102 protein-coding genes, 1 tRNA gene and 3 pseudogenes (2 of these 106 cut by a window edge) are annotated in these 113,955 nt (G+C 71.4%); 58 read left to right on the plus strand and 48 right to left on the minus strand.

The genetic code is table 11. The annotated features are described in order from the left end of the window. The 16 genes and pseudogenes from FHY03_RS15785 to FHY03_RS15860 all read left to right on the plus strand — a co-directional run. On the plus strand, positions 1 to 217 hold the end of the coding sequence (locus FHY03_RS15785; protein WP_183931641.1) for a UDP-N-acetylmuramoyl-L-alanyl-D-glutamate--2,6-diaminopimelate ligase. 1,211 nt of this gene lie to the left of the window's left edge; the window shows 217 of its 1,428 coding nt (coding positions 1,212–1,428); its start codon lies off the left edge, out of view; its stop codon occupies positions 215 to 217. Positions 218 to 500: 283 nt separating this feature from the next. Then, complete coding sequence (gene murF / locus FHY03_RS15790; protein WP_183931642.1) at positions 501 to 1,871, plus strand: UDP-N-acetylmuramoyl-tripeptide--D-alanyl-D-alanine ligase; 1,371 nt, start codon at positions 501 to 503, stop codon at positions 1,869 to 1,871. Next, the gene (gene mraY, locus FHY03_RS15795) at positions 1,872 to 2,942 is read left to right on the plus strand and encodes a phospho-N-acetylmuramoyl-pentapeptide-transferase (protein ID WP_183923481.1); all 1,071 of its coding nucleotides are present in this window, start codon (positions 1,872 to 1,874) and stop codon (positions 2,940 to 2,942) included. After that, entirely contained in the window at positions 2,939 to 4,348 is a 1,410-nt protein-coding gene (gene murD, locus FHY03_RS15800) for a UDP-N-acetylmuramoyl-L-alanine--D-glutamate ligase (protein WP_311721939.1), read from the plus strand. The genes mraY and murD overlap by 4 nt, the downstream gene beginning before the upstream one ends. Beyond that, on the plus strand, positions 4,345 to 5,559 hold the full coding sequence (locus FHY03_RS15805; RefSeq protein WP_183923479.1) for an FtsW/RodA/SpoVE family cell cycle protein: 1,215 nt from the start codon (positions 4,345 to 4,347) through the stop codon (positions 5,557 to 5,559). The genes murD and FHY03_RS15805 overlap by 4 nt, the downstream gene beginning before the upstream one ends. After that, entirely contained in the window at positions 5,556 to 6,716 is a 1,161-nt protein-coding gene (gene murG / locus FHY03_RS15810; protein ID WP_260159326.1) for an undecaprenyldiphospho-muramoylpentapeptide beta-N-acetylglucosaminyltransferase, read from the plus strand. Before FHY03_RS15805 ends, murG begins: the two co-directional genes overlap by 4 nt. Continuing rightward, entirely contained in the window at positions 6,713 to 8,131 is a 1,419-nt protein-coding gene (gene murC / locus FHY03_RS15815) for a UDP-N-acetylmuramate--L-alanine ligase (RefSeq protein WP_183931644.1), read from the plus strand. The genes murG and murC overlap by 4 nt, the downstream gene beginning before the upstream one ends. Further along, positions 8,086 to 9,012, plus strand: a pseudogene (murB, locus tag FHY03_RS15820) (UDP-N-acetylmuramate dehydrogenase); the annotation flags it as partial. The gene murC and the pseudogene murB, both read left to right, overlap by 46 nt. 105 nt (positions 9,013 to 9,117) lie before the next feature. After that, a complete protein-coding gene (locus FHY03_RS15825; protein WP_260159354.1) occupies positions 9,118 to 10,134 on the plus strand; it encodes a D-alanine--D-alanine ligase in 1,017 nt (338 codons plus the stop codon). Continuing rightward, a complete protein-coding gene (locus FHY03_RS15830; RefSeq protein ID WP_183931645.1) occupies positions 10,131 to 11,105 on the plus strand; it encodes a cell division protein FtsQ/DivIB in 975 nt (324 codons plus the stop codon). The genes FHY03_RS15825 and FHY03_RS15830 overlap by 4 nt, the downstream gene beginning before the upstream one ends. A 36-nt stretch (positions 11,106 to 11,141) precedes the next feature. Next, on the plus strand, positions 11,142 to 12,401 hold the full coding sequence (ftsA, locus tag FHY03_RS15835; protein ID WP_132908983.1) for a cell division protein FtsA: 1,260 nt from the start codon (positions 11,142 to 11,144) through the stop codon (positions 12,399 to 12,401). Positions 12,402 to 12,518: 117 nt separating this feature from the next. Further along, positions 12,519 to 14,030 (plus strand): cell division protein FtsZ, encoded by a 1,512-nt coding sequence (gene ftsZ / locus FHY03_RS15840; protein WP_183931646.1) that lies wholly within the window; start codon positions 12,519 to 12,521, stop codon positions 14,028 to 14,030. A gap of 320 nt (positions 14,031 to 14,350) precedes the next feature. Then, positions 14,351 to 15,079, plus strand: coding sequence for a 4-hydroxy-tetrahydrodipicolinate reductase (dapB, locus tag FHY03_RS15845; RefSeq protein ID WP_183923469.1), 729 nt, complete (start codon positions 14,351 to 14,353; stop codon positions 15,077 to 15,079). Beyond that, complete coding sequence (gene nth, locus FHY03_RS15850; RefSeq protein ID WP_183923467.1) at positions 15,076 to 15,741, plus strand: endonuclease III; 666 nt, start codon at positions 15,076 to 15,078, stop codon at positions 15,739 to 15,741. The genes dapB and nth overlap by 4 nt, the downstream gene beginning before the upstream one ends. Before the next feature lie 10 nt (positions 15,742 to 15,751). Next, positions 15,752 to 16,138 (plus strand): hypothetical protein, encoded by a 387-nt coding sequence (locus FHY03_RS15855; protein ID WP_183931647.1) that lies wholly within the window; start codon positions 15,752 to 15,754, stop codon positions 16,136 to 16,138. A 36-nt stretch (positions 16,139 to 16,174) separates the two neighbouring features. Beyond that, a tRNA-Arg gene (locus tag FHY03_RS15860) sits at positions 16,175 to 16,251 on the plus strand. A gap of 13 nt (positions 16,252 to 16,264) precedes the next feature. Here the strand turns inward: FHY03_RS15860 and FHY03_RS15865 are convergent. After that, the gene (locus FHY03_RS15865) at positions 16,265 to 16,912 is read right to left on the minus strand and encodes a sulfite oxidase-like oxidoreductase (protein ID WP_183923463.1); all 648 of its coding nucleotides are present in this window, start codon (positions 16,910 to 16,912) and stop codon (positions 16,265 to 16,267) included. Between the two features lie 94 nt (positions 16,913 to 17,006). Here FHY03_RS15865 and FHY03_RS15870 point away from each other — a divergent pair, with 94 nt between their 5' ends. The 4 genes from FHY03_RS15870 to FHY03_RS15885 all read left to right on the plus strand — a co-directional run bounded on the left by FHY03_RS15870 (position 17,007) and on the right by FHY03_RS15885 (position 21,442). Next, positions 17,007 to 17,579, plus strand: coding sequence for a uracil-DNA glycosylase family protein (locus FHY03_RS15870; protein WP_183923461.1), 573 nt, complete (start codon positions 17,007 to 17,009; stop codon positions 17,577 to 17,579). Between the two features lie 72 nt (positions 17,580 to 17,651). Beyond that, positions 17,652 to 18,785 carry a Gfo/Idh/MocA family protein gene (locus FHY03_RS15875; RefSeq protein WP_183931648.1) on the plus strand — a complete coding sequence of 378 codons (1,134 nt, stop codon included), beginning with the start codon at positions 17,652 to 17,654 and terminating at the stop codon, positions 18,783 to 18,785. 10 nt (positions 18,786 to 18,795) lie between these two features. Then, positions 18,796 to 19,608 carry a glucose 1-dehydrogenase gene (locus tag FHY03_RS15880; RefSeq protein WP_183923457.1) on the plus strand — a complete coding sequence of 271 codons (813 nt, stop codon included), beginning with the start codon at positions 18,796 to 18,798 and terminating at the stop codon, positions 19,606 to 19,608. Continuing rightward, positions 19,601 to 21,442, plus strand: a complete 1,842-nt coding sequence (locus tag FHY03_RS15885; protein WP_183931649.1) for a glycoside hydrolase family 15 protein — start codon at positions 19,601 to 19,603, stop codon at positions 21,440 to 21,442. Before FHY03_RS15880 ends, FHY03_RS15885 begins: the two co-directional genes overlap by 8 nt. Positions 21,443 to 21,642: 200 nt before the next feature. On the opposite strand, the gene rplL is transcribed toward FHY03_RS15885, so the two are convergent. Together rplL and rplJ are read right to left on the minus strand one after the other, a co-directional pair. Continuing rightward, complete coding sequence (rplL, locus tag FHY03_RS15890; protein WP_183923453.1) at positions 21,643 to 22,020, minus strand: 50S ribosomal protein L7/L12; 378 nt, start codon at positions 22,018 to 22,020, stop codon at positions 21,643 to 21,645. A 68-nt stretch (positions 22,021 to 22,088) separates the two neighbouring features. Next, complete coding sequence (gene rplJ / locus FHY03_RS15895) at positions 22,089 to 22,604, minus strand: 50S ribosomal protein L10 (RefSeq protein ID WP_183923716.1); 516 nt, start codon at positions 22,602 to 22,604, stop codon at positions 22,089 to 22,091. Between the two features lie 400 nt (positions 22,605 to 23,004). Here rplJ and FHY03_RS15900 point away from each other — a divergent pair, with 400 nt between their 5' ends. Further along, positions 23,005 to 25,530, plus strand: coding sequence for a PhoX family phosphatase (locus tag FHY03_RS15900; protein WP_183931650.1), 2,526 nt, complete (start codon positions 23,005 to 23,007; stop codon positions 25,528 to 25,530). A 202-nt stretch (positions 25,531 to 25,732) separates the two neighbouring features. Here FHY03_RS15900 and FHY03_RS15905 read toward each other — a convergent pair whose 3' ends face one another. Continuing rightward, a complete protein-coding gene (locus tag FHY03_RS15905; RefSeq protein WP_183931651.1) occupies positions 25,733 to 26,590 on the minus strand; it encodes a LysR substrate-binding domain-containing protein in 858 nt (285 codons plus the stop codon). Positions 26,591 to 26,968: 378 nt separating this feature from the next. On the opposite strand from FHY03_RS15905, the gene FHY03_RS15910 reads away from it, so the two are divergent. Further along, positions 26,969 to 27,970: a bile acid:sodium symporter family protein gene (locus FHY03_RS15910; protein WP_183931652.1), complete on the plus strand. Its 1,002-nt coding sequence runs from the start codon at positions 26,969 to 26,971 to the stop codon at positions 27,968 to 27,970. Here the strand turns inward: FHY03_RS15910 and FHY03_RS15915 are convergent. Further along, positions 27,957 to 28,862 (minus strand): pirin family protein, encoded by a 906-nt coding sequence (locus FHY03_RS15915; RefSeq protein ID WP_183931653.1) that lies wholly within the window; start codon positions 28,860 to 28,862, stop codon positions 27,957 to 27,959. The two genes, FHY03_RS15910 and FHY03_RS15915, sit on opposite strands and share 14 nt — an antisense overlap. Positions 28,863 to 28,972: 110 nt before the next feature. On the opposite strand from FHY03_RS15915, the gene FHY03_RS15920 reads away from it, so the two are divergent. Then, positions 28,973 to 29,338, plus strand: coding sequence for a hypothetical protein (locus FHY03_RS15920; RefSeq protein WP_183923443.1), 366 nt, complete (start codon positions 28,973 to 28,975; stop codon positions 29,336 to 29,338). Positions 29,339 to 29,471: 133 nt separating this feature from the next. On the opposite strand, the gene FHY03_RS15925 is transcribed toward FHY03_RS15920, so the two are convergent. Then, on the minus strand, positions 29,472 to 30,134 hold the full coding sequence (locus FHY03_RS15925) for a TIGR02117 family protein (protein ID WP_311721950.1): 663 nt from the start codon (positions 30,132 to 30,134) through the stop codon (positions 29,472 to 29,474). A 23-nt stretch (positions 30,135 to 30,157) separates the two neighbouring features. On the opposite strand from FHY03_RS15925, the gene phhA reads away from it, so the two are divergent. From phhA to FHY03_RS15940, 3 genes are all read left to right on the plus strand, one after another. Beyond that, positions 30,158 to 31,030 carry a phenylalanine 4-monooxygenase gene (gene phhA / locus FHY03_RS15930; protein ID WP_183923441.1) on the plus strand — a complete coding sequence of 291 codons (873 nt, stop codon included), beginning with the start codon at positions 30,158 to 30,160 and terminating at the stop codon, positions 31,028 to 31,030. Between the two features lie 191 nt (positions 31,031 to 31,221). Beyond that, entirely contained in the window at positions 31,222 to 31,782 is a 561-nt protein-coding gene (locus FHY03_RS15935; RefSeq protein WP_183923439.1) for an FxDxF family PEP-CTERM protein, read from the plus strand. A 107-nt stretch (positions 31,783 to 31,889) separates the two neighbouring features. Further along, entirely contained in the window at positions 31,890 to 32,096 is a 207-nt protein-coding gene (locus tag FHY03_RS15940; RefSeq protein WP_183923437.1) for a hypothetical protein, read from the plus strand. Positions 32,097 to 32,115: 19 nt separating this feature from the next. On the opposite strand, the gene FHY03_RS15945 is transcribed toward FHY03_RS15940, so the two are convergent. Continuing rightward, positions 32,116 to 32,274, minus strand: coding sequence for a hypothetical protein (locus FHY03_RS15945; protein WP_183931654.1), 159 nt, complete (start codon positions 32,272 to 32,274; stop codon positions 32,116 to 32,118). A 71-nt stretch (positions 32,275 to 32,345) separates the two neighbouring features. Between FHY03_RS15945 and FHY03_RS15950 the strand changes: the two genes are divergently transcribed. Continuing rightward, a complete protein-coding gene (locus FHY03_RS15950) occupies positions 32,346 to 33,047 on the plus strand; it encodes an NAD-dependent deacylase (protein WP_183923433.1) in 702 nt (233 codons plus the stop codon). A 107-nt stretch (positions 33,048 to 33,154) separates the two neighbouring features. Here the strand turns inward: FHY03_RS15950 and FHY03_RS15955 are convergent, their stop codons facing one another. The 6 genes from FHY03_RS15955 to FHY03_RS15980 form a co-directional block, all read right to left on the minus strand. Next, a complete protein-coding gene (locus FHY03_RS15955; protein ID WP_183931655.1) occupies positions 33,155 to 33,823 on the minus strand; it encodes a hypothetical protein in 669 nt (222 codons plus the stop codon). A 108-nt stretch (positions 33,824 to 33,931) separates the two neighbouring features. Further along, the gene (locus tag FHY03_RS15960; protein ID WP_311721954.1) at positions 33,932 to 35,965 is read right to left on the minus strand and encodes an ATP-binding protein; all 2,034 of its coding nucleotides are present in this window, start codon (positions 35,963 to 35,965) and stop codon (positions 33,932 to 33,934) included. Further along, complete coding sequence (locus tag FHY03_RS15965; protein ID WP_311721956.1) at positions 35,962 to 37,473, minus strand: ATPase domain-containing protein; 1,512 nt, start codon at positions 37,471 to 37,473, stop codon at positions 35,962 to 35,964. Before FHY03_RS15965 ends, FHY03_RS15960 begins: the two co-directional genes overlap by 4 nt. A 232-nt stretch (positions 37,474 to 37,705) precedes the next feature. Next, the gene (locus FHY03_RS15970; protein WP_183931656.1) at positions 37,706 to 38,980 is read right to left on the minus strand and encodes an L-fuconate dehydratase; all 1,275 of its coding nucleotides are present in this window, start codon (positions 38,978 to 38,980) and stop codon (positions 37,706 to 37,708) included. Between the two features lie 290 nt (positions 38,981 to 39,270). Continuing rightward, positions 39,271 to 40,059, minus strand: coding sequence for an IclR family transcriptional regulator (locus FHY03_RS15975; RefSeq protein ID WP_183923425.1), 789 nt, complete (start codon positions 40,057 to 40,059; stop codon positions 39,271 to 39,273). A 207-nt stretch (positions 40,060 to 40,266) separates the two neighbouring features. Then, a complete protein-coding gene (locus FHY03_RS15980) occupies positions 40,267 to 42,594 on the minus strand; it encodes a glycoside hydrolase family 31 protein (RefSeq protein WP_183931657.1) in 2,328 nt (775 codons plus the stop codon). Between the two features lie 232 nt (positions 42,595 to 42,826). Here FHY03_RS15980 and FHY03_RS15985 point away from each other — a divergent pair, with 232 nt between their 5' ends. Beyond that, complete coding sequence (locus FHY03_RS15985; protein WP_183923421.1) at positions 42,827 to 43,687, plus strand: 3-keto-5-aminohexanoate cleavage protein; 861 nt, start codon at positions 42,827 to 42,829, stop codon at positions 43,685 to 43,687. A gap of 163 nt (positions 43,688 to 43,850) precedes the next feature. On the opposite strand, the gene FHY03_RS15990 is transcribed toward FHY03_RS15985, so the two are convergent. From FHY03_RS15990 to FHY03_RS16020, 7 genes are read right to left on the minus strand one after another with little or no spacing between them, the layout of a single operon-like run. Then, on the minus strand, positions 43,851 to 44,210 hold the full coding sequence (locus tag FHY03_RS15990) for an L-rhamnose mutarotase (RefSeq protein WP_311721964.1): 360 nt from the start codon (positions 44,208 to 44,210) through the stop codon (positions 43,851 to 43,853). Further along, positions 44,198 to 44,926 carry an SDR family oxidoreductase gene (locus tag FHY03_RS15995; protein WP_183931658.1) on the minus strand — a complete coding sequence of 243 codons (729 nt, stop codon included), beginning with the start codon at positions 44,924 to 44,926 and terminating at the stop codon, positions 44,198 to 44,200. Before FHY03_RS15995 ends, FHY03_RS15990 begins: the two co-directional genes overlap by 13 nt. Next, entirely contained in the window at positions 44,923 to 45,906 is a 984-nt protein-coding gene (locus tag FHY03_RS16000; RefSeq protein WP_260159327.1) for an aldo/keto reductase, read from the minus strand. The genes FHY03_RS15995 and FHY03_RS16000 overlap by 4 nt, the downstream gene beginning before the upstream one ends. Next, the gene (locus tag FHY03_RS16005) at positions 45,903 to 46,712 is read right to left on the minus strand and encodes an amidohydrolase (protein WP_183931659.1); all 810 of its coding nucleotides are present in this window, start codon (positions 46,710 to 46,712) and stop codon (positions 45,903 to 45,905) included. Before FHY03_RS16005 ends, FHY03_RS16000 begins: the two co-directional genes overlap by 4 nt. Next, a complete protein-coding gene (gene fucP / locus FHY03_RS16010) occupies positions 46,709 to 47,938 on the minus strand; it encodes an L-fucose:H+ symporter permease (RefSeq protein WP_183923415.1) in 1,230 nt (409 codons plus the stop codon). The genes FHY03_RS16005 and fucP overlap by 4 nt, the downstream gene beginning before the upstream one ends. Further along, entirely contained in the window at positions 47,935 to 49,566 is a 1,632-nt protein-coding gene (locus tag FHY03_RS16015; protein ID WP_183931660.1) for an alpha-L-fucosidase, read from the minus strand. Before FHY03_RS16015 ends, fucP begins: the two co-directional genes overlap by 4 nt. 2 nt (positions 49,567 to 49,568) lie before the next feature. Continuing rightward, the gene (locus FHY03_RS16020) at positions 49,569 to 50,366 is read right to left on the minus strand and encodes an SGNH/GDSL hydrolase family protein (RefSeq protein WP_221190265.1); all 798 of its coding nucleotides are present in this window, start codon (positions 50,364 to 50,366) and stop codon (positions 49,569 to 49,571) included. A 504-nt stretch (positions 50,367 to 50,870) separates the two neighbouring features. On the opposite strand from FHY03_RS16020, the gene FHY03_RS16025 reads away from it, so the two are divergent. Continuing rightward, positions 50,871 to 51,779: a VOC family protein gene (locus FHY03_RS16025; protein WP_183931661.1), complete on the plus strand. Its 909-nt coding sequence runs from the start codon at positions 50,871 to 50,873 to the stop codon at positions 51,777 to 51,779. 28 nt (positions 51,780 to 51,807) lie between these two features. On the opposite strand, the gene FHY03_RS16030 is transcribed toward FHY03_RS16025, so the two are convergent. The 6 genes from FHY03_RS16030 to FHY03_RS16055 form a co-directional block, all read right to left on the minus strand. Further along, a complete protein-coding gene (locus FHY03_RS16030; RefSeq protein WP_183931662.1) occupies positions 51,808 to 52,269 on the minus strand; it encodes a DUF3429 family protein in 462 nt (153 codons plus the stop codon). A 5-nt stretch (positions 52,270 to 52,274) separates the two neighbouring features. After that, positions 52,275 to 52,898, minus strand: coding sequence for a YbhB/YbcL family Raf kinase inhibitor-like protein (locus FHY03_RS16035; protein ID WP_183931663.1), 624 nt, complete (start codon positions 52,896 to 52,898; stop codon positions 52,275 to 52,277). A 203-nt stretch (positions 52,899 to 53,101) separates the two neighbouring features. After that, positions 53,102 to 54,097, minus strand: coding sequence for a DUF2891 domain-containing protein (locus FHY03_RS16040; protein ID WP_183931664.1), 996 nt, complete (start codon positions 54,095 to 54,097; stop codon positions 53,102 to 53,104). Beyond that, positions 54,094 to 54,993, minus strand: coding sequence for a 5-oxoproline transporter, DUF979 family subunit (locus tag FHY03_RS16045; RefSeq protein WP_183931665.1), 900 nt, complete (start codon positions 54,991 to 54,993; stop codon positions 54,094 to 54,096). Before FHY03_RS16045 ends, FHY03_RS16040 begins: the two co-directional genes overlap by 4 nt. Next, positions 54,990 to 55,643, minus strand: a complete 654-nt coding sequence (locus tag FHY03_RS16050) for a DUF969 domain-containing protein (protein ID WP_183931666.1) — start codon at positions 55,641 to 55,643, stop codon at positions 54,990 to 54,992. The genes FHY03_RS16045 and FHY03_RS16050 overlap by 4 nt, the downstream gene beginning before the upstream one ends. 360 nt (positions 55,644 to 56,003) lie before the next feature. Then, positions 56,004 to 59,564: a hydantoinase B/oxoprolinase family protein gene (locus FHY03_RS16055; protein ID WP_311721973.1), complete on the minus strand. Its 3,561-nt coding sequence runs from the start codon at positions 59,562 to 59,564 to the stop codon at positions 56,004 to 56,006. An 85-nt stretch (positions 59,565 to 59,649) separates the two neighbouring features. Between FHY03_RS16055 and FHY03_RS16060 the strand changes: the two genes are divergently transcribed. From FHY03_RS16060 to FHY03_RS16070, 3 genes are all read left to right on the plus strand, one after another. Beyond that, positions 59,650 to 60,492 (plus strand): hydroxypyruvate isomerase family protein, encoded by an 843-nt coding sequence (locus FHY03_RS16060; RefSeq protein WP_183931667.1) that lies wholly within the window; start codon positions 59,650 to 59,652, stop codon positions 60,490 to 60,492. A 214-nt stretch (positions 60,493 to 60,706) separates the two neighbouring features. Then, complete coding sequence (locus FHY03_RS16065; RefSeq protein WP_183923397.1) at positions 60,707 to 61,135, plus strand: GtrA family protein; 429 nt, start codon at positions 60,707 to 60,709, stop codon at positions 61,133 to 61,135. After that, positions 61,132 to 62,256: an acyltransferase gene (locus tag FHY03_RS16070; protein WP_183923395.1), complete on the plus strand. Its 1,125-nt coding sequence runs from the start codon at positions 61,132 to 61,134 to the stop codon at positions 62,254 to 62,256. Before FHY03_RS16065 ends, FHY03_RS16070 begins: the two co-directional genes overlap by 4 nt. A gap of 3 nt (positions 62,257 to 62,259) precedes the next feature. On the opposite strand, the gene FHY03_RS16075 is transcribed toward FHY03_RS16070, so the two are convergent. The 3 genes from FHY03_RS16075 to FHY03_RS16085 are packed head-to-tail and all read right to left on the minus strand — an operon-like array spanning position 62,260 to position 64,251. After that, a complete protein-coding gene (locus FHY03_RS16075; RefSeq protein WP_183923393.1) occupies positions 62,260 to 62,439 on the minus strand; it encodes a hypothetical protein in 180 nt (59 codons plus the stop codon). A gap of 40 nt (positions 62,440 to 62,479) precedes the next feature. Next, a complete protein-coding gene (locus tag FHY03_RS16080; RefSeq protein ID WP_183923391.1) occupies positions 62,480 to 63,802 on the minus strand; it encodes a sorbosone dehydrogenase family protein in 1,323 nt (440 codons plus the stop codon). Further along, on the minus strand, positions 63,799 to 64,251 hold the full coding sequence (locus tag FHY03_RS16085) for a DUF2231 domain-containing protein (protein WP_183931668.1): 453 nt from the start codon (positions 64,249 to 64,251) through the stop codon (positions 63,799 to 63,801). The genes FHY03_RS16080 and FHY03_RS16085 overlap by 4 nt, the downstream gene beginning before the upstream one ends. 465 nt (positions 64,252 to 64,716) lie before the next feature. On the opposite strand from FHY03_RS16085, the gene FHY03_RS16090 reads away from it, so the two are divergent. Both FHY03_RS16090 and FHY03_RS16095 read left to right on the plus strand, forming a co-directional pair. After that, on the plus strand, positions 64,717 to 65,304 hold the full coding sequence (locus FHY03_RS16090; RefSeq protein WP_183931669.1) for a glutathione S-transferase family protein: 588 nt from the start codon (positions 64,717 to 64,719) through the stop codon (positions 65,302 to 65,304). A 125-nt stretch (positions 65,305 to 65,429) separates the two neighbouring features. Next, entirely contained in the window at positions 65,430 to 66,131 is a 702-nt protein-coding gene (locus FHY03_RS16095) for a YafY family protein (RefSeq protein ID WP_183923385.1), read from the plus strand. A 4-nt stretch (positions 66,132 to 66,135) separates the two neighbouring features. On the opposite strand, the gene FHY03_RS16100 is transcribed toward FHY03_RS16095, so the two are convergent. Further along, the gene (locus FHY03_RS16100; protein ID WP_311721978.1) at positions 66,136 to 66,828 is read right to left on the minus strand and encodes a glutamine amidotransferase; all 693 of its coding nucleotides are present in this window, start codon (positions 66,826 to 66,828) and stop codon (positions 66,136 to 66,138) included. A gap of 210 nt (positions 66,829 to 67,038) precedes the next feature. On the opposite strand from FHY03_RS16100, the gene FHY03_RS16105 reads away from it, so the two are divergent. The 4 genes from FHY03_RS16105 to FHY03_RS16120 all read left to right on the plus strand — a co-directional run bounded on the left by FHY03_RS16105 (position 67,039) and on the right by FHY03_RS16120 (position 71,625). Next, positions 67,039 to 67,545: a 2Fe-2S iron-sulfur cluster-binding protein gene (locus FHY03_RS16105; RefSeq protein ID WP_183923381.1), complete on the plus strand. Its 507-nt coding sequence runs from the start codon at positions 67,039 to 67,041 to the stop codon at positions 67,543 to 67,545. Beyond that, a complete protein-coding gene (locus FHY03_RS16110) occupies positions 67,542 to 68,531 on the plus strand; it encodes a xanthine dehydrogenase family protein subunit M (protein WP_183931671.1) in 990 nt (329 codons plus the stop codon). The genes FHY03_RS16105 and FHY03_RS16110 overlap by 4 nt, the downstream gene beginning before the upstream one ends. Then, positions 68,528 to 70,867: a xanthine dehydrogenase family protein molybdopterin-binding subunit gene (locus tag FHY03_RS16115; RefSeq protein ID WP_183931672.1), complete on the plus strand. Its 2,340-nt coding sequence runs from the start codon at positions 68,528 to 68,530 to the stop codon at positions 70,865 to 70,867. Before FHY03_RS16110 ends, FHY03_RS16115 begins: the two co-directional genes overlap by 4 nt. 74 nt (positions 70,868 to 70,941) lie before the next feature. Further along, a complete protein-coding gene (locus tag FHY03_RS16120) occupies positions 70,942 to 71,625 on the plus strand; it encodes an AcvB/VirJ family lysyl-phosphatidylglycerol hydrolase (RefSeq protein WP_311721982.1) in 684 nt (227 codons plus the stop codon). Positions 71,626 to 71,796: 171 nt separating this feature from the next. Here the strand turns inward: FHY03_RS16120 and FHY03_RS16125 are convergent, their stop codons facing one another. The 9 genes from FHY03_RS16125 to FHY03_RS16165 all read right to left on the minus strand — a co-directional run bounded on the left by FHY03_RS16125 (position 71,797) and on the right by FHY03_RS16165 (position 80,525). Further along, on the minus strand, positions 71,797 to 73,218 hold the full coding sequence (locus FHY03_RS16125; RefSeq protein ID WP_183931673.1) for an efflux transporter outer membrane subunit: 1,422 nt from the start codon (positions 73,216 to 73,218) through the stop codon (positions 71,797 to 71,799). Then, positions 73,215 to 74,108 carry an HlyD family secretion protein gene (locus tag FHY03_RS16130; protein WP_183931674.1) on the minus strand — a complete coding sequence of 298 codons (894 nt, stop codon included), beginning with the start codon at positions 74,106 to 74,108 and terminating at the stop codon, positions 73,215 to 73,217. Before FHY03_RS16130 ends, FHY03_RS16125 begins: the two co-directional genes overlap by 4 nt. A gap of 5 nt (positions 74,109 to 74,113) precedes the next feature. Continuing rightward, a complete protein-coding gene (locus FHY03_RS16135; protein ID WP_183931675.1) occupies positions 74,114 to 74,338 on the minus strand; it encodes a DUF1656 domain-containing protein in 225 nt (74 codons plus the stop codon). Next, complete coding sequence (locus FHY03_RS16140; RefSeq protein WP_183931676.1) at positions 74,335 to 76,338, minus strand: FUSC family protein; 2,004 nt, start codon at positions 76,336 to 76,338, stop codon at positions 74,335 to 74,337. The genes FHY03_RS16135 and FHY03_RS16140 overlap by 4 nt, the downstream gene beginning before the upstream one ends. Positions 76,339 to 76,342: 4 nt before the next feature. Continuing rightward, on the minus strand, positions 76,343 to 76,795 hold the full coding sequence (locus tag FHY03_RS16145; protein WP_183923368.1) for a MarR family winged helix-turn-helix transcriptional regulator: 453 nt from the start codon (positions 76,793 to 76,795) through the stop codon (positions 76,343 to 76,345). A 134-nt stretch (positions 76,796 to 76,929) separates the two neighbouring features. Beyond that, positions 76,930 to 77,796: an SDR family oxidoreductase gene (locus FHY03_RS16150; RefSeq protein WP_183931677.1), complete on the minus strand. Its 867-nt coding sequence runs from the start codon at positions 77,794 to 77,796 to the stop codon at positions 76,930 to 76,932. Between the two features lie 318 nt (positions 77,797 to 78,114). After that, positions 78,115 to 78,783: a hypothetical protein gene (locus FHY03_RS16155; protein WP_183931678.1), complete on the minus strand. Its 669-nt coding sequence runs from the start codon at positions 78,781 to 78,783 to the stop codon at positions 78,115 to 78,117. Continuing rightward, complete coding sequence (locus tag FHY03_RS16160) at positions 78,780 to 79,577, minus strand: metallophosphoesterase family protein (protein ID WP_183931679.1); 798 nt, start codon at positions 79,575 to 79,577, stop codon at positions 78,780 to 78,782. Before FHY03_RS16160 ends, FHY03_RS16155 begins: the two co-directional genes overlap by 4 nt. A 27-nt stretch (positions 79,578 to 79,604) precedes the next feature. Then, a complete protein-coding gene (locus FHY03_RS16165) occupies positions 79,605 to 80,525 on the minus strand; it encodes a hypothetical protein (RefSeq protein WP_183923360.1) in 921 nt (306 codons plus the stop codon). Between the two features lie 418 nt (positions 80,526 to 80,943). Here FHY03_RS16165 and FHY03_RS16170 point away from each other — a divergent pair, with 418 nt between their 5' ends. After that, positions 80,944 to 82,902: a bifunctional diguanylate cyclase/phosphodiesterase gene (locus tag FHY03_RS16170; RefSeq protein WP_183931680.1), complete on the plus strand. Its 1,959-nt coding sequence runs from the start codon at positions 80,944 to 80,946 to the stop codon at positions 82,900 to 82,902. Here FHY03_RS16170 and FHY03_RS16175 read toward each other — a convergent pair. Together FHY03_RS16175 and FHY03_RS16180 are read right to left on the minus strand one after the other, a co-directional pair. After that, positions 82,899 to 83,813 (minus strand): crotonase/enoyl-CoA hydratase family protein, encoded by a 915-nt coding sequence (locus tag FHY03_RS16175; RefSeq protein ID WP_183931681.1) that lies wholly within the window; start codon positions 83,811 to 83,813, stop codon positions 82,899 to 82,901. The two genes, FHY03_RS16170 and FHY03_RS16175, sit on opposite strands and share 4 nt — an antisense overlap. Positions 83,814 to 83,910: 97 nt before the next feature. Beyond that, positions 83,911 to 84,168, minus strand: coding sequence for a hypothetical protein (locus FHY03_RS16180; protein WP_183923355.1), 258 nt, complete (start codon positions 84,166 to 84,168; stop codon positions 83,911 to 83,913). A 246-nt stretch (positions 84,169 to 84,414) separates the two neighbouring features. Here FHY03_RS16180 and FHY03_RS16185 point away from each other — a divergent pair, with 246 nt between their 5' ends. From FHY03_RS16185 to FHY03_RS16235, 10 genes and pseudogenes are all read left to right on the plus strand, one after another. Continuing rightward, on the plus strand, positions 84,415 to 84,735 hold the full coding sequence (locus FHY03_RS16185; RefSeq protein WP_183931682.1) for a multidrug efflux SMR transporter: 321 nt from the start codon (positions 84,415 to 84,417) through the stop codon (positions 84,733 to 84,735). Positions 84,736 to 84,919: 184 nt separating this feature from the next. Continuing rightward, positions 84,920 to 86,380, plus strand: coding sequence for a PAS domain-containing protein (locus tag FHY03_RS16190; protein WP_260159328.1), 1,461 nt, complete (start codon positions 84,920 to 84,922; stop codon positions 86,378 to 86,380). A gap of 549 nt (positions 86,381 to 86,929) precedes the next feature. Then, positions 86,930 to 88,132: an MFS transporter gene (locus FHY03_RS16195; protein ID WP_183931683.1), complete on the plus strand. Its 1,203-nt coding sequence runs from the start codon at positions 86,930 to 86,932 to the stop codon at positions 88,130 to 88,132. A gap of 3 nt (positions 88,133 to 88,135) precedes the next feature. Next, on the plus strand, positions 88,136 to 89,014 hold the full coding sequence (locus tag FHY03_RS16200) for an alpha/beta hydrolase (protein WP_183931684.1): 879 nt from the start codon (positions 88,136 to 88,138) through the stop codon (positions 89,012 to 89,014). 52 nt (positions 89,015 to 89,066) lie between these two features. Then, the gene (gene gyrB, locus FHY03_RS16205) at positions 89,067 to 91,559 is read left to right on the plus strand and encodes a DNA topoisomerase (ATP-hydrolyzing) subunit B (protein ID WP_183923351.1); all 2,493 of its coding nucleotides are present in this window, start codon (positions 89,067 to 89,069) and stop codon (positions 91,557 to 91,559) included. A 430-nt stretch (positions 91,560 to 91,989) separates the two neighbouring features. Next, positions 91,990 to 92,334 carry a hypothetical protein gene (locus FHY03_RS16210; protein WP_183923350.1) on the plus strand — a complete coding sequence of 115 codons (345 nt, stop codon included), beginning with the start codon at positions 91,990 to 91,992 and terminating at the stop codon, positions 92,332 to 92,334. Positions 92,335 to 92,368: 34 nt separating this feature from the next. After that, a pseudogene (locus FHY03_RS21145) lies at positions 92,369 to 93,724 on the plus strand (mechanosensitive ion channel). Continuing rightward, a complete protein-coding gene (locus FHY03_RS16225; protein WP_183923347.1) occupies positions 93,724 to 94,008 on the plus strand; it encodes a CsbD family protein in 285 nt (94 codons plus the stop codon). The pseudogene FHY03_RS21145 and the gene FHY03_RS16225 overlap by 1 nt, the downstream one beginning before the upstream one ends. Before the next feature lie 119 nt (positions 94,009 to 94,127). Continuing rightward, positions 94,128 to 94,837: pseudogene (aqpZ, locus tag FHY03_RS16230) on the plus strand (aquaporin Z). Between the two features lie 101 nt (positions 94,838 to 94,938). Then, positions 94,939 to 95,763: an NIPSNAP family protein gene (locus FHY03_RS16235; RefSeq protein ID WP_183931686.1), complete on the plus strand. Its 825-nt coding sequence runs from the start codon at positions 94,939 to 94,941 to the stop codon at positions 95,761 to 95,763. Between the two features lie 393 nt (positions 95,764 to 96,156). On the opposite strand, the gene FHY03_RS16240 is transcribed toward FHY03_RS16235, so the two are convergent. Then, positions 96,157 to 97,461, minus strand: coding sequence for an MFS transporter (locus FHY03_RS16240; protein WP_183923343.1), 1,305 nt, complete (start codon positions 97,459 to 97,461; stop codon positions 96,157 to 96,159). A 64-nt stretch (positions 97,462 to 97,525) separates the two neighbouring features. Next, positions 97,526 to 98,563, minus strand: coding sequence for a DNA replication/repair protein RecF (gene recF / locus FHY03_RS16245; protein WP_183931687.1), 1,038 nt, complete (start codon positions 98,561 to 98,563; stop codon positions 97,526 to 97,528). Positions 98,564 to 98,714: 151 nt separating this feature from the next. On the opposite strand from recF, the gene rarD reads away from it, so the two are divergent. Further along, positions 98,715 to 99,611 carry an EamA family transporter RarD gene (gene rarD, locus FHY03_RS16250; protein ID WP_183931688.1) on the plus strand — a complete coding sequence of 299 codons (897 nt, stop codon included), beginning with the start codon at positions 98,715 to 98,717 and terminating at the stop codon, positions 99,609 to 99,611. A 185-nt stretch (positions 99,612 to 99,796) separates the two neighbouring features. On the opposite strand, the gene FHY03_RS16255 is transcribed toward rarD, so the two are convergent. After that, positions 99,797 to 100,558, minus strand: a complete 762-nt coding sequence (locus tag FHY03_RS16255; protein WP_221190291.1) for a Coq4 family protein — start codon at positions 100,556 to 100,558, stop codon at positions 99,797 to 99,799. Positions 100,559 to 100,620: 62 nt separating this feature from the next. Next, the gene (locus FHY03_RS16260; RefSeq protein ID WP_183923334.1) at positions 100,621 to 101,880 is read right to left on the minus strand and encodes a dicarboxylate/amino acid:cation symporter; all 1,260 of its coding nucleotides are present in this window, start codon (positions 101,878 to 101,880) and stop codon (positions 100,621 to 100,623) included. A gap of 69 nt (positions 101,881 to 101,949) precedes the next feature. Between FHY03_RS16260 and glmM the strand changes: the two genes are divergently transcribed. The 7 genes from glmM to FHY03_RS16295 all read left to right on the plus strand — a co-directional run bounded on the left by glmM (position 101,950) and on the right by FHY03_RS16295 (position 109,253). Beyond that, positions 101,950 to 103,287: a phosphoglucosamine mutase gene (gene glmM / locus FHY03_RS16265; RefSeq protein WP_183923329.1), complete on the plus strand. Its 1,338-nt coding sequence runs from the start codon at positions 101,950 to 101,952 to the stop codon at positions 103,285 to 103,287. Between the two features lie 237 nt (positions 103,288 to 103,524). After that, the gene (locus FHY03_RS16270) at positions 103,525 to 103,749 is read left to right on the plus strand and encodes a DUF1272 domain-containing protein (RefSeq protein WP_183931690.1); all 225 of its coding nucleotides are present in this window, start codon (positions 103,525 to 103,527) and stop codon (positions 103,747 to 103,749) included. Then, positions 103,746 to 104,915 carry a bifunctional hydroxymethylpyrimidine kinase/phosphomethylpyrimidine kinase gene (gene thiD, locus FHY03_RS16275; protein ID WP_183923324.1) on the plus strand — a complete coding sequence of 390 codons (1,170 nt, stop codon included), beginning with the start codon at positions 103,746 to 103,748 and terminating at the stop codon, positions 104,913 to 104,915. Before FHY03_RS16270 ends, thiD begins: the two co-directional genes overlap by 4 nt. Next, a complete protein-coding gene (locus FHY03_RS16280; RefSeq protein WP_183923321.1) occupies positions 104,915 to 105,523 on the plus strand; it encodes a ribonuclease HII in 609 nt (202 codons plus the stop codon). Before thiD ends, FHY03_RS16280 begins: the two co-directional genes overlap by 1 nt. A gap of 180 nt (positions 105,524 to 105,703) precedes the next feature. Then, the gene (locus FHY03_RS16285; protein ID WP_183923318.1) at positions 105,704 to 106,834 is read left to right on the plus strand and encodes a site-specific DNA-methyltransferase; all 1,131 of its coding nucleotides are present in this window, start codon (positions 105,704 to 105,706) and stop codon (positions 106,832 to 106,834) included. A 296-nt stretch (positions 106,835 to 107,130) separates the two neighbouring features. Continuing rightward, positions 107,131 to 108,177: a dihydropteroate synthase gene (gene folP, locus FHY03_RS16290; protein ID WP_183923315.1), complete on the plus strand. Its 1,047-nt coding sequence runs from the start codon at positions 107,131 to 107,133 to the stop codon at positions 108,175 to 108,177. Positions 108,178 to 108,368: 191 nt separating this feature from the next. Continuing rightward, complete coding sequence (locus FHY03_RS16295; RefSeq protein ID WP_183923313.1) at positions 108,369 to 109,253, plus strand: bestrophin family protein; 885 nt, start codon at positions 108,369 to 108,371, stop codon at positions 109,251 to 109,253. 19 nt (positions 109,254 to 109,272) lie between these two features. On the opposite strand, the gene msrB is transcribed toward FHY03_RS16295, so the two are convergent. Further along, positions 109,273 to 109,722 (minus strand): peptide-methionine (R)-S-oxide reductase MsrB, encoded by a 450-nt coding sequence (gene msrB / locus FHY03_RS16300; RefSeq protein WP_183923310.1) that lies wholly within the window; start codon positions 109,720 to 109,722, stop codon positions 109,273 to 109,275. A gap of 328 nt (positions 109,723 to 110,050) precedes the next feature. Here msrB and FHY03_RS16305 point away from each other — a divergent pair, with 328 nt between their 5' ends. Then, the gene (locus tag FHY03_RS16305; RefSeq protein ID WP_183931691.1) at positions 110,051 to 112,474 is read left to right on the plus strand and encodes a TonB-dependent receptor domain-containing protein; all 2,424 of its coding nucleotides are present in this window, start codon (positions 110,051 to 110,053) and stop codon (positions 112,472 to 112,474) included. A 27-nt stretch (positions 112,475 to 112,501) separates the two neighbouring features. Here FHY03_RS16305 and FHY03_RS16310 read toward each other — a convergent pair whose 3' ends face one another. Further along, on the minus strand, positions 112,502 to 113,014 hold the full coding sequence (locus FHY03_RS16310) for a metallophosphoesterase family protein (protein WP_183931692.1): 513 nt from the start codon (positions 113,012 to 113,014) through the stop codon (positions 112,502 to 112,504). Further along, on the minus strand, positions 113,011 to 113,955 hold the 3' portion of the coding sequence (locus FHY03_RS16315) for a spore photoproduct lyase family protein (protein WP_183923302.1). It continues 138 nt past the right edge of the window; the window shows 945 of its 1,083 coding nt (coding positions 139–1,083); its start codon lies beyond the right edge, outside the window — the gene reads right to left on this strand; the stop codon is at positions 113,011 to 113,013. Before FHY03_RS16315 ends, FHY03_RS16310 begins: the two co-directional genes overlap by 4 nt.

Genomic DNA, 113,955 nt, shown 5'->3' on the forward strand with positions numbered 1-113,955 from the left:
GGAGGATCCCACCGCGATCCGCGCCGAGCTGCTTCAGGGCGCTCCTTACGCGCGTGAGATCGGTGACCGTCGCGCCGCGATCGCCGCGGCGCTGCGCGAGGCGCAGGCGGGCGATATCGTGCTGATCGCGGGCAAGGGCCACGAGCAGGGCCAGATCGTCGGCGACCTCGTGCTGCCGTTCGACGACGTCGCGGTCGCGCGCGAGATGGCGGCGTGAGGGCGGCGGGCGTCATCAAAGTCCTCCCCGGAACGGAGCGGAAGATCGGCCATGCCCCGCATGGCCGAGGATCGCCCGGGAGACGATCCGACCTTCCGCTGGGGACCATGCCACAGGCATGGTGGAGGGGGGGCGCCGCGAGCGCTATAGCCTCCGTTCACGGATCGGTCGCCGAAGCTGTTCTCGATTGTGCGTTCCGTCCGCTACAAGCGCTCCGCATGCCGTACCTCCCCTCCACCACGCCTTCGGCGCGGTCCCCCTCCCCGGGCCGGGGAGGAGTTGCATGAGCCTCTGGACCGCTGTCGACATCGCCGCCGCCACCGGCGGCACCGCCACCGCCAATTTCGTCACCGACGGAGTCGCCTTCGACTCGCGCGAGGTGGGCGAGGGCGACCTGTTCGTCGCGCTGGCGGGCGAGCAGAGCGACGGTCACCGCTTCCTCGACCAGGCGTTCGCGCAGGGCGCCGCCGGCGCGATCGTGTCGAGCGAAACCGCGCACCCGGCGGTGCGCGTCAGCGACACCTTCGCCGCGCTCGAGGCGCTCGCTCGCGCGGCACGCGCTCGGGTGAGGGGCAAGGTGATCGGCGTCACCGGCTCGGTCGGCAAGACCTCGACCAAGGAGGCGCTGTTCGCCGCGCTCGACCGCTCGCCCAGCCGGCGCGCGCACCGTTCGGTGAAGAGCTACAACAATCATACGGGCGTCCCGCTCAGCCTCGCGCGGATGCCCGCCGACAGCGACTATGCGGTGCTGGAGATGGGCATGAACCACCCCGGCGAGCTGGCGCACCTGACGACGCTCGTCCGGCCGCACGTCGCGATCGTCACCGCGATCGCGCCGGCGCACACCGAGTTCTTCCCGGACGAGAGCGCGATCGCCGATGCCAAGGGCGAGATCTTCCGCGGGCTGGAGCCCGGCGGCATCGCGATCGTCCCCTATGACAGCCCGCACCGAGACCGGTTGATCGCGGCGGCGCACCCTTATGCGGGCAAGATCGTCACTTTCGGGCTCGACAAGCGCGCCGACGTCCACGCCGCCGAGGTGATGCCCTCGCCGCGCGGCGGCACCTTCGTCGGCGCCAAGGTCGGCGCGCGCGAGCTGAGCATGACGATCGCGCAGCCGGGGCAACATTGGGTGTCGAACGCGATGGCGGTGCTCGCCGCGGTCGACGCGGTCGGCGCTGATCTCGCGCTCGCCGGCCTCGCGCTGGGCGAGCTCGGCGGGCTGGCGGGGCGGGGCGCGCGGCGCGAGGTCCCAGTCGGCGACGGCCGCGCGCTGCTGATCGACGAGAGCTACAACGCCAATCCCGCCTCGATGCGCGCGACATTGGCGGTGCTGGCGCAGGAGCCGGGGCGCCATGTCGCGGTGCTGGGCGAGATGCGCGAGCTCGGCGAAGGCTCGGCCGGCTATCACGCGGCGCTCGCCCCCGCGGTGGTGGCGGGACGCGTCGAATCGGCCGTGCTGGTCGGCGAGGCGATGGTGCCGCTCGCGCAGGCGCTTGAGGGGCAGGTCGATTTCGTCCATGTGCGCGATGCCGCCGCGGCGCTGGATCAGGTCCGCGCCCTGCTCCGTCCGGGAGACGCGGTGCTCGTCAAGGGATCGAACGGGGTCGGACTGTCGCGGCTGGTTGCCGCGCTCGCCGACAAGGTGGGTTGAGTGCTGTACTGGATCGCGCAGCTGCTGGGGTTTGAGGGCGGGTTCAACCTCATCCGCTACCAGTCGTTCCGCGCCGGCGCCGCGGTGGCGACCGCGCTGCTGATCGGGCTGATCATCGGCCCGCGCTTCATCGGCTGGCTGCGCGTGCGCCAGGGCAAGGGGCAGCCGATCCGCGCCGACGGCCCGCAGAGCCATCTCGCCAAGCGCGGCACGCCGACGATGGGCGGGTTGATGATCCTCACCAGCCTCGTGCTGTCGGTGATGGTGTGGATGGACCTGCGCAACCCGTTCGTCTGGGCGTGCCTGTTCGTCACGCTCGGGTTCGGCGCGATCGGCTTCCTCGACGACTACGACAAGGTCCGCAAGGCGAGCACCGCCGGCGTCTCGGGTCGCACGCGGCTGCTGGTCGAGTTCGCCATCGCGGGGGTGGCGGCGTGGATCATCATGCAGGAAAATGGCACCGGGCTCTATTTCCCGTTCACCAGCCGCTATTACGTCGACCTGGGCTATTTCTATCCGATCTTCGCGGCGTTCACGATCGTCGCGTTCGGCAACGCGGTGAACCTCACCGACGGGCTCGACGGACTGGCGACCATGCCCGTCATCATCGCCTCGGTCGCGTTCATGCTGATCGTGTACCTGGCGGGCAACGTGAAGTTCGCGGACTATCTCGGCATCCCGCACGTGCCGCGCGCGGGCGAGCTGGCGATCTTCTGCGGCGCGGTGATCGGTGGCGGGCTCGCCTTCCTCTGGTACAATGCGCCGCCCGCGGCGGTGTTCATGGGTGACACCGGCAGCCTCGCGCTCGGCGGCGCGCTGGGGACGATCGCGGTAGTGGCGCACCACGAGATCGTGCTCGGCATCATCGGCGGGCTGTTCGTGGTGGAGGCGCTCAGCGTCATCATCCAGGTGTTCTGGTACAAGCGCACGGGTAAGCGCATCTTCCGCATGGCGCCGATCCACCACCATTTCGAGCAGCTCGGCTGGAGCGAGCCGACGGTGGTGATCCGCTTCTGGATCATCGCTCTGGTGCTGGCGCTCGCCGGCCTGTCGACGTTGAAGCTGCGGTGATTACCTCCGGCACCTGGGCGGGGAAGCATTTTGCCGTGCTCGGGCTGGCACGCTCGGGCGCGGCGACCGTGCGGGCGCTGCTCGCCGCTGGCGCGCGGGTAACGGCATGGGATGCGGATGAGGCGAAGCGTGACCAAATCCTCCCCGCTCGCGCGGAAGGAGACCACCGGCCGCAGGCCGGTGGTGGAGGGGGTTCGCCTCATGGCAAAGCGTCTGCGGAGGCCCCCCTCCACCAGCCTTCGGCTGGTCCCCCTCCCCGTACCGGGGAGGATCTGCGGATCGCCGACCTCTCGACCCTCGATCTCAGCACCTTCGACGCGCTGGTCGTCTCCCCCGGCGTGCCGACCAACACGCACCCGCTCGCCGCGGCGGCGCGGGCGGCGAGCGTGCCGATCGTCGGCGATATCGAGCTGTTCGCACAGGCGCGCGCCGCGCTGCCGCCGCACAGGGTCGTCGGCATCACCGGCACGAACGGCAAGTCGACCACCACCGCGCTGATCCACCACCTGCTCGACACCGCCGGCGTGCCCGCGCGGATGGGCGGCAACATCGGCCTGCCGATCCTCGCGCAGGCGCCGCTGCCCGAGGGCGGCGTCTACGTGCTCGAGCTGTCGAGCTACCAGATCGACCTGACGCAGACGCTCGACTGCGATGTCGCGGTGCTGCTCAACGTCACCCCCGACCATCTCGACCGCTATGCCGGGTTCGAGGATTATGCCGCCAGCAAGGCGCGGCTGTTCGCGATGCAGTCGCCGCGCCATCGCGCGGTGATCGGCACCGGTGACGCCGCCTCGGCCGCGATCGCGCAGGGCTTCGCGCACCGCGGCGAGACGATCACCACGATCGCACCGGGCACGCCGCTCGATCAATCGCGCTGGCCCTCGCTGCAGGGGCCGCACAACGCGCAGAACGCGCTCGCTGCGATCGTGGTGGCGGAGGCGCTCGGCCTGGATCGCGCCGCGATCGAGGCCGGACTCGAGACCTTCAACGGCCTGCCGCACCGGATGGAGCGGGTCGCGACGCTGGGCGGGGTCACCTGGATCGACGACAGCAAGGCGACCAACCCCGAGAGCGCCGCCCCCGCGCTCGCCGCCTTCCCGCGCGTCCACTGGATTCTTGGCGGCCGCGCCAAGGGCGACGACCTCGATGCCTGCGCGCCGCACTTCGGCAACGTGGTGCGCGCCTATACGATCGGCGAGGCCGGCCCGCGCTTCGCCGCGCTGCTGCGCGACCGCGTCCCCGTCGACGAGGCGGAGACGCTGGAGCACGCGGTTCGGATCGCCGCGGCGGAAGCGCGACGCGGCGAGGTGGTGCTGCTGTCGCCCGCCGCCGCCTCGTTCGACCAGTTCCGCGATTACGAGCATCGCGGTACCGTGTTCCGCACGGCAGTGGAGGCGCTGGCATGACCGACGTGAGCAGGGCACAGCGGGCGGGGCTCAAGGGACGCGGCGGGCGCGGCGACCCGTCGCCGCTCGGCACCTGGTTCTGGGACATCGACCGCGTGCTGCTGCTGCTCGCCCTGTTCCTGATCGCGATCGGGCTGATCGCGGTCGCTGCGGGGTCGCCGGCGAGCGCGTCGCGCTATTCGGGCGAGCATCTCAAGTTCGCGCCGCTGCATTATTTCTGGCGCCAGTTGCTGTGGGCTGGCGTGTCGCTGCCGGTGCTGTTCGGGGTGTCGATGCTGCCGGTGACGGCGGCGCGGCGGATGTCGCTGATCGGCGCGGCGGTCTGTGTGGCGCTGCTGATGATCGTGCCGTTCGCGGGGGTGATGGTGAACGGCGCGCGGCGCTGGATCGGCTTCGGCTTCGCACAGTTCCAGCCCTCCGAGTTCCTGAAGCCCTTCTTCGTCGTCGCGGTGGCGTGGCTGCTGTCGCTCAAGTCACGCGACGAGGAGCTGCCGGTGACGATGATCACCGCCGGGCTCACCGGGTTAATCGCGCTGCTGCTGATGCTCCAGCCCGATTTCGGCCAGACCGTGATCTTCTGCTGCATCTGGCTCGCGCTCGTCACGATCGCGGGGACGCCGACGCGCGTGATCATGGGCTTCGTCGCGATGGTGCCCGCCGCGCTGGTGGCGGCCTATCTCTTCTACAGCACCGCACGCGCGCGCATCGACGCTTTCCTCTTCCCCGGCGTCGAGGGCGAGGGCGCGGCGGACCATTTCCAGACCGACGCGGCGCACCGTACGCTCACCTCCGGCGGCTGGTTCGGCACCGGGCCGGGCGGCGGCACGGTCAAATACGGCCTCCCCGAGGCGCACACCGACTATATCTTCTCGGTGATCGGCGAGGAGTTCGGGCTGCTCGCCTGCATGGTGGTGGCGCTGGTGTTCCTGGCGCTGGTGGTGCGCGTGTTCGTCAAGCTGCTCGACGAGCAGGACCCCTTCAAATTGCTCGCCGCCTCGGGGCTGGCGGTGCAGTTCGGCGCGCAGGCTTTGATCTCGATGGCGGTGAACACCGGGCTGGCGCCGTCCAAGGGAATGACGCTGCCGTTCATCAGCTACGGCGGCTCGTCGATGGTGGCGCTGTCGCTCGGCATGGGGCTGCTGCTGGCGTTCACGCGGCGCAACCCGTTCCTGCTGCGCAGCCCCTATATCACGCGATGGAACGCCGAATGACGCCCGTGCAGGACTTCCGCCCGCGCCACTTCGTACTCGCCGCGGGCGGCACCGGCGGCCATATGGTGCCCGCCGCCGCGCTCGCGACCGAGCTGACCAAGCGCGGCCACCGCGTCGCCTTGGTGAGCGACGCGCGCGGCGTGCGCTTCCCCGGGCTGTTCGAGGACGTGCAGACGCACGTCATCCCCGCCGGCCGCTTCGCCGGCGGGCCGCTCGGCTGGGCCAAGGCGGCGCGGCTGATGATGCAGGGCCGTGCCATGGCGGCCGAGCTGTACCGGACGTTCAAGCCCGCCGCGGTGATCGGCTTCGGCGGCTATCCCGCCTATCCCGCGCTCTCGGCGGCGTTCGCGGCGGGGATCCGCACCGCGGTGCACGAGCAGAACGCCGTGCTCGGCCGCGTCAACCGGCTGGTCGCCGGCAAGGTCGACGCGATCGCGACCAGCTACGCCGAGACCGAGCGGCTGCGCCCGCGCCATCGCGCCAAGGCGCATCACGTCGGCAATCCGGTGCGCGAGAGCGTGCTCGCGTTGCGCGCCAAGCCTTATCCGCTGCTCGACGAGGACAGCATCTTCCGCGTGCTCGTCACCGGCGGCAGCCAGGGCGCCTCGGTGCTGAGCCAGGTGGTGCCGGAGGGGCTGGCGATGCTGCCGGTCGCGTTCCGCCGCCGGCTCCAGGTGACGCACCAGGCGCGGATCGAGGACATCGACGCCGCGCGCGAGACCTACGCGCGGCTCGAGATCGCGGCCGACCTCGCCACCTATCTGCCCGACCTGCCCGAGCAGCTCGGCTGGGCGCACGTCGTGATCGCGCGCGCGGGCGCCTCGACCATCGCCGAGCTGACCGCGGCGGGGCGCCCCGCCATCCTGGTGCCGCTGCCCAGCGCCACCGACGATCACCAGACCGCCAACGCGCGCGAGATCACCCGCGCCGGCGGCGCGCGCACGATCGCGCAATCGGCCTTCACGCCCAGCGAGCTCGCCAAGCAGATGCAGAAACTCGGGCTCGACCCGGAAGCGCTCCAGAACGCCGCGGCGCGCGCCCGCGCCTGCGGCACCCCCGAGGCGGCGAGCGACCTCGCCGACCTGGTCGAGAGCCTCGACTCGCCCGCGTCGCGGCTGCCGGTCGGGCGGGTCCAGCAACGAAAGGCGTTCGCGTGAGGGGGGTCGCGACCGACATCGGGACGATCCATTTCGTCGGCATCGGCGGGATCGGCATGTCCGGTATCGCCGAGGTGATGCACAATCTCGGCTATAGCGTGCAGGGCTCGGACGTCGCCGAGGGCTATGTCGTCGAGGGCCTGCGCGCGCGCGGCATCACGGTCACGATCGGGCATGACGCCGCCAACGTCGCGGGCGCCGCGGTAGTGGTCACCTCCACCGCGGTGAAGCGCGGCAACCCCGAGGTGGAGGCGGCGCTGCAGAACCGCGTCCCCGTGGTGCGCCGTGCCGAGATGCTCGCCGAGCTGATGCGGCTGAAGTCGACCGTCGCGGTCGCGGGCACGCACGGCAAGACCACCACCACCTCGATGGTGGCGGCGCTGCTCGACGCCGGCGGGGTGGATCCCACCGTGATCAACGGCGGCATCATCAACAGCTACGGCTCGAACGCCCGGCTCGGCGCGAGCGACTGGATGGTGGTCGAGGCGGACGAGAGCGACGGCAGCTTCCTGCGGCTCGACGGCACGATCGCGGTGGTCACCAACATCGATCCCGAGCATCTCGACCATTACGGCAGCTTCGACCGCGCCAAGGATGCATACGTCGAGTTCGTCGAGAACGTGCCCTTCTACGGTGCGGCGTTGCTGTGCCTCGATCATCCGGAGGTACAGGCACTGATCCCGCGGGTGCGCGACCGTCGCATCGTCACCTACGGTTTCGCCGCCTCGGCCGACGTGCGCGGCGTCAACGTCACGCCCTATCCCGGCGGCAACCGCTTCGAGGCGCAGGTGCGCGCGCGCGACGGCGCGGTGCGCTCAATCGAGGGGATCGACCTGCCGATGCCGGGGCGCCACAACGTCCAGAACGCGCTCGCCGCGATCGGCGTCGCGCTCGAGCTCGGCATCGACGACGCGACGATCCAGAAGGGGTTCGAGCGCTTCTCGGGCGTCAAGCGGCGCTTCACCAAGGTGGGCGAGGTCGCGCTCGACGGCGGCGCGGCGACGATCGTCGACGATTACGGCCACCATCCGGTCGAGATCCGCGCGGTGCTCGCCGCGGCGCGCGAGTCCGCGCAGGGGAGGGTGATCGCGGTGGTGCAGCCGCATCGCTACTCGCGGCTGGGCAATCTGATGGAGGACTTCCGCGGCGCGTTCAACGACGCCGACCTCGTCTATGTCACTCCCGTCTACGCCGCGGGCGAGGCGCCGGTGCCCGGCGTCGATTCGGCCGCGCTGGTGGCGGGGCTGCGCGACCGCGGCCATCGTCAGGCCGAGCAGGTCGAGGACGCCGCCGCGCTCGCGGCGGCGCTGGCGGGCGAGTTGCGTGCCGGCGACCAGGTGATCTGCCTGGGGGCGGGCGACATCACCAAATGGGCCGCGGGCCTGGCCGCCGCCATCTCGGCGCAGCGGCGGTGAGCGTCGGGACGCTTCCTCCGGTGCGCGGGCGGCTCACCGCCGGTGCCGCGCTGGCGCCGCTCGTCTGGTTCAAGAGCGGCGGAGCGGCCGAGTGGCTGTTCGAGCCCGCCGACGTCGAGGATCTCACCGCCTTCCTCGCCGCGCTCGATCCGCGCGTGCCGGTGCTGCCGCTCGGGCTCGGCTCCAACCTGATCGTGCGCGACGGCGGCGTGGCCGGCGTGACGATCCGGCTCGGGAAGGCCTTCGCCCAGGTGGAGGCGATCGGCGGCTCGCGGCTGCGCTGCGGCGGTGGGGCGAGCGGTATCCTCGTGTCCTCGAGCGCGCGCGACGCCGGCGTGGCGGGGGTGGAGTTCCTGCGCTCCATTCCCGGCACGGTGGGCGGCTTCGTGCGGATGAACGGCGGCGCCTACGGACGCGAGACCGCCGACGTGCTGGTCGAGGCCGAGGTGGTGCTGCGTGACGGCACGCGGCGGACGCTAACGCGCGACGCGCTGGGATACAGCTACCGCCACTCGGCGCTGCCCGACGGGGCGGTGGTGGTGGGCGCGACCTTCCGCGGCGTGCCGGGCGAGCCTGGCGCGATCCAGGCCGAGATGGACCGCATCGCCGCGGCGCGCGAGGCGAGTCAGCCGCTGCGGTCGCGCACCGGCGGCTCCACCTTCAAGAATCCGCCCGGCGCCAAGGCGTGGGAGCTGGTCGACGCCGCGGGCTGCCGCGGGCTGCGCCGCGGTGACGCGCAGGTGAGCGATAAGCATACTAACTTCCTGCTCAACCTCGGCGCCGCGAGCAGCGCCGAGATCGAGGCGTTGGGCGAGGACGTGCGCGCGCGGGTCAAGGCCGCGAGCGGCGTCGAACTGGAATGGGAGATACAGCGCGTGGGTGATGGTATCATTCCTCCCCTGCAAGGGGAGGGGGACCAGCCGCAGGCTGGTGGAGGGGCGGCTCCGCAGGCGGGGCGCTCGCGGATAGCCCCCTCCACCACCGACCTGCGGTCGGCGGTCCCCCTCCCCGCGAGCGGGGAGGAGTCTAGGCGTCTCCACGTCGCCGTCCTGATGGGCGGCTGGTCGGCCGAGCGCGAGGTGTCGCTCAACTCGGGCGCCGGCGTCGCCGAGGCGCTCGAGTCGCTCGGCCACCGCGTCACCCGCGTCGACCTGACCCCTAGCGTCGCCGCCGATCTCGCCGCGGCGGCGCCCGACCTCGTCTTCAACGCGCTCCACGGCACACCCGGCGAGGACGGCAGCGTCCAGGGGCTGCTGGAGCTGATGGGGCTGCGCTATACCCACTCCGGGCTCGCCACCTCGGTGATCGCGATCGACAAGGTGCTGACCAAGCAAGTGCTCGTCCCCGCCGGCGTGCCGATGCCGGGCGGCCGCATCGTCCGCTCCGCCGAGGTATTCGAGGCCGACCCGCTGCCGCGCCCCTATGTCCTCAAGCCGGTTAACGAGGGCTCGTCGGTGGGTGTCGCGATCGTCACCGCGGGCGGCAATTACGGCAGCCCGATCGGGCGCGACACCGCTGGGCCATGGCAGGCGTTCGACGAGCTGCTCGCCGAGCCGTACGTCCGCGGGCGCGAGCTGACCACCGCGGTGCTCGACGGCGCCGACGGCCCGCGCGCACTCGGCGTCACCGAGCTGCGGCCGAAATCGGGCTGGTACGATTACGACGCCAAATACACCGACGGCATGACCGAGCATCTCTTCCCCGCGCCGGTGCCCGACGAGATAGCCGAGGCGTGCCGTGACCTGGCGCTCCAGGCGCATCGCGTGCTCGGCTGCCGCGGGTGCAGCCGCTCCGACTTCCGCTGGGACGACGAGCGCGGCGTCGACGGGCTGTTCCTTCTCGAGGTCAACACCCAGCCCGGCATGACCGCGCTCAGCCTCGTTCCCGAGCAGGCGCGCCACACCGGCATGAGCTACGCCGAGCTGGTGCAGGCGATCGTCGACGCCGCGCTGCGGGCTCCGGCGCCCAAGGCGGCCGCGCGCGCGAAGGACGCGGCGCGGTGAGCCGCACGATCAAGCGCGGCGGGCCGCCGCCGCGGCGCGCGGTCAACAATCGGCGGCGCGCGCCCAAGGCGTCGCTCGGTGACCGGCTGATCGCGCGCCTGCCGGTCAGCGAGGAGACGCTGCGCCGCGCGGTGACCTGGACGCTGCTCGGCGGCGTCGGCGCTGCGGCGCTGTCGCTCGCCACCGTGCTGGGCGTGCCGCAGGCGATCGGGGTCGGCATCGCCGAGGCGGCGGGGCGTGCCGGGCTGGAGGTCGAGCAGGTCGACATCACCGGGCTCAAGCGGATGGACCGCGAGACGGTCTACGCCATCGCTCTGGAGGACCAGCCGAGCCGCGCGATGCTGCGCGTCGATCTCGCGCGCGTGCGCGAGCGCCTGCTCGCCTATGGCTGGATCGCCGACGCATATGTCGCGCGGCGGCTGCCCGACCGGCTGGTGATCCACATCACCGAGCGCGAGCCCGCCGCGATCTGGCAGGACAATGGCCAGCTCACGCTGATCGACTCGACCGGCCGGCTGCTCGCCCCGGTCGATCCCGCGCGCATGCCCGACCTGCCGCTGGTGATCGGGCCGGGCGCGGACCGGCAGGAGGCCGGCTATCAGGCGCTGCTCGCCGCCGCGCCCGCGCTCAAGCCGCGTATCCGCGCCGCCACCTGGATCGGCAATCGCCGCTGGGACCTCACCTTCGACACCGGCGAGACGCTGGCGCTGCCGCAGGACGGCGCGGCGCAGGCGCTGATCAAGTTCGCCCAGCTCGACGGCGCGCGGTCCCTGCTCGGCAAGGGCTGGGTGCGCTTCGACCTGCGCGATCCCGCCAAGCTGGTGGCGCGCAAGCCGGGGCAGGACCTGCACCAGCGCTTGCAGGACGACGGCAGCGCCGATGCGGTGGCGGGTAATGCCACCGACGGCGGCGGCGGCAACGAGACGACGGCGACACGCGCGCGGGAAACGACGCGCGTCGGCGAGGCGTAATACAGGCGTGGATCAGGGCGCGACGAGGGGGATAGCATGGCCAAGGCAGCACCGGACGGTTTGATCACCGCGCTCGACATCGGCTCGTCCAAGGTGTCGGCGATGATCGCGCAGAAGGGCGACGGCGGCGAGCTGGTGGTGCTCGGCACTGGCCAGCGCGAGAGCCGCGGCGTCAAGCGCGGCTATATCGCCGACATGGACTCGACCGAGGTGGCGGTGCGCGAGGCGGTGGAGCAGGCCGAGCGGATCGCGGGCTTCAACATCGAGAACGTCTGGGCCGGCTTCTCCGCGGGCGGGCTGGTGAGCGACGAGGCCTTCATCGAGGCCGAGCTGGGCGGCATGCGGATCGAGCAGGCCGACATCGACGCTTTGCTCCAGGAGGGCCGCCAGTCGATCGACCCGGCCGGGCGCATGGTGCTCCACGCCCAGCCCGCGCTGTACACGCTCGACGGGTTGACGGGGGTCAAGAAGCCGCTCGGGCTCCACGCCGACCGGCTCGGCGTGCATATCCACGTCATCGCCGCGGACGGCTCGCCGGTGCGCAACCTCGACCTGTGCGTGCGTTCGGCGCACCTCGAGGTGAAGTCGATCATCGCCGCGCCGGTCGCGACCGGTCTGGCCTGCCTCAGCGCCGAGGAGCGCGACCTCGGCGTCGCGCTGGTCGAGATCGGCGCGGGGATCACCAACGTCTCGCTGTTCGCGGGTTCGATGCTGGTCGGGCTCAAGTCGATCCCCTACGGCAGCGCGGACATCACCGACGACATCGCCTCGGCGTTCGGCACGACGCGGCTCCAGGCCGAACGGATCAAATGTTTTCACGGCTCCGCCAACGCCTCGCCGCGCGACAATCATGAGATGGTGACGATCCGAGAGCGCACCGACGACGAGGGCTCGGAGGCGCTGCAGATCACCAAGGCGGCGCTGATCGCGGTGATCCGGCAGCGGCTCGAGCATCTCACCAGCGAGATCCAGGCGGCGCTCAAGGAGCTGAAGTTCGAAGGGCCGGTCGGCCGCCAGGTCGTACTGACCGGCGGCGGGGCGGAACTGAAGGGTATCGCCGACTATGCCCAGCAGGCGCTCGGCCGCTCGGTCCGCGTCGGCCGGCCGAAGGGGCTTACCGGGCTGCCCGAGGCGCATTCGGGGCCGGGTTTCGCCACGCTGGCGGGCCTGGCCTTCTTCGCGGCGAGCGATCCGATCGACCTGCGCGGGCTCGTGCCGTCGCAGCAGATGGTCCACCGCCAGCGCGGCCTGCGCGGATTCTGGAAGCTCGTGCAGGCGGCCAAGGCAAATTATTGACGCGGCTACAGGGCGTTTCGCGGTGTTTCCTCTTTCGCCCGGCGCCTCGTTGTTGCACATCGGTCAAAATTAACCGCGCGAGTGACGGCGGCGCGGAGCGGACGGAGTAAGCACGCGATGAGCATCGAATTCATCACCCCGGATCTCGACGATCTCACCCCGCGCATCACCGTCGTGGGGGTCGGCGGCGCCGGCGGCAATGCCATCGCCAACATGATGCGCGCCGACGTGCAGGGCGTGCAGTTCCTCGTCGCGAACACCGATGCGCAGGCGCTGAAACAGTCCGAGGCGGAGCAGAAGATCCAGCTCGGCGCCAAGATCACGCAGGGGCTCGGCGCGGGCAGCCGCCCCGAGATCGGCCGCGCCGCCGCGGAAGAGACGATCGACGAGCTGTCGCGGCTGCTCGAGGGCAGCCACATGTGCTTCATCGCCGCGGGCATGGGCGGCGGCACCGGCACCGGGGCCGCCCCGGTGATCGCCAAGGCCGCGCGCGACATGGGCATCCTGACCGTCGGCGTCGTCACCAAGCCGTTCAGCTTCGAGGGCAACCGCCGCGCCAAGTCGGCCGACGCTGGCATCGAGGAACTGCAGAAGTTCGTCGACACGCTGATCGTCATCCCGAATCAGAACTTGTTCCTGGTCGCCAACGCCAACACCACGTTCAAACAGGCCTTCGAGATGGCCGACGAGGTGCTCCAGCAGGGCGTGCGCGGTATCACCGACCTGATGGTCATGCCCGGCCTCATCAACCTCGACTTCGCCGACGTCCGCTCGGTGATGCAGGAGATGGGCAAGGCGATGATGGGCACCGGCGAGGCCGAGGGTGACGATCGCGCGCTGATCGCGGCGCAGAAGGCGATCGCCAACCCGCTGCTCGACGGCGTGTCGATGCAGGGCGCCAAGGGCGTGATCGTCTCGATCACCGGCGGCGACGACATGCGCCTGCTCGAGGTCGACGAGGCCGCCAACCACATCCGCGAGCTGGTCGATCCCGACGCCAACATCATCTGGGGTTCGGCGTTCAACCCCGAGCTCGAGGGCAAGATCCGCGTCTCGGTGGTCGCGACCGGCATCGAGAGCAGCGCCACCACCGCGGCGCCGGCGAGCACGACCGCGGCCGAGCCGACGCGCACCTTCAGCTTCTCGGCACCGCGCCGCCCCGACGCCGCGCCGAGCGCCGCCGTAGCGACGCCCGCGCCGCAGGCCGCCACCCCGACGCCCGCGCCGGTCCCGAGCGCCTATCAGCCGACCCCCGAGGTGCCGCCGCAGCAGCCCAGCGGTGCCGCCGCCGGTGCGATGGCGCACGGCGTGCCGCCGACCACCTCGGGCCCGGTGGTGGAGCCGGCGCCGGCGCCGGCGCCCACCCCCCCGGCCGACGACGAGTTGCTGCTCGGTGCCGACTCGATGATGCCCGCCCCGACGCCGCAGGCGCCCGCCGGCGACGCCGCGCGCCGCCGCTTCCTCGCACCCGGCGGGGAGGGCGAGGAGGCGCCGCCGCAGCCGCGCGTCAAGCTCGGCGGTACGCTGTTCGAGCGGATGCAGAACGCGACTCGCAATGCCGGCGGCCGCAGCGAGGAGGGCGAGGGCAGCGACCTGCCGCGCTTCCTGCACCGCCAGAACAACCAGTGAGCTGACGCGGGGCCGGGGTGGCCCCGGCCTGACCCGCGTCGCTCGGGAGGACAGTTTCCACCCCATCCGTCATCCCCGCGGAGGCGGGGATCCAGATACGCTGACGTGGCGACGTCTGTCGTGAGCTCAGCGTGTATGGATCCCCGCCTTCGCGGGGATGACGCTCAATTGGCTTAAGGGACGGGTCGCGATTGCGTGTCCCCTGGTCCGCGCCGCGCCGCGTGCCGCGCGTCCCACCCCGGTCACGGCGCGACTGTCTTTCCCGCGCGCGTCGTGCCAAGGCTCGTCCTTCCGACCCGCCCCCGAACGAGTGACGCGACATGACCGCCATCGGCATCTACGGCAGCAACGGTCGCATGGGGCGCGCGATCGCGACGATCGCCGAGGGTGAGGGGTGCACCATCGCGGGCGGTGTCGACGCCGGCGGCGACCCGCTGCCGCTCGCCCAGGCCGCCGACGTGCTGGTCGATTTCTCCACGCCCGCCGCGCTCGAGCCGCATCTCGCCGCCGCGGTCGCGGCGCGTACCCCGATCGTGATCGGCACCACCGGGCTGAGCACGACACACCACGCGCTGATTGAGCAGGCCGCCGCGATCATTCCCGTGCTCCAGACCGGCAACACCTCGCTGGGCGTGACGCTACTGCAGACGCTGGTGCGCGAGGCGGCGGCGCGGCTCGGCGCCGAGTGGGATATCGAAATCGTCGAGATGCACCACCGCCACAAGGTCGACGCGCCCTCGGGCACCGCGCTGCTGCTCGGCGAGGCCGCGGCGGCGGGGCGCTCGACACGGCTCGCCGAGGTGCGGGTCGACAGCCGCGCCGGGCTGGTCGGCGCGCGCACCGAGGGCACGATCGGGTTCGCCTCGCTGCGCGGCGGCTCGGTGGTGGGCGATCACTCGGTCGTGTTCGCGGGCGAGGGCGAGCGGGTCGAGCTGGGCCATCGCGGCGAGGACCGCAGCATCTTCGCGCGCGGCGCGGTCAAGGCGGCGCTGTGGCTCGCGGGCCGCGCGCCGGGGCGCTACGCGATGGCGGAGGTGCTCGGGCTGTGACCCGGCGTGAGGTCGCCGAATTCTACCGGCGGCTGGCGGAGGCCAACCCGCATCCCGAGACCGAGCTCGAGTCGGTCAACGTCTACACGCTGCTGGTGGCGGTGGTGCTGTCGGCGCAGGCGACCGACGCCGGGGTCAATCGCGCCACCCGCGCTCTGTTCGCCGAGGTCGACACGCCTGCCGAGATGGTCGCGCTCGGGGAGGAGAAGCTCAAGCAGCACATCCGTACGATCGGGCTGTTCAACACCAAGGCCAAGAACGTCATCGCGCTGAGCCAGGCGCTGCTCGACCGGCACGGTGGCGAGGTCCCGCGCGATCGCGCCGCGCTCGAGGCGCTGCCTGGCGTGGGGCGCAAGACCGCCAATGTCGTGCTCAACGTCGCGTTCGGCGACGAGACCTTCGCGGTGGACACGCATATCTTCCGCGTCGGCAACCGCACCGGGCTGGCGCGCGGCAAGACCGTGCTCGCGGTGGAGAAGAAGCTCGACGCCGTGACTCCGGCGCCGTTCCGCGTCCACGCGCACCACTGGCTGATCCTGCACGGCCGCTATGTCTGCAAGGCACGCCGGCCCGAGTGCTGGCGCTGCATCGAGCACGACCTCTGCGCGTTCAAGCCCAAGACGCCGCCGCCGCCCGAGCGGGCCGCGGCGCGCGCCGGCTGAGGAGGCGACGATGCGCGGCTGGGTGGCGATGAGCTTGGTGCTCGTGTCGGGCGCGGCGCTGGCGCGCGACCGCGGTCCGACGGTACCGGAGGCGGTCCCCGCGGGCGAGGCGCGCACCTGCGTGCCGATCGCCGCGCTGCGCGAGAGCCTGGTGCGCAGCGATCGCGTGATCGACTTCCACACCGCCGGCGACCGTTACTACCGCGTGATCCTGCCCCAAGCCTGCCCGGGGCTCGGCTTCGAGCGGCGCTTCGGCTACGCCACCTCGATCGGGCAATTGTGCGCGCAGGACATCATTACCGTCCTGTACGCGACCGGCGGGATGCGCGGCGCGAGCTGCGGGCTGGCGCCGTTCCAGCCGGTGACGATCGCGCGCCGGACTGCGAAAAGCGGGTAGCGCGGCGCCGCGCACCCTGCTAGTCGCACCCGACCGGCACCCGTAGCTCAGCTGGATAGAGCGCTGCCCTCCGAAGGCAGAGGCCACAGGTTCGAATCCTGTCGGGTGCGCCAGCTCTTCTCCTCGTCACCCGTAGCGCTCGGCCTTCCACGGATCGCCGCGCAGGTGATAGCCGTTGACCTCCCAGAAGCCCGGCCTGTCGCGCGCGATCAGTTCGATCCGGCGGATCCATTTGGCGCTCTTCCAGAAGTACAGGTGCGGGATGATCAGCCGCGCCGGGCCGCCGTGCTCGCGCGTCAGCGGCTTTCCCTGCCAGGCGTGCGCCACCAACGCATCGGCCGCGGCGAAGTCGGCGAGCAGCACGTTGGTGGTGTAGCCGTCATAGCCGTGCAGCATCACCGCCTGCGCCTCGGCGCGCGGCCGCACCAGATCGAGCAGGTCGCGCGTGCTCACGCCCGTCCAATCATTGTCGTAGCGTGACCAGGTGGTGACACAGTGGATGTCCGAGCGCGAACGGGTCTCCGGCAGCGCGGTGAAGCCCGCCCAGTCGAGCGTGACCGGCCGCTCGACCAGCCCGTCGAGTTCGAGCCGCCAGCGCGCGGGCGCGACGTCCGGCGTCTGGCCGAGGTCGAGCACCGGCCAGTTGGTGACGAGATGCTGGCCGGGCGGCAGCCGCTCGCGGTCCGCTGGCGGCGCAGTGTCGGCGAACTTGTGCTCCTCGGCCCAGCGCCGCTTCGAGCGGGTGAGCTTGCTGTCGGGGGGTAGGTTATCCATCGCGCGCGTCTCCGCCGCGCAAGATGGCGCACCCTGTGGCCGCGGCCAAGCCCCTCTCCCTTGCGCGGCGGTCCACGCGGCTTACCTCGCCGCGGTGGAGACGTTCGACCAGCTCGTGGCGCGGGTGCGCGCCTGCACCGCTTGCGCCGCGGAGCTGCCGCTCGGTGCGCGACCGGTGATCCAGGTCTCGCCGAGCGCGCGGCTGCTGATCGCGAGCCAGGCGCCGGGCAGCAAGGTCCACGCCAGCGGCCGTCCGTTCGACGATGCCTCGGGCGACCGGCTGCGCGACTGGATGGGGATCGACGCCGCCACCTTCTACGACGCGGCGCGGGTGGCGACGCTGCCGATGGCCTTCTGCTATCCCGGCCGCGCCGCCGGGGGCGACCGCGCGCCGCCGCGCGCCTGCGCGGCGCGGTGGCGCCAGCCGCTGCTCGCCGCGATGCCCGAGGTGCGGCTGACGCTGCTGGTCGGCAGCTACGCGCAGGCGCACGTGCTCGGTCCGGGGGCGCTGACGCCGCGTGTGGCGGACTATCGCGCCTATGGGCCGGCGCTGTTCCCGTTGCCGCATCCGTCGTGGCGCTCGCAGCTGTGGATGCGGCGCAACCCGTGGTTCGAGGCCGAGGTGCTGCCGGCGCTTCGCGCCGCGGTCGCGGCGGCGCTGGGATAGCGCTGGTAGCGGAACCTTCCCCCGGTCCCGAGCGGTTGCGGCGTTCCTTGAATGAATGCAGCGGAGACAGGCATGAGCATCGCGTCGGCACTGGGGCTCGGCGGGCGCAAGGTGCGCTACGCCATCGTCGGCTTGGGCGACATCGCGCAGGAAGCGCTGATGCCCGGCGTCAAGCACACCGGCAACTCGGAGATCACCGCGCTGGTCTCCGGTGACCCGGTCAAGCTCACCAAGCTCGGCAAGAAATACGGCGTCAAGCACCTCTACGGCTATGAGAGCTTCGCTGCGCTGCTGAAGAGCGGCGAGATCGACGCGCTCTATCTGGCCACTCCCAATTGGCGTCATGCCGAGTTCGCCGTCCCCGCGCTCGAGGCGGGCATCCACGTGCTGTGCGAGAAGCCGCTCGAGGTGTCGAGCGAACAGGCGCAGCGGATCGCCGATGCCGCCAAGCGCGGCAAGGCCAAGCTGATGACGGCCTATCGCCTCCACTTCGAGCCCGCCACGCTCGACGCGATCCGCCGCATCCGCGCGGGTGAGCTCGGCGAGCTGATCGCCTTCACCTCGCTCTTCTCGCAGCCGCTCGACCCGGCCAACCATCGCGCGCACCACGGCATCGAGGCCGGGCCGCTGTTCGACATGGGGCCCTATCCAATCAACGCGATCCGCTATCTGTTTGGCGCCGAGCCGGTCGAGGTCGTGTCCGCGATCGGCGTTCGCCACGTGTCGGCGGGGCTGGGCGACCTCGACGACACGGTCGCCGCGACGTTGCGGCTGCCCGGCGGCAAGCTGGCGCAGTTCACGGTGAGCTACGCCGCCGACGCGGTCGACAGCCTCATCGTCGTGGGCACCAAAGGCTCGATCGAGATGAACCCGGCCTATGGCTTCGGCCAGGGACTGGAGCAGTTCCGCCGCGTCGGTGGCAAGGACTCGCACGAGACCTTCGCCGCGACCGACCAGTTCGGCGGCGAGCTGCGCTACTTCAGCGACTGCATCCTCGAGGACCGCGACCCCGAGCCCGACGCCGAGGAGGGGCTGGCCGACCTCGCCGTGGTGGAAGCGGTGGTCGCGGCGATGCGCAGCGGCAAGGCCGAGCCGGTCAAGGTGAAGCAGCGCACGCGTCGGATCGATCCCGACACGCAGCTGCAGAGCCTGCGTGCGGTGTCGGCGCCCGAGCCGGTCAACGCCTCCTCGCCGACGCGCGATTGAGGTGGCGGGGGTGACCGACCCGGCGCGGCCGCTCGCCGGGCATAGCGCGATCGTCACGGGCGCGAGCTCGGGCATCGGCCTCGCGGTCGCCGAGGCGCTCGCCGGCGCCGGCGCCGCGGTGGCGGTGAACTATCGCTCGCAGCGCGAGCCCGCCGACGAGCTGGTCGAGCGGATCGAGGCCGCGGGCGGGCGCGCCGTCGCGATCGAGGCCGACGTCTCGCAGGAGGAAGAGGTGGTCCGCCTCTTCGACGAGACCGCCGCCGCCTTCGGCCGCGTCGACATACTCGTCGCCAACTCGGGCGTGCAGCAGGACGCCGCCATCGCCGACCTCTCGCTCGACCAGTGGAACACCGTGATCGGGGTCAACCTGACCGGCCATTTCCTCTGCGCGCGCGAGGCGGTGCGCCGTTTCCGCGCGCAGCCGAGCGACGATCGCCCGGCGCGCAGCGCGGGCACGATCATCGCGATGAGCTCGGTCCACGAGGTGATTCCGTGGGCGGGACACGTCAATTACGCCTCCGCCAAGGGCGGCGTCCGCATGCTGACGCGCTCTCTCGCGCAGGAGGTCGCCGGCGACAAAATCCGGGTCAACGCCATCGCCCCGGGCGCGATCCGGACGCCGATCAACAAGGACGCGTGGGAGACCGACGCGGCGCTGGAAAAGCTGCTGCGGCTAATCCCTTATGGCCGGATCGGCGAGCCCGACGATGTCGCGCGCGCCGCGGTGTGGCTCGCCTCCGACGACGCCGATTACGTCACTGGCACGACCTTGTTCGTCGACGGCGGGATGACGCTCTACCCCGAGTTCCGCGACAATGGCTGAGGCCGGGAAAGCCGGTCGTCGCGTCCCGCCGCGCTCGATCGGCGACCGTGGCATCATCGGCGACCTCGAGACCGCCGCGCTGGTCGCGCGCGACGGCACGATCGACTATCTGTGCTGGCCCTCGCTCGACAGCCCCACCATCTTCGCCGACCTGCTCGACGACGAGAAGGGCGGCGCCTTCTGGCTCGCACCGCGTCTCGCCGACCCGCGCCGGCTCCAGCTCTACCTGCCCGACACCAACGTGCTGGTGACTCGCTGGATGGCGCAGGAGGGCAGCGCCGAGGTGCTCGACCTGATGCCGCATCCCGACGCGGTCGGGACACTCGGCGCGCGTTGTCTGTTGCGTCGCGTCACCGTCACGCAGGGGACGGTTGGCTTCGACGCGCGCTGCGCGCCGCGCTTCGACTATGCCCGCGAGGTGCCGCGGGTCGAGGGCGAGGACCGCAGCGTGCGCTTCGTCGGCGCGGACCTCGCGCTGCGGCTCCACGCCTCGATGCCGCTCGTCGTCGGCGAGGGGGAGGGCAGGGGCGAGGCCACGGCCGACTTCACGCTGGCGGCGGGCGACAGCGCCTGGTTCGTGCTCGGCGACGACTCGCTCGCCCGTCCCGACGCGGCGTCGGTGGAGGCCGCGGTGGACGCGACCGCGCGGGCGTGGCGCCACTGGCTCGGCCACGCCAGCTACAGGGGGCGGTGGCGCGAGCAGGTGCTGCGCTCGGCGCTGGCGCTCAAGCTGCTGACCTCGGCGCGGCACGGCTCGATCGCCGCGGCAGCGACCTTCGCGCTGCCCGAGGCGACCGGGGCGGGGCGCAACTGGGATTATCGCGCCACCTGGATCCGCGATGCCTCCTTCACCGTCTACGCCTTCATGCGGCTGGGCTTCGTCGAGGAGGCCGAGCATTTTCGCCGCTGGGCGGGCGAGCGCGTGATGCAGGCCGATCAGGAGCATCCGATCCGCGTGATGTACGCGATCGACGGATCCGAGGCGGCCGACGAGCGCGAACTCGATCATCTCGCCGGCCACGCCGGCAGCCGGCCGGTGCGGATCGGCAATGCCGCGCACGGCCAGACCCAGCTCGACATCTTCGGCGAGCTGCTCGACAGCACCTATCTCTCGAACAAATATGGCGCGGCGATCAGTCACGCGGGCTGGCAGCATGTCCGCGGCATCGTCGACTTCGTCATCGCGCACTGGCAGGAGCCCGACGCCGGCATCTGGGAGATGCGCGGGCCGCCGCGCCACTTCCTCCACTCGCGCGTGATGTGCTGGGTGGCGCTCGATCGCGCCATCCGGCTCGCCAAGAAGCGCTCGCTGCCCGCCCCGCTGGTCGCTTGGGCCGAGGCGCGCGACGCGATCGTCGAGGACGTCTGGACGAACTTCCGCCACCCCGTGCACGGCTATTTCGTCCAGGAGCGCGGGGGCACGGCGCTGGATGCCGCGCTGCTGATGATGCCGCTAGTGCGCTTCGTCTCCTCGACCGACCCGGTGTGGCTGAAGACGCTCGACGCGATCGGCGCGCAGCTGCGCGACGACGGGCTGGTCTATCGCTACCGCGACGACGACGGGCTGGAGGGCGGCGAGGGCGCCTTCACCACCTGCACCTTCTGGTATGCCGAGTGCCTGGCGCGCGCCGGGCGGCTGGAGGAGGCACAGCTGATGCTGGAGAAGGGCATCGCCTACGGCAACCATCTCGGCCTGTTCGCTGAGGAACTCGACCGCCGCGGCGCGGCGCTGGGCAACTTTCCCCAGGCGCTGACGCATCTGGCCTTCATCAGCGCGGCCTATTTCCTCGATCGCCGGCTCGAGCCCGGCTACCGGCCCAATTGGCAGCCGTGAAGCCTCTCCGGCCCGAATAAGGCCCGTCGGGAACGGCGCCGCGGTCGGCCGGTCGCTTTCGTCATCGACGCTGCCACCACAAGCGCCGCGCGGAACCGACGTCGCGTCAACGCGAACGGGGCGACCTTCCCCCAGGAAGGCCGCCCCGTTGCTGCTGAGCCCGTGCCCCGCGGGCGAACCCGCGAGATACGGTGATCGGCTTACTTGAGCTCGACGGTCGCGCCGGCTTCCTCGAGCTGCTTCTTGACCTTCTCGGCCTCGTCCTTGCTGACGCCTTCCTTGACCGGCTTCGGCGCGCCCTCGACCAGGGCCTTCGCCTCGGTCAGGCCGAGCCCGGTGAGCGCGCGGACCTCCTTGATGACGTTGATCTTCTTGCCACCGTCGCCGGTCAGGATCACGTCGAACTCGGTCTTCTCCTCGACGGCCGGAGCCGCCGCACCGGCGCCGCCGGCGGCCGGAGCCGCGACCGCAGCGGCGGCCGAGACGCCCCACTTCTCTTCGAGCAGCTTCGAGAGCTCGGCGGCCTCGAGGACGGTCAGCTCGCTCAGCTGGTCAACCAGCGCGTTCAGGTCTGCCATGATCTTACTTCCTATCAAGCGGGGACAGGTGCCCCATGTTCACAATCGAATGCCGGTCAGCTGCCCGATCAGGCCGCTTCCTTCTCCGCATAGGCGGAGAGGACGCGCGCGATCTGCGCGGCCGGTGCCTGGGTGATCGTCGCGATCTTCGTGGCCGGGGCCACGATGAGGCCGACGAGCTTGGCGCGCAGCTCGTCCAGCGACGGAAGCGTCGCCAGTGCCTGCACACCGGCCAGGTCGAGCGCCGTCGCGCCCATCGCGCCGCCGACGATCTCGAACTTGTCGGTCGTCTTGGCGAAATCGACTGCGACCTTGGCCGCCGCGACCGGATCGGTCGAGGAGGCCAGGCCGACCGGACCCGTCAGCATATCGCTGAGCGAGCCATAGTCCGTGCCGTCGAGCGCGATCCTGGCAAGCTTGTTCTTCGAGACCTTGTAGCTCGCGCCGGCGTCCCGCATCCGGTTGCGCAAGTCGGTCGACTGCGCCACCGTCATCCCGAGGTTGCGGGTGACGACCACCACGCCGACCTTCGAGAAGGTATCGTTCAGCTCGGCGACGGCCGCGGTCTTCTGACTACGATCCATGCCATTCTCCACGTTGGGACAGAGGGCCGAGGCCGCCTGTCCGGGTACGAACCGCCGTGCGCGAGCGCCCGGCGATACAGTCCAGCGATGGGGAATGGGAGCCCGTGCGGGCAGCGACAGCACGTGCCTTCGAGAGGCGCGCCGCGGCCGCGTTGGTCCTGTCCCCGTCTCGGCGGGGAATTAAGGCCGTGAGGCCACCCGCTGTCTCGGACGGTGCGACGTCGCCCGAGGGCGGACGCGCGGGGCGGCTCATAGCGGATCAGGCGTCGCAGTCAAGCAGGTAGCCGCTGTCACGCAGGCGTAACGCCCACGTCATCCCTCTCTCATCAAACTGTCGCGCCCGTGCCTCGAAGCGCGGCCAATAGGCCTGGCTACAAGCACATAGCGCCCAGGGAGCGTCATGACCGACCAGCAGCTCAGCCTCGCCACCGCGTCCTACGAAGACGGTGACGTCGACACCAATCCGACCCGCAACCCGCACCTCGCCGATCTCGTCGCGCGTCGCTACTCGCGTCGCCAGCTGATGGGCGGGATGAGCGCGATGACCACCGCGGTGTTCGGCGGCGCGCTGCTCGCCGGCTGCGACGACGACAACAAGCCGGATGTCATCACCGTCTCCGACGGCGTCAACGTCCAGACCCAGGGCGGTCGCGTCGTGACGCTCACCGCTACCGCCACCGACAATGCGAGCACGACCAAGTTCACTCAGGTCAGCGGACCGACCGTGCCGGTGATCGCGAGCGGCAATTCGATCACCTTCACCGCGCCCAACGTCGCGCAGTCGACGGCGCTGGTCTTCGAGTTCACCGCCAGTGGCGGCAGCGGCTCGAGCAGCGCGCGGTCGACCGTCACGGTGCTGCCCGCGACGCTCGCCTTCGCCGCGGTGGCGAAGAACCTCAACGACGTGGTCACCGTGCCCTCCGACTATCAGGTAACCGTGCTGTACCGCCTCGGCGACCCGATCGCGGCGGGCGTCGCGGCCTATGCCAATGACGGCAGCGACACCAACTTCGCGCAGCGCGCGGGCGACCATCACGACGGCATGTCGTTCTTCGGCCTAGCCGCGAGCGGCAACGCTCCCGACACCACCAACAACACGCGCGGCGTGCTGGTGCTCAACCACGAGAACATTACCCAGGCCTATCTTCACGCCAACGGCCCGTCGCCGTCGCCGCGCCCCGAGCCCGAGGCGATCAAGGAGATCGAGGCGCACGGCGTCTCGGTGATCGAGGTCACCCGCGCCAGCAACACCGGCGTGTGGAGCTACGTCCAGGGCAGCGCGCTCAATCGCCGCGTCACCCCCAACACGCCGGTGGAGTTCAACGGCCCGGTGCGTGGCAATGCGGCGCTGCGCACGCTCTACTCGGCCGACGGCACCACCGGGCGCGGCACGATCAACAATTGCGCCAACGGCTATATGCCCTGGGGCACCTACCTGACCAACGAGGAGAATTGGGCGGGCTATTTCCGCCGCACTGCGGGCGACGCCGCGGTCCGCACCGCCGCGGGCAACGCCAAGCAGAACGTGTCGCTCACCCGCTACGGCATCAGCGAGGGTCGCGCCGGCAACTACGGCTGGACGACGGTGACGCCGTCCGACGCGGCCAGCACCGTGTTCGCGCGCTGGAACGCCACCGCCACTGCCAACGGCGCCGCGGACGGCACCGCCGACTTCCGCAACGAGCCCTTCCAGTTCGGCTGGGTGGTCGAGATCGATCCGTACACGCAGACCTCGACGCCGCGGAAGCGCACCGCGCTCGGTCGCATGAACCACGAGGGCTGCATGGCCGGCCGCGTGGTCGCGGGGGTCCGCCCCGCCTTCTACATGGGCGACGACGCGCAGAACGAGTATATCTACAAGTTCGTCTCAGCGACGCCCTGGGTCGCCGCCGACGCGACGCCGAGCGATCGCCTCGCCACGGGCGACAAGTATCTCGACACCGGCACGCTCTATGTCGCCCGCTTCGAAGCCGACGGCAGCGGCACCTGGCTGCCGCTGACCTTCGGGCAGAACGGGCTGACAGCCTCAAACGCCAGCTACGCCTTCGCCGACCAGGCCGACGTGCTGATCAACGCGCGCCTCGCCGCCGACGTGCTCGGCGCGACGCGGATGGACCGGCCCGAGTGGACCGCGGTCAACCCGGTCAACGGCGAGATGTACTGCACGCTCACCAACAACTCGTCGCGCACCCCGGCGACCACCGACGCCGCCAACCCGCGCGCCTACACCGATTCCAAGCTGCCGCAGGGCGACGTCGTCAACGCCGACCCGCCCACCAGCGCGCAGGCGACGCGCGGCAACGCCAACGGCCATGTCATCCGCCTGCGCGAGACCGGCGACACCACCGAGGCGACCGGCTTCACCTGGGACATCTATGCCTTCGGCTCGGGCGCTGACCTCGACCCGACCAACATCAACCTCTCGGGCCTCGACGCCAGCAACGACTTCTCCTCGCCCGACGGCCTGTGGTTCGGCCTGCCGAGCAACGCCAGCGGGCAGGTCGCGCCGGTGTTGTGGATCGAGACCGACGACGGCGCCTACACCGACGTCACCAACTGCATGCTGCTCGCCGCGATGCCGGGCAGCGTCGGCGACGGCGGCACGCGCGTGGTCAACAACACGCTGACCACCGCGGCCAACACCACCACGACGAGCACCACCACCATGCGCCTCGGCGCGGCGCCGGGCAGCAAGCTCAAGCGCTTCCTGGTCGGACCCAAGGAGTGCGAGATCACCGGCATCACCTCGACCCCGGACGGCCGCTCGCTGTTCGTCAACATCCAGCATCCGGGCGAGAACGGCGGCCCGGCGAACATCACCTCGAGCTGGCCGGCCAACCAGGGGGGCGCGGTGGCCAATCCGACACGCCCGCGCTCGGCGACGATCGTGATCACCAAGACCGACGGCGGCGTGGTCGGTCTCTGACGCGGACGCGAGGACGGCATCGCAGCCCGGCCGATGGCGGCGGGGGTGCCTCCAGCGAACGATCTGCGCTCACCTGTTCCCCGGCGAAGGCCGGGGCCCAGGTGGGAGACGTCGAGAGTCTTCACAGCGGCTGTTCCAACTGGACGCCGGCCTTCGCCGGGGAACAGGCTGGGCTCGCGGCGCCAGCGTCATCGCTCCATCCTCACCGCACCCCGCGCGACCAGCCGAGCATCGCCGCGGCCAGCGCCGCGGTGGCGGGATCGTGCCCCGGCGCGATCACCACGAACTCCATCGTCGGCAACGCCGGCAGCGACTCCCCAGGCGGCAGCACCGCCAGCCCGGCGGGCAGCAGCCGCGCCGAGTGCGGCATCACGCCCAATCCCGCGCGCGCCGCCGCGCTCAGTCCGGTGAGGCTCGCGCTGGTGAAGGCGACCCGCCATGTCCGCCCGGCCTCCTCCAGCGTGGCGATCGCGCGCGCGCGGGTCACGCTCGGTGGCGGGTAGAGCAGCAGCGGCAGCGGGGCGTCGGCGTGGGCGCGCCAGCCGTCGCGGCCGACCCAGGCGATCGGCTCCTCCCACGCCAGCGTGCCGCGCCGGTCGCCGCTGCGGCGCTTGACGAAGATAAGGTCGAGCTGACCCGCGTCGAACGCCTCGTAAAGGTGCTCGCTCAGCCCCGCGCGAAGTTCGAGGTCCACCTCCGGGTGGCGGCGCGCGAAGCCGGCGAGCACATCGGGCAGCGCCGAGAGCACGAAATCCTCCGACGCGCCGAGCCGCAGCCGCCCGCGCAGCGGCACCGCGGCGAGATGGCGCGCGAGTCGCTCGCTCGCCGCCAGTACCGCGCGCGCCTGGTCGAGCAGCGCCTCGCCGTCAGGGGTGAGCGCGACGCGATGCGTGTCGCGGTCGATCAGCCGCCGCCCGGCCTGCTCCTCGAGCCGGCGGATATGCTGGCTGACCGTCGACTGGCGCAGGTCGAGCGAGCGCGCGGCGGCGGTGAAGCTTCCGTGCTCAGTCACGGCGACGAAGGTGCGGAGCAGGTCGAGCGCGATGTCGGGCATGGTCATCACGATAGATGATGAGCGATATCGCGGCGATCGGGTTTGTGCATGAGTCATGATCGCCTAGATGAAGAGCGAGACGACGCTCCTGCGCCTTCTTCCGTCCATCCCGCGAAGGCGGGAAGCCAGTCGCGCGAATCTCACAACTGGAGGCGCGCTGTCAGCATTTCTGGATCCCGCCTACGCGGGGATGACGGGAGGGGGCGGACGGTGCGGCTATAAAGGGACGCCGGTGCGAGGAGGCGTGGCGATGAGACGCACTCCCGGCTTGGCGACACATACTCGAAGAGCGACGTCTCTGAATGAAGCGGCGCTCGCTCTCAGCGCCGTGCCACCGAAGCCGCATCCTACGCGACCGACGCCACCACGAACGAAAGGTCCCGCATGTCCTCCCGCTCCTTCCGCTGGCCGCGCGTCGACCGCTATCTGCTGCTGTTGATCGCGACCGTCGCGCTCGCCGCGCTGCTGCCCGCGCGCGGCGCCTTCACCAGCGTCGCGGACGGCGCGGTGACGGTCGCGGTGGCGCTGCTGTTCCTTCTGTACGGCGCGCGGCTCGCGCCAGAGGCGATCTGGGCGGGACTGATGCACTGGCGGCTGCAGGCGCTGGTGTTCGCCAGCACCTTCGTGCTCTTCCCTCTGATCGGCATCGCGACCGCAGCGGGGACCGGGCCCTTCCTGCCCGCGCCGGCGGTCACAGGGCTGCTGTTCCTTAGCCTGCTGCCCTCCACCGTCCAGTCCTCGATCGCCTTCACCTCGATCGCGCGCGGCAACGTCCCGGCGGCGCTGTGCAGCGCGTCGCTGTCGAATCTCGTCGGCACGCTGCTCACCCCGCTGCTCGTCGCGCAGCTGATGCCCGCGGCGAGCGGGGGCGTGTCGCTCGCCGCGCTGGAGGAGATTGCGGTGCAGATCCTGCTGCCCTTCGTCGTCGGCCAGCTGCTGCGCCCGCTGATCGGCCAGTGGCTGCTGCGCCACCCCAAGCTCACCGCGACGGTCGACCGCGGCTCGGTGCTGGTCGTCGTCTACGCCGCCTTCAGCGCCGGGATGGTCGCGGGGATCTGGACGCAGGTGTCGGTGGTGGACCTCGTCGCGATCGTCGTGATCGCCAGCGTGATGCTGGCGCTGGTGCTCTTCGCCACCCGCGCCGCGGCCCGCGCGCTCGGCTTCAGCAAGGAGGACGAGATCGCGATCGTCTTCTGCGGCTCGAAGAAGAGCATGGCGAGCGGCATCCCGATGGCGGCGATCCTGTTCCCCGCCGCCTCGGTCGGGCTGATCGTGCTGCCGCTGATGCTGTTCCACCAGATCCAGCTGTTCGTCTGCGCGGTGCTGGCGCGGCGCTACGCCGAGCGCACCGACACGCCGGCGCCGGCCGCGATCACGGGTAGCTGACGGTCTTGGGCACCTCGGGGATCGGGATCCACTCCTTCTCGTCGCCGGGCACGCGCGCGAACTCGCCCGCCATCCAGGCGCGCTTGGCCTCGCGGATCGCCTCGCGCGACGAGTGGACGAAATTCCACCAGACGTGGCGCTTGGTGGCGAAGGCGGCGCCGCCGGCGAGCATCGCGCGCCCGCCCAGCGCCGAGCTCAGCGTCGCGGCGGTGCCGGGTCGCAGCACGTAGAGCTTGCGCGGTTCGAGCACGAGCCCGTCGAGCGAGGCATCGCCCTCTGCCAGATAGAGCGCGCGCTCGTCGGTGCTGACATCGATCGGCACGCTCGCGCCCGGATCGAGCACCACGTCGGCGTAGATCGTGTCGGCATAGGTGGTGGTCGGGGCGCGTGCCCCCCACAGCGACCCCATGATGACACGCGCGCGCGCGCCGCCCGCCTCGACGATCGGCAGGTCGCCCGCGCCGACATGCTCGAAGGCGGGGGCGATGTCCTCGCGTCCGTCGGGCAGCGCGAGCCAGGTCTGGATGCCGGCGAGCGCGGGGCCGTCGGCGCGCACGTCGGCGGGCGAGCGTTCGGAGTGGACGATGCCGGTCCCCGCCGTCATCAGGTTGACCGCGCCGGGCGTGATCCGCGCGTCGGTGCCGAGCGAGTCCTTGTGCTGGAACGCACCGTCGAACAGGTAGGTGACGGTCGACAGGCCGATGTGCGGGTGCGGACGCACGTCGACGCCGTCGCCGGGGGCGAGATGCGCCGGCCCCATCTGGTCGAAGAACAGGAACGGGCCCACCATCGTGCGCTCGCGATGGGGCAGGGTGCGATACACTTTGAAACCGCCGAGATCGTGCGTGGCGGGCTCGAGCGTCTGCAGGATCAGGTCGTCGCGGGTCGACATGGCGCGTCTCTCGGTTGCGGGTGACCGGGCTAGCAGGTTGGCGGCGCGGCGAAAACCTTCGGGGCTTGGCGGTGGCGGAACGCGCGCGCGTGCCGCCCGTTGACCCGCGCATGACCCAGAAGAGCAAGCCGAAGGGCAAGAGCAAGCGCGGCTACAAGCCGGATCACCACCGCCGCGACCGCGCGATCGCGGCCGCCGGCCTGATCGGCGCGGTCGCCGCGGGTATCGGCGCGGCACTGAAGTTCGGCTGGTTCGACCGCTACTTCCCCGCCGACGACGCCGAGCATGCCGCGCCAGATCTGGCCGCCGACGCGCCGACACCGGGCACGACGCGCGCGCCTGAGGCCTTCCGGCCGGACCCGACCGCGCCGGTGCCCGCGTCCGAGCGCGAGTCGCTCCGCCCCGCGACCGGCCCGGGGCCGACGCTCGCGGCGACGCGCGGCGAGATGGCGAACCAGACCGGCGCGGCGAACTAAGGCTGCTCGTCGACGCTCTGTTCTTGTGCCCCGGCGAAGGCCGGCGCCCAGCTGGAGCGGCGTCAATCGGTCTCTTAAGCGTGTCCCACCCGGGCCGCGGCCTACGCCGTGGCACGAACATGACGATGACAACTCACTCTCGTGAGAACCACCGCATCACGGTCACCGGGAAGGGCGTCCAGCGCCCGACGCGCACTCCCGCTGCCGCCAGGGTGTTCCCGGTCCAGGCGTTGCAGGTCGTGATCGCATCGTACCGCCCCGCGCCTGGGTAGAAGGCGTCGTAGCCATAATAGCCGTGTACCGCCGGCCCTGCGGCGCGGCTGGCGCGGATCGCCGCCGCCAAGCGGCGATATTCCTCGGGCCGTAGCACGATCGCGCGCACGTCATCGCCGAGGAGTGGGCGCGGCACGTGCTCGACATGGACCAGCGTCGAGTCGCTGCCGAGCGCCGCGCCGAGCAGCACGCCCGGTCGCACGTCCCACCAGGTCGGCGTGCCGAGATAGAAGCCGCGCTCGCCCCAGCCGATCGCGACATGGTCATGGCCGGCGTAGCGCGGGTCGGCGAGGTCCACGCCGGGGAAGTCGGCGGTCCAGTCGATCCCGGCGGCACGCTTGGGCAGCACCAGACCGGTGTGAACGCCATTGTCCTCGACCCAGATCGTCACGCCCTGCGGCGGCGGGCGCCAGCCCGGGTGGCGCGGGATCAGCCCGCCGATGGTCCCCGCCACCGCATAGCCGAAGAGCAGCAGCGCCAGCGCGGCAAGCAGGCGACCGAGCGAGGCGGATAGGCGGGGCACGCGACCATGCTATACCGCGTCGCATGACCGAGGAAACACACGTGCTCGATTCCCCGCCGCCCGGTGCCGCGACCGACTGGACCGTCGCGCAGGACTGGTCGCACTATACCGCCGAGGAACACGCCACCTGGGACATGCTGTTCCAGCGCCAGCGCGCGCTGCTGCCGGGGCGCGCGGCCGACGCCTATCTGCGCGGGCTGGACGTGCTCAACCTGTCCAAGCCCGGGATCCCTGACTTCGCCGAACTGTCCGAGCGGCTGATGAAGCTGACCGGCTGGCAGGTGGTGGCGGTGCCGGGGCTGGTGCCCGACGACGTGTTCTTCGACCATATGGCGAACCGCCGCTTCGTCGCGGGCAATTTCATCCGGCGCCCCGACCAGCTCGACTATATCCAGGAGCCCGACGTCTTCCACGACGTGTTCGGCCACGTGCCGATGCTCGCTGACCCGGTCTTCGCCGATTATCTGGAGGCTTATGGCCGCGGCGGGCAGCGCGCGCTGGAGCTCGGCGCGCTCAAGCAACTCGGCCGCCTCTATTGGTACACGGTCGAGTTCGGACTGATCGACGAGGGCGACGGGCTGCGCATCTACGGTTCGGGGATCGTCTCATCCGCGGCCGAGACCCGGTTCGCGCTGGAGAGCGACAGTCCCCACCGGATCGCCTTCGACCTGAAGCGGGTGATGCGCACCGACTATCGCATCGACGACTTCCAGCAGAATTATTTCGTCATCCCGAGTTTCGACGCGCTGCTGCGCGCGACCGTGGAAACCGACTTCGCGCCGCTCTACGGCGAGATCCTGGCGCAGCCCGACGTGCCGGTCGCGACGATCCTGCCCGGGGATGAGGTGATCACGCGCGGCTCTCAGGCGCATGCGCGTCGCGCGGCGGAGGCGTAGGCGGCGCCCAGGAGCGGTCCCGTTACCACCCACGCGGGAAAGTTCCCGAAGAAAAAGAACAAGCATCTGTTTTGGCTGCCTCGCGCTGGGGCAGGCGGGGTCAACAAGGGAGTCACTTCGATCTGCGCTCTCGGGCATTCTGAGCGACGGCTTCGTGCGCCGAAGTCGTGTTCCAGTCAGGGAGTTCATACATGAGATCTGTCGTCGCTATCGCCGCTGCCGCCGCCGCGGTGATCGGTGCTGCCGCCCCCGCCGCCGCCGCCACCTACCCGGTCGGCTCGTCCAACTTCCAGGCGACCGCCGGCCCCAACGGCACCTTCTCGGGTGCGTTCTTCGCCACCGGTATCGCCGCCGGCGTCTTCTCCGACACCTTCACCTTCACGCTGCCGACCAACGGCCTGGGTAGCGGCACGGTGACCACCAGCGTCACCGACCTCGGTTCGGCCAACGATCTCGACTTCACCTCGGTGACGATCAACGACATCGCGGCGCAGATCACGAAGACCGCGGGCGGCGCGTTCGAGGTCGCGTTCACCAACAACGTGCCGATCGTGGCCGGCGAGCTCAATCGCCTGGTGGTCAACGGCGTGTCGCGCGGCAACGGCGCGTACGGCGGCCAGGCGACCTTCACCCCGGTCACCTCGGCGGTGCCCGAGCCGGCCACCTGGGCGATGATGATCATGGGCTTCGGCGTGGTCGGCTATGCGATGCGTCGTCGCCGCACCACGGTGCGTTTCAGCCAGGCGGTCTGAGGACCATCCCGCTGCGCGTCGACGTGAGTCGGCGTATCGGGGGCGGCGCGGGATCGCGTCGCCCCCACCACGCGCCGGCTGACCGCCGGCGGCCAGGACATCGCACCATGTCGAGCCGACCCATGACGCCGTCGCTCGCGGGCACCACCCGCGTGACCTATTGCCAGGATCAGCCGAAGCGCTTCCTCTGCGAGCGCGACGAGGTGTCGCTGCCCACCGCAGGGGGCTATGTCGCGCTGGGTGACGCGCGCTACGCCGTCCGCCGCGTCGAGCGGATCGCGCGCGAGGCGCTCGCCTATGTCATGCCCGACTGACCGCGATGCGGCGCGCCTCTCAGTCGTCGACCTGATGGTTGTGCTCGGTGAGACGAGGATTGTGGGCGCTGTTCTTGAACACCAGCGTCACCGCGACGATCGCGACGATCGCGACCACGCCGATCGCGATCGCGATCAGCAGCCGTCTGGTGGCATAGCGGCCCGGTTCTCGCGGCATCATCGGCTCCATCGTCTCTCGCTTAAACGCAGCGCTAGCCGCCCCAGGCCCGCGGCGATATCACGTGGAGCATGACCGCGGCCGGCAACATCGTCATCCTCACCGGCGCCGGCGTCTCGGCCGAGAGCGGCATCGCTACCTTCCGCGGGCCGGGCGGCCTGTGGGAGGGACACCGAGTCGAGGACGTCTGCACGCCCGAGGCGCTCGCGCGCGATCCCGCGCTGGTGCACCGCTTCTACGACCTGCGGCGCGCCGCGCTCGACACGGTGGCGCCCAATGCCGCGCATGACGCGCTGGCGCGGCTCGACGCTGCCTGGCCGGGCGAGCTGCTGATCGTGACGCAGAACGTCGACGACCTGCACGAGCGCGCCGGCGCCCGCCGCTTGCTCCACATGCACGGCGAGCTGCGCTCGGCGCTGTGCGCCGCCTGTGGCACGCGCCACCCGTGGCATGACGCGCTGCCGCCCGCGACGCGCTGCCCGACGTGCGGCGCGCCCGCGCTGCGCCCCGACATCGTTTTCTTCGGCGAGATGCCGTACGAGATGGAGCGGATCGAGGCCGCGCTGGCGCGTGCCGACCTGTTCGTCTCCATCGGCACGTCGGGGGCGGTCTATCCGGCCGCCGGCTTCGTGCGCGGCGCCGCCGCGGGCGACGCGGCGACGCTCGAGCTCAATCTCGAGCACTCGGCGGGCAGCGCCTGGTTCGACGAGACGCGGCTGGGACCGGCCGGCGTGCTGGTGCCGGTCTGGGTCGACGCGCTGCTGGCACGCTGAGCCCGCCATATGCGCGCGCTACGCGATCGATCGCGATCGCTCTCGCAAGCCTATGCGCCGCCTCGTAGCTGGAGCCGGCGGGCGCTCGGACGCCCGACCATGCCAGGCTATGACGCGAGATGGTGCCGCTTCACCTTCGTTCCCCGTCGATCCCGTATCGAGTAGCGCCGCGGCGACCCGCCGCGCCACACTCGGGCGCGATGGCGGACGCGCGCTGGCCCGTGCTGGCGCTGACGCTGGCCGAGCTGCGCCGGGCGGGGCGCCGCGCAGTGCGGATCGTCGACGCCGACTGCGGTGACGGTGCGCTGCTGCTCGCCGCGGCGCGGCACGCGCGCGCGCTCGGCTTCGTCGCGATCGAGGCACGCGGCGTCGACGGCGCACCCGCGCTGATCGCGCGCCCGCACCGCCGCAGCGGCGCTCCACGACTGGGCCATCGGTGTTTCCTTCGACTGCGCCGACATGGTCGCGGGGCTCGCGCAGGAGCACGACCTCGCGCCGGACATCGTGCTGGCGCCCGCCGTCGCCTCCGCAGCGACGACGCGCGCGCTGACGCGTGCCAGCGCCCGCGTGATCGCCGGAGGGCGGGCGTGACCCGGCGCGATCTCGCCTGGCGCCTGAGCGGCGTCGTGCTGACCGCGGGTGCCTGCACCGCCTGTCTCTTGCTCGATCGCTCGCCGCTGATGGTGCCGCTCTTCGACCTGGCGCTGCTCGGTCTGCCGCTGATGGTGCACGGCAAGCACGTGGCGCAGGTACTGCGCGCCGAGCGACACGGCCACGCGCTCACCGCAGCTGCGGTGCATGCGCGAAGCTGCGCGCGCGGGGGCAGGACAGCGATGGCTTCGGCACGTGAGGCGAGGCGGCGATCGCCCGCGCGCTGTGTCGGGCTAGCGCCGCCGCTCGGCCAGCCGCACCACCTTGCCGCCGCTCGTCAGCGCCGCGAGCGCGCCGGCGAGGTCGGCACGGCGGAATGGCTTGGCGAGCTGCGGTAGTTCCAGCGCGAGGTCGCCGCCGGCATAGCCCGTTACCACCAGCACGGGCAGGTCGGGGCGGCGGCGGTGGACCTCGGCGGCGAGCTCGGCGCCGTTCATCCGCGGCATCATGTAGTCCGTCAGCACCGCATCGACCGACAGGCCGTCGTCGAGAGCGGCGAGCGCCGCGGCGCCGTCGCCCGCCTCGGCGACCTGATGGCCGAGATCGCGCAGCATCTCGGCGGTGCCGCTGCGCACCAGATCCTCGTCGTCGACCAGCAGCACCGCGAGCGGGCGGGTCTCGGCGATCGGTCCGCCCTCGCGCTGGCGCGTGCCGGTCTCTGCGTCGCGCTCGGCGACGGGCAGGTAGAGGTCGGCCCGCGTGCCCTGGCCGGGCTTGCTCGTCATAACGAAGGCGCCGCCGAGCTGCGCGGCGAGTCCGTGAACCATCGACAGGCCCAGGCCGGTGCCCTTGCCGCGCTCCTTGGTGGAATAGAAGGGCTCGATCGCGCGCGCGAGCGTCGCCTCGTCCATGCCGGTGCCGGTATCGATCACGGCCAGCCGCACATAGGCGCCGGGCGCGAGGCGGAGAGCGGAGCCTGGCCCGACCGCCTCGGTTGCGGCGACCACGGTGAGCCGACCGCCCTCGGGCATGGCGTCGCGCGCGTTGACGCATAGGTTGAGCAGCGCGAGTTCCAGCTGATTGGGGTCGGCCAGCGCCGGCGGCAGGTCGTCGGGCAGCACCAGCTTGAGCTCGACCCGCCCGCCGACCGAGCTGGCGATCAGGTCGCGCATCCCCTGGACCAGCGCCGCGGTATCGACCGCGCGCGTCTCCAGCGCCTGGCGTCGTGCGAACTGGAGCAGGCGCTGCACCAGCGTCTTGGCGCGCTCGGCCGACTGGAGCGCGCCGTCGATCAGCCGCGCCGCGCGCGCGTCCTCGGCGTAGCGTTTGCCGAGCAGGTCGAGCGCGCCCGTGATCGGGGTGAGCAGGTTGTTGAAATCGTGCGCCACGCCCCCGGTGAGCTGACCGATCGTCTCGAGCTTCTGTGCCTCGTGCAGCTGCGCCAGCGCCAGCTCACGCTCGTCGATCGCGGCGGCGACGCGGCGCTCCAGCGTCTCGTTGAGCTCACGCAGCGCGATCTCGGCGCGCTTGCGCTCGGTGACGTCCTGGAAGATCACCGCCACCTCGCGCCGGCTCGCCGGTTCGACGCGGAAGGCGGCGAGTTCGAGGTGGCGCCGCGTAGCGACCAGCTCGCGCTCGAAGCGGATCGCCTCGCCGCTGGTCAGCACGCCACGGTAGAGCTCGATCCAGCCCTCGGCCTCGTCGCCGACCATGTCGCGCACCTTTCGCCCGACGACGTTCGCGATGCCGGTATGGCGCTCATAGGCCGGGTTGGCCTGGACATGGACATAGTCGCTCAGCGGTCCGTGCGGCCCATCGAGGAACTCGATGACGCAGAAGCCCTCGTCCATTGTGTCGAACAGGGTGCGCAACCGCGCCTCGCTCTCGCGAATCGAGACGAGCCGCGCGCGCGCCTCATACTGCCGCCGCCGCGCGCGGATCGCGGCGCGCGCGAGGCTGATCAGGGTGGTCGGGTGAAAGGGGCGCTCGAGGAAGGTGACGTTGCCGAGCAGCTCGAGGTGGCGCACCGCCGCGGGATTGCGCTCCAACCCGCCGCCGCGGCTGGTCAGCAGGATGAAGGGCAGGTCGGACCATTCCTCCTGCTCGCCGATCCAGTGCGACAGTGCGCGCACGTCGGCGGTGGCGATCGCCTCCTCCGTGACGATGGCGTAGCCGGCGCCGCGATCGAGCTCAGCGATCAGGGCCAACAGCATGTCGCAAGCGCGCGCCTCCAGCCCCGCCTCGGCGAGCATCTCGGTCGCCACCGCCGCGTCGCGGCCGCGTGGAGCCAGTACCAGCGCGCGCTCCGAGAGCGTGCTGCGCTTCACGCGTCCTCGCGCGCGAGCAGCGTGGGTTCGCCGAGCAGCTCTGGGACGCCGCGTAAGATACCCTGGAAACCGACGAGCGGCTCGCCGAGTGAGACGCCGCGCGCGCCGATCTGATACTCACGGATTGAGTTCTCGTGTGATCCGGTGCGTTTCTTGACGACCGAGATAGCGCGGCGAACTTGCCCGAGCGCCTCGAAATAACGCAGCAAAATCACCGTATCGGCGAGATAGGTGACGTCCACCGGCGTGCTCATGTCGCCGACCAGCCCGTGCTGCGCCACGGTGAGGAAGGTCGTCGCGCCGCGGCGATTGAGATATTGCAGCAGCTCGTGGAGGTGGAGCACCAGCGCCTGTTCGCCCGGCATCGAGGTCTGATAGCCGTTGAGGCTGTCGACCACCACGGTCTGCGCGCCGTGCTGCTCGACACAATGCCGTACCCGTGCCGAGAACTCGCCCGGAGTCAGCTCCGCGGCGTCCACCTGCTCAAGGGTGAGCTGGCCGGCCGCGACCATCGCCGCCAGATCGATTCCGAGCGCCAGCGCGCGCTGCACCAGCAGGCCGATCTCCTCGTCGAACACGAACATCGCGGCGCGCTCACCCCGCGCCACCGCCGTCTTGATGAAGGTGAGCGTCAACAGGGTCTTGCCGGTGCCCGCCGGGCCGAGCACCAGGATACTGGAGCCGCGCTCGATGCCGCCGCCGAGCAGGTTGTTGAGCTCCTGGGTGTCGGTGGTGACCACGTCGCGGGTGAAATCCACCTTGTGCTCGGCCGAGATCAGCCGGGGGAAGACCTGTACGCCGCCCGTGGCGATCGTACTGTCGTGGTAACCGCCGCGAAAGCGTCGGCCACGGTATTTGATCACGCGCAGACGACGGCGCTCGGCACCATAATCGGGCGCGAGTTCCTCCAGCCGGATCACGCCATGCGCGACCGAGTGGACGGTCTTGTCGTTCGCGTCAGTGGTGAGATCGTCGAGCATCAGGACGGTCGCGCCGCTTCGCGCGAAGAAATGCTTCAGAGCCAGGATCTGGCGGCGATAGCGCAGCGAACTCTGTGCCAGCAGCCGGATCTCGGACAGGCTGTCGATCACCACGCGATCGGGCCGTGCGCGCTCGAACGCCGCGAAGATGCGCCGGGTCGTTTCGCCGAGCTCGAGGTCGGACGAGTAGAGCAGGCTCTGCTGCTGCTCCTCGTCGAGCAGGTTCTCGGGCGGCACCAGTTCGTAGATGTCGATCCCGGCGAGGTCCCAGCCATGCGCCCGGCCGGTGGCGCGCAGCTCGTCCTCGGTCTCTGACAACGTCACGTACAGGCAACGTTCGTCCAGGGCCGCCCCCGTGATCAGGAACTGCATCGCGATCGTGGTCTTGCCGGTGCCGGGGCTGCCCTCCACCAGGAAGGTACGCGCGCGTTCCAGCCCGCCGCTGAGCACGTCGTCAAGCCCCGCGATCCCGATCCGCGCGTCACCTGCGCTAGTTACTGGCACGTTGTCCTCCGCCCGTGTCGGCACGCACCCTAGCACAGCCGCGCGGTGAGGGTAGCGCCAGGGCGTTGAGGGGGATCAAGCCAAGGGAGAGGGGTTCAGGCGTCGATCCTAACCGCATGCCGGGGAGGGGGACCGCCGTGCGCAGCGCGGCGGTGGAGAGACCTTCACCGGCGCGTACGCCGAAGCCCCCTCTCCACCACCGGCCGGCGGCCGGCGGTCCTCCTCCTCGTGTCGCGGAGGATCATAACAGGCCAGCTCAGCCGTGGCGGTACGCCACCAGCGTCTCCGGCCGCATCTCGATCGAATAGCCCGGCGCGGTCGGTGCCTGATAGGCGCCGTCTCGGACGACGCAGGGCTCGAGGAAATGCTCGTGGAGGTGGTCGACATATTCCGCCACGCGTCCCTCTACGGTGCCAGAGAAACAGAGATAGTCGATCATCGCGAGATGCTGGACGTACTCGCACAGCCCCACGCCGCCGGCGTGCGGGCAGACCGGCAGCTCGGCCTTGGCCGCCATCAGCAGCACCGCCAGCACCTCGTTGACGCCGCCAAGGCGACAAGCGTCAATTTGCACCACGTCGATCGCGCCCTCGGCGATGAACTGCTTGAACACGATGCGGTTCTGGCACATCTCGCCGGTCGCGACCCGGACCGGGGCGACGCCGCGGCGGATCGCGGCGTGGCCGGCGACGTCGTCGGGGCTGGTCGGCTCCTCGATGAACCAGGGCCGCGCGAAGGCGAGCGCGTTGACGTGATCGATCGCCTGGCCGACCTCCCACACCTGGTTGGCGTCGATCATCAGCACCGCGTCGTCGCCGATCGCGCGACGCGCGATGCCGACGCGGCGGACGTCGTCGTCGAGGCTGACGCCGACCTTGAGCTTGACGTGGCGGAAGCCTTCGGCGATCGCCTCGCGGCACAGCCGCTCGAGCTTCTCGTCGGAATAGCCGAGCCAGCCCGCCGAGGTGGTGTAGCAGGGGTAGCCCGCGCGCTCGAGCTCTGCGATGCGCTGTTCCTTGCCCGCCGCGCGCGTGGTGAGCAGCGCCAGCGCCTCCGCCTCGGTGATGAAGTCGGTGAGGTAGGTGAAGGGTATCTGTCGCACCAGCTCGGCCGGCGTCATCTCCGCGACCAGCCGCCACAGCGGCTTGCCCGCTTCCTTGGCGAGCAGGTCCCACACCGCGTTGACGATCGCGCCGGTGGCGAGATGGATCACGCCCTTGTCGGGGCCGACCCAGCGAAGCTGGCTGTCCCCCGTGACGCGACGCCAGAAGGCGGCGCCGTCGGCACGCACGGTGGCGAGGTCGAGCCCGACAACCAGCGGGCGCAGCGCCTCGATCGCGGCGCAGCACAGGTCGTTGCCGCGCCCGATCGTGAAGGTGAGGCCATGGCCTTCGAGGCCAGGCGTGTCGGTCTCGAGGATGCAATAGGCCGCGGAATAGTCCGGATCGGGGTTCATCGCGTCCGAGCCGTCGAGCGAGGCCGAGGTCGGGAAGCGCAGGTCGAGCACCTGCAGGCCGGTGATCACGGTCATGCCGCCGCCTTTGTCACGTGCGCGCCGGTCGCTGCGTTGCGATAGCCCAGAATGATGCCGCCTCCCCCTGCTGGTTTGTTCGCAGGTGCTACCAATGTTCAAGGGTGCGCACAACGGGGATGAGGGCGCCCGCACGATCACCGGGGTCATCCTGCACTCGTGTCACGATACAGCCGCGATCGCCTCGCGTGCAGAGAATGCGGCACCGTGGATCCTGAGGCAAGCTCAGGATGACGCCGGAAGCGGAGGCGGTGCAAGCGGCGCGGACGGAGGAGGGCGGCGGCCACCGCTCAATAGAGCCGGCTATCCGCCTCGACGAGCTGCGCCGAGATCGCGTCCGCCGCCTCGCGCACCGACCTGGCGGCAGCGCGTGGCAGCAGGTCGGCGCCGATCTTCTTGAGGAACGGCACGGTCAGCGCCGCTGCCGCCGCCCCGCCGCGCATCACCGGCGCGGAGATGTCGGTGACGCCGGTGACGAACGGGCTAGGCGTCAGCTCGACACGGCGCTCGCGCACCGCGTCGGCGTGCGCGCGGAAGGTGGCGAGCTCGTCGGGTGAGAGTGGCGGGTCGAGCAGCGCCTCCCAGCGACGCCGCACGTCCTCGGGCTGGAAGGCGTAGAGCACCGCGCCCGAGGCGACCTGCGCCAGCGGCTTGCGATAGCCCACGCGAACCGAGAAGCCGAGCTGCTCGCTCGATTCCATCCGTGCCACCACCACCATCTCGCCCAGCGTGTGCAGCGCGAGGTGGCAGGACTGCTGGATGTCGAGCGACAGCTGCCGCATCACCGGCAGCGCGACCTCGACCAGGCTCTGCGTGCGCGGCTGCTTCATGCCGAGCGAGAACAGCCGGTCGGTGAGGAAATAGCCGTCGTCGCTCGGGTCCTGATCGAGGTAGCCGCGGAACTGGAGCACCTGCACCATGCGGAACAGCTCGCCGTGGCTGCGGCCGAGCCGGTTGACGATCGCGGTGAAGGTGAGGGGACTGGGCGCGGCGGCGAGCAGCTCGAGGATGTCTAGTCCCTTCTCCAGCGCGGGCGCGCGGTAGCGGCGCTCGTCCTCGCCCGCGCTGTCCTCGATCATCGGCGTCCCCCCTCCCGTGGCGCGCGTCGGCGCCTGTCAGACGCTGTGTAGGCGGGGGAGGGGGCGCGCGGTCAAGGACTTCGTCGCGACGAGCGAGCGGCGCCGATCTGGGGCGATGTCTTTCCCCCGCACCGTCATCCCGGACCAAGTCCGGGATGGCGGCGGCGATGGAAGCGGCGATTGTCGTGCTCTCAGCGAAGCGCCGCGTTACCGCCCCACCACCTTCACCAGCCCCGCCACCGGCTGGCCGGTCGGCAGCGCGCCCGAGGCGGTGAGCCGGCCGGCCGCCTCGTCCCAGCGCAGCGTCGCGCTGCGGCCGCCGTTCTTGCGATAGGCCTCGGTGGTGCCGTCGTCGTCGTACAAGAGCGCCGTCGCGTCACGGCCCGGGAACACGCGGACCTCGGCCAGCGCCTGCTTCTCCGACGTGTTCGCCACCGGCGCGCCGATCGGCACGATCGAGCCCGCGCGGACGAACAGCGGCATGCGCTCGATCGGCGCGGCGGCGTCGATCCACTGGCCGCCGGCGTGCTTCTGATTGGTCCACCAGTCGTACCAGTCGTTCCCCGCAGGAAGATAGACGCGGCGGCTGGTCACGCCCTGCTCGGTCACCGGGGCGACAAGGAAGGCGGGGCCGAACATATACTCGTCGCCGACGGTGGCCACCTGCGGGTCGCTCGCGAAGTCCATCCACAGCGCGCGCATGAACGGCGCACCCGTCTCGTAGGTGGTCCGTGCCAGCGGGTAGATGTACGGCAGCAGCGAGTAGCGCAGCTTCGACCAGCTCGCCAGGATCGGCTCGGCGGCGGCGCCATAGTCCCAGATCGCGGTCGCCGGGCGCTGCCCGTGAATGCGCAGCGTCGGGGTGAAGCTGTTGTACTGGAACCAGCGTACGAAAAGTTCGGGATAATCCGGATAGTTCGCGCCCATTGCGGTGGCGCCCGCCGGGCTGAGCAGCGGTGCGTGCGCCGGTTTGCTGCTGCCGGGATATTGCCAGCCGCCGGTGTCGCTCGACCAGAGCGCGATGCCCGAGGCGGTCATGTTGAGACCGGTCGGCACCTGGCGGCGCAGCGACTCCCAGGTCGACTGGATGTCCGACGACCAGAACAGGCAGCCGTTCGCCTGCGTGCCGAGATAAGCCGCGCGGCACAGGATCATGTTGCGGAAATCGGGACGATCGCGCCGCGATCCCTCGGCCGCTCCGTCGGTGTGGAGCAGCGGGAAGACGTTGTGGTAGCGGTCGCCCGATCCGATCGAGTAGAAATAGCCGTCGGGCACGAGATCGGGCTCGGTCTCGTCGAGCCAGAGATAGTCGAAGCCCTGGCTGAGGATGTTGTCGCGCACCTTGCCCCAGAACCAGCCGCGCGCCGCGGGGTTGGTCGAGTCGATCAGCGCGCCGGCGCGGTCGGAGCGCACCGGCAGGCCGTCCACGGTTTTGCCGTCGGCGTCCTTGAGGAACCAGCCTTTCGCGTCCAGCTCGTTGAAGTAGCGGCTCTCCTTCTCGAAGCGCGGCCAGATCGAAATGATCGAGTGGAGGCCGCGCTGGTGCAGCTCGCGGTTCATGCCGGCGGGATCGGGGAAGAAGTTCCGGTCGATGTCGAGCTGGCCCATCCGGGTCCAGTGGAACCAGTCGAGCACCATCATGTCGAGCGGGTAGCCGCGGCTGCGATAGCCGTCCGCCACCGCCATCAGCTCCTGCTGGCTCTCGTAGCGCGCCTTGGACTGGATCAGCCCGAACGCGGCTTTGGGCGGCAGCGGGGTCTTGCCGGTCAGTTTGGCATAGCCGGCGTAGAGCTCGTCGCTCGACTTGCCGGTGATGACGAAGAAGCTGACCCGGTCGCCTACCTCGCTCTCGAAGCGGGTCTGGCCGTGGATCCCGGGTGAGACCCGGGTGGCGGAGGGATTGTCCCACACGATCGCGTAGTTGCGGCTGGAGACGAGGACGGGCACGCAGACCTGCTCGCCCGCGGGCGCGTCGTACCAGTGGCGGCAGTCGATCGTGCGCCCGCGCAGGTCGAGGATCCCCTCCTGGTTCTGACCGAGCCCGTAGAAATGCTCGTTCGGATCGGCCTCGAAATTGGCGCCGGCGAGAAAGGTCTTCTCGCCCGAGACGGTGTGCGGCGCCATCGACCAGCCGCCCATGGTGATCGTGCGCCCGTCGGCGGTGGTGATCGCCACCGAGACCGGCGGCAGCGAGGGGGCGAAATAGCGCTGCATCTGGCTCGGCGCGGCGGGCCAGGGCTGCGCCTTGACGGTGACGCTCAGTGCGCCCGAGGCGAAGACGTCGCCCGCCTGGGTGGTGCTGTGCGACCAGCCCGCGGCGTCGGCGGCGGCGCTGATGCCGTAGCCAGGCTTGCCGTCGGCCTGGTCGCGCTCGGTGGCGATGGTGACGCGGACGATATTGGGGGCATAGGGCTCGACCGCGACGAGGCTGCCGTTGCGATCGACCGTGGCGACCGGCTCGGCGACCGCCTGCGTGCCGAGCGCGAGCAGCCCGAGCGGTAGCGTCCGCGCCCAACGCGCCGTCCTGCGGTTCATCGTCTTTCCCCTCCGATTGATATGACGGCTTTTGCCCAAGTGAACGTTATCGCTCAAGCGCTTTTCGGTAGCGGTACCATCGCGTTGCCGTGCGGGCGGACCGTCTTGAGCTAGCCGCCCCGGCCGCACCGGCGGACCGGGCGAGGAGCGTTCCTAGAAGAGGACTGGCGCGTCATCGGGTCGCGGTCGCTCCCGCGTGCCGCGCCTCAGAATAGAGGAAGGGCGCAGCCGCATGGACGATCTGATCATCAACTTCGCTCCCACCGGGATGGTACCCACCAAGGAGCACACGCCGCACGTCCCAATCACGGTCAGCGAGATCGTCGATGACGTGCTCGCCGCCTATGATCTCGGCGCCGGCATCGCGCACCTGCACACGCGCGACGCGCTGTCGGGCGCGCCTGAGGTCAACCCGGACACGTTCGCCGCGATCATCGAGGGCATCCGCCGCCACGCGCCCGATCTGGTCATCTGCGTGTCGCTGAGTGGCCGCAACGTCACCGACCCAGAGCTGCGTGCGGCGCCGCTGGGGCTCGACGGCGAGCTCAAGCCCGACATGGGTTCGCTGACGCTGTCGTCGCTCAACTTCGTCCAGCAGGCGAGCGTGAACAGCCCGTCGACGATCCAGTTCCTGGCGCGGCGGATGCAGGAGCGCGGCATCATGCCCGAGCTCGAAGTGTTCGATCTCGGCATGATCAACTACCTTAAATACATGCGCTCCCGCGCGATGCTCACGCCGCCCTTCTATTGCAACGTACTGTTCGGCAACATCGCCGGTCTACAGGCGAGCGCCACCGAGCTCGGCGCGGTGGAGGCGGTGATGCCGTCCGATGTCACGTGGGCGGCGGCGGGGATCGGCGCGGCGCAGACCCCCGCGGCGTCGCTCGCGGCGGCGCTGGGGCGCCACGTGCGTGTCGGGTTGGAGGACAACATCTGGCTCGACCGCGCACGCGCCACGCTGGCCACCAATCGCCAGCTGGTCGAGCGCGTGGTGCGGCTCGCCGAGGTCGCCGAACGGGCGCCGATGTCGCCGGCGCGGATCCGCGAGCTGCTCGGGCTGGCGCCGGGGAACGGGCAATATGGGCGGGCGTGAGGTAAGCGAGGCGGGTGGCTGAGCCGTGCGTCGGCGAACGCCGGAGCCCAGTGTTACGCGGAGTTGAGGTAGGTGGCTCTGGGCTCCTGCATGCGCAGGAGCACGCCGATGGATCGATTGCCGACGGTTCGTGCGAGCGCCGCGCAAGGCTGCGCCTCGCGCGTCAGCCCTGCGCCGCGAGGTCGAAGATCAAACCCGCCTCGACCCATTTCTCCCCAGCCGCGGCCCAGGGCAGGCGCTGCTGGAAACCGTCCATCAGCGTTTCCCAGGCGACCACGTCGGGGTCGGCGGCGTCCGCCCGCGCCTTCGCCGCAGGGTCGAACGCCGCGGTGGCGTCCATCACCATCACGAGCCGGTTGCCGCTGCGGAAGATCTGCATCGCGGCGATCCCGGCGGCGCGGATGCTCGCCACCACGGGCCTGGGTACCGCGCCGGCGGCGTGCCACGCCTCGTAGCGCGCGATCGACCCAGGCTCGTCGACGAGGTCGAGCAGCAGGACGTGGCGCTGGGTCAATTGATCCACCCGCCGTCGATGATGTGTGCCTGTCCGGTGGTGAACGCGGACTCGTCGCTGGCGAGGTACAGCGCGAGCGCGGCGACTTCCTCGGGCCGCCCGAGCCGCCCCATCGGCTGGCGCGCGGTGAAGTCGGCGCGCGCCTTGGCATAATCGCCGGTGTCGTGCAGCCGCTGCTGGAGCGAGGGCGAGTCGACCGTGCCTGGGCAGATCGCGTTGCAGCGGATACCGCGCGCGACGAAGTCGGCCGCGACCGACTTGGTCAGCCCGATCACCGCCGCCTTTGTCGCGCCATAGGCGAAGCGATTGGGGATGCCCTTGATCGAGCTGGCGATCGACGCGACGTTGACGATGCTGCCGCCGCCGCGCTCCAGCATTGCCGGCAGGAAGGCGCGCACCGTGCGGTACATGGCGGTGACGTTGAGCTCGTTCGAGAAGGCCCAGGCGTCCTCGTCGCAGTCGAGAATGGTGCCGCTGTGGACGAAGCCGGCGCAGTTGACGAGCACGTCGACCGGCCCGGTCCGCCGCGGCAGCGCGGCGACTGCGGCGGCGTCACGCACGTCGAGCGCGAGCGTCTCGGCGTCGAGGCCGTCGAGCTTGGCGAGGTCGATGTCGCTGGCGATGACGCGCGCGCCCTCGCGCGCGAACAGCTCGGCGGTGGCGCGGCCGATGCCCTGGCCCGCGGCGGTGATGAAGGCGGTCTTGCCCGCCAGACGGTCGCTCACGCAGATGTCTCCGTTGAAGTTAGGTCGAGCGCGGCGCGACAATCGTCCCACAGCTGCTCGGGTATCAGGTGGCGCGCGTAGCGCAGCGTGTCCGCCACCTGCGCTTCGCCGACCAGCCCGGGGATGACGCTCGCCACCGCCGCCGCGCGCGTGGGAAATTGCAGCGCGGCGGCGGGCAGCGGCACGCCGTGGCGCGCGCAGACCCGCTCCAGCGCGGCGACCCGCTCGACCACCTCGACGGGAGCGGGGGCGTAATTGAAGTGGCTGCGCGAGGCACTGCCCTCGACCAGGATCCCACTATTGTACGGGCCGCCGATCACGACGCGCGTGCCGACGCGTGCGCAGCGATCGAGCAGCGCGGCGGCGGCGTCGGGCTCCAGCAACGTATAACGACCGGCGAGCAGGATCACGTCGAGCTCGACCGCGTCGAGCAGCCGCTCGCACACCGCGATCTCGTTGACGCCCAATCCGATCGCGTCGATTGCGCCGGCGTCGCGCAGGTCGCGGAGCGCGCGATAGCCACCGTCGAGGAAGGCGCGCAGGTGGCGCTCGGCCTCGGCGCCGTGGGTCACCTCGCCGAGATCGTGCGCGAACAGCAGCTCGACGCGGTCGCGCCTGAGCCGCGCGAGACTGGCTTCGTGGCTGCGCAGCACCGCGTCGCGGCCATAGTCGAACACCGGCTCGAGCGGCGGCGCGGCGACGAAGCCGTGGCGCTCGGGCGCTTCGCTGTCGGTCGGCACCAGCAGCCGGCCGACCTTGGTCGAGACGATCGCGCGGGCGTCCGGGTCGTGGCGCGCCAGCGCGCGGCCGAGCCGCTCCTCCGCCAGCCCGAAGCCGTAGTGCGGCGCGACGTCGAAATAGCCGATCTCCGCGGCGAGCGCGGCGGCGACGGTGGCGTCGACGGTGGCGTCGTCCACGGCGCGGTAGAGGTTGCCGATCCCGGCACAACCCATGCCGAGCGGCGGCAGCGTCAGCGTCATGCGGCGATCCCGTAGGTGGCGCGCGCGGTGCCATCGAACACCGCGGCGTGATGCTCGGCCGGCACCAGCGCGCGCGCCTGCGCCTGCCAGCCGGCATAGTCGCCCGCGAGCGCGAGCACGGGCCAGTCGCTGCCCCACATCAGCCGGTCGGGCGCGAACAGCGCGACCAGCGCGGCGGCGGCGGGCGCGATCGCCGCGGGCGGCTCGGCGGGGCCGCGCTCGGTGAGCAGGCCTGAGAGCTTGCAGCGCACCTGCGGCAGCGCGGCGAGCGCGGCCATGTCGGCCTGCCACGCGGTCAGATCGCCGAGCACCGGCTTGGCGCCGTGGTCGATCACGATCGTGAGCGCGGGATGCCTCGCCGCGAGCCGCGCGAGGCTCGGCAGGTGACGCGGGCGCACCAGCGCCTCCAGGACCAGCCCGGCGCGCGCCATCGCGTCCCACAACGCGTCGCGCGCGGGATCGTCGTACCAGCCGGCGGCGAGGTCCTGCACCATCGGGCGCAGCGCGCGCATTTTGGGCGCGCGCGCGAGTCGCGCGACCGTGGCGACCGCGTCGGGCGCGTCCACGTCGACCCAGCCCGTTACCGCGAGCACCTGCGGCTCCCTGGAAGCCACCTCAAGCAGCCACTCGGTGTCGCGCGCGTCGGGCTGCGACTGCACCAGCACCACGCCCGCGACCGCCGCCGCGCCGGGCAGCGCGCACCAGTCGTCCATGAGGAAGTCGCGGTGGATCGCGGTGAGGTCGGGCGTCGGCCAGCTGTGACCGTCGGCGCCGAGGCGCCAGAGGTGGACGTGCGTGTCGATCACGCGCGCCCCCGCCGCAGCGACAGCGCGTAGAACAGCACCACCGCGAAACAGGCCGCGGGCACGACCATGGCGACGATGATCGAGCCGCTGCGGTCCGACACCAGCCCCATCAGCGCCGGGAACACCGCGCCGCCGACGATCGCCATCACCAGCAGCGCCGCGGCGGACTTGGTCAGCGCGCCGAGGTCGCGCACCGCCTCGGCGAAGATCGTCGGATACATGATCGACATGAAGAAGCTGGTCGCCACCAGCGCGACGATGCCGACCCCGCCGCCGAGCAGCGCCGCCGCCAGCGTCAGCGCGCCCGCGATCGCGGCGAAGGCGGCGAGCAGCCGCGCGGGCGCGACGCGCGTCATCAGCGCCGTGCCCGCGAACCGCCCCGCCATGAACAGCACCAGCGACAGTGTCAGGTAATGCGCCGCGGTGCGCTCGCCCGTGCCGGGTACCGCCACCTCGCTGTAGCGGATCAGGAAGCTCCAGATGCCGACCTGCGCGCCGACGTAGAAGAATTGTGCCGCGACGCCGCCGCGCACCCGCACCGAGCGCATCACCGCGGCGAAGTCGCCCGCGGCGCCGACGCCTTCCTCGACGTCGCGTTCGGTCGCGACCGGCGGGAAGGGCGTCAAACGGATCAGCACCGCCCAAACCAGTACACCCAGCCCGATGACGAGATAGGGCAACTGCACCGCCGCCGCCTCGGCCGCGCGCGCGGCGTCGCCGGTGACCGGTCCCGACTGGCCCGAGAGGATGAACTGGCTGCCGATCAGCACGCCCGTGATCGAGCCGAGCGGGTTGAACGCCTGCGCCAGGTTGAGCCGCCGCGCCGCGCTGTCCTCGCTGCCCAGCTTGGCCATCAGCGGGTTGGCCGAGGTCTCGAGGAAGCCGAGCCCGCTCGCGATCACGAACAGCGCGAGCAGGAAGGCGGGGTAGCTCTGCCACGCCGCGGCGGGCCAGAACATCAGCGCCCCCGCGCCGTACAGCAACAGCCCGAGCAGCACCGCGGCGCGATAGCCGAAGCGCCGCATCGTCAGTGCCGCCGGGATGGCGAGGCAGAAATAGCCGAGGTAGAAGGCCGACTGCACCAGCCCAGCGCCGAGGTCGCTCAGCACGAACAGCTTCTTGAAATGCGCGATCAGCACGTCGTTGAGGTTGTTGGCGACGCCCCACAGGAAGAAGAGCGCGACGACGAGCACCAGCGGCAGCCGCCGCATCGGCGCGCCGCTCATGCCAGCCCGCGCCCATCGACGCGCACCGCAGGCACGAACCCGCCCGGCGCGCGCCCGCCCAGGTCGAGTTCGAGCCCGCGCGGCGTCTGGCGGTGCGCGACCGTGCCGCCGCCGAGCAGCGTGACGCGCTCGACTACCGGGGCGTTCGGACCCGTGCCCAATGCGGCGACGCGCGCGGTGCCGGCGGGCGGCTTGAGGAACAATGCGTACAGCGCGCCGGCGCGCGTGGTGAAGCGCACGTCCTCGGCGGTGAAGGGCTTGGCGGCCTCCTCGTTCTGCGCGCCGGCGGCGACCCGGGTCGGCCCCTCGCCGTAGATCCGCCACGGGCGCGAGGCGAAGATTGCCTCACCGTTGATCGCCATCCAGCGCTCCATCGCGTCCAGGATCTTCTCCTCCTCGGCGTCGATCGCGCCGTGACCCGGCTGGGGGATCGAGAGCAGCAGGTTGCCGTTCTTCGACACGACGTCGGCGAGCCGCTGCACCACGTCCTCGGCGGTCTTGTAGCTGCGGTCGTTGAGCCTGGCGACATTGTAGAACCAGTCGCCGATGCAGGTGTCGGTCTGCCACGGCTCGGCGCGCAGCCGGTCGCTGAAGCCGCGCTCGACGTCCTCGACGATGCCGCCGAGCTGGTGCGACTCCAGCTTCTTGCCGGTCAGCACCACCTCGGGCGCGCCGTGCCACTGGATCGCGCGGTTGTAATAGTCGGCCGCTGCCTCCAGCCCGATCGCGCCGAACGGCAGCGCGGTATCGTCCATGTAGCAGAGGTCGGGCTTGTACTTCGCCATCAGATCGGCCTGGCGCAGCAGCCATCGGGCGGCGTAGCGCGGGTCGGCGGAGGGCGGCGTCTCGATCCACTGGCCGTCATGCGCCTCGTGCCACTTGCCCATCGCCGCGGCGGTACGGATGCCGCCGGGCGCGACCATGTGGCGGCCGGTGTAGAGCTGCTGCGGGTCGAGCCCGTCCCACCAGGTGCCGCGCCCGTCGGCGCGGGTCAGGCGATAGGCGTCGTAGCGCTCGCCTGCGCGCGGCCCCTCGGGGTCATAGGCGTAGGCGGGCTGGTACCAGTGCCAGGCGTGCGCGGCATGGTTGGACACGCCGAACTTGAGCCCCGCCTGCCGCGCCGCGCGCTCCCACGTGCCGACCACGTCGCGCTTCGGCCCGACGCGCAGCGAGTTCCAGGCGTGATAGCGGCTGTCGTAGCAGTCGAGATTGTCGTGGTGGCAGGCGAGCGCCATGAAGTACTTGGCGCCGACGCGCTTGTAGCGCTCGACCAGCGCCTGCGGGTCCCAGCGCTCGGCCTTCCACAGGTTCTGGATGTCCTTCATCCCGACCTTCGTCGGATGGCCGTAGGTGCGCAGGTGGTGCTCGTAGACGGGATGCCCCTGCATGTAGAGGAAGCGGCCGTACCAATCGCCCTGCTCGGGCACCGCCTGCGGCCCCCAGTGCGACCACAGCCCGAGCTTGGCGTCGCGGAACCACTCGGGCACGCGATAGTGCGAGCGCAGCGACTCCCACGTCGGCTGGACCGGTCCGCGTACCGCGCCGGTCGGGCTGGCGGCGAGGCCAGAGCGCGCGGCGAGCACCGCGGCCGAGCCGGCGAGGAAGGCGCGGCGCTGGATCGCGGCCACGCTCAGCGCCCGAGCGCGCGGCGGATCGAGTCGAGCGCGACCGGCGCCATCGCCGCATAGCCCGCCGCGGTGGGGTGGACGCCGTCGCTCGCCAGCCCCTCGCGCATCGCGCCTTCCGGCGTGGCGAGCACCGGGTGATAGTCGACCCAGGTCGCGCCGCTGCGTCGCGCATAGGCCTTGAGCCAGGCGTTGAGCGCGGCGATCTGCGGCGCGGGGCGCTTGTCGGGGCTCCACGGGAAGGCAGCGGCGGGCGGGACCGAGGCGAGGATCACCTTGATCCCGTTGGCGCGCGCCAGCTCGGCCATGCTCTGGATATGGCCCTCGACCGTCTCGATCGTGGCCGCGCCGGTGTTGCCGGCGACGTCGTTGGTGCCCGCCATGATGTGGACCGCCTGTGGGTGGAGGTCGATCACGTCCTGGCGGAAGCGCAGCAGCATCTGCGACGTGGTCTGGCCGCTGATGCCCCGGTCGATGCGGCCGTCGCGCCAGAAATCGGGCGCGAGGTTGATCCAATTGTCCGTGATCGAATCGCCCATGAAGACGACGCGTGGCTTCTCCGTCAACGCGCGGTTGGCCGCGGCGTAGCGGCACAGCTGTCCGTGGTCGCGCGTGAGCATGTGGAGGTTCGCGATCGTCCCCGCGGTTTTGTCCGCCGGTTTTGGGTGTGCGGGGCACGGGTCGGCGACGATGCCCGAGGGATCGTCGGCGTACGGATCACCGGGTATCTTCGTCTGCGCCGTCGCGACGGTCGCGGTGGCGAGCAGTGCCGCGGCGGCGGCCCAGCTGATCGATGCGCGCAACGCTTCCTCTCCCTCGCCCGGCGCCGCCACTCGGTCGGGCAGCGCTCCTCGCGCGACGCTACAACGGGCGGAGGGGCGGACGCAACCGATGATGAAGCGGACTTTTACTGGTGAACCGAACACCTCGTTTGTCGCCAAACCGACGCTCGGCGCCTCCCGTGGATGGCTGGCGAGGGAACAGCTCGCGAGGTGCTTCGAGACGGCACTTCGACGAGCTTAGTGCCTCCTCAGCGCGAACGGCTGTAGCTCTTCCGCTTTCTTCACAAGCACAGACCGTACCGAGGCCGGTCCCCCGCTTTCCCGTTCGCGCTGAGGAGAGGCTGAGCTTGTCGAAGCCTCGTCTCGAGGCGCTGCCACGTTCAGGGGCCAGGCGGCTAGGGCCGGTAAACGGGCCACGCCCGACGCTCTTTTCGTCTCCGCGCGACGCCCCGTGACACGCGCGCAAGTGCCAGCTAACCTATCGACCTGACGCTATTTCTTCGGCGCGGCAGGGGAGGGTCTCACATGCGTCTTACGCGGGCGGCGATGATCGTCGCGGCGGTCTTCTTTGTCGGCGCGCGCGCGCCCGAGCGGCCGCCGATCACCGGCATCTCGCATCTGGCGGTGTACAGCCGCGACCTCGTCGCGTCGGAACGTTTCTACGCCGGCGTCCTCGGCGCGCGGAAGGTGGCGGACCCGGAGAATGGCGCCGGCGCGCGGTTCCAGTTCAGCGGTACGCAGTTCGTCGAGGTGCTGCCCGCGCCTGCTGGGCTCGGCGCCAGCCTGTTCGCGCACGCCGCCTACCGCACCCCCGACGCCGCGGCGCTGCGCTCCTGGTTGCTGGCGCGCGGCGCTTCCAGCGTCGGTGCGCTGGAGCAAAGCGCGGGCGAGCGCCGCTTCGGCGCGCGTGACGCCGAGGGTAATGAAGTGCAGTTCGTCGAGACCAAGACCAGCGCCGCGGCGGTACCCGGTGCGGTGAGCGGCCGGATCATCCACATCGGCCATGCCGTGCGCGACCGCGCCAAGGAGGACGGCTTCTACCGCACCCTGCTGGGCTTCCGCCCCTATTGGTTCGGCTCGTTCGAGCCACCCAAGGTCGACTGGGTGTCGCAGCAGACGCCAGACGGGCGCGACTGGCTCGAATATATGATGGTCGGCGAGGGCTCGCGCGTGACCGATGCGTCCCTCGACGCACGCCAGCTCGGCGTGCTCAACCACCTCTCGCTCGGCGTGCGCAACATGCAGACCGCCGTCACCGAATTGTACCGCGGCAAGAAGATGACCGGCCGCCACGACGGCCCGCAGATGGGGCTCGACGGCAAGTGGCAGGCCAACCTCTACGACCCCGATGGCACACGGGTCGAGCTGATGGAGTTCCATGCGGTGACCGAGCCGTGCTGCTCGGCCTTCACCGCTCCCGATCCCGAGGGGTGAGGAACGGCTCGCCCCCTTACGGTCGACGTCATCGCGCCAGCAGCGCCAGTAGCAGCGTCAGGAGGCCGAGTCCGCCCGAGAGCACCAGCCGCAGCCCCCACCAGCCGGGCAGCTCGCGCACGGCCGGCGAGGCGGCGCGATCGGCGAGCGGGGAGACCAGCACCGCGGCGCCGAGCGCGAGCAATGACGAGGCGGGCGGCGCGCCGCCGAGCAGCCACGCCAGCAGCGCCGCCCAGGCGACCAGGCTCGGCGCCACCGCCAGCACATAAGGCGCCGCGGCGGTGACGCGGCGCTCGAGCGAGTCCATCCACCACAGCCCGCCGAGGAACGACAGGATCACCGCGGCGTACAGGCCACCCACCAGCGTCGCGGCGGGCTGCAGCGCCGGCAGCGCGAGCGCGACCGCGACGCAGCCCGCCGGCGGGAGCAGCCCGGAGAGGCCGAGCCAGCGTGGCGCCGCCGGCAGCGGGCGGGGCGTCGGGTCGCGCACGAGGCTCAGGCGGGCTGCGCCGCGCCGACCGGCCCGATCTCGGCCGGCTCGCCGCGCGAATAGGTGCCGCTCAGCATGCCCGCCGCGAGCACGCGCCCGCGCAGCGCCTCCAGTACCGCGCTGCGCCCCGGGCTGACGTCGAGCGCGGCCGCCTCGCTCAGCGCGAACAGCTGGAACACATAGTCGTGGCTGCCGTGGCCGGTCGGCGGGTCGGGGGGCAGCCAGCCCTCCTGCTGGTAGCTGTTGCGGCCGACGTCCGAGCCGTCGAACGCGCCGCGCCCGTCGGCCGCGATCGCGCCCTCCTCAAGCCCCGACGAGTCGGGCGGCAGGTTCCACACCACCGCGTGGACGAGCGGGTTGGGGGCGGGCGCGTCGGGATCCTCGACCAGCAGCGCCAGCGCGACGGCGCCGGCGGGCACACCGGTCCAGGTGAGCGGCGGCGACACGCCCGCGCCGTCGGCGGTGAAGCGCTCGGGCAGCCGCGCGCCGTCGGCGAAGGCGGGGCTGGAGAGCGTGAGCTGAGCGCCGCCCGAGGGCACGATCCCGTCCTGCACGATCACCAGCTTGGCATGGCCGGCGCGGACGTTGTGCAACAGGCTGCCGAGCCAGTGGGGAACATGTTCGAGCATAGCGCCTCCTGCGGGTGATACGCGGTGAACCGCCGGCGCGCCGGCTGGTTGCGGTGGGCTTGCGCGGCTGACACTCAATCGGGCTCAGGCGACACCGTGCTCCGGCGACTGCCGGAGCCCAGGGCCACGAAGGTGGCGCTCTCGGCCCTAGGCTCCTGCGTGTGCAGGAGCACGCCGCTTATCCATAGCGGACAGTTGCAGGATCAACCCGACAGCACCGCCAGCAGCGCGAAGGTGGCCAGCCAGTGGCCGCCCATGTAATCGTCGTCGAGGTGCGGCAGGCTGGCGGCGAGGTGCGCCTCGGCGACGTGGCGCATCGCCGCGGCGGCGGGGTGGCGCGGGCCGAGCGCGGCGGCGAGCTGGCGCCAGCACCAGGCGCGGCTGAGGTTGAGCCCGTCGAGGTGCGCGATCTTGCCGTCGCTCCGGTCGGACACATGCGCCGGTCGGAACAGGCTGGCCGGCTCGCCGCGCGCGACGTCGGGGAGGAAGGCGTCGAACCACGCGCCGAACGCGTCCGCGGGCAGCACGCGGCTCATCAGCAGCGCCTCGCACAGCGCCGAGGAGAGGAAGTCGTCGCCCGACGGCTCCCACGCCTGACATGCTCGGTCCCCGCCGAACCAGCCGCGCGCGCGCGCGTCGATCAGCTCGATCAGCGCGGGGTCGTGGCGGAGCGCCCAGTCGCGCGCCAGCACCAGCGCGAAGCTGGTGTTGAAATGCGTGCCGACGCGCACCGCATAGGTCAGCTTGGGCAGGTAAGCGGCGAAGCGCGCGGCGAAGGCGCGCGCCAGCGGCGCGAGCGCCTCGCCCCAAAGCGCGGCGTGCCGGTCCGCCTCGTCGTGGAGCGCGAGGAGCCACGCCCAGCCATACGGCCGCTCGAACCCGCCGCTCGTCGGCCGGTCGAGGTAGGCGAGCTCGCCCGCGACCTTGCCGGGGACCAGCATGGCGTCGGCGCGCGCGCGGATCGCCTCGGCTTCGGCCAGCGACGGGAACAGGCGGCGGATCGTCAGCAGCTGCCACCAGCCGTGGACGCAGCTGTGCCAGTCGAAGCTGCCGTGGAAGATCGGGTGGAGCGTCGCGGGCGGCACCGCGTCGTGCGCGCCGGTGAGGACATGGTCGAGCTTGTACGGATAGGCGCGCCCGACATGGTCGAGCGTGATGCGGGCGAAACGCGCGGCGAGCGCGGGGTCGAGCCTGGTCATCGGATCACCCACCATAGCAGCAGCACGTTGAAGAGGAGCAGCGGCAGCGCGGTCGCCGCCTGGGCGCGGATCACGCCGTAGCGGTCGCGCAGCTCGAGCAAAGCGGCGGGCACGATGTTGAAGTTCGCCGCCATGGGCGTGAGCAGCGTCCCGCAGAAACCCGCCAGCATGCCGATCGCGGCGACGGCGGCGGGGTCGCCGCCATACTGGCGCACCAGCAGCGGCATGCCGACCGCCGCGGCCATCACCGGGAAGGCGGCGAAGGCATTGCCCATCACGATCGTGAACAGCGCCATGCCGAGCCCATAGGCAATCGCGGCGCCGAGCACGCTCCCCGCCGGGATCGCGCCACCGACCAGCCCGCCGACCACGTCGCCCACGCCCGCGAGCGCGAACACGGCGCCGAGACTGGCGAGCAGCTGCGGCATGATCGCGGCCCAGCCGATCTCGTCGAGCAGACGCCGCCCCGCGCGCACCCCCGCGAGCGGCGGCGCGCGCAGCCGCCAGTGCCCGAGCGCGAGCGCGACCAGCACGCCGAGTGTCAGCGCCACCAGCGTGGCCTGCTGCGAGTCGAACAGCGTCGGCAGGCGCTTGAACAGCAGGGTGCCGCCGAGCGCGGCGGCGGGGATCACCAGTGCCAGCGCGAGCAGGGGGCCGTGTGGCTCACCCGCCGTCTCGGGCTCGCCGCGGCGCATCCGGCCCGAGGTGGCGGTGGCGACCAGCGCGAGCACGAGCACGCCGTTGCCGAGATCGCCGATCGCGTCGCCCGCGAAGAAGGAGAGCGCGAGCAGCGCGTGGAACAGCGCGTTGGCCCAGCGGCGGTCGGTCGCGCCGAGCACCGCGCAGGCGGCGAAGAACAGTCCCGCGACCGCATAGACAAGGTTGAGCCCGATCATCGCGCGCGCCGCTTCAGTCGGCGATCGAGCCACCACAGCCGCGCGCCATGGACGAGGAAGGCGGCGAGCGCGGTCGGGATCGCCCAGACCGAGAGCTGGAACGGCTCGACGCGCACGCCATAGCCCTCGAGCACGCCGCGCATCAGCAGGATCGAGCCGATCGCGATGAAGATGTCCTCGCCGAAGAACAGCCCGATATTGTCGGTCGCCGCGGCGAGCGCGCGGATGGGCTCGCCGTCCTCTTCTCCCTGGCGTGCCGCGGCGGCCTCGGCCATGGGCGCGACGAGCGGTCGCACCGTCTGCGCCGGCCCCGCCACCGCGTTGAGCCCGAGCGCGGCGGAGAGCTGGCGGAACAGCAGATAGCCGGCGAGCAGGCGCCCCACGGTGAGCCCGCGCAGCCCGCCGACCAGTCCGCGCGCCCGCTGCTGCAGCCCGGCGCGCTCGAGCAGGCCGATGACCGGGAGCACCATGTAGATCGCGGTGACGTAGCGGCTCTGGTTGAAGGCGTGGCCGAACCTGGCGAGCACCGTCAACGGGTCGAGCCCGGCGGCGAGCCCGGTCACCGCGGCGGCGACGACGATTACCAGCAGCGGGTTGAAGCGCAGCAGGAAGCCCAGCGCGATCACGGCGACGCCGGCGAGGACGAGCATCAGCGGCGGGGCCGGGTGGGGAGAAGACGATGGTCGCGGATCATCTCTGAGCCCGGTCGCGCGTTCCGCCACCCCGGCGCACGCCGGGGTCCAGGTGGGAAGGCTGATGTGAGAACCACCCACGTTCCCCAACCGGACCCCGGCGTCCGCCGGGGTGGAGGCTTGAAAAGGCATGTCCCTTCACCTCATCGGCACCCCGGTGGAGGCCGGCGCCCAGATGGAATGGCTTCAGCGGCTCACGCGAGCGGCCCGCAACTGGACCCCGGCCTGCGCCGGGGTACGGGCTTGATCCAAAAGGCGGTGCTGGCACCATCCCATCATCCTGACCCGCACCGCTCAGACGACGACAGCCCCACCCGCTCACGCCTCGCTCCCATAGCCACCGCCGCCGGGCGTCTCGATCACGAACACGTCGCCCGCCGCTAGGTCCACCGAGGCGGTAGCGCCGAGCGTCTCGACGCGCCCGTCCGCGCGCTCCATCCGATTCGTCCCCACCGCACCGTCGCCGCCCCCCGCCAGCCCGAACGGCGCCACGATACGGTGGTTGGACAGGATGTTCGCCCGCATCGGCGCGCGAAACCTCACCCGCCGCACCGCGCCGTTGCCGCCGGCCCAGCGCCCCGCGCCGCCCGAGCCGCGCCGGATCGCGAACGTCTCCAGCAGCACCGGGAAGCGCGTCTCTAGCACCTCCGGGTCGGTCAGCCGGCTGTTGGTCATGTGCGTCTGCACCGCGCTCGCGCCCGCGAAGCCGTCACCCGCGCCCGCGCCGCCCGCGATCGTCTCGTAATATTGGTGGGCCGCGTCGCCGAAGGTGAAGTTGTTCATCGTCCCCTGCGATGCCGCCATCGCGCCGAGCGCCCCCATCAGCGCGTCGGTGACGACCTGGCTGGTCTCGACGTTGCCCGCCACCACCGCCGCGGGATAGCGCGGGTTGAGCATCGAGCCCCCCGGCACGATCAGCGTCACCGGGCGCAGGAAGCCGTCGTTGAGCGGCGTGTCCTCGCTCACCAAGGTCCGCAGCACGTAGAGCACCGCGGCGCGTGTCACCGCCAGCGGCGCGTTGGTGTTGCCCGGCCGCTGCGCGCTGGTGCCGGTGAAGTCGACCGTCAGCGCCCCGGCGTCGCGGTCGACGCGTACCGCGACGCACACCTCCGCACCGTCGTCGGTGGCATAGGCGAAGGCACCGTCCGACAGCGACCGTACCGCGCCGCGCGCCAGCGTCTCGGCGTGGGCCTGGACATGCTCCATGTAGGCCGCCACCACCTCGCGCCCCTGCTCGGCGACGAGCCGCTCGAGCCCCGCCGCGCCGCGCGCGCAGGCGGCGAGCTGCGCGGCGAGATCGGCCATGTTCTGGTCGATCGCGCGCGCCGGGTGCTGGCCGCCGGCGAACAGCGCGCGCACCTCGGCGTCGCGCAGCCGGCCCTCGGCGAGCACCAGCACGTCGTCGAAGACCACGCCCTCGTCGGCGAGCGTGCGGCTGTCCGCGGGCATCGAGCCGGGGCTGGTGCCGCCGACGTCGGCGTGGTGCCCGCGCGCGGCGACGAAGAAAGCGGGCGCGCTATCGCCCGCGAACACCGGCTGCACGACGGTGATGTCGGGCAGGTGCGTGCCGCCGCGATAGGGGTCGTTGACCGCATAGGCGTCGCCCGGGCGCATCCCGCGCCCGTCGCCGCCGCGGCTGGCGATCAGGTGGCGGACGCAGTCGCCCATCGAGCCGAGATGCACCGGGATGTGCGGCGCGTTGGCGACGAGGTGACCGCCGGCGTCGAACAGCGCGCAGGAGAAATCGAGCCGCTCGCGAATGTTGACCGAGGCGGCGCTGCGCTGGAGCGCGGAGCCCATCTCCTCCGCCAGTCCCATGAACAGCCCGGCGAAGATCGCCAGCCGCACCGGATCGACCGCGGCGTCGCCCGCCGTTGCCGCGCGTGCCGCGACGCGGGTGAGCCGCAGCGTGCCGTCATCCAGCACCGCCGCCTCCCAGCCGGGCTCGACCGCCACGGTCGAGGTCGAGTCGACCAGCAGCGCCGGCCCGGCAACGCGCGCGCCCGCGCCGAGCGTCTCGCGGCGATGCAGCCGTGCCCGGTACGACGCGCCCGCCATCGTCACCGTCACCGTGTCGGGCGCAGCCGCCGACGCCTCCGGCGCCGCCATCGCCGGCACCGCGCTGGCGCGCATCGCCTCGACCTGGAGCCGCTCGACGATCAGCGCGTCGTCCGCGGTGAACCCGAACCGCTCGCGGTGCGCCGCCTCGAACGCGGCGCGCATCGCCGCGGCGTCGGCGACCGCCACCTCGATCCCCTGATCGGTGCGCGCGTAGCGCAGCGTCGCGATCGCCTCGGTGGTCGCCGCACCGTCAAGCTCGGCGCGCGCCGCGGCGGCGAGCTGGTCCAGCGTCTCGCGCCACGCGTCCGCGTCGAGCGGCGCCGCAACCGTGCGCTGGCGCACCGCGCGTTGGTCGGCGAGCGCGATCCCCCAGGCCGAGAGCACGCCGGCGAGCGGGTGGATCAGCACGTCGCGCATCCCCAGCGCGTCGGCGACGAGACAGGCGTGCTGCCCGCCCGCGCCGCCGAAGCTCATCAGCGCGTAGCTCGCCGGATCATGCCCGCGCGCGACCGACACCGACTTGATCGCCTTGGCCATGTTGGCGACCGCGATCGCCACCAGCCCCTCCGCCGCGGCGAGCGGGTCGGGGCGCGTGCCGGTCGCGCTCTCCACCATGTCGAGCAGCGCCTCGAGCCGGGCGCGCGCGGCGGCGCAGTCGAGTGGCTGGTCGCGCCCAGGTCCGAACACCGCGGGGAAATGCTCGGGCACGATCTTGCCGAGCAGGAGGTTGCAGTCGGTCACCGTCAGCGGCCCGCCGCGGCGATAGCAGGCGGGGCCGGGGTCGGCGCCGGCGCTCTCCGGCCCGACGGTGAAGCGGCCCCCGTCGAAGCCGCAGATTGAGCCGCCCCCGGCCGCGACCGTGTCGATCCGCAGCATCGGCGCGGCGACGCGGACGCCGCCGATCACCGCCTCCTGGCGCCGCTCGAACGTGCCCGCCCACAAAGAAACGTCGGTCGAGGTGCCGCCCATGTCGAAGCCGATCACGCGCTCGACCCCGGCGGCGCGCGCCGCCGCGGCCATGCCGACGATCCCGCCCGCGGGTCCCGACAGCAAAGCGTCCTTGCCGCTCACCGCACGCGCCGCGGCGAGTCCGCCCGACGACTGCATGAACAAGGGCGCGCCGCCGAACGCCGCCTCCAGCCCGTCGACGTAGCGGCGCAGCACCGGCGAGAGATAGGCGTCGGCCGTGGTGGTGTCGCCGCGCGCGACCAGCCGGATCAGCGGCGCGACGCGGTGGCTAACCGATATCTGGGTGAAGCCGATCGCCTGCGCCAGATCCGCCAGCGCGGCCTCGTGCGCGGGATAGCGCCAGCCGTGCATCAGCACGATCGCGACCCCGCGCAGCCCGGCGTCATACGCGGCGCGCAGGTCGCGCTCCGCCGCGGCGAGGTCGAGCGCGCGCACCACCGCGCCGTCGACGTCGACTCGCTCGTCGATCTCGATCACGCGCCCGGGCAGCGGCGGCGGGCGAACGATCGCGCGCGCGAAGATGTCGGGCCGGTCCTGGTAGCCGATCGCCAGCGCGTCGCCGAAGCCGCGCGTGATCGCCAGCAGCACCGGCTCGCCGCGGCGCTCGAGCAGCGCGTTGGTCGCCACCGTGGTACCGATGCGCACATCGAGCGGCGGCAGCGCGCCGTCGCGCACGCCGGTCAGCCGCCGCACCGCTTCCACCGCTGCGTCGTCGTAGCGGCCGGGATCGACCGAGAGCAGCTTGACCACCGCGATGGTGCCGTCCTCGCGCTCGGCGACCACGTCGGTGAAGGTGCCGCCGCGGTCGATTGCGATGCGGCGGAGCGGGGCGGGGGACGCGGTCGACACCGCACAAGCTATCGCAGCGCCGCCGCTTCTTGTCGATCGCCGCGCGGCGGCTTGCCCCCGCGGGCGACCGCGCTACACTCGGAAGATGGTTACAAGGCGACAGGTCATCGGCACGTCACTCACCCTCGCTGCCAGCGCGGCCGTCGCCGGGCCGGCGACGCCGCCGCGCAGGCGCCTCAAACAGTCGGTCAGCCGCTGGTGCTATGAGAAGATCCCGCTCGACCAGCTCTGCGCGTTCGCCGCGAAGATCGGGCTGGACGGCATCGACCTGCTCGAGCCCAAAGACTATGATGTGCCGCGCCGCCACGGCCTGCGCTGCACGATGGGCTATGCCGCGGACGTGATGCAGATCCCGAACGGGCTCAATCGCACCGAGAACCATGCCGCGATCGAGGCGCAGTATCGCGTCGGTATCCCGCAGGCGGCCAAGGCGGGCGTGCCCAACGTCATCGCTTTCTCGGGTAACCGGAAGGGCATGTCGGACGAGCAGGGCGCCGAGAACACGATCGCCGGGCTCAACCGCGTCAAGAAGATCGCCGAGGACAATAACGTCACGATCTGCCTCGAGCTGCTCAACAGCAAGATCGACCACAGGGACTATATGGCGGACCACACCGCCTGGGGCGCACGTGTGATGGAGGCGGTGGGCTCGCCGCACGTGAAGCTGCTGTACGACGCCTATCACATGCAGATCATGGAGGGCGACCTGATCGACACGGTGCGCCAGAACATCCGCTGGATCGGCCACGTCCACACCGGCGGCGTGCCGGGGCGCCACGACCTCGACGACACGCAGGAGGTGAACTGGGGCGCCTTCGCACGCGCGCTCGCCGACACCGGGTTCGACGGCTATCTCGCGCACGAGTTCGTGCCCAAGGGCGATCCGCTGCCCGCGCTCGCGCGCGCGGTGAAGACCTGCGCCGCGTGACCGGCCGCTAACCGCCGCGCCGCGCGGGTACGGCGCGCGTGACCGGACGCGCCGCGGTCACGCAGCGACGCGGATCAAACAAGTTAGTCGATCGAACGCGGCGGTTCTGACACCCCCTTCGGCATCCCCCGCAATAGCCGTGGCGCGCTCGTCTGCGGGAGTCCGCGGCACACGCCCGCTGCTAGGCTGCCGCACAGGGAAGAGGGGACAGGTCATGTGGGGGCAGATCGTCCGGTTCGGCGTGATCGGTGGATTGTGCGCGACGATCTACTCGTCGGTGTACCTCGCCTACGTGCTGATCATCCTGCCCGTCAGCCTCAACGTGGCGGCGGTGCTGCCCGCGTTCCTGCTCTCGGTCTATGTCGGCTACCACCTGCAGTCGCGCGTGACCTTCGGCGAGGCGGGTGCCGCGCCCTTCGGACTGCGGACCCGCGCCAAGTTCCTGCTGACCCAGGTGGTCGGCCTGCTGATCAACTGCGCGATCACCTGGATCATCACCGGCCCGCTCCAGGGGCCCGACTGGGTGCCGCTGGTGCCGAGCGTGCTGATCACCCCTACCGTCACCTTCGCCTTGCAGCGCTGGTGGGTGTTTCGCGCGCCGCGCCGGGTCGACGGGCGGTCGGTGGCGGGCGCACCGCTGTGACCCTCGTGCTCGCGCCGCGCGACGGCGCCGTCGAGGCGCTCGCGGTGCGACCGTCGTCCGGCGCAGGCGCGCACCTGGGCTACGTCGACCTGTTCCGCGGCTTCAGCATCGTGCAGGTGGTGCTGATCCACGCCGGCAACGCGCTGCTGCTGCGCGGCCTGCCGGCGTGGCACGGTGACGCCGCGGCGGTGCAGGCGCTGCTCCACGTCGTCGCGCACGACGCGACGGTCTATTTCGCGATCATCTCCGGGCTGCTCTACGGCCATATCTTCGCGCCCCGCCCGCATCGCCGCTTTCTCGCGCAGCGGCTCTCCGCGGTGGCGCTGCCCTATGCGGCGGTGACGCTGGTGCTGACGCTGGCCACCAACGCCACCGCGCAGGCCGCGCTGGCCGCGCACGACGCGCCGCTGCTGGCGCGCACACTGGCGACCAATCTGGTCACCGGCGCGACCTGGAATACCTTGTGGTACATACCCGTGATCCTGGCGCTGTACCTGGTGAGCCCGGCGCTGCTCGCCGCGCTGCGCGGGCCGCGCCTGCGCTGGCCCGGCGCGGTGCTGATGCTGGCGCCGCTGCTCGCGTCGCGCACGGGAACCGAGGTGACGCCAGCGATGATCGTCTATTTCGCGGGCGCCTACGCGATCGGTATCGCGGTGGGGCTCGACCTGGAGGTGCGCCTCGCCTGGCTGCGCCAGCGGGCGGCCTGGCTCGGCCTCGTCGCCGCGGCGGCGACGATCGGGCTGGTGCTGCTCTACGTGCTCGAGCGCGACGCCTGGCATGGCGTGTCGTTGCGCGAGAGCGCCTTCTATCTCCAGCGCGCGACGATCGCGCTGCTGCTCTTGCTCTGGGCGCGCGCGCGTGAGGCCGCGCTGCCGTCGGGCGCCCGCGCGGCGAGCGGGTTCGTCGCCGGGGCGGCGTTCGGCATCTATTTCGTCCACGGGCCGATCCTGCGGCCGGTGGCGCGGCTGGTCGGGGCGTGGGTGCCAGACGATCAGCCGTGGTGGGCGCTGCTCGCCGCGATCGGCGCTACCTTCGCGGCGGGATTGCTGCTGTCGCTAGGATTGGTCCAGCTGCTGCGCACGCTGGTCGGGACGCGCTCGCGGCTGCTGATCGGCGCCTGACGCCTAGCGCAGCTTGGCGATCGAGAGGCCGTCCTGCTTGGCACGCTCCTTCACCGACTCCTCGCTGCGCGTCAGCGCCTTGGCGATCGCCTTCAGCGCCATGCCCTTCTTCGCGAGGGTGTGAAGCTTCTGGAGCTCGTCGGGGCGCCACGGCTGGCGATGTCTCTCGAAGCGGTCGGCCATGGCGCCCTGCTACGCGCTTCGTGCCGCGCTGGCCAGCGGCTCAGCCGCGGGCATAGCTGACGCGCCACACCGTGCCGCCGACGTCGTCCGCAATCAGCAGCCGCCCGCGCGGATCGATCGCGACACCGACTGGGCGACCGCGCGCCTTGCCGTCCTTGAGGAAGCCGGTGACGAAGTCGCGCGGCACGCCGATGGGGCGCGCGTCGCGGAAGGCGATGAACGTGACCTTGTAGCCGTGCGGCGCGGTGCGATTCCAGCTGCCGTGCTCGCCCACGAAGGCGCCGCCGCGATAGCCCGCCGGGAAGCTCGCCCCGGTGTAGAAAGCGAGACCGAGCGGCGCAACGTGCGAGCCGAGCGCGTAATCGGGCGCGATCGCGCGCGCGACCAGGTCGGGGCGCTGCGGCTTGACGCGGGGATCGAGGTGCTGGCCGTAATAGCTGTACGGCCAGCCGTAGAAGGCGCCGGGGCGGACCGAGGTGAGATAATCGGGCACCAGGTTGGGGCCGAGTTCGTCGCGTTCGTTGATCACCGCCCACAGGGTGTTGGTGCCGGGATAGAAGGTGAGGCCATTCGGATTGCGCAGCCCGGTGGCGAACGGCCGTGACGCACCGGTGCGCGGGTCGACCTCGAAGATCGCGGCGCGGTCCCGCTCGGCGTCGCTGCCGCGCTCCATCGCGTTGCTGTTCGAGCCGACGCCGACGTACAGCCGCGTGCCGTCGGGGCTGGCGGTGAGGCTCTTCGTCCAGTGATGGTTGATTGTCCCCGCGGGCAGCGGGGTCAGCCGTGTCGCCGGCGCGGTGATCCGCGTCTGCCCCGGCGTGAAGGGATAGCGCATGATCGCGTCGGTGTCGGCGACATAGAGCTGACCGCCCAGCGCGACCACGCCGAACGGCGCGTTGAGCTTGTCGACCAGTATGGAGCGCGCGGCTGGCGGGCCATCGCCGGCTGCGCCGCTCAGCAGCGTCAGGCGGTTGCTTGGTGCGGGCGCGTCGCCGCTCTGCGTCTGCGAGTGGGCGCGCGCCATCACCCAGTCGCGGATCGGGTCCTTGGGGCGCTGCACCGGCTCCTTGCCCTCGTTGCGCGACTCGATCACCAGCACGTCGCCGTTCGGGAGCGCGACGACGTTGCGCGGGTTGCTGAGCCCGCTGGCGAGCGGCTCGATGCGGAAGCCGGCGGGGACGGTGGGCGTCTCGCCCTTTTTCCAGCCGACGGTCTCGTAGACCCCGACGTCCGCGACGAGCTGCTCGTGCGGCGCCGGCAGCACCGGGTTGGCGCCGTACTGACGGTTCTGGTCGATCTGCTGCCCGCTGCCACAGGCGGCAAGCGGGAGCGCGACGAGCACGAATGTCAGTCGCCGGGTCATCGCACGTCTCCCGAGTGGCGCCGCGGCACCGCCTGCCAGAACCACCCGGCGGCGAGCGCCAGCAACACGGCGAGTACCGACAGCGCGAGCCCGGTCGGCACTACCGCGGTCCACCCGTCGCGCGCGTGGATGAAGGAGTTGAGCACCTCGACGATCCAGGCGGAGAGGAGCAGCGTGAAGTGCAGACCGAGCGCTCCCCGCCGCGCCGCGCCAGCGCGGACCAGTTCGACCAGCAGCAGAGCACCGGCCACACCGCCCGCGATCAGCCCGGCGAGCAGCAGCCAGGACGAGAAGTCGAGCCACATCATCTCGGCGCTGCCAGCATAGGCGAGATCGGTGACGAGCGCGGCGATGAACAGCGTAATCGGCACCGGCAGCAGCACCGGGTAGATCGGCCTCCCCGTGAACGCGAGAGGGGCGAGCGCTGGGCGCCCGGGGCTGGATGCCATCGTGTCAGGTCCTTCCGGTCCGAGTGGCGCGAGTACGAGCGGGCGACGGGCGCAGTTCCGCGCGCGGCGGGACGAAGACATCGATCGAGATCAAGCGCCGTACGGTGCCGGTGATCTCTCCGCTGGCACTCCCCTCGATCCGCCGCCTCCGCTTCTTCCGTCATCCCCGCCCTTCCTCTTCTGTCATCCCCGTCCTTCCTCTTCCGTCATCCCCGCGCAGGCGGGGATCGAGACGCGCTGTCGTGGCGCTTCTTGCCCCAGCATCCGCGTATCTGGATCCCCGCCTTCGCGGAATGACGAGAGGAGCGGTGGCACGACCGGCCCCGGCCGTTTTGACACCTCCCATAGCTCTCCCCGCTCGCCGGTTCACACCAGCCTGCCGACCCACACCCTGCTGCCACCACGCTGGCAGCAGGCCCGGCGTACACCGTCTCCACCGGCCGCCTTGGCCCCAGGAGACCTCCCATGCTGACACTGTTCCACGCCCCGCGCTCGCGCTCGACCCGGATCATCTGGCTGCTCGAGGAGCTCGGCGTGCCGTACCAGCTCCGCTACGTCACGATCCGCTACCGCGACGGCAGCGGCGCAGGACCTGACGCCGCCAACCCGCACCCCGACAGGAAGGTGCCCGCGCTGCTCGACGACGAGGTGCTCGTCACCGAGTCCGCCGCGGTGGCAAACTACCTCGCCGATCAGGCGGACGGTGCCGGGCTCGCGCCCTGGATCGGCGACCACGACCGCGGCCGCTATCTCACCTGGCTCAGCTGGATCGAGGGCGAGTTCGGCCCGGCGATCGGCGCTCGCCTCGGCGCTGCCGAGGGTGAGATCCCGCCGGCCTTCGCCGCCGCGCTGGCGCGGGTCGAGCGTGCGCTGGCGGACGGGCCGTGGCTGCTCGGCGAGCGCTTCAGCGCGGCCGACGTGATGATGGGCGGCACGCTCGGCTGGGCGCATCAGCTGATGCCGCAGCAAGGCCCGGTGCCCGCCTATCTCGCGCGGCTCACCCAACGTCCCGCCTTCCAGCGCGCCATGGCACGCGACGCGGTGCCGGCGTGACCGCGCGCGACCTGCGCTGGGGGGCGGCAGGCTTGCTCGCCACCTCGCTGCTCATCCTGGCGAGCGCCGCGCCGCCGCTGCTCGCGACGCTCGCCTCGCCGCTCGCGCGGCTCTAGGATCGGCCGATGCGTCGCGCCGACCGCCTGTTCGAGATCGTCCAGCTGCTCCGCCGCGCGCCCGGCCCATTGACCGCCGACGCGATCGCGGCCGAACTCGAGACCAGTCGGCGCTCGGTCTATCGCGACGTCGCCGCGCTGGTGGCGCAGCGCGTCCCGATCCGCGGCGAGGCGGGGATCGGCTACGTGCTGGAGCGCGGCTTCGACATGCCGCCGCTGATGCTCACCTCGGACGAGGTCGAGGCCGTCGTGCTCGGCGCACAATGGGTGCTGGTGCACGCCGACGAGGGGCTGGCGCGCGCCGCGGCCGACGTGCTCGCCAAGGTGGCGGCGGTGATCCCGGAGCGGCTGCGCGCGGCGATCGACGAGCCCGCGGTGATCACCCCGCCGTCGTGGAGCGAGCGCGCCGACGCGGGGATCGACGTCGCGCGTCTGCGTGCCTGGAGCCTGCAGGGGCGCAAGCTGCGGATCGGCTATGCGGACGCCGCGGGCGAGCCGAGCGAGCGGACGGTGTGGCCGTTCCTGGTCGGCTATATGGACGGCAAGCGCATGCTGATCGCCTGGTGCGAGCTGCGCGGCGATTTCCGCATGTTCCGCACCGACCGGCTCGCGAGCGTCACCTTCCTCGACGAGCGCTACCCCGAGCGGCGCGCGGTGCTGCGGCGGCGCTGGCTCGCGATGATGGCGGCGCGACGCGAGGCAGCCGAGTGAGCGCTCAGGCTGACGCCGACAGCCAGCGGGTGAGCACCGCCTCGGACGCGTCGCGCAGCACGGCGTCGTGGCGCGCGGCGTCGCGCGCGAGCGCGGCGGGGTCGATCCGCTCGGCGCGCAGCTCGGCGGCGTGGCCCTCCAGCCAGCGCTCGATTCGGTCCGCCTCGAGGTGGAACTGCAAGGCGAGCGCGTGGCGACCGACCGCGAACGCCTGTCGGCGGTAGAGGTCGGTCGAGGCGAGCAGCGTCGCGCCCGCCGGAAGGTCGAAGGTGTCGCCGTGCCAGTGCAGGACCGGCTGGCCCGCGGGCAGCGCGGCGAGCGGTGAGGCCGCCCCCTCCGCGGTGAGCGTCACCGGCGCGTAGCCGATCTCCTTGACCGACCCGGGGTAGACGCGCGCGCCGAGCGCCGCGGCGATCAGTTGCGCGCCGAGGCACAGCCCCAGCGTCGGCCGCCCCGCCGCCAGCCGGGCGCGCAGCAGCGCCAGTTCCTCGGCGAGGAAGGGGTGCTCCGCCGTCTCGTAGACGCCCATCGGGCCGCCGAGGACGACGAGCAGGTCGGGCGCGAGCGGGTCGACCGCTGCGACGCCATCCGCCGCCTCGACGTAGCGGATCGCAAAGCCGGCGGTGCGCAGCGGCGCGTCGAGATGACCGAGGTCCTCGAAGGCGACATGACGGATCGCGACGGCGGTGAGCGGCACGGGAGTCCTCCGCGTAGGTGACCGGCGCGGCGACGATTCGCCGCGTCCTCTCGTCCTGCTCTTAGCCCAGCCGCGTCCGCGCGCCACGATGACGCGCCGCCGCGCCCGATCGAGTGCCGCGTCGCCGCGAAAGATGCCGCGCGCTTTCCGAAACTTGGTATAGGTTAGCACGGCGCTCGCGCCGCATCGGAGAGGTAGGGAGAAGCCCTTATGTCGCTCATCGTCAACGGGGAGGCGGTGGCGCCGCCGTCCGACCCGCGAGTCTCGCTGCTCGATCACCTGCGCGAGGCGCTGCATCTCACCGGCACCAAGAAGGGCTGCAACCAGGGCGCGTGCGGCGCCTGCACGGTGCTGGTGGACGGCGAGCGGATCCTCTCCTGCCTCGCGCTGGCAGTGCAGTACGAGGGCCGCTCGGTCACCACGATCGAGGGGCTGGCGGGCGAGGACGGGCTCCACCCGCTGCAACAGGCGTTCATCGAGCATGACGGCTTCCAGTGCGGCTATTGTACGCCCGGCCAGATCTGCTCGGCGATCGGCATGGCGGCCGAGGCGGGTCGCGGCGTGCCGAGCCACGTCAGCGCCGACCTCGGTGCGCCGGTGGCGCTCACCCGGGAGGAGGTGCAGGAACGGATGAGCGGTAACCTGTGCCGCTGCGGCGCGCACAACGGGATCGTCGACGCGATCCGCGCCACCGTCGCCGCGGAGTGGGCGGCATGACCCCCTTCACCTACGCCCGCGCGGGCGACGCCGACGAGGCGCTGCGGCTCGGCGCGGCGAGCGCCACCGCCTATCTCGGCGGCGGCACCAATCTGGTCGACCTGATGCGCGAGACGGTGGCCCGGCCCGAGGCGCTGGTCGACGTCACCGGCCTCTCCGCCGCGATCGAGGAGACCGACGGCGGCGGGCTGCGCATCGGCGCGGCCGCGCGCAACACCGCGCTGGCGGAGCATCGCGCGGTGCGCGAACGCTATCCGATGCTGTCGCGCGCGGTCCTGGCGGGCGCCTCGGCGCAGATCCGCAACATGGCGACGGTCGGCGGCAACCTGCTCCAGCGCACGCGCTGCACCTATTTCTACGACACCGACGGGTCGCGCTGCAACAAGCGCTCGCCGGGCGCGGGCTGCGACGCGCGCGAGGGCTTCAACCGCATCCACGCGGTGCTCGGCGCGTCCGAGGCGTGCGTCGCGACCCATCCGAGCGACATGTGCGTCGCGCTGGTCGCGCTCGACGCGCAGGTGCATGTCGCCGGCGCGGGCGGCGAGCGGACGGTGCCGATCGCCGAGTTCCACCGCCTGCCGGGCGACTCGCCCGACCGTGACACGATCTTGGCGCCGGGCGAGCTGATCACCGCGATCGAGCTGCCCGCGCTGCCGCTGGCGGCGCGCTCGACCTATCGCAAGGTGCGCGACCGCGCGAGCTACGCCTTCGCGCTGATCTCGGTGGCGGCGGCGATCGAGCTCGACGGCGACCGCGTCGGCGACGTGCGCGTCGCGTTCGGCGGGGTGGCGCACAAGCCGTGGCGCGCGCTCAAGGTGGAGGCCGCACTGCGCGGCGGCCCGGCGACGCCCGAGGCGTTCCACGCCGCTGCCGCGCTGGAGTTCGCCGACGCCGCGCCGCTGCGGCACAATGCGTTCAAGCCGGCGCTGGCGGGGCGGACGCTCGCCGCGGTGCTGGGCGAGCTGGTCAAGGGAGAGGCGGCATGAGCATCGTCGACACGGTCAAGCAGGGCGCGCAGGGCCTGGTGCAGGGCGCGATGACCAAGCTGGTCCCGCTCGCGCCCGACAGCTGGATCCCCGGCGGCGTGCCCGACCCGCTGATCCAGCACAAGCACGGGCTGATCGGCACGGCGGTGTCGCGGCTCGACGGGCCGCTCAAGGTGAAGGGCGCGGCGCCGTTCGCGGCGGAGTTCCGCTTCGACGACATGGCCTATTGCGCGCTGGTCTACGCCACGATCCCGCGCGGGCGGATCACCGTGATCGACGCCGCCGCGGCCGAGGCGGCGCCCGGCGTGGTGCTGGTGATGTCGCACCTCAACGCGCCGCGGATGAACAAGCCGCCCGCGTTCGGTTCCTCTCCGCACGGCGTCGGCCCCGCCGACCTGACGATCTTCCAGGACGATCGCGTCCACTGGAACGGCCAGCCGATCGTCGCGGTGCTGGCGGAGACGCAGGAGCAGGCCGACCATGCCGCCGCGCTGGTCGAGGTCGCCTACGCCGCCGAGTCCTCGACCACCTCGCTGGAAGGCGCCAAGGCCAACGGCATCGCACAGGGCCTGTTCATGGGCCAGCCTTTGCTCAACGAGATCGGCGACGCCGAGGGTGCGCTGGCCAAGGCCGCGGTCAGGGTCGACGCGGTCTATCGCACGCCGCGGCACAACCATAACCCGATCGAGCCCCACGCCGCGACGATCGCCTGGGTCGGCGACGAACTGGTGATCCACGACGCCAGCCAGATGGTCACGCAGCAGGCGCAGACGCTGGGCGAGGTGTTCGACCTCACCCCCGAGCAGGTGCGGCTGACCTCGCCCTATGTCGGTGGCGGTTTCGGCAGCAAGGGGCTGTGGGACCATCAGGTGATCGGCGCCGCCGCGGCGAAACTGTCGGGGCGACCGGTGCGGATCGCGCTGTCGCGCGAGGGCGTGTACCGCGTCGTCGGCGGGCGGACGCTGACCGAGCAGCGCGTGGCGATCGGCGCCAGCGCCGACGGCAAATTCGAGGCGCTGATCCACACCGGTCTGTCGGTGATGTCGCCGCACAACAACATGCCCGAGCCGTTCATCCTCGGCACCCGCGCGGGCTATGCCTGCCCCAACATCCGGCTGCAGGTGGAGGTGACGCAGATGAACATGCTCGCCAACACCTTCATGCGCGCGCCGGGCGAGGCGGTCGGCACCTTCGCGCTCGAGTCGGCGATCGACGAGCTCGCGGTGGCGCTGGGGATCGACCCGGTCGAGCTGCGCTTGCTCAACGAGCCCGACAAGGACCCCACCACCGGGTTGCCCTTCTCGTCGCGCCACATCGACACGGCGTGGCGCGACGGCGCGGCGCGCTTCGGCTGGTCGGACCGCGGCGCGCCGGGCGCGCGGCGCGAGGGCGAGTGGCTGGTCGGCACCGGCTGCGCCACCGGCACCTATCCCTATTATCGTATGCCCGGCGCCGAGGCGCGGATCACGCTCCGCCGCGACGGCGACGGGGTTAGCGCATTGGTCGAGGTCGCGGCGGCGGAGATGGGGATGGGCACCTCCACCACCACCGCGATCGTCGCCGCCGAGCGGCTCGGCCTGCCGCTCGACCGGGTCGAGGTCGCCTACGGCGACTCCGCCATCCCTGGCGCGATCATGGCGGGGGGGTCGCAGCAGACCGCCGCGATCGGCGCGGCGGTGATCGCCGCGCACAACGCGCTGGTGGCCGAGCTGCTGACGCTGGCGGGGAACGACTCGCCGCTCGCCGGGCTCGCGGCGAGCGAGGTCGGCAGCGAGGACGGCGGGCTGGCCAAGCTGGACGACGTTGCGCGGCGCGAGAGCTACGCCTCGATTCTGGCGCGCGCGCAGCGGGACGAGGTGACCGTCATCAAGGCCGGTTCGCCGCCGCTGGAGCTCATGCACTGGTCGATGCACTCGCACAGCGCCTTGTTCTGCGAGGTAAAGGTCAATGCGGTGACGGGCGAGACGCGGGTCAGCCGCTTCCTCGGCGCGTTCGACTGCGGGCGCATCCTCAACGCCAAGACCGCCGCCAGCCAGTTCCGCGGCGGCATCATCATGGGGCTGGGCCTCGCGCTGATGGAGGAGACCCAGTTCGACGAGCGCAACGGCCGGATCATGAATCCCAGCCTCGCCGAATATCACCTGCCGGTGCACCTCGACGTGCCCGAGATCGATGTGATCTGGACCGATATCCCCGACCCGCACACGCCGATGGGCGCGCACGGCGTCGGCGAGATCGGCATCACCGGCGTGGGCGCGGCGGTGGCCAACGCGATCTACAACGCCACCGGCCGGCGCGTGCGCGACCTGCCGATCACGCTGGACAAATTGCTATAGCGCGGCGGTGGGGAAAGCGCGCGACGGCCAGTCCGGCGCGGCGTCCGCGCTCCGCCTTCTGGCGCGGCGTGCGGGTGAGTCTGGTCAGCTCGGCGTTCGTCTGCGCGGCGGTGGCCGCGGCGGGCTACTTCGATCGTAACGCGGTGCACGTCTACCCGGCGGCGCCGCCGGTGCGCGACGTCGCGGTGGTCAACCTCTCGGGCGACATGGGGCTGCGCTTCCTGCTCGGCGCCTCCACCTCGCGCGGGCTGACCGAGCATCATATCGGCGTGGTCGGCATCTCGTCGCCGGTCTACTTCCGCCGACGCCGCACCCGCGCCGAGGTGGACGCCTTCATCGCCGACGCGGTGCGCACGGCATTGGCGCGCACGGGCGCGCGGCGGCTGGTGGTGATGGGCCAGTCCTATGGCGCGGACATCGTCCAGATCGGGATGGCGCACCTGCCGGCCGAGCTGCGCGCGCGTGTGGCGGGGATCATCCTCGTGCTACCCGGCGACGCCGTCTTCTACCGCGCCGACCCGACTGGCTGGGCCTATCACGGCACGCCCGACAGCGTCGCGGTGACGACCGCGCGCACGCTGACCTGGACGCCGCTGACCTGCATCTACGGCGCCGAGGAGGACGACAGCCTGTGCCCGCTGCTCGACCTGCCAAATCTGCGCAAGGTGGCAATGCCGGGCGGGCACAACATCAATCACGACGCCCAGGGGCTGCTGCGCCACGTGTTGGCGGCGGTGGGGCGGGCGGACCGGCCTTGACGGTGGCGCACGCGCGAGGCTGCGCAATCCTCCCCGGTACGGGGAGGGGGACCGCCCGGCGCAGCCGCGTGGTGGAGGGGGGGGCAAACGGACCGGCTCGCTCGCGGAAAGCCCCCTCCGTCAGCGCAGACGCGCTGCCACCTCCCCGCCAGCGGGGAGGATTTGCGAGGGCTACACCTCCCAGCCGCCGCCCAGCGCGAGGAACAGCTGGACCTGGTCCGCCGCGAGCCGGCTGTCCGCCGCGGCGAGCGTCTGCTCGGTGCCGATCAGCGTGCGCTGCGCGTCGAGCACCGGCAGGAAGCCGGTCCGCCCCGCGGTGAACAGCCGCTCCGAGTCGCTCGCCGCCCGCGCCGCCTGCCCGCGCGCCTGCGCCAGCGCGGCGCGGCGGTCGAGATCGCGCGCGTAGACGGTCAGCGCGGTCTCGGTCTCGCGCAACGCGCCGAGCACGACGCCGTCGAAGCTGGCCACCGCGGCGTCGGTCTCGGCCTGCGCGCCAGCGATCCGCGCGCGCACGCGGCGGCGGTTGGGGAACTCCCAGCTGATCAGCGGACCGAGCGAGAACTTATACGTGTCGCTCGTGAAGGCGTTGCGCAGCAGCCCGACCGAACCGGCGGAGGCGCCGAGTGTCACGCGCGGGTAGAGCGCCGCTTCCGCCACGCCGATCCGCGCGGTCGCGGCGTGGAGCAGCAGCTCGGCGCGGCGCACGTCAGGGCGGCGGCGCAGCAGCGCGGCGCCGTCGCCGATCGGGATCGCGCGGTCGAGCCGGGGCTCGAGCGCGCAGGCGGCGACGTCGCGGTCGAACTCGGCGGGAGGCCGGCCGGTGAGCGTCGCCAGCCGGAACAGCGCCACCTGCCGAGCCGCGAGCAGCGTCGGCAGCGTCGCGCGGACCTGCTCCTCCTGCGCGCGCGACCGCGTCGCGTCGAGCGAGATGCCGCGCCCGGCGCGCACCAGCCGCTGCGTCAGCGCGGTGGTGCGCTGCTGTAGTGCCAGCGCGCGCTGCGCCACGCCGATCTCGCGCCCGGCGGCGCAGGCGTCGACATAGGCGCGAGTCGTGTCCGCCACGACCGTGACCCTCACCGCGTCATAGGCGGCCCGCATCGCCGCGACATCGGCGGTCGAGGCCTCGACCGCGCGGCGCACCTGCCCGGCGAGGTCGAGCTGGTAGGAGACGCCGACCCGACCCGAATAGACCGGGGCGGAGGGGAGCGCCGCGCCGGGCAACAGCTCCTCCTCCGCCGAGCGCTGCGCGTAGCCCGGGGCGACCTCGACCTGCGCCTGCGGCGTGCGGTCGGTCTCGGCGAGGTCGAGGGCGGCGCGCGCGCGCGCGATATTGGCGTCGGCGACGCGCAGGTCGGTGTTGTGCGCGATCGCCGCGGTGACGAGCCGGTCGAGCAGCGGGTCCTGGTACAGCCGCCACCAATGGTCGGGCAGCGGCGCCGGCGCGTAGGCGGCAGCGGCGCCCGAGACGAACGCGCCGGTCGCGCTCGGCCGCTCGATCACGGCGCTGGCGGGGCGGTGATAGTTCGGGCCGGCGGCGGCGCAGCCGGCGAGCAGTCCGGCGAGCAGCGCGGGGGCGAGGCGCCGCGGGCTCACGCGCGATGCTCCCGCGCGGACGGGGCAGGAGCGGGAGGCACCACCTCGACCGTAGCCGTGCGCCCGACCACGAGCGACGTGCCGGCGGGCGCTCGGTCGAGCGTGACCCGCACCGGAATGCGCTGCGCCAGCCGCACCCAGCTGAAGGTCGGGTTGACGTTGGCCAGCAGATTGGCGCCGGCGCTGCGGTCGCGGTCCTCGATTCCGCCGGCGATGCTCTGGACGTGGCCGGCGAGCGCGCCGTCGTCGCCCATCAGCCGCACCCGCACCGCGTCGCCGACGTGGATGCGCGGCAGCTTGGTCTCCTCGAAATAGCCGATCACGTGGAGCGAGGCGCGGTCGATGATCGCGAAGGCGGGGTGGCCCGCGCTGGCATAGTCGCCGGGGCGGAGGTCGAGGTTGGTCACCGTGCCCGCGACGCCCGCGCGCACCAAGGTCCGCGCGAGGTTGAGCTCGGCGGTGTCGAGTGCAACGCGCGCCTGCCCCAGCGTCGCCTCGAGCTGTGCGACCTTGGCGAGGCTCTGCTCGCGCACCTCGCCCGCGACCAGATCGCCGAGCTCGCGGTCGCGCCGCGCCTCGCGCCGCGCCTGGGCGAGTTGGACCTGCTGCGCCGCAATCGCCGCGCGCGCCTGCGCCACCGCGAGCCGGTAGCGCGGCCGGTCGACCTCGAACAGCGGCGTCCCCGCCGCGACCGGCTGGTTGTCGCGCACGAACACCTGGGTGACGAGACCCGAGACATCGGGGGCGACCTGGACCACGTCGGCGCGCACGCGGCCGTCGCGCGTCCACGGCTCCTCCTCATAATGGATCCACAGCCGCTGCGCCGCGAGACAGGCGACGGCGACCACGACCAGCGTCACGGCGACGCGGAGAATGACGATCTTTCTCATGATTCCTAGCCGAAGAGAGCGGCGGGCGCGGTGCCGCCGAGGAGGGCGGCGCAGCCGGCCCACAGGATGACGGTGAGCGCAACGTCGAATAGCCCGCGATGCCAGACGAAGCGGTAGAGGCCGAGCCGCGCCAGCGCCCAGCCGATCGTTTCCGCCGCGACGAAGGCCAGCACCGCGGCGAGCAGCAGCGGGTGGACGTACACGCCCGCCAGGTCGATCTCGCCAGTCATGCCGCCGCCCTCGCGTGGTCGAGCCCGCGGGCGGCGGGGAAGAAGTTGCGGCGCAGCCCGGTCAGCGCGGCGAGCCGGTCGCGCGGAGCGGGCGCCTCCGCCAGCGCCGTTGAGATCGCCGCGTCAAGCCGCGCGAGCAGCGCCGCGTCAGGTGCGGCCACCTCGCCGCGGGCGCGGGCGCGGTAATGCGCCGCGACGTCGGCGCGCAGCGCCGCGAGGGTGTCATCGGCGGTGTCGTTGGCGGGAGCGAGCTGCGCCAGGTTCACGCCGACGCGGAGTTCGCGCAGTGCGGCCATGCCGGCGTCGCGGTCGCCCTGCTCGAGGTCGCCGACCCGCGCGCCGAGCAGCCCGACGCGGTCGAGCATGCGGCTCCGCCACGCCGGCAGCGGGGCGCGGCCCGGGCGCGCGGCCAGCTCGACGAGCTCGCGCCAGCCGGCGCGGCGCAGCCGGCGCAGCGCAGCGCCCGCGCCGAGGCTCCGGCACAGCCGTGTCGCCACCATCGCCGCGGCGACGCCGGCGAGCTGCGCGACGCTGCCGTTGAAGAAGCCGGCCGCGTCGGCGGTGAAGCTGTTGGTCAGCGCCAGCCCGCCCGCGAGCCCGATCAGCAAGGGCATCATCCGCCCGTACCAGCGCGGCAGTGCCATCAGCACGCCGGGCACCAGCAGCGCGGGCGCGAGCAGCAGCGCGAGCGTCTCGAAGCTGTGTACCAGCGGCAGCAGCGCGAACAGGTAGAGCGCGACCAAGGGCAGCGACGCGACCGTCCAGATCAGGAAGCCGCGCTGCGCCGGCACCGGATCGTCCATCGTGGCGAAGAAGCAGCATACCACCGCCGCGATCATCGCCGCGACCGCTCCCTCAGGCCAGGCGGTCATGATCCAGAAGCCGCAGCAGGCGAGGATCGCGGCCAAGGTTGCGACGGCGGAGAGCAGCGCGAGCGGCAGGTCGCGGTGGAGCGGCCGCTGTCGCCGCTCGCTCAGCAGCGCGAGCACCCGCTCCGGCGGCGCGGCGTCGGGAGCGATCGCCTGCGCCGCGACGAGTCGCGCGGTGTCGAGCGCCTCCACCAGCTCGCGCAGCCGGTCGAGCAGATTGGCGATCAGCAGCTCGCGCCAGTCCGTGGGTGTCAGCGCCGCGGCGAGCGCGTCGGCGCGCGCCACCAGGCTAGCCGGCTCGTGCGCGTCCGCGTCGCTCGCCCAGCCGCGGATATCGTCGACCAGCGCGGCCACCTCGGCCGGCACCTCACCCTCGACGGCGATCGCGCGGAGACGGTCCTCGACCGCGGAGACGAGCGGCAGCAGCAGCACGAACCGGTCCTGCAGCGCGCTCAGCAGCGCGCGGGTGGGGCGCGCGGCGGCGGTGTCGAACGGGACATGCGTCGCCATGACGTGCAGCTCGGTGACGTCCGCGGCGAGACGACGGCGCTCCTGATCGGCGCGCTCCGTCGGGGCCGGGGCGAGTGCGTCGCCGATCCAGCGCTCGGCCTCGCCCAGTAAAGTCCGTACGCGCGCGCCGAGCAGCGCGGTGACGCTGCGCGGCCAGATCGCGGCGTGGACGAGCGCGGCGCAGGTCACGCCGATGCCGATCTCCTGCGCGCGCAGCACCGCGACGTCGAAGATCGCCTCGGGATGGCCGACGGTCGGGAAGCCGACCAGCGCCGCGGTATAGCCAGCGAGCATGAAGAGGTAGGAGCGCGGCGTGCGATCGAGCAGCGAGACGAACTGGCACGCCGCCACCCAGCCGGCGAGCGCGAGCGAGAGCAGCAGCGGGGCGCCCACCAGCAGCGGCACCATCACCACCGCCGCGCTCGCGCCGACGAGGGTGCCGATCAGGCGGAACACTGCCTTGGAGCGGACCGCGCCGCTCAGCGGCTGGCTGGTGATATAGACGGTCGCCATCGCCCAGAACGGGCGCTCGAGCCCCAGCGCGAACGAGACGTACAGCGCCAGCATCGCCGCCGCGAAACAATTGGCCGAGAACACGACCTCGCGCAGACCCACGCGCATCGGATCAGGTCGCGTCCGCCGCGGCCAGCGCGTGGGCGAGCCGCTCGAGCACCTTGCTGGCCACGGCGATCTCGGCGGGATCGATCCCGGCGAACAGCGCCGTGCGGATCTCGGCCGAGCGCGCCTCCGCCGCCGCGGCCAGCGCGCGGCCCGCGTCGGAGAGATGGAGCGTCTTGGCGCGCTTGTCGGCGGGATCGGCGCGACGCTCGGCGAGCCCCGCACGCTCGATCTGGTCGAGCATCGGGACGACCGTGGGCGGCTCGACCCCGAGCTGCTCGGCCAGTGCACCCTGGCGTACTCCATCCTCCATCCGCCCCAGGAGCATCACCGCCAGCGCGGAGGAGTGCGACAGCGAGAGAGCGGCCAGTTCACGGTCGAGATGGCGGCGGTAGGCGCGCGCCAGCGGGACGAGCAACGTGGTGAGCTGACGCTCGGGCGGAGACGACCTAACGGGCATACCTGTTAGTTAGCTATCTATCTATCTCATCGCAAGAGGTCGCGTCGGCGTTGCGGTAAACCTCTCCTCGAGCTCTCCCCGCGCCTCCAGCTCTTGCCGGTGACGCGGGGCGCGCCTCTGCCGGACAGTTGAGGTCAGGCCGCGGCCAAACGCATGGCGGTCTCACGATAGTCGTGCAGCGGGCGGCCGAGCAGCTGGGTCAGCCGCTCGCGATCGCCCTCGTGCGGGATCATGCCGTCGCTGACGTAGCGCTCCGCCATCAGCCGCATCTCATAGGCGGTCCAGCGCGGCATGAAGGACGCCATGTTCTGCTCGAAGCCGCTCGGATCGTCGCCGCCGTATACGACGGGGCGGCCGAGCACGTCGGACCAGATCGCCGCGACATCGGCGCCCGTCAGCGTCTGCGGGCCGACCAGGTTGATGGTCACGGGCGGCAGCTTCGCGGGCGCGCGCTCGCGGCGGATCAGCTCGATCGCGGCGACCTCGGCGATGTCACGCGCGTCGACCATCGCCACGCCCTTGCCGCCGATCGGCATGGGGTAGACGCCGTGCTGCAGGATGACGTCCTTCACCATCGCCTCGTTGTCGATGAAGTAGGTCGGGCGCAGGATCGTCGCGCCCGCGTCCGTCGCTGCCAGCATCCGCTCGGCGCCCGACTTGACCGCGAAGTGCGGGACGTTGACCGCCTCGTCGGCGCCGAACACAGAGAGATAAACGATGCGGTCGATCCCGGCCTCGCGCGCGAGGTTGAGCGTGATGATCGCCTGGGTGAATTCATCCCCTGTGACGGCGTTGAGCAGGAACAGGGTGCTGATGCCGCCGAGCGCGGCGCGCAGAGAGTCGATGTCGAGCAGGTCGCCTCTCACCACCTCGACCGCGGCGGGGAAGCTCGCCTTGGCGGGATCGCGTGTGAGAACGCGGACGTCGGAGTCGCGGGCGAGCAGCTGATCGACGACGTGCTGGCCGACGCGGCCGGTGGCACCGATGACGAGGATGGTCATGAGGGGTCTCCTTCGTAAGTCGTGTTGACGAAGGCGAAGATGTCCGTTCCGTGAGGGGGCGAATAGGCACGCAATTTAGATATGGTGTTCCGCAAGCGAGACGATCCCCGTTTTGGCGGTGCTACGCCTGACCCACCTCGTCTGCATCGTCCGCGTGCTCCGGCGAACGCCGCAGCCCAGAGTCGCCGACGCCGACCGTCACGGGGCTGGCTTCGGCGCGCGCGGGCGCGCTTCGACTTGGATGGGTCAGGTTCTAGGCAGGGCCGCTGCGCTCATACATCACGCCACTGCGCTAGACGGGTCGATCGCGACGAGCGCTCACCACTGCCGGCGGAAGCCGCGGATCGCCACCACGGAGTCGCGCCGGGCACGCTGCGTCGTGGCGCTGGGGGCGGTCGCTTCCGTCTGAGGAGCGGGATCGACTATCATGCTCGCCATGGGTTCGGGCTGAGGCGCGGCCGGCGCCGAGATCGCGATCGCCGCCGGCTCCACCGCGCCGATCATACGGTCCGTCAGTACCACGGCAGGTCGGCGGGTTACCTCCACGTCGGCAGGCCGATCGAGGGGGCGTGGGAGCCGGACGGCCACGGCGGGCAGCGGCGTCGGTCGCGTGATCGAGCGAGGACGGGCGGCGGGTGTCGCCGGGACGGCGGTCGATGCGACGGGCACAGACGCCATGCTGACCGGCGCGCTTCCGACGCTCGTGGCATCCGCGCGCTGGCTCGGCACCGTCGCTCGGACGCGCGAAGGATCGGGAGCGTCGTCGCGGGCGAGAGTCAGGAAGGCGAGGCCGGCGATCGCGCCCACCGCGGCGAGACCGAGCGTCGCCGAGGCCCGGCGCGATCGCGCGAGCGAGCGGGCGACGCCGCGCGGCGACGACGCGGTACGGCCGTTTGCGTCGTCGGTCGCGGCGGTGGGCTCCCCCAGCACCGACAGCAGCGCGGCGTCGAGCAGTTCGTCGTCGAAGGCGGCGGGCGGGCGGGTCACCATGCAGCCACCGTCTGCCGATGCTCGGCTGCCTCTCCGCGTTCCACCGCCACCGGCGCGGCCGCACCCGTCGCCTGCAGGAACCAGCGTTCGCCGCGTTCCAGACCCATGGCGGTGAGGCGACCGGTGCGATACGCGCCGGTGTCGAGCCCGACGCGGTTGCCACGCACCTCCGGGCCGTGCTCCACGATGGTGTGCCCGTGCACGACGGTAGCGCCGTGATCCTCGTCAGAATCGAGGAACTCCTCGCCGATCCACAGCAGGTCGCGCGGCACTTGACGTTCCAGCGCGACGCCGGGCCGGACGCCCGCGTGGACGAACAGATGATCCTCGTGGCGCAGCGTCAAAGGCAGCCGCGCCAGCCAGTCGATCACGTCGCGGCCGACCAGTTGCGCCGCCGCGCGGAGCTCGCGGATCCCTGGCATGTCGTCGGTGAGCGCGGGCGAGGCACCCCAGCTCAGCAGCGTCTCGCGACCGCCGAAGTCCAGCCACGCGCGATAGGCCCAGAGGTCACCGCGGAGCGCGTGCACCATCATCTCCTCGTGATTGCCTCTCAGAACGGTGAACCGCGAATTGAGCTGGCTCAGCCGCATGCAGCCGCGCACCAGCCGCGCGCTGTCGGGACCGCGATCGACGATGTCGCCGAGCAGGACGATCCGAGTCACGGTCGGCGCACGTGCGGCATGGTCGCGCTCGATCGTACGCATCAGCGCGCGGAATAGATCGAAGCGACCGTGCACGTCGCCGATCGCGTAGATCCGTCCCGGCTCGTTCGCGTGATCGCCGCCCGTCACTCGCTCGCTACCCCTGTGCTGGCGCGCTCACTCGCGCGCTCGTGACAATCCCACCGACACGGCCAGACCCGCCGAGAAGCTGGCCGCACCGCGCGATAGCCCTGCGGTGGTGAACCCCGTCAGCCGCAGCGGTGTTCCCGCGAGCCGTGTCGAAGCGCCGGCGAACAGCTCGTGCGCGTCCTCGACCAGGCGAGTCGCCGCGCGCGCATAATGGTAGGAGGTCAGCAGATAGGCGTCGCGCCCGAGCGCGAACGAGGCGCCCGCCGAAGCCGCCGGGCCGTCGCGCAGTTCGTACTGCGCGGTGTCGCCGAGGAAGCGATAGGTCACCGAGACGAACGGCGTCACCGCGCCGATCGGCAGCGACGCGTCGGCGCCGACGGCATAGTCGTTCTCCCCGCTGGACAGGCCGCTGCGCTGCGATGCGGTGTTGATCTTGGCGCGCCCCGACAGCTCGATCTCCACCGGACTGCCCGCCGGCGCGATCGTGTAGGCGGCGCCGAGCGTGAGATCGCCGATGCCCTCGGCCGTGCGCTTCACCGCGGATGTATTGGGCGCGACGAGCACCGGCGTGGCGTCGATCCCGGTGAAGACGGTAGAACGGCTGCGGATCCGCATCCACGGCAGCGAGGCCGAGAGCGTTAGGTCGTTCAGGCGAAACCGCGCGCCGAGCGCTGAGCTCCAGATCGTCGTCGTCGAGCCGGTACCGAAATCGCCCTCGCCGTAGATGCCGCCCAGCGACACGTCGACGGTGGCGTCGTCGCGGTCGAGCCGCTCCATCGCCTGCGGCACGGTGGCAGCGGAGACGGTCGCGTTCGCGCTCGACGGCGAGATCGCGCTGGTGGCGTCGTAGCGCACGGCCCGCTCGGGCGGTTCGAGGACCTGCGCCGCCGCGGGCAGGGCGAGTGTGGAGAAAGCGAGCGCGGCGAGGGCCGCTCTGTCATGGATCATCGGGCTCTCCCTGAGGCCGGCGTCACGGTGCCCGTCACCGCGCAGGAAGTGGCGGCACCGAATGGTTAATCAGCGCCTTACGCGATTAGGCCGGGAGGGAAACAGCGTTGATCGCGTGTCAAAAAGTGAACGGCCGGGCGAGTGAGACGAGCACGGATCCGAACGTGACGCCGTGCGTGGCGCTCGCTCTGTAGCAGGCTGCAAGCTGCGCGGCGCCGGCGCGGTCGCTCGCTCGTCAAGACGCATGTCTCGACGGCGGTCGCTCGCTCGATGTTTATGGTTCGTTTTGAGACAGTGACCTGCGCGTCGCTGCGGCAGCGATGCGCCTGCGGGATGGAGCGCTGGTTACCGCAGGATACCAACGCTGGTTAAGGTGGGTCTTTAGAGAAGGTAGATAGTTGCCGCGCATGAGGAAGTTATGGCGCGTTTGATCCACCGGCTGCGGCAGCTGCGACACAAGGACGAGCGGATCACCGCGGCGGTGCGGGCCACGTTGGTCGAGTCGCTCTATGCCTCGCCGCAGTCGCTGGTGATCGGCGCGCTGACCAGCAGCGTGATCGCCACTGTGGTGGCCGCGGTCAGCCGCGACCGCTGGCTCGCCGGCTGCGCCGTGATGATCGGCGTGGTGGGCGTGATTCGCATCGTCGACGCGGTGCGGCTGCACCGCCAGGGGGCGGAGGCCACGGTGGGGGCAGGGGCGTCGGCGCGGCGGCAGGAGCGCGGCTACCGGCTCGGCGCGCTGAGCTACGCCGGGCTGCTCGGGCTTTTCGGACTGCTGACGCTCACACGCACGGAGGACGGCGTGCTCCAGCTGCTCGCGGTGACCACCGCGATCGGCTACGCCGCCGGGATCGCCGGGCGCAATGCGGGGAGGCCGTCGATCGCGCTGAGCCAGCTGTGCGGTGCCTCCCTGCCGCTGGTCGTGGGACTGCTGATCGCGTTCGACCCGCTCAAGGCGGTGCTCGCGTCGGTCATCCTGCTGTTCGTCGTGGCGATGATGGAGATCACGCTGCAGACCTATGAAGCGATCCTGCGCGCGGTCGTCGTCTCGCACGAGAAAGCCGCCTTGGCCGAGCACAACGCCAATATGGCGCGGCGCGACGACCTCACCGGGCTGGCCAATCGCACCGCTTTCCGCGAGCAGTTCGAGGCGCGGCTCGCCGCCGTGGCGGCGGACAGCGGGTCGCTCGCCCTGTTGTGGCTCGACCTCGACCGCTTCAAGGAAGTGAACGACACCTTCGGGCATCTCGCCGGCAACGCGCTGCTAGTCGCGGTGGCGGAGCGGCTGCGGCGCACCTTCACCGACTGCGGCACGGTCGCGCGGCTGGGCGGCGACGAGTTCGCGATCGTCTGCGCGCTCGACAACCCCGAGCAGGCGGTCGCGATCGGGCGGCGGCTGCTCGAGGTGGTGGGAGAACCGGCGCAATGCGATGGCCACCGGCTGCGCTCCAGCGTCTCGGTCGGGGTCGCGGTGGCGCCGCGCGACGGCACGGACGCCGACACGTTGCTCAAGAACGCCGACCTCGCGCTGTATCGTGCCAAGGAGAGCGGACGCGGCCAGATGTCGCTCTACGAACCCGCGATGGACGAGAAGATCGAGCGCCGCCGCCAGCTCGCCGCCGAACTGCACGGCGCGCTGCAACGCGGCGAGTTCCACCTGGTCTACCAGCCCATCTACGACCTGGCTGGCGAGCGGATCACTTCGTGCGAGGCGCTGCTGCGCTGGACCAACCGACGCCACGGCGCGGTGTCGCCGGCCGAGTTCATCCCCATCGCGGAGGACAACGGGCAGATCGTCGCGATCGGCAACTGGGTGCTCCACCAGGCCTGCCGCACCGCGCGCGACTGGCCGGCGCATATCTCGATCGCGGTCAATCTATCGCCGGTGCAGCTGCGCGCGAGCAACCTGCCCGCGGTGGTGATCAGCGCGCTCGACTCGACGGGACTGGCGCCGCAGCGGCTGCACCTGGAGGTGACCGAATCTGTGCTTCTTGAGGACGTCGACGCCTCGCTCGCCGCGCTCAAGGCGCTGAATCGGCTCGCGGTGAACACCACGCTCGACGATTTCGGGACGGGCTATTCCGCGCTGAGCTATCTCACGCGCTTCCCGTTCCAGACGCTCAAGATCGATCGGTCCTTCGTCACCGACCTCGATCACAGCCCGGCGTCGATCGCGATCGTGCAGACCGTGGTCGATCTCGCCGCCAAGCTCGGGATGCGGACCGTGGCCGAGGGGGTGGAAACGGCGGCGCAGCTCGACCAGCTGCGCCGCACGCGCTGCGACGCGGTACAGGGCTATCTGCTCGCGCGGCCGATGCCGGCAGACATGGTCGCCGCCATGTTCGCCGGCACGCGGCTGCGCGCGGGGAACGGCTAGGCCGCGGCGCGCTCGAGCAGTCGGGTCTGCGCGCCGGTCAGCCGACGCATCAGCTTGAGATCCGACTCGCTCAGCCGCAGCGCGGCGTCGGCCCACAGGTCCACCACCGCCTCCAGCTCGGCGAGCGGCAGCGGGTTCACCGCGCGCGACGCCTCGTAGATGGCGCAATGCGCGCTGTGGCGGCGGCGATTCTGGCGGATATAGTCTTCCACCATGTCGCGGCCCGCGCCCGGCTCGGCGAGCGCGTGAACCAGGCCCATCTCGTACAGCTCCTCCGCACGATAGGTCCGCCCGCTTAGGATCATCTGTTCGGCGCGCGCCGCGCCGAGCCGACGCGACAGGAAGCAATGCGCGCCCATGCCAGGGAACAGCCCGAACAACGTCTCGGGCAGGCCGAAGCTCGCGCCGCGTTCGGCGATGACGACGTTGAATGACAGCAGCGCCTCGAAGCCGCCGCCCAACGCGTCGCCCTCGACCAGCCCGATCGTGACGATGTGTCGGTCGAGCCCGGTCATGTTGCGGTGGAGGATCTGCACGCAGGCGCGCCCGTACCGTACCAGCGACTCGCGATCGCCCGCGCGGATATGCTGCGCGAACAAATCGAGATCCCCGCCCAGCGAGAAGACGCCGGGGAAGCGCGAGCCGAGCACGAGGTAGCGGATCGGCATGGCGCCGCTGGCGCAGGCGAGCTCGATATCGTCCTGCCAGGTGACGAAGTCGCGCAGCAGGTCCGGGTTGAAGCTGGGCCGCGTGCGCGGGTGCATATAGGTCCACAAGGTGCCCAGCGCGGGATCGAAGCTCACGTCGAGTTGGTCGAGCTGGAACAGCGGCCGCGCGCCCGAGGCAAGCGAGTCGGCGTGCTGGAGGCGGTGGTGCGGCCCGGGGACAACCGGAGGATATTCGACAGTCATGATGTTTTCCTCTTCTCGTGCAGCGCTTTGCTGCGTGAGAAGAATATCCCGGAGCGCTCGCGGATGCTGGCGTTGTTACGTGTCCCGCGATGGTCCGTCAGTCGTATTCCTGCAACGCGACCACTTCGAAGTCGAACGATCGCCATCCGCGCTGCTTCGCCGCCTCCTCCGCCGGCAGGCGTTTGGCGAGCGCCGCGCGATGCGATGATTCGTGACCCCAGAACACCTCGGTTCGGCCGTTGTGCAGCTGTGCGACGATGCGCCAGTAATGCGTCAACGGCGCCGCGGTCGGCCCGATCGTCTTGACGTAACCGTCCGCCAGCGTCGCGGTCAGGTACCGTTTCCTCTTCGCCATGGCGGGATGCTGCCCCTCACTCCGAATCGCGACTTCTAGATTTCGGTCTCCTGCGCACGCCGGAGCCCAGAGTCACTAACGTCGACGGTCGTCCAGCCGGGCTCCGACGCACGAGGAACGCGGCCGGGTCGCGGACGAGCCGCTCTGGACAGCACCGGCGCGGGCGCCTATCGGGCGCGCCTTCGCGGCCTCTTCCGGGTTTCCGGCCGCGGACACGTCTCCGAGCCCGCGAGAAGGAACCTCCTCATGGCGTGGCTCATCCTCGGCGTTGCCGTGGTCACAGAGATCATCTGGGCGTTGAGCCTGAAATGGGCGGCGATGCGCCCTGGGGTGCTCGTCTCGACGATCCCCATCGCGCTGAGCTTCGTCAACATGGGGCTGCTCGCGCTGGCGATGCGCGGCCTGCCCGCGGGCACCGCTTATGCGGTGTGGACGGGGTTGGGCGCGGTCGGCGTGACGCTGCTCGGCGTAGTGCTGTTCGGCGAGACGCTCACCCTGGCGCAGGTCGGCTTCATCGTGCTGATCATCATTGGCGTCGTCGGCACCAAGTTCTTCGCGACGGCCTGAGTATCGCTCTTCGCGCTGCGGCGGGATCCAGGCAGGTCGCGGCGCCAACTGCTGCCGTTGAACGTCGCCGCGCGATCACGCCCGCGGGACGGCCGTACGCAACGGAGGCTTCCCCCGCGAGTTCCTAACCCATATTAGGGATTTTGCGGCCTCGACTCGATCGCCGCTGGGGGACATCGAGACTTTGCCCGACTTCAAGGAAGAGGCGCGGATCATCCGTGAGCTGGTGCGCGCGGGGAACGGGCCCGACCCGTTCTCCTCGGCCGTGCGCACCACGCGCATGCCGATGCTCATCACCAACCCGCGCCAGCCGGACAACCCGATCGTCTTCGCCAACGCCTCGTTCGCGCGGCTGACCGGTTATGACCGCGCCGAGATCATCGGCAAGAACTGTCGCTTCCTTCAGGGCCCGGCGACCGACCGCGGCGAGGTGGCCCGGCTGCGCGCCGCGATCGACCTGCGCAAGCCGATCGAGCTCGAGCTGCTCAACTATTGTAAGGATGGCACCACCTTCTGGAACCGCCTCCTGGTCTCGCCGGTGTTCAGCGACGACGGCGTGCTGACCTTCTACTTCGCCTCGCAATATGATGTCACCGAGGAGCGCGAGCGGCTTGCCCGGCTGAAGCGCGACCGCGACGAGCTGGAGGCGGAGGTGGCGCGCCGCACCGCCGAGCTACAGGCGAGCGAGCAGCGGCTGCGGCTGGCGCTGGAGGCGGGGCGGCTCGGCACGTGGAGCCTCAACCTTGAGACGCGCCACCTGATCGCCTCGGACAGCTGCAAGGCGATCTGCGGCCGCCGCCCTCACGACTCGCTCAGCCTGGAGGAGTTGCAGGCGACGATCCACCCGGACGACCGCGCGATGCAGGCCGGCGCGATCGAGCGCGCGATCACCGAGGGCACGATGCTCGACGCGGAATACCGCCTCATCCTGCCCTCGGGGGAGGAGCGCTGGGTGCAGGTGCGCGGCCAGGCCAACCACCGCGCCGACGGCACACCGATCGCGCTGGTCGGCACCACGCAGGACATCACCGAGCGTCGGCGCGACCAGGGCCATCGCGCGTTGCTGGCGCGCGAGCTCAGTCACCGTGTGAAGAACACGCTCACCTCGCTCCAGGCGGTAGTGGCGCAGACGATCCGCCGCGCCAGCTCGCTCGAGGACGCGGGCGAGACGATCGCGGCGCGTATCCAGGCGATGGCCGCCGCCAACGAGTTGCTCGTCAGCGAGGCTTTCGCCAGTGCCTCGGTGCGCGACCTGCTCGAGCGTACGCTGGCGCCGTTCGGGATCGAGGATGGCCAGCGCTTCGTGCTGAACGGCCCCGCGCTGAACCTGCCGCCGCACCTTGTCGTGGCCTTCGCGCTGGCGCTGCACGAGCTCGCCACCAACGCGACCAAATATGGCGCGCTCTCCAACGCCGCGGGCGTGGTGGAGGTGACGTGGGAGCTGATCGATCGCGCCACTCCGGCGCTGCTGCGGCTCAGCTGGATCGAGCGCGCGGGCCCCCCGGTGGTCGCGCCCGAGCGCAGCGGCTTCGGCACGCAGCTGATCCGCCGCGTGCTCGCGAGCGAGGCGGGGGGCAGCGCCGATATCGATTATCGACCCGAGGGCGTGGTGTTCACCGCGGTGCTGCCGCTATCGCTCGACTAGGACGGGCAGCGACGAAAGGAGCCCTTCTGCCCCGCCCTTCTGAGGACTCCTCCGCGAAGCGGCGTGCCGTCGCGGACACCTGGGTAATGGGCGATGACACAGGCGCGAGCATGCGAGACGGCGGGGTAAGTGGTGCGTGCGACGGTGCGTGTGCCGCGTCGCGCGGGATCGGGTCAGCCGCGTGTCGATACCGCCTCGACCGGCAGCCACTCTTCCAGGCGGCGCTTGGTGACGAGCAGCGACCGCGCCCGCTTGTCTGTTCGCGCTGAGAAGCCCTGAGCTTGTCGAGGCGGCGCCTCAACAGACACCCTCACCGCGTGGCAAGAATGCTTTGAGGCGAAGCTTCGACGACCTCAGCGTTGCCTAAGTGCTAGCGGTATCGGGAGCGGCAGAGCGTCTTTGCGGGTGACTTCCATCGCCGGAGAAGCGTCGGCTCATGGCAGCGCCGGCTGAAGAGGCCCACCCGCGCCATTCCGACCCAAGACGAACCGAAATTTACTGCGCGCGCGCTGGTAGGCGGCCGGTCAACCATCCTAGGGCTTGGCGCGGATGAGTATACCGAATCACCGCGCCGGCGCCGAGTGGCGCGCGGGATGGCCGCTCGTGCTGGGCGGGCTGGTCGGCATGGGTGCGGGACCTGGGCTGTTCCAGAACATCTCCAGCCTGTTCATCCCCGGACTGATCGCCGAGTTCGGCTGGACGCGCGGCGAGATCGCCACCGCCGCGGGGGTGGGGCTGCTCGGCTGTGTCGCCATCCCGTTCTTCGGCCGCGCCACCGATCGCGCCGGGCCGGTTCCGGTCATCGCCTTCTCGCTGCTGCTGCTCGGCGCCACCTACCTTTCCTTCACGCGGCTGGCGGGCGAGCTGTGGCATTATCAGGTGATGGTGCTGTGTCTCGCGCTCGGCGTGCCCGGTACCAGCGCGGTCGCGTACGGGCGGCTGATCGCGACCCGCTTCGTCGCGCATCGGGGGCTGGCGCTCGGCGTCGCCACCTCCGGCCTGTCGGTGACCACCCTGCTGATGCCGCCGCTCGTCGGGGCGGCGATCACGCGAGAGGGCTGGCGCGGCGGCTTCGTCGTTCTCGCTTTCTATGTCGTGGCGGTGGCGCTGCCACTGACCCTGCTCGCGCTGCGCCGCGTCGGACCGGTCGCGCCGCTGGACACGGCAGGCGGCCCCAGCGCGCGCGCGGCGCGGCGGGAGGGGCGCTTCTGGCGGCTGGGGCTGACCGCCTTCTGCGTCAATTTCGCGACGGTCGGGCTGGTGACCCAGCTCGTGCCGCTCGGGCTCGAGCGCGGGCTGGGCGAGATCGAGGCGGCGCTGCTCGTCACCGCCTTCGGCAGCGCGCAGCTGGTCGCGCGCGTCGCGATCGGCGCGCTGGTCGACCGGCTCGCGCCGCACCGCGTCGCCGCCGCGGTGGCGCTGCTGTCGGCGGCCGGGTTCGCGCTGCTCGAGCTGAGCGCGCCCGGTCTCGCCGCCTTATGGCTGATCGTCTTCCTCGCCGGGCTGATGAACGGCGCGGAGAACGACCTGCTGCCCTTTTTCGCGGCGCGGCTGTTCGGGGTCGGTGCGTACGGTGAGACGTATGGCTCGTTGCTGGTGATCGCCCTGCTCGGCACCGCGGCCGGCGTGGTCGGCTTCGGGCGACTGCGCGACGCGACCGGCGCCTATGATCTCGCGCTCGCGCTCGGCGTCGGGGCGATGGTGGCGGCGGCGCTGCTGTTTCTCTCGCTGCGCCCGCGCGCAGACGGCTGAGCGATGCTCGATCGGCGCCGCCACCCGCCCGGGCTCGCCTTCACGAGCTGGCGCGCGCGCGACGGTTGGGCCTTGCGCGCCTATGACTGGCCGGCGCCGGCGTCGCGCGGGCGGCTGCTGTTCCTCGGCGGACGCGGCGATTTCGCCGAGAAATATCTGGAGGCGATGGCGCATTGGCGCGGGCGCGGGTGGAGCGTCACCGGCTTCGACTGGCGCGGCCAGGGCGGTTCGGGGCGGGTCGGGCGTGACTCGCTAGTCAACCATCTCGACAGCCTCGATCCGCTGCTCGACGATCTGGCCGAGTTCGTCGCGGCGCGGCCGGCGCAGGTTGCGGTGGCGCATTCGATGGGCGCGCACCTGCTGCTCCGCCTGCTCGCCGAGAAGCGCGCGCGCTTCGACGCCGCTGTGCTGTCGTCGCCGATGCTGGGACTGCGCGCCGGCCCGCTCGGCACGCCGGCGATCGCGGCGCTCGCCGCCGCGGCGGCGCGCACCGGCCGCGGCGAGCGGCGCGTGTGGGAGGGCGACGCGGGCAACGTCGGCGGGCGGATGACCTCCTGCCCCGAACGCCAGGCCGACAAGGTCTGGTGGAAGACGAACCATCCCCAGATCGCCTCGGGCGCACCGAGCTGGGGCTGGACTCGCGCCGCCTGTGCCTCGATCGCGAAGCTTCGCCCCGCCGCGCTCGCCGCGGTGGACACGCGCGCGCTGCTGCTGGTGTCGCGGCGCGACCCGATCGTGTCGCCGCGCGCGGTGGCACGCGCCGCGCGCATCCTGCCGCTCGGCCAGCTCGAGCTGCTGCCCGGCCGCGGCCACGAGCTGCTGCGCGAGGCCGACCCGATCCGCGAGCGCGTGCTGGCGCGGATTGACCAGTTCCTCGGCTGAGAAGGGCGCCATTTCGCTTCCGTTAGGGGGGCGCCGTGCCTATATGCCCGCTATGGCAGAACAGCAGAATTCCAGCGAGTACGGCGCCTCATCGATCAAAGTGCTGAAGGGTCTGGACGCGGTGCGCAAGCGTCCCGGCATGTACATCGGTGACACCGACGACGGCTCGGGCCTCCACCACATGGTGTTCGAGGTGAGCGACAACGCGATCGACGAGGCGCTCGCCGGCCATTGCGACCGCATCGACATCACACTCAACGCCGACGGCTCGGTCTCGGTCACCGACAACGGTCGCGGCATCCCGACCGGCATCCACCCCGAGGAGGGCGTCTCCGCCGCCGAGGTCATCATGACCCAGCTTCACGCCGGCGGTAAGTTCGAGAACACCAGCGACGACAACGCCTACAAGGTGTCGGGCGGGCTCCACGGCGTCGGCGTGTCGGTGGTCAACGCGCTCAGCGAGTGGCTCGACCTGACGATCTGGCGCGACGGCGAGGAGCATTACATGCGCTTCGCCCACGGCGACGCAGTCGCGCCGCTCAAGGTGGTCGGCACGGCCGAGGGGATGAAGGGAACGCGCGTCACCTTCCTTCCCTCGCCCGACACGTTCAAGATCACCGAGTTCGACTTCGACAAGCTCGAGCATCGCTATCGCGAGCTCGCCTTCCTCAACTCGGGCGTGCGGCTGTTCCTCACCGACGCGCGGCACGAGGAGCCCAGGCAGGTCGAGCTGTTCTACGAAGGTGGCATCGCCGCGTTCGTGAAGTGGCTCGATCGCAACAAGCAGCCTTTGTTCCCCGACCCGATCTCGGTGGCGGGCATGCGCGACCAGATCGGCATCGAGGTCGCGCTGGAGTGGAACGACTCTTATTACGAGAACGTCCTGGCGTTCACCAACAACATCCCGCAGCGCGACGGCGGCACGCATATCGCCGCCTTCCGCGCCGCGCTGACCCGCACGCTCAACAGCTACGCCGAAAAGTCGGGGCTGCTGAAGAAGGAGAAGGTCAGCCTCACCGGCGACGACATGCGCGAGGGGCTCACCGCGATCGTCTCGGTGAAGCTGCCAGACCCCAAGTTCAGCTCGCAGACCAAGGACAAGCTGGTCTCGTCCGAGGTGCGCCAGCCGCTCGAGAGCCTGATGGCCGACAAGATGGCCGAGTGGCTCGAGGAGAACCCGCAGCACGCCCGCTCGATCGTCGGCAAGATCATCGACGCCGCCGCGGCGCGCGAGGCCGCCAAGCGCGCGCGCGAGCTGACCCGGCGCAAGGGCGTGATGGACATCGCCTCGCTCCCCGGCAAGCTGGCCGACTGCCAGGAGCGCGATCCCGCCAAGTCCGAGCTGTTCCTCGTCGAGGGTGATTCCGCCGGCGGCTCGGCCAAGCAGGGACGCGACCGCCACTTCCAGGCCATTCTCCCGCTGCGCGGCAAGATCCTCAACGTGGAGCGGGCGCGCTTCGACCGGATGCTGGGCTCGAAGGAGATCGGCACGCTGATCCAGGCGATGGGCACCGGCATCGGGCGCGACGACTTCAACCTCGCCAAGCTGCGCTATCATAAGATCGTCATCATGACGGACGCGGACGTCGACGGCGCGCACATCCGAACCTTGCTGCTGACCTTCTTCTACCGCCAGATGCCCGAGATCATTGAGCAAGGGCATCTCTACATCGCGCAGCCGCCGCTCTACAAAGCGACGCGTGGACGGTCGGAGGTCTACCTCAAGGACGATGCCGCGCTGGACGAGTATCTCGTCGACGCGGGGCTCGGCGCGATGGCGCTCGACCGCGGCGCGGAGGCGCTGACCGGCGCGCACCTGCGTCCGCTGGTGGAGCATGCGCGCCGGATGCGCACGCTGATGCGCTACGTGCCGCGTCGCTACGATCCCGTGATCATCGAGACGCTCGCGCTCGGCGGCGCGCTCGCCCCCGAGCTGACGCGCGAGGCGCGCGCCGACGCCGTGGCCGAGGTGACCCGCCGGCTCGACCAGGGCGACAGCGAGGCCACCTGGAGCGCGCGGCTGACCGACGAGGGCGGCATCCACTTCGAGCGGCTGTGGCGCGGCGTGACCGACCACCATATCGTCGAGCCGGCGTTCCTCGCCTCGGCCGAGGCGCGCAAGCTCCACACGCTCGCCGCCGAGCAGGCCGAGAACTTCGCGCACGCCTCCAAGCTGGTGCCGGTCAAGGGCGCGGCGGTCGAGACCCCGGCGGACGCAGTCGCGACCGACGAGGAGGGCGAGGAGACGGTGACGGTCGGGCGCGGCGAATCGCTCGTGGCGCGTCCGTCGCAGCTGCTCGACGCGATCCTGGCGGCGGGGCGGAAGGGGTTGGCGATCCAGCGCTACAAGGGGCTCGGCGAGATGAACGCGGAGCAATTGTGGGAGACCACGCTCGATCCGTCGAACCGCTCGATGCTCAAGGTCGCGATCGATCAGGCCGACGTGGCGGACGAGATCTTCACCCGGCTGATGGGCGACGTGGTCGAGCCGCGCCGCGAGTTCATCCAGGAGAATGCGCTGAGCGTCGCCAACCTCGACGTCTGAGGGACGCGGCGCCGAGCCGCGGTGCGTCAGCAGGACGCAGAGTGCGGGGTCGTGCTCCGGCGCAAGCCGGCGCACGAGGCCGCGTCGCTCATGCTCGCCACCTTGGCTCCTGCCGTGCAGTAGTCCGCTGTGGTCTGATCCACCCCGTGGAACCGTGCTCCGGCGAACGCCGGAGCCCAGAGCCGCTGCCATGACTCTCGTCGTTCTGGGTCCTGCGTGCGCGGGAGCACTCCTCTGGTTCACACCAGGTCGATCATACGCTATTGCTTCAAACGACAGAGATTATCCGGCTCCCGCGGCGGGCAAAGCGCAGCCGCCGTTTCTGCGCTGCTGATCCCGTGACAAGTAAAAATGACCCCGGCGCCAGTGCATAACTACCAGGAAACAATCTAGGTTAACGTGGTTCTTCCTCCAACAGGGGAGGTGCACCATGAGACCATTGATTTCCGCCGGGCTGTGCTTGGCGCTTCTCGGCGCGACATCGGCGTGCGTCGATCCGTCGGCGCGCATCGCCTCGTCGCTCCAAGGTTACGGGTTCGCGCCCGACCAGTCGACCTGTGTCGGCGAGCACCTCGAGAAGAACCTGTCGCTCGGCCAGCTGCAGCAGCTCGGCCGCGCCGCGCGCGCCGCGCGCGAGGGCGACACCACGCCCGGCCGCCTCACTGTGGGCGACTTCGTCCGCGTCGCGGGTCAGGTGAAGGACCCCAAGGTGCCGCTCGAGGTCGCCCGTGCCGCCGCTGGCTGCGGCATCGTCGCCGCGCCACCCGCGCTCTGACGCGGTCCTACTCTATGGTAGGGGATCCACACCCATGAATGACGTCACTTACGCGGGCGGCCAGGTGGTCTCGAACGGCCGGGAGCTCGGCTCTCGTCTGCTCTACTACGCCGAGGAATGGGGTCCGCGCCTCCTCGCGGCGCTCGTCATCCTGCTGATCGGCTGGCTCGCCGCGCGCGCAGTAAAATGGGCGGTGGCCAAGCTGGTAAACCGCACCCCGCTCGCGCGGCACGCCAATGCCGCCAGCCTCGGCGAGCGCCACCCCGACAGCATCGGCGTCCAGGTCGGTGACGCGGCCTACTGGGTCGTGCTGCTGATCGCGCTGTTCCTCGCGGCCCAGCCGCTGGGGCTGACCGGCGCGACCGGGCCGCTGGGCGACATGCTGCGCGGCTTCGGCCAGGCGGTGCCGCATATCATCGGCGCCAGCCTGATCTTCTTCCTCGGCTACGTGCTCGCCAAAGTGGCCCGCAAGGCGGTCGAGGCGGTGGTCACCGCCAGCCACGTCGAGCGCTTCTCCACCAGCCTCGGCGACAGCGCCCCGGCCGACCCGTCGATGCTGCCGCGCACGCTCGGCGCAATCGTGTTCGCGCTGATCATCATCCCGGTCGCGATCGCCGCGCTGGACACGCTCAACATCGCCGCGATCTCTCAGCCCGCCACCGCGATGCTGCGGCTGATCCTGGACGCGATCCCGCACGTCATCGCGGCCGCGCTGATCCTCGCGGTGGCCTATGCTATCGGCAAGTTCGCGTCACGGCTGCTGACCCAATTCCTCGGCACCACCGGCTTCGACCGAGCGATCGGCGCCACCGGCCTGTAGTCGCAGACGACCGCGAGCGAGCTGGGCGCGGCGCGCGCCGATCTCCGTCCGTCCGCGCTGATTGGCAAAGGCGCCTTCGTCGCAGTGATGATCTTCGGCCTGATGGAGGCGTTCCGCCAGCTCGACTTCGCTTACGGCTCGCGCATCATGGCCGAGGTGCTGGCGTTGTTCGGCCAAGTGGTGTTCGGCGCGATCATCATCTTCGCCGCGGTGATCATCGCGCGCCTCGTCGCTCGCGTGATCGGGAGCCAGGGCCAGAGCGGCGCACGCGCCGCGGCGCCGCTGGTGCGGGTCGCGATCATCGTGCTCGGTACCGCGATCGGGCTGCGCTTCATGGGTCTCGCCGACGACATCATCAACATGGCGTTCGGGCTGCTGCTCGGGGCGGTCGCGGTGGCGGCGGCGCTCGCCTTCGGCCTCGGCGGTCGCGAGGCAGCGGGGCGGATCGTCGCGCGGCTGCTCGAGCGTGGCGCCACCGAGCGCGACCTGATGACGGCACCGACGACGCAGCGCAGCCCAGCACGGCGCACCACCTCGTTCAACCCGCTGTCCAATGAAGGAGACCAATGATGAACACCGATACGCTCGCCGGCGCCGCGACCGACCTCGGCGGCAAGATCAAGGAAAGCCTGGGCAGCGCCACCGGCGACAAAACCCTGCGCGCCGAGGGCAAGGCCGATCAGCTCGGTGGTCAGGCACGGCAGAGCTACGGCGAGGCCAAGAATGCGGTGGAGGACACGATCCGCCCCGCGATCGACTATGCGCGCCAGTTCATCCACGAGCGGCCGTTCACCGCCGCGGCGCTGGGCGGCGTGCTCGGGATCGCGCTGATCAACACGCTGCGCGGCAAGTGACAGCGCAGGGCGAGGCACCGGTCGGCGCCTCGCCCTACTCCTTTCCCGATTGCCCGCCTTTCTCCCTCTCGTCCGCGGAGAACGCCGTAACCGTCACGCTCGCACCGAGGCCTCGCCCGATCGCCGCCGCGCGGCGGCTCGCGGCCGAGGCCTTCGGCACCTTCTGGCTCGTCGTCGGCCGCTGCGGTGCGGCGGTGCTCGCGGCGGGGGCCGACGTGCCCGGCTCGATCGGGCTCGTCGGCGTCTCACTGGCGTTCGGGCTCACCGTCTTCACCATGGCCTTCGCGGTCGGCCTTATCTCCAGCGGCCACTTCAATCCCGCGGTCAGTGTCGGCCTCGCGGTGGCGGGCCGCTTCTCGCCGCGCGACCTGCCCGGCTACGTCGCGGCACAGCTCGCCGGCGCGACCCTCGGCGGCGCGGCGGTCGCCACGATCGCCTCGGGCCGTACCCGGCTTCGATCTCGTCGGGACCGGGCTCGCCGCCAAAGGCTTTGGCGCGCACTCGTCCGGGCGGCTATGATCTCGCCAGCGCCTTCCTCGTCGAGGCGCTGCTCACGGCCGGTTTCCTCGTCGTCATCCTCGGCGCGACCGATGCGCGCTCGCCGGCGCCTTTCGCCCCGCTCGCGATCGGACTGGCACTGACGCTCATCCGCCTGATCTCGATCCCGGTGACCAATACCTCGGTCAACCCGGCGCGGAGTACCGGCCCCGCGCTGCTGGTCGGCCGCTGGCTCTTCGCCTACGAGGCGCGCGACCAGTCGCCCGGTCCGATCAGCGACATGCCGCTCGAACGCCTCGTCGATACCGATCGCTCGGCCACCCCGCGCTGAACCGCGCGGACGGCGGGTCGCTGCCGGCGGCATGGCGTAACGGATTGACGAGACCCGCCATTTCGTCTCCTACGGGCATTGGGGGCCGGGGAGAGGACAGAATGACGCAAGCGATCCAACGACGTTCGCTGCTCGCGGGCGCTGCCATCGGCGGCATGACGCTGGCGAGCGGCGCGGCACATGCGCAGCGCACCGCCACCGCCACCGCGACCGCGACCGCGCCCGAGGTCTACGAGCTGCGCACCTATCACCTGGTGCGCGGGCCCATGCGCGAGCGGCTCGACACCTATCTGCGCGACGCCTTCATCCCCGCCGCGCGCCGCGCGGGCTGCGGGCCGATCGGTGTGTTCACGGTGGCGATCGGCTATGGCACGCCGGGGCTCCAGGTGCTGGTGCCGCACCCGACGATCGCCGACTTCGCCGCGCTGCCCGAGCGGCTCGCCGCGGACGGCCGCTACACCGCCGCGGCGGCGCCCTTCCTCGGTACCACCCCGAACGCGCCGCCCTTCGTGGCGCTCGACGTCAAGCTGATGCGCGCCTTCCCGCACTTTCCGCGGGTCGAGCTGCCCGCCGCGACCGCTGGCAACAAGGCGCGGATCTTCGAGCTGCGCACCTATTACAGCCACAGCGAGCGCGCGGGCACCACCAAGATCGGCATGTTCGACACCGGCGGCGAGATCGACATCTTCCGCCGCACCGGTCTCACCCCGGTCTTCTTCGCGCAGGACCTCACCGGCGCGCATCTGCCGAGCCTGACCTACCTGCTCACCTTCCCCGATCTGGCGACGCGCGAGCGCAACTGGGCGACGTTCGGGTCGGACCCGGCCTGGCGCAAGCTGATCACCACGCCGGGGCTGACCGATCCCGAGATCACCTCGGCCGCCGACAACCAGATCCTCAGCCCGACCGCTTACTCGCAGATCTGAGACGGCGGCATGCCGTCGGCTTTGACGATCGCGCGCTTGATGAGGCCCGGGTCAGAAGTGTCGCGTTCGCGACGTTGTGGAGCCGTATTCGGCGAAACAATTCTCTTCCTGCGGAGGATCGTTGCGAGATCGCGTCCACGGTGATCCACCGTTCAGCCGGCGGTGTGGCGATGTCGGATCAGCTTGGCTTCTCGGATGGACGCATGTCACCGAAGGTAGGTCGCGTGATCGGCTGGCTGAACAGCGCCCTTGGGACAGGCTGTTCGGCGAGCGCAAACTGCGGCTTCCCGAGTCTCCGTTGCACTCACATCCAGGCTAGCAGAGCCATCTCGCAACGATCCTCTGTGGGTGAGGACCGACACGCCTCCTCTCTGTTATCGATCCGCGCCGGTATCAGAGCGTCTCGCCACTCCCCGGCAGCGCGCGGTCGGGCAGCAGCAGGAAGCAGCAGCAGGCGAGCAGCAGCGCGCCCGCGCCGCACGCCAGCGCGGGCGTGTAGGTGCCGGTGGCGTCGTGCAGCCGGCCGAAGCCGATGATCCCCATCGCGGTGCCCGACAGAGCCAGCGGCATCGCGGTGCCGTAGATCTCGGCATAGGCGCGCAGGCCGAACAGTCGCGCCGCGAAGAAGGGCAGCAGGTCGTTCTCGGCACCGTTCATCAGCCCGGCGAGGAAGACGAGCAGCAGCAGCGTCGCCTGTCCCTGCGGCGCGAGCGCGAGCAGCACGAACGCCACCGCCGACACCAGCGCGAACCCCGCCGCCACGGGCTGCGGGCGCAGCCGGTCCACCAGCACACCGACCATGAGTCGCCCCGCGATCGCGCTCGCGGCGAAGGCGGTGAGCAGCAGCGCCGCCTGCGCCGCGCTCTGGCCGAACTCGATCCCGATCGGCACCAGCTGGGTCACCAGCCCGGTGGTAGCGGCATTGATCAGCAACGCTGAGGTGACCAGGATCCAGAAGCGCCGGTCGCGTCGTGCGTCGCGCGCCGACACGCCGCTCGCCTCGCTGGGCGGCGCGCGCGGCGCGACGATCGCACGCGGCGCGCGGCGGATCGCCAGCAGGATCAGCGGCAGCGCCAGCACCGAGCTTCCCGCCGCCAACGCGACGAAACCGTAGCGCCAGCCGTAACGTCCGATCACCCAGCCGAGTGCGGGAGCGGCGACGATGGTGGCGAGCGCCAGCCCCGAGGTGCCGAGCGCCAGCGCAAGCCCGCGGCGCCGTTCGAACGCCGCCGCGATCAGCTTGCCATACGCCAGGCTGCTCGTCCCCGGGATGGTGAGCACCAGAAGCACCACGCCGATCTGGTAGCGCCAGATCGCCCCGCCGATCGAGGCGAGCCACAGATAGGCGATGCCGAGCAGCAGCATCGAGGCGGTGATCACCGGCCGCACGCCGAACCGGTCGGCGGTGCGCCCGATCAGGGGCGCCGCGAGCGCGCCGAGCAGCGCGAGCCCGGCGGCGGTGGCGATCTCGCCGCGCGACCAGCCGAAGCTACGCTCCAGCCCCGGCGTGAAGAGGCTGGACAGATTCTGATAGAGGCCGGGGCCGAGGCCGGCGCCGAGCATCGCCGCCGAGACGAGAGGCCAACCCAGTCGCCACTCGTCCGTGCCCGCGGGCGGGGCACGTTCGGGGGCGGCGGGAGACGGTGGCTCGGTCAGCGGCGTGGTTCCTGCGTGCGGCGCGCGGCGCCGGATGGTCAACGCGGCCTGCGCGCTTTTGTTGGGCGACGCAACGCCGCTGCGGCACGCCGGCCGCGCGGTCCGGTCACAGCGCCAGACGCGTCGCCGCGCCCGCCGCGGCGAACAGCTCGGGTTCGGTCCCCGTCATCCACACCTGGCCGAGCGGGGCGAGCCGCTCGAACAGCGCGGCGCGGCGCGAAGGATCGAGGTGCGCGGCGATCTCGTCGAGCAGCAGCAACGGCGCGCGACCCGTGGCGCCAGCGACCAGCTCGGCGTGGGCGAGGACGATGCCGAGCAGCAACGCCTTCTGCTCGCCGGTCGAGGCGCTCGCGGCGGGGCGGGCCTTGTCGACGTGCGTGACGAGCAGGTCGGCACGGTGCGGACCCACGAGCGTGCGCCCCGCCGCGGCGTCCCTAGTGCGGCCCGCGCGCAGCTCGGCGGCGAGCGTTCCGGTGTCGCCGCTCCAGCCGGCGAGCGCGAGCGCGGCGCGCGGCACCGCGCCGGCGGGCTGCGCCGCCAGCGCCTCGCCCAGCGCCGCGACGGTGCGGCGGCGCGCGGCGTCGAGCGCGGCGCCGTGCTGCGCCATCTGCGCCTCCAGCGCCGCGAGCCAGTCGCGGTCGGGCACCGGCTCGGCGAGCAGGCGGTTGCGATCGCGCATTGCGGCCTCGTAGCGGGTGCCGTGGCGCGCGTGCTCGGGGGCGAGCGCCAGCGTGAGCCGATCGAGGAAGCGGCGGCGCTCGCCCGCCGCCTCCGTGAACAGTCGGTCCATCGCCGGGGTGAGCCACAGGACGGCGACCCGCTCGGCGAGCGCGCCCGCGCCCGTGGCGGCGCCGTTGACCCGCACCACGCGTCGCTCGGGCGCGCCCGCCAACGCGCCGGTGGCGAGGTCCACGCCGTCGCGCAGCGTCGCGGCCACGCCGAAGCCGCCCGGCCCGTCGGCGCGCGCGATCTCGGACAAGGCGGCGCGGCGTAGACCCCGGCCCGGCGCGAGCAGTGATACCGCCTCCAGCACGTTGGTCTTGCCCGCGCCGTTGGGGCCGGTGAGAATGACGAAGCCCGGCGCGGGGGCAAGGCTCAGCGCGGCGTGGTTGCGGACATCGGTGAGGACCAGGCGCGCGAGCATCGCCCGCGCCTGTAGGCGGTGCGGGCGTGAGCGGCAACGCGCCTCACGGTACCGCTGCCGGCGGCACGCGCGCAAGCAGGACCCGCCAGCCTGGGTCATGACGGCGGCGTGACGACTTGCGCCGTGCGGTTTGGCAGGCGATGGCCAAGGCATGTCCGACCATCCCGCTCCGACCCGCACCGGCCTGCTGCTCGGCGTCGGCGCCTTCGTCTGCTGGGGGCTGCTGCCGCTCTACCTGCACCTGCTCGACTCGGTGCCGGCGCTACAGGTGCTGGCCTATCGCGTGATCTTCTCGCTCCTGCTGCTCGTGCTGGTCGTCGTCACGCTGGGGCGCGGGCGCGCGATCATGGAAAGGGCGCGCGGGCGCACGCTCGCGCTGCTGACAGCGACCGCGCTGCTGATCGCGGTCAATTGGTTCGTCTACATCTGGTCGGTGCAGAACGGCCATGTGCTCGAGGCGAGCCTGGGCTATTTCATCAATCCGCTGCTCAACGTGCTGCTGGGAGTGGCGGTGCTGCGCGAGCGGATCACGCGGGTGCAGGCCGGCGCCGTCGCGATCGCCGGGGTGGGCGTGATCCTGCTCGCGCTCGACAGCGGCGGCGCGCTGTGGATCTCGCTCGCGCTGGCCGTGAGCTTCGGGCTGTATGGGCTGATCCGCAAGGTGGTGGCGATCGACGCGCTCGGCGGGCTGCTGATCGAAACCGCGCTGCTGCTGCTGCCCGCGGTCGCGATCGTCGGCTGGGCACAGGCGCACGGCAGCGGCGCCTTCGGACAGGACACGCGCGTGGACGTGCTCTTGGTGCTCGCCGGCGCGGTGACCGCGGCGCCGCTGCTGATGTTCGCCGCGGCGGCGCGGCGGCTGCGCTATGCCACGCTGGGGCTGCTGCAATATATCGGGCCGACGCTGCAGTTCCTCGAGGCAGTGCTGATCTTCGGTGAGCCGCTCCGTCCGGCGCAGCTGCTGAGCTTCGCGCTGATCTGGACCGCCTGTGCGCTCTACGCGGTGGCGGGCTGGCGCGCGGCGCCCGCGGCGGAGCGGGACGCATAGCCGCACCCTCTTGCCGCGCCTGCACGGCGGTCCAGGCCGAAGTCACCTGCAGGACCGTCGTCCCGGCCCTGAGCCGGGATTCATGATGCGGCGAGGAGAGCGGCCGGAGCGTGCGCGGAACGATGGATCCCGGGGCAAGCCCGGGATGACGGCAGGCAAGGTCTAGTGCGCCGGCCCCGCTCTGCTCACGCGGTCGCCCGACCCGCGCCGCCGAACGAGTCGATCGCGGCGCCGAGCTCGCGCCGCGCGCGGCGGTAGGCGTGCGGCTCGCGGATGCCCAACCGTGCGCGGGCCGCGGCCAGCGGCTCGTCGAGCAGCGCCCTGGGATCCTCCGCCACCAGCCAGGCGGCCGCACGGCCGTGACGATAGCCCTCCCATACCGCGCGTGCGAACAAAGTGCTGCGAGTCACGGCCAGGCTTTTGAGTGCGGCCGCGACCGCGATCAGCGCCCAGCCGAGCCCGCCGACCTGGGCGAAGCTGAACGCGACCAGCGCCGCCTCGCCGAGCGGGTCGTCGGCCTGATAGCCGGTGAGCACGTGCCAGAGATCGTGCAGGTCGCGGATGCGGCGACCCATCCAGCCATAGGGATGCTCGGCACCCCAGGCGTCGGCATGGTCCGCCTCGCTGACCGCGACGAGGCCATCGGCGGTATAGCCGGTGGTGACGAGGAAATCGCGATAGGCGGCGCCGACCGTGCCGGGCGCGTGGCGCGCCACCGCCGTGGGATCGGCGAGCAGCGCGGCGAGCTCGGCGCGCTCATAGGCGATCCGGCCGCCGGCCGCCGACGCGATCAGCCGCGCGTAATTGGCGGGGGCGTTGCCGGTGTTGAGCGCGCGCATGATGCGGAAGACCTGCCGCGTGTCATCGGGATCGCGCATCAGTCTCCGCACCGCGTCGAGCGCGCCGCGCCAGTCGCGCCGTCCGCTGGTGCCGGGGTAGGGGGGCATGCGGGTCACGGGAAAGGCTCCTTACTGACAGGTGTGTCAATAAAAGAGACGCGTTGCCTCCGTCAAGCGTCGGGCTCGGGGGGGCTTGTCCGGTCATCCGCATCGCCGCGTCGGCCCAGCAGCGCGGTGGTGGCGATGTCCATCGTCACGTTGCCGACGGTGCGAACGATGTCGGGGATCGTCTCCACCGCCACCAGCAGCCCCAGCGGCGCGATCGGCGCCCCGATCGTCCCCGCGATCGGGGCAATCGCGCTGACATAGCTCACCGTGCCGGGCAGGCTGACCGAGCCGAGCGAGGTCAGTGTCGCCACCACCACCCCGATGGCCAGCGTCGCCGGCGACAGCGTGACGCCGAACCAGGTCGCCACGTAGATCGCCACCGCCAAGTTCATCGCCGGTCCAGTCGCGCGGAAGATCGCGACTGCCAGTGGCAGCGTCACGCCGGCGACCCGCACGTCCACGCCGAGGTCGCGCGCGCCCTCGATCATCGCCGGCATCGAGGCGAGCGAGCTCTGCGTGCTGATCGCCACCGCCTGCGCCGGCAGTGTCGCGCGCGCGAAAGCGCCCAGCGGTAGGTGCGCACCCAGCCGCGCGATCGGATAGGCCAGCAGCATCACCGCCACGCCCGAGGCGCTCACGATCAGAATGTAATGAATCAGCGCGCCGAACGCCCCGGTGCCGGCGCGCGCGCCCACCACCAGCGCCAGCGCCAGCACGCCAGCGGGCGCGATCCACAGCACCCAGTCGATCACCACCAGCATCGCGTCGCGCAGCGCGGTGAACAGGCGCACCAGCAGGTCGCGCTGCGCGCGCTCGATCCGCGCGATCGCGAAGGCGAAGACCAAGGTGAAGATGATCAGCGACAGGAACGCGTCGCTCGCCGCCGCCTGGAGCACGTTCTTGGGGACGATGCCGGCGAAGAACTCACCCAGCGGCGGCACCGCCGGCACCGCGCTCGCGTCGGACAAGGCGCCGCGCAGCGCCGCGGCCGAGGCCGCGGGAAGCGGGACGAGCGCGAGCAGCAGCGGCGTCAGCAATGCGGCGATCGTCGCCGAGGCGGCGAGCAGCGCGACGTAGAGCGCGATCGCGCGCGCGGCCAACCGACCGGCGCGCGCCGCCTCCGCGGTCGCGGCGACGCCGGTGACCAGCAGCGAGACCACCAGCGGCACGATCGTCATCTGCAAGGCGTGGAGCCAGGCGGTGCCGAGCGGCTCGGCCACCGCCACCACGTTCGGCACCGCGCCGGGCGCCACGCGTGTCAGCGCGATGCCGGCGGCGAGGCCGGCGACCAGGGCAAGGAGGATACGGGTAGCCTGCGACATCAGCGCGCTCTTCGCCCTTCGTTCGTCATCGTTTATGGGAGCCCGTCAGCGGAGCGAACGGAAGAGGCGATGGCAAGGAAATATTTCGGCACCGACGGTATTCGCGGGCTCACCAACACCGGCGCGATGACCGCGGAGATGGCGATGAAGGTCGGCATGGCCGCCGGGCGCCACTTCCTGCGCGGCGCGCATCGCCACCGTGTCGTGATCGGCAAGGACACGCGGCTGTCGGGCTATATGCTCGAGAGCGCGCTGCAAGCGGGCTTCACCAGCGTCGGCATGGACGTCACGCTGGTTGGGCCGATGCCGACGCCCGCGGTGGCGATGCTGACCAAGTCGATGCGCGCCGACATGGGCGTGATGATCTCGGCCAGCCACAATCCGTTTGCTGACAACGGCATCAAGTTGTTCGGCCCGGACGGGTACAAGCTCTCCGACGAGGACGAGGAGGCGATCGAGGCGGCGATCGACGGCGAGGTCGCGCTGGCCGCCGCGGGCGAGATCGGCCGCGCCAAGCGGATCGACGACGCGCGCGGGCGCTACATCCACTTCGCGAAGTCGACTTTCCCCAACGACCTGCGGCTCGACGGGCTCAAGGTGGTGGTCGATTGCGCCAACGGCGCCGCCTATCAGGTCGCGCCCGAGGCGTTGTGGGAGCTCGGCGCCGACCTCGTCCAGATCGGGGTCAGCCCCAATGGACTCAACATCAACGATCGGATCGGCTCGACCCATCCCGAGGCGCTGTCGGCGGCGGTGGTGGAGCATGGCGCGGCGATCGGCATCGCGCTCGACGGCGACGCCGACCGGCTGATCGTGGTCGACGAGCGCGGTCGCGTGATCGACGGCGACCAGCTGATGGCGACGATCGCGGCGGGCTGGGCACGCGCCGGGCGACTCGCCGGGGGCGGGCTGGTCGCGACGGTGATGTCCAACCTCGGGTTGGAGCGGCATCTGTCGGCGCAGGGGCTGGGACTGATCCGCACCAAGGTGGGCGACCGCTACGTGCTCGAGGCGATGCGACGGCGCGGCTACAATGTCGGCGGCGAGCAGTCGGGGCATATCATCCTGTCCGACTATGCCACCACGGGGGACGGGCTGGTCGCCGCGCTCCAGGTGCTGGCCGAACTGTGTCGTGCGGGCGCGCCGGCGAGCGAGGTGCTGCACCGTTTCGAGCCGCTGCCGCAGCTGCTCAAGAACGTGCGCTTCGCCGGCGGCAAGCCGCTCGAGCAGGAAGGGGTGAAGGCGGTGATCGCCGAGGCCGAGGCCGAGCTGGCGGGCAGCGGACGCCTGGTCATTCGCCCCTCGGGCACGGAGCCGGTGATCCGCGTGATGGCAGAGGGCGACGATCCGCAGCAGGTCGAGCGCGTGGTGGACCGCATCTGCGACGCGGTGCGCGCCGCGGCGTGAGGGGGTAGGTGGGCGTGTTCCTCCTCTTCTTCCACCCCGGCGGACGCCGGGGTCCAGGTGGGGGACCGCGCTGAGTCCACGACGGCCTTCCCAACTGGACCCCGGCGTTCGCCGGGGGGGGCGGGGCGACGGCGGTTCGTCGCCTTAAGCCGGCAACGACGCCGAGGCGCAGGCAGTGTACTTCATACCACCCTCATCCCGCGTGACCTCGCGCGCGCACGGCGCTATGGCGCGCGCATGCTGGAGATGCGTCCCGATTGCGAGCGCTGCGGCGTCGATCTGCCCGCCGACGCGGGCGGCGCCTTCATCTGCTCGCTCGAATGTACCTATTGCGCCGACTGCGCCGACGAGCTCGACGAGCGCTGCCCGGGCTGCGGCGGCGAGCTGCTCGACCGCCCCGCGCGCGTCGGCGCGACGCTGAAGAAATATCCCGCCGCGACCGAGCGGCGCCACCGCGGATGATGCCGCGCGTGCTGATCGTCGCCGGCTCGGACTCGGGCGGCGGCGCGGGGATCCAGGCCGACATCAAGACCGTCACGATGCTCGGCGGCCACGCCATGACCGCGATCACCGCGATCACCGCGCAGAACACGCTCGGCGTCCAGGCGGTCGCGGCGCTGTCGCCCGAGATGGTGCGGCAGCAGATGGCGAGCGTGGTCGCGGACCTCGGCGTCGACTCGGTCAAGATCGGGATGCTCGGCGGCGCCGAGATCGCCGCGGCGGTGGCCGACGAGCTGGCGGGCGGGCGCTACGGCGGCGCGATCGTGCTCGACCCGGTGATGGTGGCGAGCAGCGGCGCGGTGCTGGCCGACGCCGCCACGATCGCGGCGTTCGAGCGGCTGGCGCGGCTCAGCGCGCTGGTCACCCCGAACCTGCCCGAGCTGGCGGCACTATGCGGGGTCGACACGCTCGCGGCCGACGACGTGGCGACGGCAGCACGCGACTATGCCGCCGCGATCGGGACGCCGCTGCTGGTGAAGGGCGGACACGCCGAGGGCGCGGTCGTGGTGGATCGGCTGATCGGTGCCGGGGGCGAGATCCTGCGCTGGGAAGCGCCGCGGATCGACACGCGCCACAGTCACGGCACCGGCTGCACGCTGGCGAGCGCGGTCGCGGAGGGGCTCGCGCGCGGCCTCGCACTACCGCAGGCGATCGAGCGCGCGCGGATCTTCGTCCGGGTCGCGCTGCGCGAGGCGCCGGGGCTGGGCGGGGGGCACGGGCCGATGGGGCACGCGCGCGTCCGGCTCGACGTCGCCGCGGCGGCGCCGACGCTCAACCAAGTGACGCTGCCGATGACCGACCACGCCGCGACGCTCGCTTTCTATCGCGGGCTGGGGCTGACGCCGATCGTCGCCAGCGATGAGCGCTATGCGCGCTTCGAGAGCGTCGGCGGCGCGACGCTGTCGATCGAGGCGGCGCAGGAGCTCCACGGCCAGCCGCTCGTCTTCCTCGAGGTCGCCGACGTCGATGCGGCGATGGCGCAGGCGCGCGCCGCCGGCGTCTCGGTCGAAGAGGCGCGCGACCGACCCTGGGGCTGGCGCGAGGCGCGGCTATACGATCCCTCGGGCAATGCTCTGTGCCTCTACCAGGCGGGCGAGAACCGCCGCTTCCCGCCGTGGCGGCTCTGATGCCGGGGCTGCTCCACGAGAAGCGCTGCGTGCCGCCGGTCGCGGGCGTCGACGAGGCCGGGCGCGGGCCGCTCGCCGGGCCGGTGGTCGCCGCCGCGGTGGTGCTGCCCGCCAGAGGCGTGCCGCGCGGGATCGACGATTCGAAGAAGCTTCCCGCGAGCGAGCGCGCCCGGCTTTACGCCCGGCTGCGCGACTGCGCGATCATCGGCGTCGGCATCGTCGAGCCCGCCGAGATCGACACGCTCAACATCTATTGGGCGACGATGAAGGCGATGACGCTCGCGGTCGACGAGCTGGCGCGCGCGCTGGGCGACGGGCCCGGGCACGTGCTGGTCGATGGCAACCGGCTGCCGCGCTGGGGCTATGCCGCCACCGCGATCGTCGGCGGCGACGCGCAGAGTCGCTCGATCGCCGCCGCCTCGATCGTCGCCAAGCACACGCGCGACCAGATCATGATCGCCGCGGCCGAATCACATCCGCAGTACGGCTGGCACTCGAACAAGGGCTACGGTTGCCCCGCGCACCTGCGCGCGCTGCGCGAGCACGGGCCGTCGCCGCTCCACCGCCGCAGCTTCGCCCCGGTGGCGCAGGCGGTTCTGCCGTTCTGAGTCTTTTCCGTCACACCACCATATATCGAGTCAACGCCGCCGCGGGTGACTCAACATATGGACGTGGACTCATCTTGTTCCGCTAGCGACTCGGCTTCCGTCCGCGAGTCGCGTGGTAAAAGGCGGCTTGACGGAGCGGCGTTTCGGCGGCCTCTTGCGCGGGCAAAGGGGAGCTGATCGATGGGGGTGATGGACAAGGTCGCGCGGTCGCGGCGCGCGGCGGAGCCGGCAGAATCGCCGCTCCCGCTCGACCAGATCGTGATGGGCGATTGCATCGCGGCGATGCGCGCGCTGCCGGCCAAGTCGGTCGACATGGTCTTCGCCGACCCGCCCTATAATCTCCAGCTCGGCGGCGAGCTGTTCCGGCCCGATGGCAGCCACGTCGACGCGGTGACCGACGATTGGGACAAGTTCGACACCTTCGCCGCCTATGACGCTTTCACGCGCGCGTGGCTGGCGGAGGCGCACCGCATCCTCAAGGACGACGGCACGATCTGGGTGATCGGCAGCTACCACAACATTTTCCGGGTCGGCGCCGCGGTGCAGGACCTGGGCTACTGGATCCTCAACGACATCGTGTGGCGCAAGGCCAACCCGATGCCCAACTTCCGCGGCACGCGCTTCACCAACGCGCACGAGACGCTGATCTGGGCGTCGAAGGGCGAGAAAGCGAAGTACACGTTCAACTATCGCAGCATGAAGACGCTCAACGACGAGCTGCAGATGCGCTCCGACTGGGAGTTCCCGATCTGCGGGGGGCAGGAGCGGCTCAAGAAGGGCGGGGTGAAGGTCCACCCGACGCAGAAGCCCGAGGCGCTGATCTATCGCGTCCTGCTCGCCTGCACCAAGCCGGGCGACGTCGTGCTCGATCCCTTCTTCGGCACCGGCACCACCGGCGCGGTGGCGAAGCGGCTGGGGCGTCGCTGGATCGGGATCGAGCGCGAGCTGGCCTATATCGACGCCGCGGCGGAGCGGATCGCGGCCGCACTGCCGCTCGACGAATCGGCGCTGGCGACGATGCAGAGCCCGCGCGGCGCACCCAAGGTGGCGTTCGGCGTGCTGGTCGAGAACGGCTATCTCACCCCCGGCACCGTGCTGGTCGACGCCAAGCGGCGGCACAGCGCGACGGTGCGCGCCGACGGCTCGCTGGCGAGCCTGTGCGGTGCCACCGGCTCGATCCACAAGGTGGGCGCGACCGTGCAGCAGGCGCCCGCGTGCAACGGCTGGACCTTCTGGCACCGCGAGGTCGACGGCGCGCTCGAACCGATCGACCGTGTGCGCCAGACGTACCTGCTGGCGACGCAGCCGTAAGTCTTCGGATTGAGGGTTGGCGCTCCTCGCCTGCAAGGGCGGCGCGGCCTTGGCTTGCCCCCGGCAAGCCAAGATGGTGTCCGGGGGGCACCATCTCGCCCGCACTGGCAGGCCGAAGGCCTGACGGACGGGTGTCGCCGGTGATTAGGCGCGGGACGTTCGCCAGCGGCGACACCCCACCGTCGCGCGGCGCGCGCCACCTCCCCTTACACGGGAGGACATCAAGACTGCCGCCGCTTGGGCGGCGTCGTTAACCGCGCTAGCAAGGGGGCACCGCCCAGCAGAAGGTCCGTTCGATGCGCCTCCGCCCCGTCCACTTCGTCGACGCGCCCTTCGTTTACCCGGAAGAAACCGTGGTGCGGCTCGCCGGCGGGCTGCAATGGTACGCCGCGTATGAGGTGAGCGGCGACGGTCCACGCCGCGTCGTCCCCGTCGGCGAGATGGCGAAGCTCGGCGATCGCGCCGCGTTGCTCCACGCGCGCTTCACCACGCCGCGCGCGCCGCTGATGCTCGGCGAGCGTGTGCTGCGGCTCGACCAGCCGCAGGTCGCCGCGATCCTCAACGTCACCCCCGACAGCTTCTCCGACGGTGGCGCGCACCGGGACGACCCCGCCGCCGCAGCCGCGGCGGGCATGGCGCTGGCCGGTGCGGGCGCCGCACTGATCGACGTCGGCGGTGAGTCGACCCGGCCCGGCGCCGCGCTCGTCTGGGAGGAGGACGAGGCGCGCCGCGTCGCGCCGGTGGTCGAGCGGCTCGCCCGCGCCGGCGCGCTGGTCTCGGTCGACACGCGCAAGGCGCCGGTGATGGAGGCCGCGCTCGCCGCCGGCGCGGCGATCGTCAACGACGTCTCGGCGCTGCTGTGGGACGAGCGCGCGCTCGACGTGGTGAAGCGCAGCGGCGCGCCCGTGATCCTGATGCACTCGCCCGATCCGAAGGCCGGTGGGCACGGCCGGGTGACGTACGACGACGTGGTCGGTGAGGTGTTCGACTGGCTCGAGGCGCGGGTCGAGGCGGTCGTCGCCGCCGGGGTCGATCGTGCCCGCGTCATCGTCGACCCCGGTATCGGCTTCGGCAAGTCGCTCGCGGACAATCTCGCGCTACTGAACGGCCTGGCGATGTTCCACGGCCTCGGGTGCGCGGTGATGCTGGGGGCGAGCCGCAAGCGGCTGATCGGCGCGCTCAGCAACGAGGCGCCGGTGGAACAGCGGCTCGGCGGCTCGGTCGCGCTCGCGCTCAAGGGCGCCGAGGCGGGCGTGCAACTGCTGCGAGTCCATGACGTGGCCGAGACGGTGCAGGCGCTGCGCGTCTGGCGTGGCCTGCGCGATCGCGCTCTTGTGGGGTAAGGGGCGTGCTCCCGCGCACGCAGCAGCGGAGAGCCAGTAACATCCGTGCCCGCGACGTTGGGCGTCGGCGATCGCCGGAGTTCGACGCGGCGCGTCCTCGGTTCGCGTGCCGGACAGCGGGTCTCCCAACAAGCTCTGTAACATTTGGTTTCGTACGTGCAACGGCCCCGCCTAACGCGCGTTAGCGCGGCATGATCGTTACAGCCGTTCCCCGCCTCACTCAGATCGTGCGCGAAGTCTGGAAGCCGCTGACCCTGCTGTTCATCTGGGACGTGATCGTGACGGTCACCTATTACGTCCTCCCGTTCAAGGCGCCCGAGCTGCCGCTGACGCTGTTCGGCTCCGCGCTGGCGCTGTTCCTCGGCTTTCGCAGCAATTCGGCCTATCAGCGTTGGTGGGAGGGGCGATCGCTGTGGGGGCTGATGATCAACGCCAGCCGGAATCTCGCGCGCGCCGCCCGCAACTTCCTCCCCGATCCGGACGGGCGCGACATGAAGCGCACGATCGTCCTGCGCCAGATCGCTTATGTGAACGCGCTTCGCTGTCAGCTGCGCAAGCAGAAGGCCGACGACGAGGTGCTACGCTTCCTGTCAAAGGGGGAGGCGGATTTCGCGCTGTCGCGCACCAACATCGCCAACGGTATCGTCGACGGCACCGGCCGGCGGATCGATCTGGCGCGCGCGAACGGCTGGATCGATACGATCCAGCAGGCCTCGATCGAGCGCGTGCTGATCGACATCGCCAACGCGCAGGGCGGCATGGAGCGGCTCAAGAACACGCCGCTGCCCAATCAATATCGCTTCTTTCCAATGGTGTTCACCCATCTGTTCTGCATCCTGCTGCCGATCGGGCTGGTCGAGACGCTGGGCTTCGCCACACCGCTGGGCTCGACCGTGGCAGGGCTGATGTTCCTGGCGGTCCTGGCCATCGGCGACGACCTCGTCGACCCGTTCGCCAACACCGTCCACGACCTGCCGCTGTCGGCGATGTGCCGCACGATCGAGATCGACCTGCTGCAATCGATCGGCGAGGAAGCACCCGAACCGATGACGCCCGACAACGGCGTGCTGTGGTGAGCACGCCGCCACGCAAGCGTCAGCGAACGTCCTCGACCTGCGGCAGATAGGCGGCATAGCCTTCCGCTTCCATGTCGTCGCGATGGACGAAGCGGAGCGACGCCGAGTTGATGCAATAGCGTAGTCCGCCGCGATCGCGCGGGCCGTCGTCGAACACGTGGCCGAGATGGCTGTCGCCATGGGCTGAGCGCACCTCGGTGCGAGTCATGAAGTGCGAGCGGTCGACGAGCTCGGCGACGTTGGCGGGCTCTACCGGCTTGGTGAAGCTGGGCCAGCCGCAGCCCGACTCATATTTGTCCGCGCTGGCGAATAGCGGCTCGCCCGATACCACGTCGACGTAGATGCCGGGCTCCTTATTGTAGAGCAGCTCGCCGGTGCCGGGCCGCTCGGTGCCGTTCTGCTGGGTGACGCGATACTGCTCCGGCGTGAGCCGCGCGATCGCCTCGTCCGTCTTGCGATAGTCCGTCATGCAACCTCCGTTGACGCATAGATAAGGAGCGCTGGCGCGGGTTGCGAGACCGTGGAGGGTGCTGAGCGATTGACCCGTTGCGGTGAGTCACGCGTCGCTGGAGCGATCGTGGCGCAGCGCGGCAGGCATCGAATAACCATCTGACAGGGGGCGAGACGTTGGCCGCAAGGCGCGTCAGGATCCGTCACGCCGCTGCTACGCCACCGCCGTAATGCGTCAGCCGCAGGATTGAGGTGTGTCTCCAGCCATCTCTATCGGCCCCGCCCGACGGCGAGCCCTCGTCGTCCATGGGGGTAAAACATTGATCTCGATATTCTTGGCGGCAGCGATGTCGTCGACCGCCATCGTCGCGCCCGGAGCCGACGCCAGCGAACCGCCGAGCACGTCGGCGCCGGACACGGTCACCACCGGCGTCGCCAGGGGGCGCGACCGGCTCGACAGCGCCACCTCTACCAGCAGCCTCAGGGCCGCCGACGTCGAGAAGCTGGCGCCGCGCTCGGTCGCCGACCTGCTGCGCGACATTCCCGGCATCCGCTCCGAAGCATCGACGGGCGAGGGCCTGGTGAGCCTCAGCGTGCGCGGCCTGCCGCTCGCCTCGTCGGGGATCAAGTTCGTCCAGCTCCAGGAGGACGGCCTGCCCGTGCTCGAGTTCGGCGACATGCAGGGGCTCGGCGCCGACGGGATGGTGCGCGCCGACCTCAACCTCGCGCAGGTGGAAGTGATCCGCGGCGGCTCGGCCTCGACCTTCGCCTCCAACTCGCCGGGTGGGCTGGTCAACTTCATTTCCAAGACCGGTGAGATCGAGGGCGGCGCGGTCGCGCTGACCGCCGGGCTCGACTATGGCCAGTATCGCATCGACGCCGACCAGGGCGGCCAGCTCGGCGACACATGGCGCTACCATATCGGCGGCTACTACCGTCGCGGCGAGGGGCCGCGCACCGCGGGCTATGACGCGCAGCGCGGCGGCCAAGTGAAGCTCAGCCTCACCAAGACCTTCGATGGCGGCTATGTACGGCTGTACGGCAAGTATCTCGACGATCGCACGCCCTTCTACGACGTCGTGCCGATGCGCGCGACCGGGTCCGAGCGGCATCCGGCGCCGCGTCCCGTGGCGAGCTTCGACATCGGCTCGGGGGTGCTGCTGTCGCGCTCGATCCGCGACGTGCTCGTGCTCGACAGTACAAATCAGCCGGCACGGCACGACGTTGGCGACGGCCAGCGCACGCGCTCGCTCAGTGGCGGAGTCGAGGCGCAGATCGACGTGGCCGACTGGACGGTGACCGAGCGGTTCCGCGTCAGCAGCGTCTCGGGCGCGCTGGTAAGCCCGTTTGCGACCATGTTCCTGCCGGCCGCGCGCGCTGCGAGCCTCGCCGGTGTCGGCGGGCAGCTGTCCTATGCCAACGGGCCGCTCGCGGGCCAGGTGATCGCCGATCCCGCTAGCCTGAACGGCAACGGGCTCGTCGGCCTGCTCAGCATCCTCGACCTGCGCATTCGCGACTACGGCAATGTCACCAGCGACACGCGCGCCAGCCGTGCCGTGCGCATGGGCGAGGGCGAGCTAACGCTGACCGGCGGCTTCTACGCGGCGCGCCAGATGCTCGACCGCGACACTCTTTGGAGCACGATGCTCTCCGACGTGCGCGGCGACGGCAAGGCGGCGCTGGTCGACCTCAGCACCGCGACCGGCGCGCGGCTGACCGACAAGGGCGTGCTCGCCTATCAGTTCACGCCGCTGGCGGGGAAGCGACGGCGGAGCATGGACCTCGACTATGCCGTCAACGCGCCCTTCGCCTCGGTCAACTACCATGTCGGCGCGGTCGCGATGGGCGGGAGCCTGCGCTACGACACGGGGAGTGCCAGTGGCCGCCTATATGGCTCGGACCTCGGCGGCGGGCGCATCGCCACCGTGACGCGTGACATCGACGGTGACGGCCGCATCTCCGCGCCAGAGACCAAGGTCGGCATCACGCCGCTGACCTCGCCAGCGCCACTCGAGTATACCTACCATTATCTGTCCTATTCGACCGGCATCAACTGGCACCTCGCCGAGCCGTTCGCGCTGTTCGCGCGCTACAGCCGCGGCGCACGCGCCAACGCGGATCGCCTGCTGTTCAGCCCCATCGTCGACTCGGTGACCGGCGCGCTGGCGCTGCCGCGAGCCGCCTATGACCCGGTGCGCCAGGCCGAGGTGGGGGCCAAGTTCCGGCAGGACGGGCTGACCTTCAACGTCACCGGTTTCTGGGCGACGGCGCAAGACAGCAATACCGATCAGGTGACGACCGAGCCGATCGAGCGCGACTATCAGGCGCACGGCATCGAGCTGGAGGGCGGGGTGCGGCACGGCATCTTCGCCTTCAATGGCGGCGCGACGCTGACTCACGCCGAGATCACGCGCGACGCGGTCAACCCGCACTTCGAGGGCAACACGCCGCGCCATCAGGCCAAGCTGACCTTCCAGGCGACGCCGCAGCTCGTCACCGAGCGGTTCAGCCTGGGCGCGGTGTTCATCGGCACCACCGGCAGCTACGCGCAGGACAACGACCTGCTGCGCATACCCGGCTATGTCACCACCGGCGCCTTCGTGCAGGTGCGTGCGGCCGAGCGGCTGTCGCTCGGACTGAACGCGAGCAACCTGTTCGACGTGACCGCGATCAGCGGCTTCGACGACGCGGCGATCCCGCCGAGCGGGATCCTGCGCGCGCGCGTGCTCAACGGGCGGACGGTGTCGGCGACGGCGCGGCTCGACTTCTGAGCCGGTGGCGGGGGTGGCGCGGCCGCGTCATCCCCGCTCGACCGCGCTGCGCGGCCCGGCGGCGAGCAGCTGATCCAGGGAGACGGGCTCGAAACCGTGCACGTCGACGCCCACGTCATGCTGGCGCTTCATCGGCGCGAGCCGACCGTGGCTGTGGCCGTGCAGGTTGATCGCGCCGCGGTGCTGCCCGTTCCAGCTGCGGAAAGGGTAGTGGCCGAGTACCAGCTTGCGTCCGTCGAGCTCGAGCTCGGCATAGTCGCCGACGCTCGCCCAGCCCGGTGCCGCGAGCGTCGCCGCGGGATCGTTGTTGCCGCGCAGCAGGTGCTTGGTCCCGTTCAGCCGGGCCAGCAGCGGCGCCACCGCCTCGGCGCGGCGCGCGACATCGCCGAGGTGCCAGACCGTGTCCGCGGGCGCGACCGTGGCGTTCCAGCGCTCGACCAGCAGCGCGTCCATCGCCGCCACGTCGGGGAAGGGGCGGCGCCAGATGTTGATCGTGCGGTGGTCGCTGAAGTGCGTGTCGGCGGTGAACCAGATTGTCATGTCCAGTAGAGCAGCCGCGCGGCGGGTAGCGCCGTCGCCAGCTTCGCCTCGAAGAAGGCGCGCAGGGCGCGCATCGTCGCGGCGTCGTACACCTGCTTCTCGCCGCCGAACTTGGTCCGCTTGGTGGCGCGATCCTGCCCGCTCATGTCGAGCGACGAGCCGGGATACCAGCTCTCCAGCACCGTGCGCGACGTGGCGGTGTAGCGGTGCGTGATCAGCTCGACGGTGAGGTCGAGCCCGGGCGCGCCCGCCAGCGCGGCGGCGGCATCGTCGATCAGCGTGCCATAGGCGCTCTCCCAGCCCGGCGCGGCGATGATCGGCGCGATTGTGAGGCCGACGGGATAGCCGGCGTCCGCCATCAGCCGCAGCGCGCGCAGCCGCGCCGCGACCGGCGCGGTGCCGCCCTCGAAGCGCGCGAAGGCGGTCGGGTTGATCGAGGCGCGCATCCGCGTGTGGCCGCCGTGGTCGAGCGCGAGCAGCGGGGCAACATCGGCGAATTTGGTGGTGAAGCGCAGCTGCGCCTCGGCCTTCCAGCGTCCGAACCAGGCGATCGCGACCGAGAGCGATCCGGTCAGCGGCTCCAGCGCGAGCGGGTCGGTATAGCAGGACGCCTCGAAGGTGGTGCCCTCGCCGGCGCGGGCGCGCTGGCGCGAGGTGACGGTGCCGCGCCCGAGATGATCGGGCAGCACCGCCAATATCTCCTCCAGATTGGCGTAGACCCGCGTTATCGGCGGCCCCTGCAGTGAGCCGGCGAGATAGCAGTAGCTGCAATGCGCCGGACAGCCCTCGGCGAGGTCGACGCGCCAGTCGGCGCTGGGCGCGATCGGCTGGAGCCGTCGCTTGGAGGGCGGCGCGACGGTCACCGCCAGCGTCGCCTTCGCCGCGGCATAGGCGCGGCGCGGATCGTCCGGCAGGTCGAGCGCGAGCCGGTCACCGGGCAG

The sequence above is a fragment of the Sphingomonas sp. BK345 genome (assembly GCF_014193845.1).
Lineage (GTDB): Bacteria > Pseudomonadota > Alphaproteobacteria > Sphingomonadales > Sphingomonadaceae > Sphingomonas.

Coding starts and splice junctions, on each gene's coding strand:
- murF (WP_183931642.1), top strand. CDS start 501: ATGAGCCTCTGGACCGCTGTCGACATCGCCGCCGCCACCGGCGGCACC.
- FHY03_RS15805 (WP_183923479.1), top strand. CDS start 4,345: ATGACCGACGTGAGCAGGGCACAGCGGGCGGGGCTCAAGGGACGCGGC.
- murG (WP_260159326.1), top strand. CDS start 5,556: ATGACGCCCGTGCAGGACTTCCGCCCGCGCCACTTCGTACTCGCCGCG.
- ftsA (WP_132908983.1), top strand. CDS start 11,142: ATGGCCAAGGCAGCACCGGACGGTTTGATCACCGCGCTCGACATCGGC.
- ftsZ (WP_183931646.1), top strand. CDS start 12,519: ATGAGCATCGAATTCATCACCCCGGATCTCGACGATCTCACCCCGCGC.
- dapB (WP_183923469.1), top strand. CDS start 14,351: ATGACCGCCATCGGCATCTACGGCAGCAACGGTCGCATGGGGCGCGCG.
- FHY03_RS15855 (WP_183931647.1), top strand. CDS start 15,752: ATGCGCGGCTGGGTGGCGATGAGCTTGGTGCTCGTGTCGGGCGCGGCG.
- FHY03_RS15865 (WP_183923463.1), bottom strand. CDS start 16,912: ATGGATAACCTACCCCCCGACAGCAAGCTCACCCGCTCGAAGCGGCGC.
- FHY03_RS15875 (WP_183931648.1), top strand. CDS start 17,652: ATGAGCATCGCGTCGGCACTGGGGCTCGGCGGGCGCAAGGTGCGCTAC.
- FHY03_RS15885 (WP_183931649.1), top strand. CDS start 19,601: ATGGCTGAGGCCGGGAAAGCCGGTCGTCGCGTCCCGCCGCGCTCGATC.
- rplL (WP_183923453.1), bottom strand. CDS start 22,020: ATGGCAGACCTGAACGCGCTGGTTGACCAGCTGAGCGAGCTGACCGTC.
- rplJ (WP_183923716.1), bottom strand. CDS start 22,604: ATGGATCGTAGTCAGAAGACCGCGGCCGTCGCCGAGCTGAACGATACC.
- FHY03_RS15900 (WP_183931650.1), top strand. CDS start 23,005: ATGACCGACCAGCAGCTCAGCCTCGCCACCGCGTCCTACGAAGACGGT.
- FHY03_RS15905 (WP_183931651.1), bottom strand. CDS start 26,590: ATGACCATGCCCGACATCGCGCTCGACCTGCTCCGCACCTTCGTCGCC.
- FHY03_RS15910 (WP_183931652.1), top strand. CDS start 26,969: ATGTCCTCCCGCTCCTTCCGCTGGCCGCGCGTCGACCGCTATCTGCTG.
- FHY03_RS15915 (WP_183931653.1), bottom strand. CDS start 28,862: ATGTCGACCCGCGACGACCTGATCCTGCAGACGCTCGAGCCCGCCACG.
- FHY03_RS15920 (WP_183923443.1), top strand. CDS start 28,973: ATGACCCAGAAGAGCAAGCCGAAGGGCAAGAGCAAGCGCGGCTACAAG.
- phhA (WP_183923441.1), top strand. CDS start 30,158: ATGACCGAGGAAACACACGTGCTCGATTCCCCGCCGCCCGGTGCCGCG.
- FHY03_RS15935 (WP_183923439.1), top strand. CDS start 31,222: ATGAGATCTGTCGTCGCTATCGCCGCTGCCGCCGCCGCGGTGATCGGT.
- FHY03_RS15940 (WP_183923437.1), top strand. CDS start 31,890: ATGTCGAGCCGACCCATGACGCCGTCGCTCGCGGGCACCACCCGCGTG.
- FHY03_RS15945 (WP_183931654.1), bottom strand. CDS start 32,274: ATGCCGCGAGAACCGGGCCGCTATGCCACCAGACGGCTGCTGATCGCG.
- FHY03_RS15950 (WP_183923433.1), top strand. CDS start 32,346: ATGACCGCGGCCGGCAACATCGTCATCCTCACCGGCGCCGGCGTCTCG.
- FHY03_RS15970 (WP_183931656.1), bottom strand. CDS start 38,980: ATGACCGTGATCACCGGCCTGCAGGTGCTCGACCTGCGCTTCCCGACC.
- FHY03_RS15975 (WP_183923425.1), bottom strand. CDS start 40,059: ATGATCGAGGACAGCGCGGGCGAGGACGAGCGCCGCTACCGCGCGCCC.
- FHY03_RS15980 (WP_183931657.1), bottom strand. CDS start 42,594: ATGAACCGCAGGACGGCGCGTTGGGCGCGGACGCTACCGCTCGGGCTG.
- FHY03_RS15985 (WP_183923421.1), top strand. CDS start 42,827: ATGGACGATCTGATCATCAACTTCGCTCCCACCGGGATGGTACCCACC.
- FHY03_RS16000 (WP_260159327.1), bottom strand. CDS start 45,906: ATGACGCTGACGCTGCCGCCGCTCGGCATGGGTTGTGCCGGGATCGGC.
- fucP (WP_183923415.1), bottom strand. CDS start 47,938: ATGAGCGGCGCGCCGATGCGGCGGCTGCCGCTGGTGCTCGTCGTCGCG.
- FHY03_RS16025 (WP_183931661.1), top strand. CDS start 50,871: ATGCGTCTTACGCGGGCGGCGATGATCGTCGCGGCGGTCTTCTTTGTC.
- FHY03_RS16035 (WP_183931663.1), bottom strand. CDS start 52,898: ATGCTCGAACATGTTCCCCACTGGCTCGGCAGCCTGTTGCACAACGTC.
- FHY03_RS16040 (WP_183931664.1), bottom strand. CDS start 54,097: ATGACCAGGCTCGACCCCGCGCTCGCCGCGCGTTTCGCCCGCATCACG.
- FHY03_RS16045 (WP_183931665.1), bottom strand. CDS start 54,993: ATGATCGGGCTCAACCTTGTCTATGCGGTCGCGGGACTGTTCTTCGCC.
- FHY03_RS16050 (WP_183931666.1), bottom strand. CDS start 55,643: ATGCTCGTCCTCGCCGGCGTCGCCGTGATCGCGCTGGGCTTCCTGCTG.
- FHY03_RS16060 (WP_183931667.1), top strand. CDS start 59,650: ATGGTTACAAGGCGACAGGTCATCGGCACGTCACTCACCCTCGCTGCC.
- FHY03_RS16065 (WP_183923397.1), top strand. CDS start 60,707: ATGTGGGGGCAGATCGTCCGGTTCGGCGTGATCGGTGGATTGTGCGCG.
- FHY03_RS16075 (WP_183923393.1), bottom strand. CDS start 62,439: ATGGCCGACCGCTTCGAGAGACATCGCCAGCCGTGGCGCCCCGACGAG.
- FHY03_RS16080 (WP_183923391.1), bottom strand. CDS start 63,802: ATGACCCGGCGACTGACATTCGTGCTCGTCGCGCTCCCGCTTGCCGCC.
- FHY03_RS16085 (WP_183931668.1), bottom strand. CDS start 64,251: ATGGCATCCAGCCCCGGGCGCCCAGCGCTCGCCCCTCTCGCGTTCACG.
- FHY03_RS16090 (WP_183931669.1), top strand. CDS start 64,717: ATGCTGACACTGTTCCACGCCCCGCGCTCGCGCTCGACCCGGATCATC.
- FHY03_RS16095 (WP_183923385.1), top strand. CDS start 65,430: ATGCGTCGCGCCGACCGCCTGTTCGAGATCGTCCAGCTGCTCCGCCGC.
- FHY03_RS16105 (WP_183923381.1), top strand. CDS start 67,039: ATGTCGCTCATCGTCAACGGGGAGGCGGTGGCGCCGCCGTCCGACCCG.
- FHY03_RS16110 (WP_183931671.1), top strand. CDS start 67,542: ATGACCCCCTTCACCTACGCCCGCGCGGGCGACGCCGACGAGGCGCTG.
- FHY03_RS16115 (WP_183931672.1), top strand. CDS start 68,528: ATGAGCATCGTCGACACGGTCAAGCAGGGCGCGCAGGGCCTGGTGCAG.
- FHY03_RS16130 (WP_183931674.1), bottom strand. CDS start 74,108: ATGAGAAAGATCGTCATTCTCCGCGTCGCCGTGACGCTGGTCGTGGTC.
- FHY03_RS16135 (WP_183931675.1), bottom strand. CDS start 74,338: ATGACTGGCGAGATCGACCTGGCGGGCGTGTACGTCCACCCGCTGCTG.
- FHY03_RS16140 (WP_183931676.1), bottom strand. CDS start 76,338: ATGCGCGTGGGTCTGCGCGAGGTCGTGTTCTCGGCCAATTGTTTCGCG.
- FHY03_RS16145 (WP_183923368.1), bottom strand. CDS start 76,795: ATGCCCGTTAGGTCGTCTCCGCCCGAGCGTCAGCTCACCACGTTGCTC.
- FHY03_RS16150 (WP_183931677.1), bottom strand. CDS start 77,796: ATGACCATCCTCGTCATCGGTGCCACCGGCCGCGTCGGCCAGCACGTC.
- FHY03_RS16165 (WP_183923360.1), bottom strand. CDS start 80,525: ATGATCCATGACAGAGCGGCCCTCGCCGCGCTCGCTTTCTCCACACTC.
- FHY03_RS16170 (WP_183931680.1), top strand. CDS start 80,944: ATGGCGCGTTTGATCCACCGGCTGCGGCAGCTGCGACACAAGGACGAG.
- FHY03_RS16175 (WP_183931681.1), bottom strand. CDS start 83,813: ATGACTGTCGAATATCCTCCGGTTGTCCCCGGGCCGCACCACCGCCTC.
- FHY03_RS16180 (WP_183923355.1), bottom strand. CDS start 84,168: ATGGCGAAGAGGAAACGGTACCTGACCGCGACGCTGGCGGACGGTTAC.
- FHY03_RS16185 (WP_183931682.1), top strand. CDS start 84,415: ATGGCGTGGCTCATCCTCGGCGTTGCCGTGGTCACAGAGATCATCTGG.
- FHY03_RS16195 (WP_183931683.1), top strand. CDS start 86,930: ATGAGTATACCGAATCACCGCGCCGGCGCCGAGTGGCGCGCGGGATGG.
- FHY03_RS16200 (WP_183931684.1), top strand. CDS start 88,136: ATGCTCGATCGGCGCCGCCACCCGCCCGGGCTCGCCTTCACGAGCTGG.
- gyrB (WP_183923351.1), top strand. CDS start 89,067: ATGGCAGAACAGCAGAATTCCAGCGAGTACGGCGCCTCATCGATCAAA.
- FHY03_RS16210 (WP_183923350.1), top strand. CDS start 91,990: ATGAGACCATTGATTTCCGCCGGGCTGTGCTTGGCGCTTCTCGGCGCG.
- FHY03_RS16225 (WP_183923347.1), top strand. CDS start 93,724: ATGAACACCGATACGCTCGCCGGCGCCGCGACCGACCTCGGCGGCAAG.
- FHY03_RS16235 (WP_183931686.1), top strand. CDS start 94,939: ATGACGCAAGCGATCCAACGACGTTCGCTGCTCGCGGGCGCTGCCATC.
- recF (WP_183931687.1), bottom strand. CDS start 98,563: ATGCTCGCGCGCCTGGTCCTCACCGATGTCCGCAACCACGCCGCGCTG.
- rarD (WP_183931688.1), top strand. CDS start 98,715: ATGTCCGACCATCCCGCTCCGACCCGCACCGGCCTGCTGCTCGGCGTC.
- FHY03_RS16255 (WP_221190291.1), bottom strand. CDS start 100,558: ATGCCCCCCTACCCCGGCACCAGCGGACGGCGCGACTGGCGCGGCGCG.
- FHY03_RS16260 (WP_183923334.1), bottom strand. CDS start 101,880: ATGTCGCAGGCTACCCGTATCCTCCTTGCCCTGGTCGCCGGCCTCGCC.
- glmM (WP_183923329.1), top strand. CDS start 101,950: ATGGCAAGGAAATATTTCGGCACCGACGGTATTCGCGGGCTCACCAAC.
- FHY03_RS16270 (WP_183931690.1), top strand. CDS start 103,525: ATGCTGGAGATGCGTCCCGATTGCGAGCGCTGCGGCGTCGATCTGCCC.
- thiD (WP_183923324.1), top strand. CDS start 103,746: ATGATGCCGCGCGTGCTGATCGTCGCCGGCTCGGACTCGGGCGGCGGC.
- FHY03_RS16280 (WP_183923321.1), top strand. CDS start 104,915: ATGCCGGGGCTGCTCCACGAGAAGCGCTGCGTGCCGCCGGTCGCGGGC.
- FHY03_RS16285 (WP_183923318.1), top strand. CDS start 105,704: ATGGGGGTGATGGACAAGGTCGCGCGGTCGCGGCGCGCGGCGGAGCCG.
- folP (WP_183923315.1), top strand. CDS start 107,131: ATGCGCCTCCGCCCCGTCCACTTCGTCGACGCGCCCTTCGTTTACCCG.
- FHY03_RS16295 (WP_183923313.1), top strand. CDS start 108,369: ATGATCGTTACAGCCGTTCCCCGCCTCACTCAGATCGTGCGCGAAGTC.
- msrB (WP_183923310.1), bottom strand. CDS start 109,722: ATGACGGACTATCGCAAGACGGACGAGGCGATCGCGCGGCTCACGCCG.
- FHY03_RS16305 (WP_183931691.1), top strand. CDS start 110,051: ATGTCGTCGACCGCCATCGTCGCGCCCGGAGCCGACGCCAGCGAACCG.
- FHY03_RS16310 (WP_183931692.1), bottom strand. CDS start 113,014: ATGACAATCTGGTTCACCGCCGACACGCACTTCAGCGACCACCGCACG.